The organism is Xenophilus azovorans DSM 13620, from assembly GCF_000745855.1.
In the GTDB taxonomy this organism is placed as follows: Bacteria; Pseudomonadota; Gammaproteobacteria; order Burkholderiales; family Burkholderiaceae_C; genus Xenophilus; species Xenophilus azovorans.
This window is the reverse complement of sequence record NZ_JQKD01000004.1, coordinates 169163-281523: the sequence shown is the minus strand read 5'-3', so window position 1 is coordinate 281523 and position 112361 is coordinate 169163. Positions and strand designations below refer to the sequence as shown.

Sequence of the window (112361 nt, the reverse complement as noted above, 5' to 3'; positions counted from 1 at the left end):
GTCAACTACGGCTTCCCCGCGCACAGCGACGAGGAATACCTCTCGACCGTGATCCCGCTGATGAGGCGCGCCAAGGTGTCGGCACTGCTGCTGCCCGGCATCGGCACGGTGGACCACCTGCGCATGGCGCGCGACCTGGGCGTGCACACGATCCGCGTGGCAACCCACTGCACCGAGGCCGACGTGTCCGAGCAGCATATCACGCTCGCGCGCAAGCTCGAGATGGACACGGTGGGCTTCCTGATGATGGCGCACATGAACAGCCCGGAAGGCCTGGCCAGGCAGGCCAAGCTGATGGAAGGCTACGGCGCCAACTGCATCTACGTGACCGACTCTGCCGGCCACCTGCTGCCTGACGGCGTGAAGGACCGGCTGAAGGCTGTGCGCGACGTGCTGGCCCCGGAGACCGAGCTCGGGTTCCACGGCCACCACAACCTCGCGATGGGCGTGGCCAACAGCATCGCCGCCATCGAGGTCGGCGCCTCGCGCATCGACGCGGCGGCCGCGGGCCTGGGTGCCGGTGCCGGCAACACGCCGATGGAGGTCCTCGTGGCGGTGTGCGACCTGATGGGCATCGAGACCGGCGTCGACGTGTTCGGCATCCAGGACGTGGCCGAGGACCTGGTCGTGCCGATCATGGACTTCCCGATCCGCATCGACCGCGATGCGCTCACGCTCGGCTATGCCGGCGTGTACGGCAGCTTCCTGCTGTTCGCCAAGCGCGCGGAGAAGAAGTACGGCGTGCCGGCGCGCGACATCCTCGTCGAGATGGGGCGGCGCGGCATGGTCGGCGGCCAGGAAGACATGATCGAGGACACCGCGCTGACGCTCGCCAAGGCGCAGGGCCTGGCCCAGCCCAAGGCCGCCTGAGGAGACGACGCCATGCCGCTCGACAGCGCCACCGTCGCCGCCCTGGCCGAACAGCTCGAGTCGTGCCAGCTGCGCGCCCGAGACACGGTCAAGATCACCGATGCGCACCCCGGCATGACGCTGGCGGATGCCTATGCCGTGCAGGACGCCATTCTGGCGCGCAAGCGCGATCGCGGCACGCGCGTGGTGGGCTGGAAGGCCGGGCTCACGTCGCCGGGGAAGATGAAGCAGATGGGCGTGTCGGAGCCGTGCTTCGGCTTCCTCGTCGACGAGTTCGTCGTGCCCGACGGCGGCGACGTGCCGATGGCCGACCTGATCCATCCCAAGGTCGAGCCCGAGATCTGCTTCGTGCTGAAGCGCGCGCTGAAAGGCCCGGGCTGCCACATCGGTGCGGTGCTGGCCGCCACCGACTTCGTGCTCCCGGGCATCGAGGTCATCGACAGCCGCTACCGCGACTTCAAGTTCGATCTGGCGAGCGTGATCGCCGACAACACCTCGGCGGCGCGTTTCGTCGTCGGTGGCCGGGCCGTTGCGCCCGACGCGCTCGACCTGCGCACGATCGGCGTGGTGCTCGAGAAGAACGGCAAGCCGGTCGCGATGGGCGCCGGCGCAGCGGTGCTGGGCCACCCCGCCGCGGCGGTGGCGATGCTGGCCAACCACCTCGGCGCGCGCGGGCAGGAACTGCCTGCCGGCGCGCTAGTGCTGTCGGGCGGCGTGACCGAGGCGGTGGCCGTCGAAGCGGGCGACCAGGTCTGCCTTCGCGTGCAGGGTCTCGGCAGCGTGGCCGTGCAATTCCGCTGAACCTCATTCGTCACTTCTCGCAAAAGGAGAGCAGCATGCCGTTCGCTCAGATCTACCTGCTCGAGGGCCGCACCGAAGACCAGAAGCGCGCCGTGATCGAGAAGGTCACCCAGGCGCTCCAGGAGGCCGTCGGCGCGCCGAAGGAGAACGTCCGCGTCTGGATCCACGACGTGCCCAAGACCAACTGGGGCATCGCGGGCCAGACTGCGAAGGACCTCGGTCGCTGATCGGCCGATGTCCCGCAGCCCGCCAGTGCATCCGTCTTTCTCGCCGTCGGACACGGTGACCCGTGTCACTGAGAACGAGTGGTCGCCATGAACATGCCCACGACCTCCACGTCGACGCGGCCCCTGGTCTGGACCAAGCGCATCAGCCAGGTCCCGAAGGAAGTCTTCGTCAGCGAATCGCTGTTCGAAGAGGAATTGAGGACCATCTTCTACGGCGACTGCTGGCACGTCGTCGCGCACGAGGGCGAACTTCCAGAGGTGGGCGACTTCAAGACCTTCGAGCTCGGCCGCATGCCGCTGCTCATCGTGCGCGGCAAGGACCGCCAGGTGCGCGTGTTCCTCAACAGCTGCACCCACCGCGGCACGCAGGTGGAGACGGCGAGCTGCGGCAACCGCACCGAGTTCGAGTGCCCCTACCACCGCTGGCTGTTCGGGCTGGAGGGCGACCTCGTCGGCTGCCCGGGCTCCAAGGAGTTCTCGCCGGAGTTCCAGAAGGAGGACTACGACCTGAAGGAAGTGCGCGTCGGTGTGCATCTGGGGCTGGTGTTCGTCACGCTCGGCAAGGCGACGCCGCCGCTGGAAGATTGGATCGGCGCGCCGATCATGGAGCCGCTGAGCGTGGTGCTCGGCGGGGACGGGCGCCTGAAGCTGCTGGGCTACCAGAAGGTGCGCTACGCGGTGAACTGGAAGGCCTACAACGACAACGACGGCTACCACGCCCCGCTGCTGCACACGGGATTCCGCCTGCTCAACTGGCAGGGCGGCCAGGGCGCGCAATACATGACCGAGAACGGCCACGCCTGCATCGTCGCGCAGCTCAAGCCGATCCAGCACAGCGGCTTCCTGAAGGACACCTCGCTGATCACCTTCAAGGGCCAGAACCCGGAGAAGGGCAGCTGCGTGGTGCAGCTGTTCCCGTGCAGCGTGGTGGTCAAGCACCTCGACGTGATCAACCTGCGCTTCGCCATCGCGCGCAGCCACGACGTGACCGAGGTTCACTACGCCTACTTCGCCCACGTCGACGACAGCGAGGACATGGTGCGCCACCGGCTGCGCCAATCGTCCAACCTGCTCGGCCCCTGCGGCATGGTGACGATGGAAGACGCGGCCATCTTCCAGCGCATCCACATCGGCAGCTACACGCCGGGCCAGGCCGAGTTCCAGAAGGGCGTGACGGGCGGCGACCAACCCTCGTTCGACGTCAAGCAGAACGACGAGACCGGGCAGTTGCCGAAATGGGAGCACTACCGGAAGCTGATGGGCTTCCAGCGGGAGGCCTGAGCATGGACGCCACCATCCTGGCCGCGCTCGACGAATTGCAATCGCAGTACATCGTCGCGATGGACGCGCAGGACATGCAGGCCTGGAAGGCCTGCTTCTCCGCCGCACCCGAAACCTCCTACATCTGGGTCTCGGCCGAGAACGACAAGCGCGGCCTGGGCATCGCGCTGATGTACGACGACTGTCGCGCCCGCATCGAGGACCGCGTGTCCATCGTCACCAAGGTCTGGGCCGGCACCTACCAGGCCTACCGCACGCGGCACTTCGTGCAGCGGGTGCGCTGCCGCGAGGCCGGCGCCGGGCGCGTGGAAGCGACCTCCAACTTCCTGATCACGATGACGCCCGAAGGCGGCACGCCGACGCTGCTGACCTCGGGCGTCTACCGCGACGTGATCGAGTTGCAGGGCGGGCAGGCGGTGCTGCGCGACCGCCGTGCGGTGTACGACGCGGACGCGCTGCCGCGCTACGTGGTGTTTCCGTTTTGAAGCTGCAAGAACGGCCCGGCGTGGACCGCGGTGGCCGGCGCCGCGCGCGCGTCGGCATCGGCGCTTCCATCGCCGTGGCGGTCGCCGCCGTCGCGGTCGCCTGACAACGTCTGCCACCACCTGAACCGGAGCCCCGATGTCCACCCCTGCCCTCGAACCCGTCGTCACCAAGGCCGCGCGACGGCTCATGCCGTTTCTCGCGCTGCTGTTCCTGCTCAGCTTCCTCGACCGCGCCAACGTCAGTTTCGCGGCGCTGGGGATGAACAAGGACCTCGGTTTCACGCCGACCGTCTATGCGCTCGGGGTCGGGGTCTTCTTCCTCGGCTACGTGCTGTTCGAAGTGCCGAGCAACATGATGATCGAGAAGATCGGCGCACGCCGCTGGATCGCACCGCTGACGATCGCCTGGGGCTGCGTGGCGATGGCGATGGCCTTCGTTCACGACGCGAACTCGTTCTTCGTGCTGCGTTTCCTGCTCGGCGTGGCCGAGGCGGGCCTGCTGCCCGGGCTGTTCCTGTACCTGACCTACTGGTTTCCGGCCGAGTACCGCGGCCGCATGAGTGCGCTGATCATGGCCGCGCTGCCGGTGTCGCTGATCGTCAGCGGGCCGGTGTCGGGCGCGATCCTGTCGCTGCCGCAGCTGCAGGGCTTGGCGGGGCTGAAGAACTGGCAGTGGATGTTCATCATCGAGGGGCTGCCGACGCTGATCGCCGGTCTGGCGGTCTACCGGCTCATGCCCGACCGCCCGCGCGACGCCGCGTGGCTGCGCCCCGAGGAAGCGCAGGCGCTCGAGAGCGCCCTGGACCGCGAGAACCGGCAGGCCACGCCGCAGCATCGCAGCAGCCTGCGCGACGGCCTGTGGTCGGCACCGGTACTGGTGTTGAGCCTGGCGTACTTCGGCGGGCTGGTGGGCAGTTTCGGCATCATCTTCTGGGTGCCGCAGATCGTCCGCGGCTTCGGCGCCTCGACGCTGCAGACGGGCTTCATCTCGGCGATCCCGTTCGTCGTGGCGCTGGTGGTCATCGTCGCGCTCGGGCGCTACGTCGACCGCACCGGCAGGCGCTTCTCAGTCTGCTGCGTCGCGCTGACCGCAGGTGCGCTCGGCCTGTGGGCCGCCGGCAGCACCGCCGAGCCGGTGCTGGCGATCGCCGCGCTGAGCGTCGCCGCCGCCGGCATCATGGGCTCGACCGGCGGCTTCTGGACGCTGCCGCAGGTGTACCTGAAGGGCAGCGCCATCGCGGCCGCCTTTGCCATGATCAACTCGGTCGGTGCGCTCGGCGGCTTCGTCGGCCCGTACATCATCGGCTGGGCCAAGGAGCGCTCGGGCGGCTTCGGCCTCGGGCTCACGTTGCTGAGCCTGGGGCCGCTGGCGGCGGCCCTGCTCGTTGCCGCGCTCGGGCGTCTGGGCCGCCCGCAACCGGCGGAGACCGGCGACGCCGATTGAGCTTTACATAACCGATGACATCACCACAGCTCGGCCTGCTTCCAGCACGCGGTGAATGATCGATTGGCGTTCTGCCCGCTCTTGAGCTTGCGGCGCGCGGTGTCTTTCAGCTCGGCCAGCGTGTAGGGGCAGAAGTTGGCCAAGGCGTGACGCTTGAGCCAGGCCCACAGGTACTCCACGGGGATGAGGTCCGGCGCGTAGCCGGGCAACAGCACCACAGGGCCGCTCGCGCGGCTGCCGAGCGCATGGCCGCGCACGACCCTGCCGAGCCCGAGGGACCCGCACAGACGGTGCGGCCGGTGCGCAGCGCAATGGCGGAGGTGGCGGCCGTCGACGCCGCCTGGGGCGAGCTGCGTGAGCGCCTCGCCCGCCACAAACGCGAGCGACGGCTGCTGCTGGCCGGCGTGTCGTACAACCTGAACAGCTCGCTCGCGCGGCCGGTGCTGAACCTGCTGGACAGCGCGTTCCGCCATGGCGGGCCGCCGGTGGTGCTGCGGCTGGTGACCGGTGGCGGGCGCGGGCGCATCGAGGTCGACGACGCCGGGCCGGGCGTCGCGCTGGCCGACCGCGAACGCGAGCTGCAGGCGTTCGCGCGCGGCGATCCGAGCCGCGGCGCGCGTGGCACCGGGCTCGGCCCGGCCGTGGCGGCGCAGGTCACCGCGCGGCTCCGTGGCAGCGTGAGCATCGAGGTCGGCCCGGTGCCAGCCGGCTCGCCATGGACCTGCCGCTGGTCAATTGAACGTAACGCATCCAAAATATTGGGATTAATAGGTATTAACGAGAGATTGAATCTCTAGCGAGATCCTTAGACTTGCTCATGCACTGACGCCTAGCGCTCTCGTTCGCGCGAAAACAGTCAGGCCTGTTTGTTCTCGACTTCGTCCGGAGACACTATGCGCCCGCTCTTTCGTCTGACCCATGCCGCGTTACTCGCGCTGGCCGCTGCCGTTGCACCGGCCGCTCAAGCCCAGCAGGGCAAGGAGCTCAAAGTCGGCCTCCTGCTGCCGTTCTCACAGGTCTTCGCGGTGTACGGCGAAGCCGTGCGCGAGGGCTTTGATCTGGCCATCGAGGAGGCAGGCGGCCAGGTGGCCGGCCGCAAGATCGTCGTCCTGAAGGAGGACAACAAGGAAGACCCGAAGGTCACCCTGCAGCTGGCGCGGCGCTACATCAAGGACGACCAGGTCGACTTCCTCGTCGGGCCGATCGCCTCGCACGTCGTCGCGGCGATCCGCGATGAAGTGCACCGCTCCAAGACCTTCCTGCTGGTGGCCAACGCCGGCAACAACGACGTGACGGGCAAGGACTGCAGCCCGTACATCGTGCGCACCTCGTTCTCCAACTGGCAAGTCAACCACGCGCTCGGCCTGTACGCCGGCGAGTCGGTCGGCAAGTCGGCGATGACGATCGCCTCCAACTACGACGCCGGACGCGAGATGGCCGCCGCGTTCAAGGACGGTCTGACGAAAAGCGGCGGCAAGGTGGCGTACGAGGACTGGACGGCGATGGGCGCCGCCGATTTCGCGCCGACCATCACCAACCTGCGCTCGCGCCTCGGCGAAGTCGACATGACGTGGTCGTTCATCGTGGGCGCGGGCGGGCCGCGCTTCGTCAACCAGGTGACCCAGGCAGGCATCCGCGGACCGAAGCTGAAGCTGGTCGCGCCGATCTGGCTGGGCGACGAACTGTTCTTCCCGGCGATGGGCGACAACGCCATCGGCATGGTGATCGGCGGCCACTACATGTCGGCGCTGAACACGCCGTTGAACAACGCATTTCAGGCGCGCTTCCAGAAGCGCTATGGCAAGGTCGCCCACACGATGCACGTGCAGGGTTACGACACCGCCAAGCTGATGCTCGCCACCGTCGAGGCGATGAAGGGCGACCTGCGCGACAAGGACAAGGTTCGCACGGCGCTCAGCAGCTTGAAGATCGACAGCCCGCGCGGGCCCGTCACCATCGACCCGCGCACCGGCAACGTGATCCAGAACATCTACATCGGCGAAGTGATCAAGAAGCCGGATGGTGCGCTGGCACACAAGATCCTGAAGACCTACGAGAAGGTCACCGACCCGGGCACCGGCTGCAGCCTCTGACGCGACCCACGCCCGCGCGGCACCCATACACCCGCGCGCACCGGAGCACGCCATGCAGATCTTCGCCGAACAGGTCGTCAACGCCCTTCAGATGGGGGCGCTGTTGTTCCTCGTGGCCTCGGGCCTCTCGCTGATCTTCGGGCTGATGCACGTCGTCAACCTGGCACACGGCGTGTTCTACATGGTGGGCGGCTACCTCGCGCTCACGCTGGCTGGCCGGCTGGGGCATTTCTACTGGGCCCTGCTGGTCGTGCCGGTGCTCACCGGGGCGCTGGGCGTGCTCGTCGAACGCACGCTGCTCTCGCGCACCTACGGCCGCGGCATGTACCCGCAGGTGCTGCTGACACTCGGCCTGGTGTTCGCCTGCGACGAACTTGTGCGCATCATCTGGGGCCCGCAGATCCAGACGCTCGCGCCGCCGGTCGAGCTGCAGGGCAGCATCGTCGTGGCGGGCGTCGCCATTCCGCTCTATCGGCTGCTCGTCGTGGCGGTCGGCGTCGTCGTGGTCGCGGCGCTCGTCACGCTGTTCGGGCGCAGCAAGCTCGGCGCGATGGTGCGTGCCAGCGTCGACGACCGTGAGATGGCGTCCGCGCTCGGCATAGACGTGCGCCTCCTGTTCACCGGCGTCTTCGCGGCCGGGTCGGCGCTGGCCGGGCTGGCCGGCGTGTTGTCGCTGCCGCTGTTCAACGCCTTCCCCGGCATGGGCAGCGAGATCCTGATCTCCGCGCTCGTCGTCGTGGTGGTCGGCGGCATGGGCTCGCTGCCGGGCGCGCTGATCGCCAGCCTGATCATCGGTGGGGCGACCGTGGTGGGCCAAGTCTACGCGCCCGCGTTTTCGACTGGCTTCATCTACCTGGTGCTGGTGCTCGTGCTGCTGGTGCGGCCGCAGGGCCTGATGGGGATCGCGCGATGAACCGAGAACGCTGGACCGTCTGCGTGGTGCTGCTGCTGGCCCTGCTGCTGCCGCATGGCCTGCGCGGCACGCAGACCGAATTCGCCATCGAGGTCATGACGACCGCGATGTTCGCGCTGAGCCTGAACATCCTGATCGGGCGCCTGGGGCTCATCAGCTTCGGCCACGGGCTGTTCCTCGGCGTCGGCGCCTACCTTGCCGGCCTCATGCTCCTGCACCTGACGCAGAACCTGTTCCTGTTGCTGGCCGCTGCGCTGGTGGCGGGGGCGCTGGTCTCGCTGGTGGTCGGTGCGCTCGTGCTGCGGCTGGGCGGCGTCGGCTTCGTAATGATTACGATCGCCCTGTGCCAGCTCGCCTACGTGGCCGTGCTGTCGGCCGACCGCTGGACCGGCGGCATCAACGGCATTCCGTCGATCCCGCGCCCCACGCTGTGGCCCGGCGACGTCGCCGAGTGGCTCAGCCTGGACAGCGCGAAGACCTTCTACCACGTCGCGCTGGTCGCGCTGGTGCTGCTGCTGTACGCGTTGCGCCGGCTCGACGCCTCGCCGATGGGCGCCGTGTTCGCCGGCATCCGGCAGAACCCGGCGCGGATGGGCGCGCTCGGCTACCCGGTGCGGCGCTTCCAGCTGATCGGCTTCGTGATGGCCGGATCGGTGGCCGCCGTGGCCGGTGCGCTGCAGGCGGCGCTGTTCAACCTGGTCGAGCCGGCGATCCTGTTCTGGACAGTCTCCGGCGAGGTGATCCTGATGGTCATCCTCGGCGGCGTCGCCAGCCTCTACGGGCCGGCCGTCGGCGCGGCGCTGTTCCTCGCGCTGTTCCACTACCTCGGTCTGCTCACGGATCACTGGCGGCTGGTGCTCGGCGTGGTGTTCATCCTGGTCGTGCTGTTCGCGCCGGCGGGGTTGGTTCCGCTCGTCGGCAACGCCTGGCGCCGGCGACGCGGCGGGACGCCGGCGGCCGCCGCCGGCGATGCGCTGCGGGGGGAGCCGTCATGAGCGCCGCCCTGCTTGCGACCGAGGGTCTGACGCTGGCCTACGGCCGCTTCATTGCAGTGCGCGACGTGAGTCTGCGGCTTCAGCCCGGCCGCCGCTATGGCGTGCTCGGCCCCAACGGCGCCGGCAAGACCAGCCTGCTGAACCTGCTTACCGGCACGCTGCGCGCGACCGCTGGCTCGATCCATTTCCAGGGCGCCGACATCACCGCACTGGGAGCCGACCGGCGCAGCCACCTGGGCATCGGCCGCAGCTTCCAGAAGACCAGCGTGTTCCCCGAGTTCGACGTGCTCGACAACGTGCGCCTGTCTGTGCGCTCGCGCCAGCCGCGCCGCACCTTCGACTTCTGGTCGCCGCGCAGCCGCGACCGCGATGTCGACGAGCGGGCCGAGGCGCATGTCGCGCGCGTCGGCCTGACGGCGAAGTCGCATACGTCGGCTTCGGCGCTGTCGTACGGCGAACTGCGCCAGCTCGAGATCGCCCTGGCGCTCGCCACCGAGCCGCGGCTGCTGCTGCTCGACGAGCCCACCGCGGGCATGAGCGAGGAGGAAACCCATGCCGTCGTCGACATGCTGCGCGCGAGCCTGCCTGCGGAGCTCACCCTGATGATCATCGAGCACGACCTGAAGGTTATCGAAGGGCTCACCGACCACGTGTTCGTGTTCGAGCAGGGCGCCCTGTTCGAGCAGGGCACGCCGGCGGAGATCCGCGCCAGCGACCGCGTCCAGCGCATCTACTTCAAGGGGCGCCAGCTTGCTTGAAGTCCGCGACCTGCGCGCCGCCTACGGCGCCACCCCTGTGCTGCACGGGGTGAGCCTGCACGCCGACGCCACCAGCTTCCTCGGGCTGATCGGCCGCAACGGCGTCGGCAAGTCGACCACGTTGCGCTGCATCGTCGGCCTGATGCAGCCAAGCGGCGGCAGCGTGCTCCTCGACGGGCAGCCGATCGTCGGCGTGCCCACCCACCAGATCGCGCGCCGCGGCGTTGCCTTCGTGCCGGAGAACCGCGGTGTCTTCCCATCGCTCACCGTGATGGAGAGCCTCACGCTCGGCGAGCGGCCGGCTCCTGCCCAAGGTGGCTGGACGCTGGAGCGGGTGCTTCAGGTGTTTCCGCGTCTGGGCGAGCGTCGGCGCAACCGCTGCGATGCCCTGTCGGGCGGAGAGCAGCAGATGCTCGCCATCGCACGGGCGCTGCTCACCAACCCGAGGCTGTTGATCCTGGACGAACCGACCGAAGGGCTCGCTCCACTCATCGTCGAGGAGATCAGCCGTGTGCTGCGCTCGCTGCGCGGCAGCGGGCTCGCGGTCGTCATCGTCGACCAGAACCTGGACACCGTGTTCGACGTCGCCGACGAAGTGGCCGTGATGTCGCGCGGCGCCATCGTCGTACGCGGACCCAGTGACACGCTGCGGCACGACCAGGACATGCTCAACCATCACCTGGGTGTCTGAAGCAGACGCGCTGCCGCCTGCCGCACGTTCCCAGCCCACCAAGGAGTTCGCCGTGAGTTCCCTCCCCGCCAAGGTCATCCAGCTGCACGTCGACAAGGAACGCAGCCTGTTCAAGGTGCCGCGCCAGTCTTTCGTTGACCAGAGTGTGTTCGAGGCCGAGCGTCGCATCATCTTCGACCGCTGCTGGCTCTACGTCGGCCATGCGTCGGAGATCGGCAAGCCCGGCCAGTTCGTCACCCGCACGGTGGCCGGCCGCAACGTGCTGTTCAACCGGGACACGGCGGGTCGCGTCAACGTGTTCATGAACACCTGCCCGCACCGCGGCGCCACCGTCTGCCGCGACCGCGCGGGCACGGCTAAGAACTTCCAGTGCTTCTACCACGGCTGGGTGTTCGGCAGCGACGGCACGCTGAAGGACCAGCCGGGCAAGGAGTCGTACTGCGAGGGCTTCAACGCCGAAGGCGGCGGCAACCTCGTGCTGGCGCCGCGCCACGAGGAATACCGCGGCTTCCACTTCATCGCCTTTGACAAGGACATCGTCGACCTGTCGACTTACCTGGGAAACGCCAAGGAGTACATCGACCTGGTGGTCGACCAGTCGGCTTCGCAGATGACCATCGTCGGCGGCTCGCAGGAATACAGCCTGCGCGCCAACTGGAAGCTGCTCGTCGAGAACAGCATCGACGGCTACCACGCGTCGACCACCCACGCGAGCTACCTCGACTATCTCAAGGGCACCGTCGGCTCGCTGGCGCCGGTGCCGCTGGTCGGCTACGGCCGCGACCTCGGCAACGGTCACGCCGTAATCGAGTACAGCGCTCCGTGGGGGCGTCCGATCGGCCAGTGGATTCCCGCCTGGGGCGAGCAGGGCAAGGCCGACATCCAGAAGATCGTCGACGGGCTGACGCAGCGCTTCGGCGCTGAACGCGCGCAGCGCATCGCGCTGCAGAACCGCAACCTGCTGATCTTCCCGAACCTGGTCATCAACGACATCATGGCAATCACGGTGCGCACGTTCTATCCGCTCGCACCCAATTTCCTGCACGTCAACGCCTGGGCGCTGGCGCCGGAGGAAGAGGGCGATTGGTCGCGCAAGTCGCGGCTGGAGAACTTCCTCGAGTTTCTCGGCCCCGGCGGCTTCGCCACCCCAGACGATGTGGAGGCGCTGCAGCACTGCCAGCGCGGCTACGAGAACGCACGCGAGGCGGGCTGGAACGACATCTCCAAGGGCATGGCCAGGGAGAAGCAGGCGATGGACGACGAGGTGCAGATGCGCGCCTTCTGGACCGAGTGGAACGCGCGGCTGGCCCGTGCGGCCGTTTGAAAGAGGGCACCGTCATGACTGACTTCACCCGCTCCCGCATCGAGGACTTCCTCTACTACGAAGCCTCGCTGCTCGACGACTGGAAGCTCGACGAGTGGCTCGCGTTGTTCACCGACGACGCGCGCTATGAGGTGCCGGCGACCGATCTGCCGCGCGACGCCTCGCCCGAGACCAACCTGTTCTACATCGCCGACGACGCCTACCGGCTCAACGAGCGCGTCAAGCGACTGCACAAGAAGACCGCGCACTCGGAGTTCCCACGCTCGAAGACGCGCCACGTGGTGAGCAACGTGCGCGTGCTCGAGTCCGACGCGACAGGCTGCCGCGTCTCGGTCGCCTTCGTCACCTACCGCACCAAGGACGGCCATACCGACACCTACATCGGCAGCAGCGACTACCGTATCGTCGCCGTGGCCGACGGCTCGCTGCGCATCCGCCACAAGCGCTGCGTGCTCGATCTCGATTCGCTGCGCCCGCACGGGCGCGTCAGCATCCTGCTGTGAGGAGCCCGTCTATGAGCATCCCGTTCCGCTACCGCAAGCTCGGCTACGTCGCGCTCAACGTCACCGACATCGAGCGTTCGACGGCCTTCTACACCGACGTGGTCGGCCTCGACCTGTCCGAACGCGTGCCCGGCGGCCCGGCGTACCTGCGGTGCGGCACCGACCACCACCATGTCGTGCTCTATCCCGCCGGCCAGCCGGGCGTCAAGCGCGTGGCGTTCGAACTCGAGAGTCGCGCCGAGCTCGAGCACGCCCGCAAGCATCTGGCCAGCCTCGGTCTCGCGGTGCACGACGTCGGCGCCGAAGAGCGCGCGCTGCTCAAGCAGGGCGACGGGCTGCGCTTCGTCGAGCCCCACTCTGGCCTGACGATCGAGCTGTACACGCGCGTGCTGCAGATGGCCATTCCGTTCGGGCAGCGGCTGACGAAGATCGTGCGTCTCGGCCACGTGGTGCTGTCGGTCGAGCGCTTCGACGAGATGGCGGCCTACCTGACCGCCAACCTCGGCTTCGCGATCTCGGACTTCGTGGAAGGCCGCTTCGCCTTCATGCGCTGCCAGCCCAACCCGCTGCACCACTCGTTCGCCATCGGAAAGTCGGCCGGCGGCAACCATCTGAACCACATCAACTTCATGGTCAGCGACATCGACGACATCGGCGTCGCGATGAACCGGCTGAACAAGGCCGAGATACCGATCGTGTTCGGCCCGGGCCGCCACAAGCCGTCGGGCAGCATCTTCCTGTACTTCCTCGATCCGGACGGCATGACCTTGGAGTTCAGCTTCGGCATGGAAGAGTTCCCGGAAAAGGGCGCCCGCGAGGCGCGCATGCTCGAGGCGCACCCGTCGGCACTCGACACCTGGGGCAGCGTGCCGAAGCCGGCGTTCGGCAAGGTCGGCAAGATCGAGGAGGCGACGGTATGAATGCCGCCTTGAATGGCGAGCCGGCGCCCTGGGCCACGCGCGCGAAGCCGCACGAAGGCCGCGTGGCGGTGGTGACCGGCGCGGCGCGCGGCATCGGCCTGGAGATCGCCCTGCGCCTGGCGCGCGACGGCGCCCGCATGGCGCTGGCCGACGCCGACACCGCCGGCCTGGCCGACGCCGCCGCGCAGGTGAGCAAGATCACCGGCGGCGAGGTCGTCGCCGAGGCCGGCGACCTGGCGCTCGAGAGCACCGCCGATGCGCTCGTCGCGGCCACGCTGAAAGCGTTCGGGCGACTCGACATCCTGGTCAACAACGCCGGCGGCGGCGTCATCCTGCCCTTCCTCGAGCACACGCCCGAGACGCTCAAGCGCACCATCGACCGCAACCTGTGGACGGTGTTGTGGTGCTGCCGCGCCGCGCTGCCGGTGATGAAGCGCCAGCGCTACGGGCGCGTCGTCACGCTCGGCGCCGACTCGGTGATGAGCGGCCTGTGGGACCACGCCGCCTACAACGCCGCGAAGGGCGGCGCGCACGGCCTGACCACAGGGCTGGCGCGCGAGTTCGCGCGCGACGGCATCACCGTCAACACGGTGGCGCCGTGCGCGGTGAGCACGCCGCAACTCGTCGAGCTGAACGTCAAGGACCCGGCGCTGGTCGACCGCTTCGTCAGCATCATTCCGATGGGCCGCGCCGCTGAGATGGCCGAGGTGGCCTCGATGGTGAGCTACGTCGCCTCCGAGCAGGCCTCGTTCGTCACCGGGCAGGTCATCAGCGTCAACGGCGGCAGCACGATGCCGTGAGCGAGGCTGCCGACACCTCCGCAGCCGCGGTCAGCGACTGGCCGCGCATCGCGCTGCTGCTGCTGTGCGGCGTCTTCGCCGCGACACAGGTCGGCAAGCTGCCGCCGGCGATCCCCGCACTGCGTGAGACTTTCGGCGCGAGCCTCGTGCAGCTGGGCTGGATCAGCTCGGTGTTCAACCTGACCGCCGCCCTGGTCGGCATCGCCGCCGGCCTGCTGGCGGACCGCATCGGTCGCCGGCGAGCGCTGGGCTTCGGCCTGCTGGCGCTGTCGGCCGGCTCGCTGCTCGGCGCCGCGAGCGGTGGACTTGCGGCCTTGTTCGTGGCCCGGATCGTCGAAGGCTTCGGCTTCGTGGCAGTCGTCGTGGCAGTTCCGGCGCTGCTGCGCGAGGTGGCGGCGCCGCAACGCCTGCCGCTCACGCTCGGTCTGTGGAGCAGCTACATGGCGCTCGGCATGACGTGCATGCTGCTAGCGGCGCCGCTGTGGCTGCCGAGCGTCGGCTGGCGCGGCGGGTGGTGGTTCGGCGCGGCCGGCGGCGCCGTGCTCTGGATGGCTTCGCGCGCGGCGATGCCCGCGCCGGCCGTGCCGCCCGCGGCGGCGCCGCAGATGCTTGGGGGGTTGCGCGAGCCAGCGCCGTGGCTGCTGGGCGCGTGTTTCGGCGTCTACACGCTGCAGTGGATGGCCATGATGGTGTGGCTGCCGACCTTCCTGCACGACGACCTCGGCTTCGGCGTGGCCGGTGCGAGCGCCGCGGTGGCTGCGGTGATCCTCGTCAACGCGCCAGGCAACTGGCTGGGTGGCTGGCTGTCGTCGCGTGGCGTCGCCCCGTTCCTGCTGGTGCTGGGGCCGGCCCTGCTAATGGGCGCGACCGGCGCGCTCGCCTTCGCCGGCGGCCTCGCGGCCGGTCCGCGGCTGGCCTCGTGCATCGCGTTCTCGTTCGTCGGAGGCGTGCTGCCGGCGTCGATATACGCTTGCCTGCCGGCCGTGGCGGCGCGGCGGAGCAACTTCGGTTCGGTCAACGGCCTGGTGGTACAGGCTTCCAACCTCGGCGCCCTCGCCGGGCCGCCGTTGGCCGCGGCGATGGTCGGCGTGGAGGGCTGGCGCGGCGTGGGGCTCGGCTACGTGGCCACCGCGGCCCTGTCCTCGGCGGCCATTCTTCTGGCCGCCCGCGTACCCGAGCTGCGTGGTCGGCGATTGTCTAGGCTGAGCGATGGCAGAGCGTAGAAGCAAGGCGCCGGCCGACCCGGCCGTGCGCAGCACGCAGGTCGAGCGCAGCGAGCGCATGCGCCGGCGCATCCTCGAGGCCGCGTTCGAGGTGTTGCGCGACCGCGGTTGCGCCGGCTTCACCACCGTCGAGGTGGCGCGGCGTGCCGGCGTGTCGCGCGGCGCGCAGGTGCACCACTTCCCAAGCAAGAACGAACTTGTCACGGCGGCGATGGAGCATGTGTTCTCCGTCGCGCTCGGCGACGGCTTGGCGCTGGCCGCCTCCGCGCAGAGTTCCGGCCGCCCGCTCGAGACCCTGCTGCGCGACGCACAGGCGTTCTACTTCAGCGAATACTTCTACGTGGGTCTGGACATGCTCATTGCCGGCGGCAAGGATCCGACGCTCGCGGAAGCGGGCAAGCGCGTCGTGCGCGACTACCGACGACCGGTGGAGCGCGCCTGGCTCGGGGTACTGCGGGAGTTGGGTCTGCCGCCGGAGCCGTCGGAGGATCTGCTGCTGCTCACTGTGAGCTTGGTACGCGGATTCGGCATCCGCAACCTTTGGGCGCCCGAGCCGGAACGCGTGGCCCGGCTGCTGGGGCTTTGGCAGCGCATGCTGTCCGACTACGTGCAGGCCTATCGCTCGAGCGTGCCCGGGAATGCGGGGGTGATCCATGAGCGCTAGCACGATCATCGACGTCCACACCCACGTCGTGCCGGAGGAGTTCCCGCCGTACATTGGGCACCGGCTCGGGGCGCGCTGGCCGTCGATGGCGCCGGCGCACGCCTGCCATCAGCACGTCATGCTCAACGGCCGGGTCTACCGGACCGTGTCGCACCAGTGCTGGGACTGTGCGGTGCGGTTGGCCGACATGGAGGCGATGCAGGTCGGCCGGCAGGTGCTCTCGCCGATGCCGGAACTGCTGTCGTACTGGCTCGACGGCGACGACGCCCAGGTGCTGGCGCGCTACCTCAACGAGCAGATCGCCGCGATGGTGCAGCGCGCGCCCGAACGTTTCAGCGGCCTCGGCACGGTGCCGCTGCAGGACGTGGACCGCGCGATCGCGGAATTGGACCACGCCGTGCACGGGCTCGGCCTGGCCGGCGTGGAGATCGGCAGCAACATCGACGGCGTCGCGCTCGGGGATGCGCGTCTGCTGCCGTTCTTCCAGGCTGCCGAACGCTGGGGAGTTGCGGTGTTCGTGCATGCGCTGCGGCCGGCTGGCATGGAACGCCTCGTGGGTCCGCCGATCCTGGAGCAGGTGCTGGCTTTCCCCGGCGAGGTGGGGCTCGCCGCCGCGTCGCTGCTGACGGGCGGCACGCTGCAGGCGTGCCCACGGCTGCGCATCGCCTTCAGCCACGGCGGCGGCACACTGGCCATGCTGTTGCCGCGCCTGCAGTTCGGCTGGGAGACCTTCCCCGCGCTGCGCGAGCGGATGGCGGTGCCGCCGGTCGAAGCGGCGCGCTTCATCTACGTCGACGATCTGGTCTACGACGCCACGGCGATCGAACACTTGGTGCGAACGTTCGGTGCTACGCAGGTGATGGTGGGCAGCGACTATCCGTTCGCGATCATGGACCGTCACCCCGCCGAACGGCTGGGCGCCTTGCCGTTCGACGGACCAACACGCCGGCGCTTGTCGCAGGAGAACGCCGAGCACTGGCTCGGACTCCGCGCGGCGAGGACTGAGGGTTAATGCGCAGGAGTTTTTTCCTATAAAAAGCCAAAATCACGAGACTTTTCTGAATCAGCATGCGAGCCTCTCCTCCCAATCCACAGACCGCGCGTCGCAAGTCATCTGCGCGGCCGACCATCGGCATCGTGATCGGTGATCCCTGCGGCGTCGGTCCGGAGGTCGTTGCCAAGGCCTGGGCGCAAGGAGACCTGCACGCATGCTGCCGGCCCTTGCTGATCGGCAGCGCACATGCGATGCGCACGGCCGTGGCGCAGAGCGGCTTGGGCCTGAAGGTGCGCGGCATCGATGCGCCCGAGCGCCTGACCGGCCGCCGTGACGTCATCGAGATCCTGGACTCGGGCGCGCTCGACCCCGCCGACATCACGCCCGGCGCGGACAGCGCCGCCTGCGGACGGGCCAGCGCAACGTGGCTTGACGAGGCCGATGCACTGGCGCGTTCGGGGCGCCTGCAGGCCACCGTGATGGCGCCCATCAGTTCGGTGGCGATGAAGAGCGCCGGCGTGCTCGACCGCGTCGTGCAGATCAAGCCCGGCCGCAGCTACCTGCTGCTCGCCTCCGGTGCGCTGCGCATCGCGCACCTCACCGATCACGTGCCGCTGCGAGAGGTGTCGCAGCTCATCACCGCGCGCCTGATTGCCTCGTCGCTGCGCCAGCTCGACGCCGCGCTAAGGCAGTGGGGCATCGCGGCCCCGCGGATCGGCGTTGCCGGCTTCAACCCGCACGCGGCAGGTCCCGAGGACGAGGAGCAGATCGCCCCCGGGGTGAAGCGCGCGCGGGCCAGCGGCGTCGATGCCACCGGGCCGATCAGCCCCGACACGGTCTTCCGGCAGTGCGTCGAAGGTCGCTTCGACCTCGTGCTCGCGATGTACCACGATCAGGGGCACATCGCGATCAAGACGGCCGCGTTCGCCGGCAACGTGGCCATCGTCGTCGGCCCGCCGTATCCGCACGTCACGGTGGCGCATGGCACCGCCTACGACATCGTCGGCCGCGGCATCGCCGACCACACCATGATCCGCAACGCCATCCTCACCGCCGGCTCGCTGGCCGAAGGACGGGCCTTTCCGCAGCTGCATTGACGCCCGCGAGGGCATTGGGATATCGCGTGACTGACGCTTCGGAGTTCACTTTCATCGCCCGAACCGACGAGGTCGAGGCCGGCTACGCCCTTCAGGTTGCCGTCGACGGACGCGAGCCGGTCGCCGTGGTGCGGCTGGACGACGGCTTCTATGTCATGGACGACACCTGCACGCACGGTGCGGCGTCGATGTCCGAAGGCGAGGTCATCGGCTGCGAGATCGAGTGTCCCTTTCACAGCGGCCGCTTCGACGTGCGCACCGGCGCGGTCACGGCGTTCCCGTGCACCAAGGCGTTAAAGGTTTATCCGGTTAAGGTCGAAGGCGATCAGGTCTTCGCTGCGCTCGGCGCAGGCACCTGCGCGGACGATGCGACCACCGGCTGATCGGGGCATGCAGCCATGATCCTGGGTGAACTGTCGGACGAAGCCTTGCATTTCCGTGTGCAGCAACTGCTCGCCGCTTACGTCGAGATCATCGACGACGACCGCCTGGAGCAGTGGCCCGATCTCTTCGTCGAGCGCGCCGTCTACCGCGTCGTGCCGCGCGAGAACGCCGACCGCGGCCTGCCGGCGGCGGCGATCGACTGCGACAGTCGGGGCATGCTCGTCGACCGCGTGGTGTCGCTGCGCCAGGCCCACATCTACGGACTGCACTACCACCGCCACCTGCTGAGCAACCTGCGCATCACCGCGCGCGACGGCGACGAGGTGCGCGCGCAGTGCAACTACGCTGTGCTGCAGACGCGCAGCAACGGCGAGACCTCGATCTACAGCGCCGGCAAGTACGTGGATCGCATCGTCGCCGAGCAGGGCGTGCTCCGCTTTGCCGAGAAGCACGTCATCTTTGACACCTATCGCATCGACAGCCTGATGGTTCGTCCCCTGTAGCCCAAGGACCGACGTCATGATGCACGAAGCCTCCGCCCGCCCATCTGCAGCAGCCCCGGCCCGCGAGGCCGAAACGGGCTTTCGCGTGCCGTACCGCGTGTTTACCGACCCCGAGGTCTATCGCCTCGAGCAGGAACGCATCTTCCGCGGGCCGCACTGGTCGTTCGTCGCGCTCGAGGCCGAGATCCCCAGGTCAGGCGACTACAAGACGACGCGCATCGGCGACACGCCGGTGATCGTGATGCGCGCGGCGGACGGCGCGGTGCACGTCACGGTCAACCGCTGCGCGCACCGCGGCGCACTTGTGGTGCGTGACCTGCGCGGCAACCGCAGCTCGCTCGAATGCGTTTACCACCAGTGGTGTTACGCGCCCGACGGCAAGCTGGTGGGCGTGCCCTTTCGCAAGGGCATTAAGGGCCAGGGCGGCATGCCGGCGGACTTCGACATGAACCGCCACGGCCTGCAGCGGCTGCGCGCCGAACGCCTGCACGGCGTTGTGTTCGCGACCTTCGATGCCGAAGCACCGGCGCTGGCCGACTACCTCGGTCCGATGGTCGTCGCGCAGATGGCACGGATCTTCCGCCGCCCGCTGCGCGTGCTGGGCGACCTGCGCCAGTACGTCCACGGCAACTGGAAGCTGTACGCCGAGAACACGCGCGACCCGTACCACGCCAGCCTGCTGCACCTGTTCCACACCACCTTCGGCACCTACCGCTCGTCGCAGAAGGGCGGCGTGACGCTCGACGCCGATCACCGCCACTCGCTCCTGCAGGCGAGTTCCGACAGCAACGACGCGCAGAAGGACCAGGAGATCTACAAGTACATGCGCAGCTTCAACGCGCAGTTCCGTTTGCAGGACCCTTCGCTGCTTGCGGGTCGGCGCGAGTTCGACGACGGCGTGACGCTGGTCATCCTGTCGGTGTTCCCGAACCTGATCGTGCAGCAGATCGCCAACACGCTGGCGGTGCGCCAGATCGTGACGCATGGACCGGGCGCTTTCGAGCTGGTGTGGACCTCGTTCGGCTACGCCGACGACGATGCGGACATGCAGCGAATCCGCCTCAAGCAGGGCAACCTCATCGGGCCCGCCGGGCTGATCTCGATGGAGGACGGCGAGGCGGTGGAGATCGTTCAGCGCGCCGTCGCCAGCGACGACCGCCAGCAATCCTTCATCGCGATGGGCGGAGGCCGCGGCGGCGACGCCGACCACCTCGTCACCGAGTCTTCGATCGTCGGGTTCTGGGAGTACTACCGCAAGGTCGTTGGCTTCGAATCCGTCAAGGCCAATTGACGGCCGCTTCAACCGCTTTTCAAAGGAACCTGCCATGGACGCTGCTCCGAAAACCATGCTCGACGACGTCGTCCGCCACGAGGACGGCGTGCGCGCCGTAGACAGGCGCATCTTTGTCGACCCCGAATTGTTTGAGCTCGAGCAGAAGCGGGTCTGGGAGAAAGTGTGGGTCTACGTCGCCCACGAAAGCCAGCTGCCCAAGCCCAAGGATTACGTGACGAGTTGGATCGGCCGCACGCCGGTGGTGGTGAACCGGGACAAGACCGGCGCGCTGAACGCGTTCGTGAACATCTGCTCGCATCGAGGCGCTACGCTGTGCCGCAATGCCAAGGGCAGTGCGAGCAACTTCGTCTGCAGCTTCCACGGCTGGGCGTTTGACGCGAAGGGTAACTTGCTGGCGCCAATGAATGAGGACGGTGCCGGGTATCCGCAAGGCTTCGACAAGAGCAAGCACGGCCTGACCAAGGTGCGGCTCGAAAGCTACCGCGGCTTCCTCTTCGCCACGCTCAACCGCGACGCCGAGCCGCTGATCGACTATCTCGCCGACAGCAAGACCTTCATCGACATCGTGGTCGAGCAGTCGCCCAAGGGCATCGAGGTGCTCAAGGGCCGCTCGGTCTACACCTACCGCGGCAACTGGAAGCTGCAGGCCGAGAACGGCGTCGACGGCTACCACGTCGACTCAGTGCACGCCAACTACGTGCAGATGATCAAGAACCGCGCCGCGATCAATGCCGCCGGGCAGGCGCTGAAGGTGATGGCGGTGGGCGACTTCAACCGCTTCCGCGGCGGCTACTACGACCTGGGCAACGGCCACACCATGCTGTGGTCCAGCGTCACCAATCCGCAGGACCGCCCGATCTGGTCGCGGCGCGAGGAACTCGCGGCCTCGATGGGCAAGGAGAAGGCCGACTGGGCTGTCAACCGCTCGCGTAACCTGCTCGTCTACCCGAACATGTTCCTGATGGACCAGATGGGCACGCAGATTCGCATGTTCCGACCACTTTCAGTCGACCGCACCGAGGTCACGATCTACTGCTTCGCGCCGGTGGGCGAGGCGCCCGAGTTGCGCGCCAAGCGCATCCGCCAGTACGAGGATTTCTTCAACGCCTCGGGCATGGCCACGCCCGACGACCTGACCGAGTTCAACGAGAGCCAGGTGGGCTGCAGCCAGTACAGCGTGGTGCGCTGGAGCGACATGTCGCGCGGCCAAGCGCACGAGGTCGCCGGCCAGGACGACCTCGCGCAGGAACTCGGCATCCAACCGGGTAGCAGCGGCCACAAGGCGTCCGATGAAGGCATCTTCCTCGCCCAGCATGCACGTTGGGCCCAACTGATGGCCCCCGTCGATCAGGAGGGCGGGCAATGACAGGCATCGGCACGACGACGCAATCGGTGACGGAGCTGCTGTACCGCGAGGCTTTGTACGTCGACGAGAAGCGCTGGGACGACTGGCTCGCGTTGTTCGACCGGCAGGCCGAGTATTGGATCCCTTCGTGGGATTCCGACAACGAGCTGACCACCGACCCGCAGACCGAGATATCGCTCATCTACTACGGCGACCGTACGGGCCTCGAGGACCGCGTGTTCCGGTTGCGCACTGGGCGGTCGGCGGCATCGAATCCGATGCCGCGCACCTGCCACGTCGTCTCGAACATTCTGGCGACGCCGGCGGCCGACGGGACCTGCAGCGTCAGCGCGAGCTTCGTCGCCCACCTCTTCAGGCGCAACGCGGAACAGCACTTCTTCGGCCGCTACGACTACCTACTCGTCCCGGCCGAAGGTGGCGGATGGCGCATCCGCAAGAAGAAGATCGTGGTTTTGAACGACCTGATCGACACGGTGCTGGACATCTACAGCGTGTAAGCGGCGGCGGCGAAGGCGTCGTCGGGCGGGCGGGCACCAAGCGTGTGGGCGCCGGAGCGGCTGTCCCCAGCGGCCTTGCGGGATTCCGACGGAGATTGCCATTGCCCAACGCCGACCAGCTCCCGGCGTCGAGGCAGAAGCGTCCGAGCTTTATATCCCCCGGATGTCCGATCGAATAACGAGGAAACCATATGTCCACCACCACGTCCATACCGGATTTGATCGATCAGTCGCGCCTTAGTCCGCTGCAATGGAGGATTTTCGGACTCTGTTTCCTGGTCGCCCTTTGCGATGGCTTCGACACACAGGCCATGGCCTTCACTGGGCCGGCTATCCTGCAGGCCTTCAATCTGAAGGCTGCCGCACTTGCGCCGATATTGACGGCGGGCATCGTCGGCATGGTTCTGGGTGCGATGGTATTCGGTCTGCTGGCAGACAAGTTCGGACGGAGGCCGATGGTGGCCTGGGCAGTCGGCGTCTTTGCCGGAGCTACCCTTGCAACGGCGTGGGCAACCAGCACCGATCAAATCCTGGCACTGCGTTTCATCGCCGGACTCGGCATGGGCGGCGCGACGCCGATCGTGCTGGCGCTTACCGCGGAATACTGCCCAGCGAATCGCCGCAGCACGATGATGACAAGCGTCATTTTGGGTTTGCCGGCCGGTGCCATTCTCGGGGGGCTCCTTGCTTCTAGAATACTGCCGCACACTGGGTGGCAGGGAATTTTCATAGTGGGCGGCCTGGTGCCTTTGGTCTTGCTCGCTGTGATCCTCGCGTCTCTACCGGAATCGCTGCGTTTTATCGCACGATCGAAGTCCGAAGACGCGAACAGAAGGATCGAGCACATCGTGCGTCAGATCGCACCGAGCATGCCGGCCGGCGGCATCTACCATGTACCCGAAGCGGAGGCCCCCGCTCGCGTCGCCTCACTCTTCTCCCGCCGCCTGGGGCGCAACACCGCCGCGATCTGGTTGATCTACATGTTCAACTGGGTCGCATGGTTCATGTTCCTGTCGTGGTTTCCGACCGTGCTGAAGGCAACCGGATTCGCTCCCGAGTCCGCACCGCTGGGAACCGTCGTTGTCAACACTATGTTCGTGATCTTCGCGATTCCGCTTGCGACCATCCTGCCAAAGGTCAACATCAGGATGTTGCTCCTCGCCATGTTCTTGCTCGGCATGGCGATGTGTTTCGCGCTTGCCCACAGCGGCACCAACTGGACGCTGGTTCTGGCGCTGGGAGCAGGTGCCGCAATAGGAATTGGTGGACAGCAACTAGTGCTCAACTATGTTGTGGCGGAGGTCTATCCAACGGCGCTACGCGCCACAGCGACGGGGTGGGCGATCGGGCTTGGCCGCGTTGGCGCGATTCTGGGCTCGGCGAGCGGTGGCTGGTTTCTCGAAAAGGGCGGCCCGTCTGGATTCTATCTTGCGCTGATCGCTCCACTGGCGCTCGCGGCTCTCGGCCTGGTAATCCTCAGGATCGGTAGAGAACGCACCGAGGCCGCTGCGGAGTACCAGCAATGATAAAGGCATCAAACCGCACCCACGACGGCTCCGGCAAGCGCCTGTCCGCGCCTGCGCGCACGTCCGAACCGGCGCGCAGGCGTTTCGAGGGCAGGACCGCGGTGGTCACTGGCGCCGCTCAGGGTATCGGCCGCGAGACCGCGCTCGCGCTCGCACGAGAAGGCGCCTACGTGGTACTCGCGGACCGCTCGAAGATTGCGCACGAAGTAGCCGACGAGGCGCGCGCCGCTGGCGGAAACGCCACCGTGCTGATCGCCGATGTCGAACAGTACGCTGCCTGCCGCCGCATGATGAACCGCGCCGCGAAACTGAACGGACGCATCGATGTGCTAGTCAACAACGTCGGCGGCACGATCAGGGTCCAGCCCTTCGAGCACTATACCGAGGCGCAGATCGTTGCTGAGATCAATCGCTCGCTGTACCCGACGCTTTGGTGCTGCCATGCGGTGCTGCCGCACATGCTGCGCCAGGGCGGCGGTGCAATCGTCAACGTCTCGTCCACTGCCACGCGTGGCGTCCACCGGGTGCCGTACTCGGCGGCCAAGGGTGGCGTGAACGCGCTGACCACCTGCCTGGCCTTCGAGTACGCGCAGTGCGGCATCCGCGTCAACGCGGTGGCGCCGGGGGGCACCGATGTCGGCCCGCGCCGAATCCCGCGCAACACCGAAAAGATGAACGACGAGCAACAGGCTTGGTACCAAGCCATCGTCGACCAGACCATATCCTCGACCTTCCTCAAGCGCTACGGGACGCCCGACGAGCAGGCGGCAGCCATCCTGTTCCTTGCATCTGCCGAAGCAGCCTACATCACAGGGATCACGCTGCCCGTGGCGGGCGGCGACACCGGCTGAGACAGTCGACCGGATTCAGGCGTTTGCGCCTTCAACAGCTGCGGCGACCAGCGACGCCAGATAAAGCGGCGACGCGCAGGTTGAGACGGGCACGTAGCGTTTCTGCATCGCCGCTGACGTCGCGTAGGCGGTCAGCGTCATGGTTGAGGGGTGAAGGACGACCGGCGTCTCGCCGGGAGTCTGCTCCGCCTCGATGACCACTTTAATGCATTGTTCCGCATACCTGCTCCAGTCCGGTACGAGGCAAGGAATGATGTTGGATTGAGTCGACCAAGCTTCAAGAAGCGCGGTCAGACGCTGCAGGTCAGCGCTTGCCACCAGCCAACGAACCAAACTGGCCAAATGACTCGGCATATGAATCATGACCTCATCCAGTTGTCGGAGGTCGAGGCTCATACAGGCGATCGGTGAACGCGACATGGGTTTGTCAGTTCCCGTCGGCGCTGCGGTCGATCGACGCTTTGCTACGCGGGCATGAGCATAGACCATGCTGGCAGCAGCCAATCCGTATCAGTCGCTTATTGCTTCCGCCCGCTGCAGCTGCCGGCCGGTTTCCCGCAGCCGAATAGTCTACCTGATCGCCGATTCACGCGGACTGTGATGGACACGTCCGCGACGCGGGTCGACCAGATTGACTGATGCAATGGAATGCGGTTACTACATTTATGGAACATGACTACTACACCTCACGGGAGCACACCTGCACCGGGTCACCACAGTCGTCACCTCGACGTGACGGTTGGCAAGGTCGAGACCGCGGGGAGGCCGCCGCAGCGCTTTGCACTGGCGCCTCTGGGCGCTGCACAGCCGGCGCAGGCCGTCAGAGCTGCGCTGCTCGCTCGGGGCTGGCAACCGGGTCGCCCGGTCACTGCCATCAGCGACGGCGAGCCTGCACTGCCCAACCTCGTGTGCACTGCGACGGGAGGGCAGGTGCGCCACATCCTCGACTGGTGGCACATCTCGATGCGTGTGCGTCACATCGAGCAGGCGCTGGCCGGCATCTATGCCCTGCGGCCGAAGCACCAAGCCGGCCTCGACTACATCAGGGTCGACGTCGAACGACTTCGCGACCTTGTCTGGAACGGCTACGCCTCCGATGCAGGTCGGGCACTGCGGGCGCTGAGCCACCTTGCACAAGAGGCGATCTACCTGAACGGAGACCAATTCGGCCCGGCGGTGGGAAAGTTTCTGCTTCACTGCCAGGGGTTGCGCGCCTACCTGTCCAACAACGAAGGTGCTCTCATGGAATATGGCGACCGCTACAGATCGGGGCGACCAATTTCAACCTCGCGCGCCGAGGCGTCCGTCGATGAAATCGCCAATGTCAGGATGGCCATCCGTCTCACGCACGATGCGCGAGCTGGAGCGCTCGCTGGGCGTGGCGCTGTTCGACCGCAGTACGCGCCAGATGCGTCTGACCTGGGCCGGCCAAGTGCTGCTGGGCGAAGCCCGCCGCGTGCTGGCTACGGTAGACCACGCCGTCCAGGCCGCCAATGGCGCCGCGCAGGGCTACCAGGGCTTCCTGCGTATCGCCATATGCGACAGCCCGGCCCAGCCGCGCATCGCCTCGCTGCTGGCGCGCAGCCGTGAGGAAGAGCCAGAACTGGGTATCCGCATCTTCGAGCTGCCGTTCTCGCAGCAACTCAAGGGCCTGCACACCGACCTGCTGGACATCGGCTTTGCGTTGCCGGCACCCCGCTGCGCTGCGAGCCATTGCATCCGCCCACTGGTCTGGTGCGCTGGCTCAGCATGTTCGACGTCCGCCAGCAAGTTGAAAGCACGGGAGAAATCCAGGAAGCGTTGCTGAAGCAGATGGCGATCGTCGAAAGGCGAAGCCAATGGTTGCTACACGAAATGCTGCATCGCGGATTGGGCGTCGCTCTGCTGCCGGAGTTGCTGCGATGGGAGCCCGCGGACCGCGACGCGGGTCGATCAGATTGACTGACGCAATGGAATGCGGTTACTACATTTATGGAACATGACTACTACACCGCACGGCAGTAAAAGCCTGAGCAAGCCAAACGAGCGGTTGGTAGGGTTATAGTCTGGCGTGCCAATTGGGATACGAGGACGATCACAATGTCAATTCCTTCCGGCGGCTCGACGCCGAGCGTGCGAAGCCTCAGGGGTCGGGCGGCCATCGTCGGGGCTGGCCGGTCTGCCGTCGGCCGCGTGCCGGGCCGCAGCGTCCTGGCCCTGGCAAGCGATGCGGCGAAGGCCGCGCTCGCGGACGCGGGCATCGAGCGAGGCGCGATCGACGGCGTGCTGACGAGCGCCGCTTTCGCCGCGACGTTTCACCGCTTCAGCGTCGCGTTCAGCGAGTACTTCGGCATCACGCCCACGTTTTCGAACACCTTGCAGGTGTCCGGCGCCACTGCGGCCACGATGTTCAACATCGCCGCCGCCGCCGTCAGCGGCGGCCTTGCGAACAACGTGCTCGTGCTGGGTGCCGACAGCCTGCTGACCGGCCTGTCTCCCGACCTGGCGCTGCGCTCGATGACCGAGAGCCGTGACCAGCAATACGAGATGCCGTTCGGCATTCCCGTTGCGAATACCTTCGCGATGACGGCACATCGCCACATGAAGGAGTTTGGGACCACCTCCGAGCAGTTCGCCCAAGTCGCCGTCATTCATCGCGAGCATGCGATGCGCACGCCGGGCGCGCAGATGACGGAGCCGATCACCGTCGACGACGTGCTGGGCTCCGGCTGGGTGACGACGCCGTACCACAAGCTCGACTGTTCGCTCATCTCCGACGGGGCTGCGGCCTTCGTCGTCACGTCCGGCGACCGGGTCGGCGACTTCGCGGGCAAGCCCGTCTACATCCTCGGCGGCGGGGAGTGCTACACCCACGAGCACATCTTCCTGATGCCTTCGCTCACCACCACCGGCGCGGTGCAGTCGAGCGCGAAGGCCTATGCAATGGCAGGCGTCGGCCCGCGCGACATCGACGTGGCCGGTGTCTACGACTGCTTCACCGGCACGGTGATCATGATGCTCGAGGACCTGGGCTTCTGCCCGAAGGGGGAGGGCGGCCGCTTCGTGGCCGATCGGCAGATCACCTACGGCGGTAGCGTCCCGATCAACACCCATGGAGGCCTGCTCTCCTTCGCGCACCCAGGCATGCCCGGGTCGCTGCTGCACTTCCTCGAGGTGGTGGAGCAGCTGCGCGGCTGCTGCGGCGACCGGCAGGTCCAAGGCGCAGAGGTCGGGCTGGTGCACAGCCTGGGTGCGGGTTTTGCGACACAGGCCACCACGATTCTCGGCACGGAGGCCGCACTGTGAGACGCATCGATCCGAGTGAAGCCCACGCGAAGCCCCTGCCGACGCCGGACGCGGATTCGCAGGCCTACTGGGACGGCCTGCAGCAGGGCCGGCTGCTGTTGCAGCACTGTGGCGCCTGCGGCCATGTGCAGTTCTGCCAGCAGGCGATCTGCCGGCGCTGCGCGGGGACCGAACTTCTGCACAGGCCTTCAAGCGGGCGCGGCACCGTGCACTCCTTCAGCGTCGTGCACCGGGCGCCTGGGCCTGCCTTCAAGCAGGACACACCCTATGCCGTGCTGCTCGTCGAACTGGAGGAGGGGCCGCGCATGATTAGCTCGCTCGTCGATGCCGACCCGATGTCCGTCGACTTCGGCATGGCGGTCGAACTGGTCTGTGAAGAGGTCAACAGCCGGATCACCCTGCCGCGCTTTCGGCCGGCGACGAGCGCCAAGGCGTTGCCCACGCGCGGCTGAGAGCCGCTGCGTCCGCGGCGTGAGGCGCGCACCCCCCTGCGCCTCGTGACGCGCGTCGAGTGTCGCCACAAAAAGAGCGCGGCTCGAGAAGTCCCGAGCCGCGCAATAGGCTTCCCGGTCGCTTGACCGGCAGCCTAGGAGATACCGTCTAGAACGAATGGCGCACGCCGGCGGCGAGCCCGTAGACCTTGTCGTTCGCGATGGTGACGCCGGAATTCCAGATCGGCAGCACCGCGATGTCCTTGTTGTTCACGTGACCGAGCATGGCGAACAGCGACGTCCGGCGAGAAAGGAGGTAGTCGGCGTTCAGCACCACCTGCTTGGACGAATTCGACGAGGCGGAATCCTTGAGGTTCCAGTACTGCGCGGCGACGATCAGCTGCTGCGTTGCCTTGAAACTCGCGCCGACGGTCCAGAACTTCGAAACCCGGAAGCCGACGACGCCCTCGTCGTCGTTCACATCGTCCAAGCCGACGTGCAGCTTGAACGATCCGAAGTTGTAGGAGCCCGACAGGATCATCCACTTCACCGCGTCGCCGGCGAGGTTCTCGTCATGGTGGTAGCTGAGCGAGATCGCCAACGGACCGTCGCTGTAGCCGACATTGCCGCCGTAGTTGCGCCCGGTCACCTCTTCCCCGAGCGAAATGTGCGCGAAGAAGTCGATCGGGCCGAACTTGGGGCTGTCGTAGCGGATCTGGTTGCTGTTCCAGAAGTCGTTGCTGATGCCCTGCGCGGCGAGGTTCGTCGCCATGCCGTGTTGATGCCAGACTGCAGCGCACTCAAGGTGGCGGCCTGCTTGATCACCGCGGCGGTGTAGTTGCGCCCCAGCGTCACCTCGCCGAGGCTGCTTTTTAGGCCGACGTATGCGTTGCGGCGCCAGAAGGCGGGCGTTGTTGCCGCGGCGAACCCCGCCGCTGCATTGCACGCGCCGGAAGCCGCGCCACCGGGCACGTTACCGTTCTTCGCGTCCGATCAGCCCTTAGAGCGTGACGCTCGATTGGGCGTGTGCGGCGACCGCTGCCGATGCCGCCAGACCGCCGAGGAGCAAGTTTCGAGGGCTCACTGGATTGCCTCCGTGTTCAGTTGGATGTGGAAAGTTGCAAGCGACAGCGCAGCGCGTTTCGCAATCATCTGTGCCAAACACATGTTCGTTAGGTTGTTCACGACAAATCACGGTACTTTCCCGAAGCGGTTGGCCCGACGAGCGTCGCAGCCGGCAGTGCCGCTTCCGGGCGCTACTCGTGCTTGATGCCTGCAGCGTTTGCGACCGTTGGAAACCGGCGCGTCTCCGCCTCGATGGAGCTGGCGAACTGCTCGGACGTTCCCAACGACCGGCTCGACCCCCTGCTCGAGCAGCCTCTGGCGCACGCCTTCGACGAGCAGGCCGCGCGTGACGACTTCGGCCAGCCTGTAGAGCACCGGCTTGGGCGTGCCGGCGCGGCCGACGAGGCCGAGCCAGGAGTTGCCGTTGAAACCTGCCACGCCCGACTCGTTCAATGTCGGGAACTCCGGTGCCGCGGCCGAGCGCTGCAATCCTGTCGCCGCGATCACGCGCAGCTTGCCGGCCTTGACCTGCGGCATGGCCGACAGCAGGTCGACGAACATCATCGAGATGTGGCCGGCGAGCACGTCGGTCATCGCCGCCGCGCTGCCCTTGTAGGGAACGTGGACGATGTCGATGCCCGCCATGCTGCGCAGCATCTCGCCGGACAGGTGGTTCGACTGGCCGTTGCCTGCCGAGCCGAAGGTCAGCTTGCCGGGTACGCGCCTGGCGAGGGCGATCAGCTCGGGCAGCGTCTTCGCGGCGACATCGGGGTGCACCACCAGCAGGTTGGTCAGGTTGACAGTGTGCGTGATCGGGGGCGAGGTCGCGCGCTGTGTCGTCGGGCAGCTTCGCGTAGACGCTCGGGTTGATCGCATGGCTGGTGGCCACGACGCACAGCGTATGGCCGTCGGGCTGCGCCTTGGCCGCGATGTCGGTTCCCAGCGTGCTGCCGGCGCCGGGCACGTTCTGGCCACCGGCTGCCCGAGGCCCTCGACGGCGCGCCCGACGATGCGGCCGACGGTGTCGAGGATGCCGCCCGAGACGCTCGCGATGACCAGCGTGACCGGCCGCGACCGATAGGCTGCCTGCGCCCGTGCTCGGAAGGCGGTGAGCAGGGGAAGGGCGAGCAGGTGGCGACGCCGGAGCGTGGGTGAAGCGTTGTGCATGAGAATTCTCTGTGTAGAATAAGCATCTCTGGGGAGAAAGCACCGTAGCCTTCCCGTTGTTCGGATGTCAATATCACCTGGTGGTCGGCGATGAGCGACTTGGATGAGCATGCAGAGCGGCCGGAGAAGCTGGTGGGTGCACTGGCCAGCGGGCTGGCCATCGTGCGTTATTTGGCTGTTGCGGGCGCGCCGGTGGGCGTCAGCCGCATCGCGCGTCACCTCGAGCTGAATGCGAGCACCTGCTACAACCTGCTCAAGACCCTGGTGCACGAGCGGCTGGTCGTGTTCGACGAGGCGACCAAGACCTACTGCGTCGGCCTCGGCGTGGTGGAGCTGGCCAAAGGCGCGCTCGAGGCGGCGTCCTACGTTCGCCTGGTGCAGCCGCACCTGGAAGCCGTGGCCGCCAGCCACAAGGTCACCGCGACGCTGTGGCAGCGCGCCAGCGACGATCGCGTGGTGCTGGTGGCGCGGGCCGACAACGACGCGACCATGCGCGTGCACATGAACATCGGCCAACGCCTGCCGACGTTCATCTCGGCCCTGGGCCGCGCCATCGCCGCGCATTCCCGCCTGTCGGACGCCGAACTGCGCCGGCGCTTCGACACCCTGCGCTGGGATGCCTCGCCCGGGTTCGACGCCTACCTGCGCAGCGTCGACGACGCCGCGCGCAAGGGCTATGCCGTCGATGCCGGGTGCTACGTCAAGGGCGTCACGAGCGTGTCAGCTGCGGTGCTCGATGCGTCGGGCCGGCCCGTCATGACGCTCAGCGGAACGGGTTTCAGCGCGCAGCTTCCGCGCGCGGCGGTCAAGGCCCTCGGAGAAGGCCTGCGCGACCGCGCGCTCGTCGTCTCGCGTGCGCTCTCGGGCGGCGCGCCGAACCCGTGACCGCACACCGGACTGGAACCATGACCTCGAACGAACCCTCCGTCCTGCGCGAGCGCCACGGCGCCACGCTGGTGATCCGTCTCAACAAGCCCGAACTGCGCAACGCCTTCGACCTGGAGATGCGCCAGGGCATCGCCGAGGCGGTGTACGAGGCGCGCGACAGCGCCGACGTGCGCGCCGTCGTCATCGCCGGGTCGGGCAAGGCCTTCTGTGCCGGCGGCGACCTGAAGTCGCTGTCGTCCGAGACGCGCCCGGTGTTCGCCGACCGCGACCGCATCCGCCGGCTGCACGTCTGGTTCCGCGAGCTGGCCAACCTCGAGAAGCCGGTCATCGCCGCCGTGCACGGGCCGGCGTTCGGCGCCGGCTTCATCCTCGCGCTGGCGAGCGACTTCGTTCTCGCGGCGCCGAGCGCGCGCTTCTGCGCGGTGTTCACGCGCGTCGGGCTCGTGCCGGACCTGGGCGCTTTCTTCCTCCTTCCGCGCATCGTCGGGCTGCAGCGCGCGAAGGAACTCGTGTTCTCGGCGCGCGAGGTCGATGCCGAGGAGGCGCGCTCGCTCGGCTCGTCTACGAGATCGTGCCCGAGGAGCAGTTGCTCTACGAGGCGCTCGCGATGGCCGCGCGCTTCCACGGCGCCGCCACGCAGGCCATCGGCATCTCGAAGAACATCCTGAACCGCTCGTTCAACCTCGACCAGGACACCCTGGCCGAGCTGGAAGCCGCGGCCCAGGCGATGGTGATGAAGACCGAGTACCACCAGAACGCCGTCGCGCGCTTCCTGAACAAGCAGCCGCGCGCGTTCGAGTGGCCGCCCAAGCGCGTGCCCGGCCGTGGCTGACACCGCCCGCCTGCTGGCGCTGTACCGCACGATGCAGCTCGTGCGCCAGGCCGAGTCCGCGCTCACGCGGCTGTTCGCCGACGGCGAGGTGCCGGGCTTCATCCACCTGAGCATCGGCCAGGAAGCCATCGCCGCGGGCGTGGCCTCCGCGCTCGGCCCGGCCGACACGCTGGCCACCACGCACCGCGGCCACGGCCACGTGCTCGCCCGCGGGCTCGGGCTCGACGCCTTCTTCAAGGAGGTGATGGGCCGTGCCGGCGGCATCTGCGGCGGCCGCGGCGGCTCGATGCACGTGGCCGACACCAGCCTGGGCATCCTCGGCGCCAACGGCATCGTCGGCGCGGGCATCCCGATCGCGCTCGGCAGCGCCATCGCGCAGTCGGTGCGCGGCACCGGCGGCCTCGCGGTGAGCTTCTTCGGAGACGGCGCTATGGCCGAAGGCGTGCTACACGAGACGCTCAACATGGCCGCGCTGTGGAAGGCGCCGCTGTTGCTCGTGTGCGAGAACAACGGCTGGAGCGAGTTCTCGCCCACCGCGCGCCAGTTCGCCGCGCGGCTCGAGGGGCTGGCGGCGGCGTTCGGCATCGCGCACGAGAAGGTCGACGGCAACGACGCGCTCGCGGCGGCCGACGCTGCCGCGCGCGCGGTGGCCGCGATCCGTGGCGGTGCCGGGCCGCGCGTGCTCGAGTGCATGACGCACCGCGTGCGCGGCCACTTCGAGGGCGATCCGCAGAAGTACCGCAGCCCTGCCGAGCCGGACCCCGGCGCCAAGGGCGACCCGCTCGAACGCGCGCGCGCCACGCTGCTTGCAGCCGGCGTGGACGAGGCGGCGCTCGAAGACGCCGGGCGCGAGATCGCCGCCCGCATCGAGGTCGCCATCGCCGCGGCCCGGGCCGACGCGGCGCCGACCTTCGCGCCGGCGCTGGCCGGCGTCTACACCGCCGTGGAGGCACGATGAACGCGGTGGCTGAGACTCCGGTGGCGCCGGCTGGCGAGATGAAGACCATGGCCGCGGTCGCGCAGGCGCTGCACGATGCGATGGCCGACGACCCGAGCGTGGTCGTGATGGGCGAGGACATCGGCGCGCCTGGCGGCTCGTTCAAGGCCACGCGCGGCTTGCTCGAAGCCTACGGCCCCCAGCGCGTGATCGACACGCCGATCTCCGAGGCCTCGATCGTCTCGGCCGCGGTGGGCGCCGCGCTGTCGGGCCTGCGGCCGGTGGTCGAGATCATGTTCATGGACTTCGTGACGCTGGCGATGGACGCGCTCGTCAACCAGGCGGCGAAGGCGCGCTTCATGTTCGGCGGCCAGTGCAGCGTGCCGATGGTGCTGCGCACGCCGCACGGCGGCGGCCTGAATGCCGGGCCGCAGCACTCGCAGTGCCTCGAGGCTTGGCTCGCCCACGTGCCGGGGCTGAAGGTGGTCTGCCCTTCGAATCCGGGAGATGCTTATGCGCTGCTGCGTACCGCGATCCGCGACCCCGACCCGGTAGTCTTCGTCGAGCACAAGGGGCTGTACGGCAGCAAGGGCCCGGTGGACCGCGCGGCCGTCGCCACGCTCGGCACCGCGCGCATCGTGCGCATCGTGCGCCCCGGGCGCGACGCCACCGTGGTGACCTACGGCGCCACCGTGGCCGCGTCGCTGGAGGCCGCGCGCCAGCTCGCCGCCGAAGGCGTGGAGGTCGAGGTGATCGACCTGCGCAGCCTGCAGCCGTGGGACCGCGCCACCGTGCTCGGCTCGCTGGCGCGCACCCATCGCGCGGTGGTCGTTCACGAGGCGGTGCAGGCCTTCGGCGTCGGCGCCGAGATCGCCGCGACGATGGCCGACGAGGGCTTCGACGATCTCGACGCGCCGGTGGTGCGCGTCGGCGCGCCCTTCATGCCGGTGCCTTTCGCCAAGTCCCTCGAGCAGGGCTACAACGTCGGCGCCGCCGGCATCGTCGCCGCACTGCGGCGCACCCTGGAGTGATCCCTTCCATGTCCAATATCCTGAGCGAGAAGCACGGCCCGGTGGGCCTGCTGACGATCAACCGCCCGAAGACGCTGAACGCGCTCGACGTGGCGACGATGCACGAGCTCGACACCGAGCTCGCCGCCTTCGAGGCCGACGACGCGGTGCGCGCGATCGTCGTCACCGGCGCCGGCGAGCGCGCCTTCATCGCCGGCGGCGACATCGCCGACCTCGACAGCCGCCAGGGCCTCGTTCACTACCAGCAGTTCGCGGAAGTCATCCACCGCCTGATCGCCCGCTTCGAGCGCTGCGACAAGCCGACGCTCGGCGCGATCAACGGCTGGGCGCTGGGCGGCGGCACCGAACTGCTGCTCGGGCTCGACATCCGCCTCGTCGCCGAGGAGGCCAGGCTCGGCCTGCCCGAGATCACGCTCGGCCTGTTCCCCGGCGCCGGCGGCACGCAGCGGCTGATCCGGCAGATCCCGCTGTGCCGCGCGAAGGAGCTGATGTTCACCGGCGACCAGATCACCGCCGCCGAGGCGGTGACGCTCGGCCTCGTCAACCGCGCCGTGCCGCGCGAGAAGCTGCTCGCCGAGACGCTGGCGCTGGCACAGCGCATCGCCGAGAAGTCGCCGCTGGTGCTCAAGCTGCTCAAGCGCACGCTGCGCGACGGCCTCGAGATGCCGCTGCCGCAGGCGCTGGCGCACGAGCAGGCGATGATCGGCCTAGTGCTCGACAGCCGCGACGCGCACGAGGGCTGCCGCGCGTTCCTCGAGAAGCGCAAGGCGAACTTCACCGGGGCCTGAGCGCGTGCGCCACTCCTGGCTGATGCCCAAGCTGGGCCTGACGATGACCGAGGGCGTGCTGGCCGAGTGGACGGTGCCGCCCGGCGCGCGCTTCAAGGCGGGCGAATGCGTCTTCCTGGTCGAGAACGACAAGGCCGCGAGCGAGATCGCCGCCGAGCACGACGGCGTGATGGGCGCGCCACTGGTCGCCGTGGGGCAGACGGTGGCCGTCGGCGACGTGGTCGGGCACTGGGACGATGGGCTCGACGGCGGCGCTGCGGCGGCCGAGCCGCAGCGGACGGCGCAGGCGGCGGAAGCACCGGCCACACCGCCGCCCGGCCCGGCGCGGGCCGGCACGCCTGCGGGTGCCGCTGCCGCGGTCACTGCGTCCGTCGCCGAGCGCCGACCCGTCACGCCGTGGGCGCGCCAGCTGGCCAAGCGACAGGGCATCGATCTGTCGCGCGTCGCCGGCTCCGGCCCGCGCGGGCGCGTGCGCGGCCGCGATGTCGAGGCGGCGGCTGCCGCCGGGTTGCCCGCGGCGGCGCCTGTGGTCGCGGCGCCCGCCCCCGGCGGCCGCGTGCTGCCGTTCACCGCGCCGCAGCACACCATCGCCTCGCGCATGGTGGCCGCCAAGCAGCAGGTGCCGCACTTCTACCTCGTGCGCGAGGCCGAGGTCTCGGCGCTGCTCGAGCTGTATGCGCGGCTGAAGGATCCGCAAGCCGAGCCGCGCCTCACGCTCAACCACTTCATCGTCGCCGCGGTCGGCCGCGCGCTCGTCGCACATCCGGACCTGAACCGCGTGTGGTGCGAGCAGGGCGCGTTGCTGCTCGATGCGCCCGACGTCGGCATCGCGGTGAACACCGAGCGCGGTCTCGTCGTGCCGATGGTGCGCAACGTCGGCCGCGTGGGCCTGGGTGCGCTCGCGCGGCAGGCCAACGCGCTGGTGGAGCGCGCACGCGCTGGGCGGCTGGCGGCCGACGAGATGGCCGGCGGCGCGATCACGGTGTCCAACGCCGGCATGCACGGGCTGGCGGCGATGGCCTCGATCATCGTGCCGGGCCAGTCCATGATCCTCGGCGTGGGCGCGGTGCGCGAGCTGTTCCGCCCCGACGCGCAGGGCGCGCCGGTGCTGCGGCGCGAGGTCGCGCTCACGCTCTCCGTGGACCATCGGGTGCTGGACGGCGTCGGCGGTGCCGCATTGCTGGCCGCGATCGTTGATGCGCTGGCGCATCCGACGCGGCTGTTGTTCGATTGAACGAATGAATGCTGAGGAGCGAGAGCGATGGATTTCCGACTCACCGACGAACAGAACCTGATGATTGAGGCCGCCCGCAAGGTCGGCGACCGCTTCGGCACCGAGTACTGGCGCAAGCAGGATGCCGCCAAGCAGTTCCCCAAGGAGTTCTGGCTCGCCGTCTGCGAGGCGGGCCTGTGCGGCGCGGCCTTGCCCACCGCGGTGGGCGGCGCCGGGCTCGGGATGCTCGAGCTCGCGCTGGTGGTCGAGACGCTCGCGGCCTGCGGCGGGGGCGCCACCGTGGGCCAGCTGTTCATGATCAATCCGATCTTCGGTGGCGTCGCGTTGTCGAAGTTCGGCACGCCGGCGATGAAGGCCGAGCTGCTGCCGAAGATCGTGTCGGGCGAGATCAACTGCTGCATGGCGCTGACCGAGCCCGACGCCGGCACCAACACGCTCGAGCTGCGCAGCTACGCCGAGGCCGACGGCGACGGCTGGCGCCTCAACGGCCGCAAGATCTGGATCACCGGCGTGCCCGACGCGGCCAAGATGCTGGTCGTGGCGCGCACGAAGAAGCTCGCGGAATGCAAGTCGCGCAGCGACGGCCTGTCGATGTTCATGGTCGACGTCGAGCGCCAGGGGCTGACGCACACCGCCATCGACAAGGTCGGCACGCGCACGCTCGCGTCGAGCAGCGTCTTCTTCGACGACGTGCGCGTGCGCGCCGACGAACTCGTGGGAACGCTGCACCGCGGCTGGCACGAACTGCTCGACGTGCTCAACACCGAGCGCATCGTCACCACCGCGGCGCTCGCAGGCACCGGCACGCTGGCGATCCGGCTCGCCGTGCAGTACGCCAACGAGCGCAAGGTGTTCGGCGACAAGCCGGTCTCCAGCTACCAGGGCCTGCAGTTCCCGCTCGCGCAATGCCACGTCGAGGTCGAGGCGGCGAAACTGCTGAACCTGAAGGCCGCGACCAACTGCGACATGGGCCTGCCCTACGGCAGCGAGGCCAACGCCGCCAAGCTGCTGGCCGCGCAGGCGGTGGCGCGCGCCACCGAGCGCGCGATGCAGACGATGGGCGGCATGGGCTACGCCAGCGAGTTCCACGTCGAGCGGCTGTGGCGCGACGCACGGCTGTTCCGCTTCGCGCCGGTGTCCGAGGAGATGATCCTCAACTACGTGGCCAACCACGACCTCGGCATGCCGCGGTCTTACTGAGGCGCGCAGCGAAGAACGCGATGGTCAACCTGAGTGCCGCCATCCTGCGCTGGGCGCGCGCCGAGCCGGCGCGGCCGGCGCTGCTGTACCGCGATCAGGGACTGAGCTACGGCGATCTCGCGGCGCGCATCGCCGCCACCGCGGCGAGCCTGCGCGCGCGCGGCATCGGCGAGGGCGACATCGTCGCGCTGCTGATGAAGAACAGCGCCGCGTTCATCGAGCTCTCGCTCGCGGTCAGCCACCTCGGCGCGGTGCTGCTGCCGATCAACTACCGGTTGGGCGCCGACGAGGTCGCCTACATCGTCGGCCACGCGGGCGTGAAGCTGCTGCTCGTGGACGAAGAACTGCGCGCGCTGGCCGGCGGCTTCGCCAACGTCGCCGTCGTCGACGAGGCGGCGCAGTCGGACAGCCGCCGCATCGGCCCCGCGGCCGAGCCTTTGGCCGAGCCCTGCGTGCGCCAGCCCCACGACCTGTTCCGGCTCATGTATACCTCGGGCACGACCGACCGTCCGAAGGGCGTGATCCACAGCTACGCCAACTACCACTGGAAGTGCCTCGACCACATCGCGGTGCTCGGCCTGCACGGCAACGAGCGGCTGCTCGTCGTCGGCCCGCTCTACCACGTCGGCGCGTTCGACCTGCCCGGCCTGGCGGTGCTGCAGATGGGCGGCCTGCTCGCGGTGCTGCGCGAGTTCGACCCCGAGCCGACGCTGGCGCTGATCGAGCGCGAGAAGCTCACCGCGGCGTGGATGGCGCCGGTGATGCTGAACCGGCTGCTCGCGCTGCCCGATCGCGCGCGCTTCGACCTCTCGAGCCTGCGCTGGCAGATCGGCGGCGGCGAGCGCACCCCTGAGGAGCGCATCCGCGAGTTCCGCTCGCTGTTCCCCAATGGGCGCTACATCGACGGCTACGGCCTGACCGAAAGCTGCTCGGGCGACACGCTGATGGAAGCCGGCCGCGAGATCGAGAAGATCGGCTCGACCGGGCGCGTGCTGCCGCACGTCGAGCTGCGCGTGTGCGACGACGACGGCCGGGCATTGCCGGCAGGCGAGGCTGGCGAGATCTGCCTGCGCGGGCCCAAGGTCACGGCGGGCTACTGGCGCGATCCGGACAAGACCGCCGCGAGCTTCCACGCGGGCGGCTGGCTCCGCACCGGCGACGTCGGCTACGTCGACGCCGAGGGCTTCCTGTTCCTCACCGATCGCAAGAAGGACATGATCATCAGCGGCGGCGAGAACATCGCGTCGAGCGAGGTCGAGCGCGTGCTCTACCAGCTGCCGCAGGTGCTGGAAGCCGCGGCGGTCGGCCTGCCCGACGCGCAGTGGGGCGAGCGCGTGGCGGCGGTGGTGGTGCTGCGGCCGGGCACCACGCTCGCGCTCGAGGAACTGCAGGCCTTCTGTCGAGGCAAGCTGGGCGGCTTCAAGCTGCCGCGTCAGCTCGTGCTGCGCGAGACGCTGCCGCGCCTGCCCTCCGGCAAGGTGCTGAAGCGGGTGCTGCGCGCCGAATTGGCCAGCGAAGCGAGCGGAGACTGAGATGAAGATCGACTTTTCGGACCAGGTGGCGGTGGTGACCGGCGGCGCCAGCGGCATCGGCGAGGCCTGCGTGCAAGTGCTTGCCGCGGCCGGTGCGCGCGTGGTGGTGGCCGACCGCAACCTCGCTGCCGCGCAGGCCGTGGCTGCCGCCAACGGTGGCACTGCGGTAGCGCTCGACGTGGGTGACGAGGCTTCGGTCGATGCGGCCGTGGCAGCCGTCGAGGCCCAGTGCGGCGTGCCGCGGGTGCTCGTCAACAGCGCGGGCGTCCTGCAGCGCACGCTGCCGCCGGAGGAGCTGACTCTGCGCGAGTGGGACTTCGTCGCCCGCGTCGACCTGCGCGGCACCTATCTGTGCTGCGCGCGCTTTGGCGCGGCGATGGCGCGCGCGGGCGGCGGCGCGATCGTCAACATCGCTTCGGTGGCTGGCATGGGCTCCGGGCCGCTGCATTCGTACGGGCCGGCCAAGGCGGGCGTGATCAACCTGACCGAATGCCTGGCTGCCGAATGGGGCCCGAAGAAAGTGCGCATGAACGCGGTCTCGCCCGGCTTCACGCGGACGCCGGCGCTCGAGAAGGGCGTGGCCACGCGCACCCTCGCTTCGCAGGACATGACCGCCAACAGCGCACTCGGGCGGCTGGTGCAGGCCCGGGAAATCGCCCAGGCAGTCGCGTTCCTCGCTTCGCAGCAGGCCTCGGCGATCACCGGCATCAACCTGCCGGTCGATGCCGGCTACCTCGTCGCGATCCCGTGGGCTAGCTACGGCGGCTTGCGGACATGCAGGTGAACCCTGATGACTCGACTGGCGAACGCTCGTTAGGCTTCGCGCTCCTTCGGACGAGACAGAGAGCCATGCACTCCCCGCGCATCCTTCCGGTCCTTTTGCTTGGCAGCGTGCTCGCTGCATGCGGCGGCAGCGATGACGACGATGCGCCGGCCGTCACGACGATGGCCTGCGGCGACTTCGTCGGCAAGACGATCGCGGGCGCGACGGTGACGGCGGCCACCATCGTGCCGGCCGCTGCATCGGTGCCCGAGTACTGCAGCGTGGCGGCCACGCTGCCGACGAAGCTCAAATTCGAGCTGCGCATGCCCACCACCGGCTGGAACGGCAAGCTCGTCTACGGCGGCGCCGACTCGGTCAACGGTTCGGCCGGCGGCTTCGACGGCTTCATGCCGGTGCCCAACGTGAACGCGCTGAAGATGGGCTATGCCAACGTCGCGAGCGACTCCGGCCACCGCAGCACCGCGCCCTTGTCCGACATCGACGCGACCTGGGCGCTCGACGACGCCGAGGCGGTGGCGAACTACGCCAACCTGTCGGTGCCCAAGGTGGCCGCGGCGGCGCGCGAGTTCGTGCGCATGCGCTACGGCAGCGCCGTGACGAAGGCCTATTACGAAGGCTGCTCGAACGGCGGCCGCGAGGCCCTGATGGTGGCGCAGCGCAACCCGGACGTGTTCGACGGGGTGATCGCGCGCGCGCCGGCCTACAACCTCACCGGCCTGCTGACGAGCTTCCAGCGTGGCGCGCAGGCGCTCGCGGCGCCGGGCGGCATGTTCACGGCGGGCAAGGTCGCGACTCTGGCCGGCGCCGTGCGCACGGCCTGCGACGCGCTCGACGGCCGGGCCGACGGCGTGGTCGGCAACCTGACCGCCTGCAGCTTCGATCCGGCTGCGCTGCGCTGTACCGGCGCCGACAGCGATGCCTGCCTGACCGATGCGCAGGTCGCCGTCGTCCACTCCTGGACGAGCGACTTTTCGCTGGCGGGCACGTCGATCGCAGCCAAGCGATATCCGCTGACCGGCAACGAGGACGACCCCGCGACCTGGGGCCCGTGGTTCCTCGGCGGCGGCGGGATCCCGAGCGCGCAGTACCTGTTCATGGATGGGGGCGTGAAGTACTTCTTCGCCAAGGACCCGGCGCAGGACCCGCTGACGTACGACCTGTCGGCCAACGTCGGAGCAGCTGCCGCTTTCGCGGCGCTCGCCGACGCCAACGACGCCTTGCTCACCGGCTTCAAGGCGCGCGGCGGCAAGCTGATCCTCTGGCACGGCACCACCGACCCTGCGATCAGCGTGAACGGCACGACCGACTACTACAACCGCGTGGTCACCGCCGCCGGCGGCCAGGCCGCGGCCGACGGCTTCGTTCGCTACTACAAGGCGCCGGGGGTTGCGCATTGCCTGGCCGGCCCCGGTGCCGACACGGCGGACCTGCTGTCGGCGCTCGACACCTGGGCCGGCGGCGGCGCCGCTCCCGCCACTCTCACCGCGCTCAAGCTCGACCCGACGAACGGCACCACCCTGTTCTCGCGCCCGCTCTGCGTCCATCCGAAGTACCCGCGTTACAACGGCCGCGGCGACGTCAACGCGGCGGCGAGCTACACCTGCACCTGACGCGGGTCGCGCCCGGCGCGTCCGACGGAGCGAGGCGACGAGCGCCGTGGCATCCGAGGTCCTGAAAGGCCAGCGCGTGCTGGTCACGCAGTCGACGGTCTTCGTCGGCCCGGCGCGGTGCGAAGCGCTTGCGGCGCACGGCGCCCACGTCGTCGCCAGCGACGAGCGGCTCGACGACCCCGCCGCGGCCGAGCGCATCGTGCGCGACGCCGGCACGGTCGACGCGCTGCTCTCAACCTCGGCATACCGCGGCGCTGCGCGGCCAGAACCGCGCGTCGTCGTACAGGGCCGCGCGCGGCGCGCACTTGGCCTGGGCGCAGGCGGTCGGCGCGGAGGTCACGCGCCACGGCGTGCAGGTCAATGCGCTGGCGTTCAACTTCGTCGACACGCCGACCTACTTCCCGCCCGAGGTGAAGGCCAATCCGCGCTTCCAGGAGCGCCTGAAGCGCGAGGTGCCTCTCGGCCGGTCGGCGCGCGCGAGGCGGCCGAGTTCGCTGCCTAGCTGTGCAGCCCGGCCGCGGACTGTTCGTCGGCTAGGTGTTGCCGGTCAGCGGCGGCTGGGCGCCCGGTAACGCGGCCGGGCCGTCGGGCCGGGCGCCGGTTGCGGGCTTCGGACGGGCAACCCGCATTGACCGCCAACCAAACGTTTGGTAGTCTGACATGCTCAGTGCCGGCGCGGTCTGCACGGCATGTCCTTTTCCCCACGGCGGAAGGCGCCCTTCGCCGTCCACGCAGGAGCACCGTATGCGCATCGGCAGCGTCGAATTCGAGAAGAAGGGCCGCGTCGCGGTCCTGACCCTCGACGAGCCCACCAAGCTGAACGCCATCTCCGTCGGCATCCGCCAGGGTGTCACCGAAGGCCTCGCGATGGTCGAGGCCGACCCCGAGATCCGTGTCGGCATCGTCACCGGGCGCGGCGACAAGGCCTTCTGCGCCGGCGCCGACATCAGCTCCTTCCCCGAGACCCCGGAGCAGGCGCGCGACTTCATCGCCAGCGTGCTGCCGGTGCTCGAGGCGCCGGAGCGCTGCCGCAAGCCGCTGATCGCGGCGGTCAACGGCATCGCGTTCGGCGGCGGATTCGAACTCGCGATCGCCTGCGACTTCATCCTCGCCTCCGAACGCGCGAAGTTCGGCGTGCCCGAGATCCAGCTCGGCCTGCTGCCGGGTTTCGCGCTGCTGCGCCTGCACCAGATCGTCGGCCGGCCGAAGGCGAAGGAGTTAAGCATGCTCGGCGAGCCGATCCCGGCCGCCGAGGCCGTGGCGCTCGGCCTCGCGCTGCGCACGGTGGCGCCCGACAAGCTGATGGACGAGGCGATGGCCTTCGCCGAGAAGCTCGCGGCCAAGCCGCAGATGGCGCTGCAGATGGCCAAGTCGTTCTACAACAGGGGCAAAGGCGGCGACGACATGCGCTACGCCATCGACGCCTTCCCCTTCCTGTTCCAGACCGACGACGTGAAGGAAGGCGTGGCCGCGTTCCGCGCCAAGCGCAAGCCGACGTTCAAGTGAAGAGGTCATGAGCCGCACGGTGCTGCACAACGCGTTCTGCGATGGCTGGGGCATCGAGGTGCCTATCTTCCTGGCCGGCATGGGCGTGGGCGGCCGGGCCACGCCGCCGGCGCTGGTGGCCGCGGTGTCGCAGGCCGGCGGGCTCGGCGTGCTCGGCTGCTCGGGCCTGTCGCCGGAGGAGACGCGCCGGCGCATCCGCGCCGTGCGCGCGCTGACCGACAAGCCCTTCGGCGTGGACCTGCTGCTGCCGGCGCGTATTGCCGACGCGCCGCCGACGCGCACCGGGGTGCGCGACGAGATCCGCGCGCGCTTCCCCAAGCACGCCGCGTTCATGCAGGAGCTGATTCGCCGCTACGGCCTGCCCGACGTGAAGCCGGCCGACGAGACGGTGGTCAACATCGAGTACGCGAAGTCGGTGCTCGAGGTCATCTTCGACGAGCGCGTGCCGGTGTTTGCCGCCGGCCTGGGCGACCCCGACTTCCTGCTCGAGCGTGCGCGCGCTCAGGGCATGAAGCTAATCGGCCTGTCCGGTTCGGTGCGCAACGCGGTGCGGCAGCAGAAGAGCGGCGTCGACGCCATCGTGGCGCAGGGCACCGAGGCGGGCGGCCACACGGGTACCGTGGCCACGCTGCCGCTGATCCCGCAGGTGGTCGACGCCGTCAGTCCGACGCCGGTGCTCGCCGCGGGTGGCATCGCCGACGGCCGCGGCATCGTGGCCGCGCTCGCGCTCGGCGCGCAGGCGGTCTGGATCGGCACCGCCTTCCTCGTTGCCGACGAGGGCGAGTTGTTCGACGCCTGCAAGGACCAGATCGTCGCCTCCGATTCGGAGGCCTTTCGAATCAGCAAGATCTGGACGGGCAAGACGGTGCGCGCTTTCCACGGCGAGATTTCGCAGGCTTGGGCCGAGTCGGGCCTGCCGACGCTGGAAACGCCGCACCAGCGCATCCTGATGGAGGACTTCCTCGCCGCGGCGCTCGCCGCCGGGCGGCACGACCTCTTCTACAACATCGCGGGGCAGGCGGGCGGGCTCGTCAAGGGCCGCCGGCCCGCGAAGGACATCATGGCCGATCTGGTCGACGGCGCCGTCGAGCAGTTGCGCCGCCTGCAGCGCGACCTCGTCGTCAGCCTGCCCTGAACGGACCCCACCAAGGAGAACCATGGCCAGCAAAGCCATCGTCAGCGGCGTGTACGACACTCAGGTCGGCTCGCTGCCGGAAAGCACCTGCATGTCGCTGCACACCGAGGCCACCCTCGGCGCGCTCGCCGATGCGGGGTTGAAGCTGTCGGACATCGACGGCCTGCTCACCGCGTATTCTTTCGCCTCGCCGCAGCTGATGCTCGGCGGCGTGCTCGCCGAGTATCTCGGCTTCGGGCCCAAGGTCAACGCCTCGATCTGCATGGGAGGCATGACCGGCGGGCTGCTGGTGCGGCACGCCGAGTCGCTGGTGCGCTCGGGCATGTGCCGCCACGTGCTGTGCGTGACCGGCGACAACCGCCTCACCGGCATGGGCGAGAAGGTGCAGGCCGCGCTCGCCGACGTGGGACACGCGCAGTACGAGCAGCCCTACGGCATGAGCGTGCCGGCGGCTTTCGCGATGGCCGCGCAAGTCTACTTTCACGAAGGCTGGCTGAACGGCGACCACCTCGCCGCGGTGGCGGTGAACCAGCGCGCCAACGCGGCGCTGCACCCGCAGTCGCACATGAAGAAGCCGATCACGATGGACGACGTGCGCAGGTCCAAGGTGATTGCGTCGCCGCTGCGTATGCTCGACTGCTGTCCCGTCTCCGACGGCGGCGCGGCGGTGATCGTCAGTGCTTCCGAGACCGGGCGCGACAGGCCCAAGCGTTCCGTCGAGCTGCTCGCCACCGGCGAGGGCCACACGCACGAGCACATCTTCGCCGCGCCGTCGCTGGTGGACTTCGGCTGCCGCGAATCGGTGGCCGACGCGCTCGGCCACGCCGGACTGAAGCATGCCGACGTGGACTGCGCGCACATCTACGACTGCTTCACCAGCACGCTGCTCATCACGCTCGAGTCGATGGGCTTCTACGAGCGCGGCGCGGCGGGGCCGGCGGCGCTGGCCGGCGAGTTCGCGATCGGCGGCAGGTTCCCGGTCAACACCAACGGCGGCCTGCTGTCGTACGGCTCGTCCGGCGCGGCGGGCGGCATGTTCCATGTGGTCGAGGCGGTGCGCCAGCTGCGCGGCGAATGCGGGCCGCGCCAGGTGAAGGACGCCGAGGTGGCGCTTGCGCACACGCTGGGCGGCATCTTCTCGGGCCATTGCTCGATCCTGCTGGGGAGGGTCTGACCATGGCCGACGTGCAAGCCAAGCCGGTGCCGGTGCCCGACGGCATCAGCCGCACCTACTGGGAAGGCGCCAGCCTCGGCGAATTCCGCTACCAGCGCTGCGGCGCCTGCGGCAAGGCGCAGTTCTACGCGCGCAACGCCTGCGTGCACTGCCACGCCACCGACCTGGCCTGGCACAAGGCGGGCGGGGGCGGGCGCATCGCCAGCTTCTCGGTGATCCACCGCGCGCCGCTGGCCGCCTTCGCCGGCGACACGCCCTACGTGCTCGCGCTGGTGGACCTCGACGAGGGCTTGCGCTTCATGTGCAACGTGCTGCGCTGCGACCCGGCGCAGGTGCGCATCGGCATGCCGGTGCGCGTGTGCTTCGAGTCGCGCCCGGGCAGCGAACAGAAGATTCCCCAGGTGGAGCCCGCATGAGCGAAAAACCGATCTTCAACTACGCCCACTACGAGCCGGGCAAGCACTACGGCGCGCGCGACTTTGCCGTCGACGAATCGACCGTCGCCAAATGGCGTTCCGTCTACCCGAACGACGACGACCCCGGTGTGATGCCGGCCGGCATGCTGGCGATGATCGTCATCGACGCGGTGCTGACGCTCAACTCGCCGCGCCCGCCCGGCGGCGTGCACGGCGGCCAGACCTTCGACGTCTGGCGCATGCCGCGCATCGGCGAGAACATCCGCACCGACGTGTGGTGCCTCGACAAGGAGATCAAGAAGGAACGCAAGTGGGTGCGCGTGCGCAGCGAGACGCGTGCCGTGGGATCGAACGAACTGCTGTTCACCGGCGTCATGACGACGCTGGTGGCGCATTAGACGCAGCAGAGGAGGAGTGCCCGTGCAGGCGCAACTGACACCATCGACCAAGCACGTCGACTTCGACACCATCATGAAGTATGCGGCGGTGACGAACGACTACAACCCGATCCACGTCGACAAGGAATTCGCCGCCAAGAGCCCGATGGGCGGCATCATCGCCCACGGCACGATGTCGGTGGCGCTGATCTGGCAGGCCTTGAAGAACACGCTCGGCGTGCAGATGCTGAACAGGATCCACCTGGAGATCAAGTTCGTGCAGCCGGTGCGCATCGACGACGACGTGACCGGCGGCGGCGAACTGCGCGCCGGCAGCGAGCCGCCCCTGTACGACGTGTGGGTGCGCAACGCCAAGAGCCAGGACGTGATCAAGGGCACCGCCACTATCAAGCCAGCGGAAAGAACACGATGAGTCTGAAGAACTCCGCCTGCATCGCAGGCGCCTACGAACACCCAATCCGGCGCGCGGACGACAAGTCGGTCGCGCAACTGCACGGCGAGGTCGCGCGCGGCGCGCTGGCCGACGCTGGGCTGACGCTGAAGGACGTCGACGGCTACTTCTGCGCCGGCGATGCGCCCGGCCTGGGCGCGCTGTCGATGGTTGACTACCTCGGCATGAAAGTGCGCCACGTGGACACCACCGAGACCGGCGGTTCGTCGTACCTGGTGCACGTGGCGCACGCCGCCGCCGCCATCGCCGCCGGGCGCTGCAACGTCGCGCTGATCACGCTGGCCGGCCGGCCCAAGGCCGAGGGCATGGCCACCGGCACCGCGCCGCGCAACTACGGCCCCGCGCCCGACGTGCCCTTTGAGCTGCCCTATGCGCCGACCACGGTCAACATGTACGCGATGGCGGCGATGCGCCACATGCACGAGCACGGCACGACGAGCGAGCAGCTCGCGTGGATCCGCGTCGCCGCCTCGCACCACGCGCAGCACAACCCGCACGCGATGGTGCGCGACGTGGTCACGGTGAAGGACGTGGTCGGCTCGCCGATGATCGCCGACCCGCTGCACCGGCTGGACTGCTGCGTCATCAGCGACGGCGGCGGCGCGCTGGTGGTGGTGCGGCCCGAGATCGCGCGCAGCCTGGAGCGTCCGGTCGTCGACATCATCGGCACCGGCGAGTACCAGCGCGCGCAGAGCGGCGGCAAGGTCGACCTGCTGACCACCGGCGCGGCGTGGACCGGCAAGGCCGCGTTCGCCGAGGCCGGCGTGAAGCCCTCGGACATCCAGTACGCGTCGATCTACGACAGCTTCACGATCACCGTGCTGCTCACGCTGGAGGACCTGGGCTTCTGCGCCAAGGGGCAGGGCGGCCGCTTCGTCAGCGACGGCAACCTAATCTCGGGCAGCGGCAAGCTGCCCTTCAACACCGACGGCGGCGGCCTGTGCAACAACCACCCGGGTAACCGCGGCGGCATGACCAAGGTGATCGAGGCCGTTCGCCAGCTGCGCGGCGAGGCCCACCCCAAGGTGCAGGTGCCGAACTGCCGGCTTGCGCTCGCGCACGGCACAGGCGGTTCGCTCGGCACCCGGCACGGCAGTGCCACCCTGATCCTGGAGCGCGCATGAGTCTGAACATCGGCCGGCGCCAGATGCCGGCGCCCACCGTCTACCCCGACGCCAAGCCGTTCTGGGATGCTGCCGCCGAGGGCCGGCTGCTCGTCAAGCGCTGCCGCGACTGCGGCGAGCACCACCACTATCCGCGCGACGGCTGCCCGTTCTGCGGCAGCCTGAACACCGAGTGGCGACAGGCCGGCGGGCAGGGCACGATCTACAGCTTCAGCGTCATGCGCCGTGCCGAGGTGCCCTATGTCGTCGCCTACGTGACGCTCGACGAGGGCCCGTCGATGATGACCAACATCGTCGATGCCGATGCCGACGCGATTCGCATCGGCCAGCGCGTGGCGGTGCGGTTCCAACCGAGCGAGGGTGGGTCGCCGCTGCCGGTGTTCGTGCCGGTGTGACCTTCGTTGGCCGGCAAGGCTCGGACCCCGTTACATTCAAGCCAGCCAGCGCTTGCGCCGCCGGTAGTGCTTGATGTCCTTGAAGTCGCGGCCCTCGGCCCCGCCGAGGTAGGCCTCGCGGATGTCGGGGTTGTTGCGCAGCACCTCGGCCTCGTCGTGCATGACGACGCGGCCGTTCTCGATCAGGTAGCCGTGTGAGACCACATCGAGCGCGGCGATCGCGTTCTGCTCGACGAGCAGGATCGACATGCCTTCCTCGCGGTTGATGCGGCGCAGGATGTCGAAGATCTCGGCCACGATCAGCGGCGCCAGGCCGAGGCTGGGCTCGTCGAGCATCAGCAGCTTGGGCTGCGTCATCAGCGCGCGGCCGATGGCCAGCATCTGCTGCTCGCCGCCGGAGAGATAGCCGGACTTGGCGGTGCGGCGCTGCTGCAGGCGGGGGAAATAGCTGTACACGCGGTCGCGGTTGCGCTGCATCTCGGCGCGCCCGCCGCGCACCGCCGAGGCGGCGATCAGGTTCTCGTCGGGCGTCAGGTGCTCGAAGACCCGGCGGCCCTCAAGCACCTGCGCGATGCCGAGCTTGACGCGGTCTTGAGGGGCGAGCTTACCGATGTCCTGGCCCATGAACTGCACGCTGCCGCGCGTGATCTCGCCGCGCTCGGACTTGAGCAGCCCGCTGATGGACTTCAAGGTCGTGCTCTTGCCGGCGCCGTTGGCCCCCAGCAGCGCCACCATCCCGCCCTGCGGCACCTCGATCGAGACACCCTTGATGGCGAGGAAGACGTGGTCGTAGATGACCTCGATGTTGTTGAGCGTCAGCGCGTGGGTCATCGGAGGCTCGGGCGCGTAGAGGTTGCGATCACTTGTTCGCTTTGGCGAAGTCGGCCGAATTGGCCTTGATGAGCGTGTTCACCAAGCCGGTGTAGTCCGCGAACCAGGGCGTCTGCGGCACCCACTTCGTGCCGTCCCACATGTCGATGCGGGTCTTGCCGCCGCCGCCGTGGTCTTGTGGAGTCACCGTGATCGGCGCCATGAAGCCCTTGGCGTCGAAGTTCTTCAGACCGTACATGCCTTGGCGGATCTTTTCCGCCGTCAGCGGCATGCCCTGCGTCTTGATCGCCAGACGCACACCTTCGAACACCGAGGAATACACGGCCAGGCCGGTGTTGTAGTAGGAATCGGCCACCAGCTTGCGGTCGCCATTGCCCTTGCCCTTGTCGTACAGCTCTCGCAGGATGTCCTGCACCAGAGGGTGTTCGGCGCCGCCGCTCACCACGGCAGAACGCTTCAATCCCTTGGCGGCAGCGGCGCCGAAGTTGTTGATGTCGACCTCGTTGATCCAGTTGCCGGTCACCATGCGGTCGATCGGGATGCCGTTGCGCTGCATCTCGCGGAACGAGATCGGGTTCAGCGGCGAGAAGGACCACAGCACCACCCAGTCGGGCTGGAAGCGACGGATCTGCGCGAAGGCGGCGCTTTGGTCGTTGCCAGGCACCGGGAACGGGAAGGTCTGGAAGTCGTAGCCCTCCAGGCGCTTGAGCGCTTCGAAGACCGGCATCGGCTCTCTGCCGAACGGTGTATCCAGGTAGAGGAACGCGACCTTCTTGCCTTTCAGATTGCCGCCTGCCTGCTTCTTGAAGTAACTGATGATGTTGGCGGCCTGACCCCAGTACGTGGGCGCCAGTACGAAGACGTTCTTGAACACCTCGCCGTCCACCGCGTCGCCGCGCCCCACCAGCGGCTGCACGAGGATATTGCCGTCCTGCATGATGCGCGGCAGCGCGGCGCGCGACACCGGCGTGGAGAAGAAGTCGAAGACCATCACGCCCTCGCGCTTGAGGCGCTCGTAGCAGTCGATGCCGCGCTGGGGTTCGTTGCCGTGGTCCTGCACGATCACCTGGATCGGCCGCCCCTCGAGCCCGCCGCGAAGGTTGAGCAGATCGGCGTAATCCTTGGCCGCCTGCGCCACCTGCGGCACCGCGGCGACGTAGATCTTGGTGAGGTCGTAGCACAGTCCGAAGCGCACCGGATCGGCGGCCTGTGCTTCTGCGGCCGCCGAGGCGGCTGCGAACAGGGCAGCTGCGAATGTTTGAATCAAGCCGGCGCGCATGGGCGGTCTCCTCGTTGAAGGAGCGGCGCCCGGAAGCCGGGCCGCCGCTGCAGGGTTTGTGTTTACTTGCCAGCTGACTTGGCGAAGTCGCCCGAGTGCTGCTTGACGGTGCTCCAGACCAGGTCGGTGTATTCGGCGGACCAATCGCTCTGCGGGACCCATTTGGTGCCGTCCCACATCTCAATGCGCGTCTTGCCGCCACCGCCATGATCCTTGCCGGTCACGGTCAGGGCGGGTTGCAGCCCGCCGGCGTCGAAGTTGCGAATGCTCTCGAGCCCCTTGCGCATCTTCTCCGCCGTCAGCGGGGCCCGTTCGCTCTTCAGGGCCAGACGGGCACCTTCGAAGATCGTGGCATAGGTCGCCAATCCCAGCCCGTAGTAGATGTCAGACACGAGTTTCCGATCGCCATTGCCTTTGCCCTTGTCGTAGAGCTCCTGGAGGATGGCCTTGATGGTGGGGTGATCGGTGCCACTGACCACCGGCGTGGCGCGCCGGATTCCCTTGGCCGCCTCGGCGCCGATATTGGCGATGTCCACGTCGTTCAGCCAGTTCACGCTGACCACCCGGTCCAGCGGGATGCCGTTGCGCTTGGCTTCCTTGGCCGCCACCACGTGCATGGCCGAGAAGGCCCAGTGCACGATCAGGTCGGGCTGGAACCGCCGCAACTGCGACCACGCCGAAGTCTGGTCGTTGCCGGGAAGCGGGTAGGGGAACAGTTGGAGCTCGAACCCTTCCCGCTTCTGCAGTTCCTGCATGACGGGAATGGGCTCCTGGCCGAACGGGTAGTCGATGTACAGGAAGGCGATCTTCTTGCCCTTCAGATTGCCGCCGGACTGCTTCTTGAAGTGACCGACGATGTTGGCCGCCTGGCCCCAGTAGGTCGGGCCCAAGGGGAAGACCCACTTGAAGACTTCGCCGTCAACGGCGTCACCTCGGCCGACCATGGCCTGGATCATGACTTCCCCGTCCTTCATGGCGCGCGGAAGGACGGCACGCGACACCGGTGTGGACAACAGGTCAACCGTCAGTACCTGGCCTTTCACCCGCTCGTAGCACTCGATGCCGCGCTGCGGCTCGTTGCCGTGGTCCTGCACGATGATCTCGACCGGGTTGCCTTCGATGCCTCCCCGCAGATTGGTCAGCGCCGCGTAGTCTTTGGCAGCTTGGGCGAACTGGGGGGTGACGAAGGTGTAGGCCTTCGTCAGGTCGTAGCACAGCGCGAAGCGGATCGGTTCGGCGGCGAACGAAGCTTGGGCCCCCACCGCGAACGCGGCGGCGCCGATCAGCAGTTTGAGTCGTCGGATCATGGAGACACTCCTCGTCAGGGTTGAGGTTGCGGTGGGATGGAACTCGCTTAGCGGCGGGCGTAACCGAAAGGCCAGAAGATGAAGTAGTTGCGCAGGTTGCTGTAGATCTTGGCCAGGCCCAGCGGTTCAAACAGGAGAAACCCGATGATCAGCACGCCATAGAGGAACGCAGGGATGTGCGCCAGCAGCTCGATGCCGATCTTCAGGTCGGCGGCCTGGGCGGCGGCAAAGATGAGATTGGCCACGATGCCGGGCAGCAGCAGGATGAAGGCCACGCCGAAGTAGCAGCCGATCACGCTGCCCAGGCCGCCCACGATCACCATCGCCAGCACCTGGATCGACACGTTCACGGCGAACTGCTCCGGCGTGACCGCGCGGTAAAAGGTGAAGATCAGGATCGCGCCCGTGACGCCGCCGATGAACGACGACATCGCGAAGGCCACCAGCTTGTAGTAGAAGCTGTTGACGCCGATCACCGCCGCGGCAAAGTCCTTCTCGCGCACGGCCACCAGGGCGCGGCCGAGGCCGGAGCGGCGCAGGTTGAGCATGAAGATGGTGACCAGCACGCACCAGACGAGCGCCACGTAGTAGAGCCCGGCATCCGAGCTCACCTCGATCCCCAGCAGGCGCAGCGGCGGTGCCTGGATGGTGGCCTGGGTGCCGCCGCTGACCGCGGGCACCTTGTTGATCACCCAGTCCATCACGAACTGCAGCGCCAGCGTGCTCAGCGCGAGGTACAGGCCGCGCACCCGCAGTGCGGTGATCGCGAACGCGCTGCCGATGAGTGTGGACACGACACCGGCCAGCAGCAGCGCGATCTCGAACGGGATTCCCTTCAGCGTGGCATGCACCGCGGTGTAGGCGCCGATGCCCATGATGGCGGCGTAGCCGAAGTGGAACTGCCCGGCCCAGCCAAGGATCAGGTTCAGGCCCAGCGCAGCGGCCGTCCAGATGAGCCACGGCAGCATGTAGCTCTTCATGTACAGCGGGCTCAGCAGCACCGGCGCAGCGACCGCCAGCACCAGCAGCACGGCGATCTGCCAGCGGTCGAAGGGAATGGGAAACAGCTGCCGGTCGCCGCGGTAGGTGCTGTGGTGGATGCCGGCCTGACGAAAGAACATGGTGATCAGATCCTCTGGATGTCTTCGCGGCCGAACAGGCCATGGGGGCGGATCAGGATGGTCAGCACGAGCGTGGCGGCCACCACCAGCTCGCGGCTGCCGCCGCCGACGAGGCGGTCGAGGTAGCCCGAGGCGACGCCCTGGAACATGCCCAGCAGCAGGCCCGCGACGATGGTGCCGCCGATGCTGTCCAGGCCACCCAACACCGCGACGGTGATGCCCATCAGCAGCAGCAGCGACAGCGACTGGTCCACGCCCTGGATCGAGCCCCACAGCGCGCCGGCCAGCGTGGCCACCACGGCCGACATCGCCCACGACAGCGCCACGCCGCGCTCCACCGAGATGCCCACCGACCAGGAGGCGGTGTAGTCGTCGGAGATCGCGCGCAGCACGATGCCCATGCGCGTCCGGAAGAACAGCAGGAAGAAGCCGAACAGGCCGATTGCCACCGCGCCGCCGGCGACGTAGCTGCGGTTGATGAGCACCGGCCCGATGAACAGCGGATCCGACGAAATCGGCAGCGGCAGCGGACGGTTCGTGCCGCCCCAGGCGACGAGCGCCGCGGCGCGCACGAAGATGTCCAGCGCCAGCGTCATCATGAGAATCATGATCAACGGGCGGCCCGCCAGGCGGCGCAGCGCCACGCGCTCGATGCCCATGCCGATGCCGAACATGACCAGCATGCCCAAGGGCAACGCCGCCCAGATGGGCATCTTGAGCGTCTCGAACAGCGCCAGCACCACGTAGGCGCCGAGCATCGCGAGCGCACCCTGCGCCAGGTTGGGCACCGACGAGGACTTGTAGATCAGCACGATGCCCAGCGCCACCAGCGAATACATCAGCCCGGACAGCGCGCCGTTGATCGCCAGTTCGAGGAAAAAGGGCCAATCCATGTTCAGAGATCCTTCAACGCGAGTTCACGCTCGATGACGCCGGTGTCCCCGGTGTCGTAGGTGATCTGCGCCTTCATCCGCACGGATCGTGCGTCGGAATAGAGCGCCTGGATGACGGCCGCGTAGTGCTCGTCGATCACGCTGCGCCGCAGCTTTCGCGTGCGGGTGATCTCGCCATCGTCGGCATCGAACTCCTTGTGCAGGTTGACGAAGCGCCGGATGCGCAAGCCCTCCGGCTGGGCCTGGTTGACGTGCCGGATCACGCCGGCCACGAGTTCGCTTACCTCGGGCTTCTGCGACAGGTCGGCATACGAGATGTAGGGAATGCCGCGCACCTCGGCCCAGTGCCCGACGGCTTCGCTGTCGATGCAGACCATCGCACACAGGTGGTCGCGGTCCGTGCCCAGCACGGCCACGTCGCGAACGTAGGGGCTGAACTTGATGCGGTTCTCGATGTAGCCGGGGATGTAGCGCTCGCCCTTGGCCGTGTGCACGACCTCGGACACGCGGCCCAGCACCACCAGATGCCCGTCCTTTTCGACGTAGCCGGCGTCGCCGGTGTGCAGCCAGCCGTCGACCAGCGTCTTGCTCGTCGCTTCCTCGTTCTGGAAATAGCCGCTGAAGATACTGCCCGATCGCAGCAGGATTTCGCCGTCGTCGGCGATGCCGCAGTCCACGCCGGGCAACGGACGGCCCACGGTGTGCAGACGCACCTCGTCGGCCGCCTGCACGGAGTTGAAGGCGCTGCTCTCGGTCTGGCCGTAGAGCTGGCGCAGGTTGATGCCCAGCGCACGGTAGAAGAGAAAGGTGTCCTCGCCCATGGCCTCGCCGCCGGTCAGTGCCACACGCATGCGGCTCAGGCCGAGCTGGTCCTTCACCGGGCCGAACACCATCCACTCGCCCAGGCGCAGCAGCAGGCGCTGCGCGGTTGAAGGTGCCTTGCCTTCGAGCTTCAGGCGCTCGGCCGCGATGCCCAGCGCGACGAAGCGATCGAAGACCCGCTTCTTCAGCGGCGTGGAATCTTCCATGCGCACGCGGATGGTCGTCAGCATGTTGTCCCAGCTGCGCGGTGCGGCCAGGTACAGCGTGGGGGCGATCTCGCGCAGGTTGCGCAGCACCGTCTCCGATCGCTCGGGGATGTTGATGGTGAATCGAAGCGCGACGCCCGCGGCCATGGTCACCGCGAAGTCGCCGATCCAGGCCATCGGCAGGTAGGCGAGGATCTTCTCCTCGAAGCCGAAGACCTGGCCCTTGAAGGCGTTACTCACCCCGGCCAGGACGTTGCGCTGCTGCAGCACCACCCCCTTGGGCTTACCGGTCGTGCCCGATGAGTGCACGAACACCGCGGGGCCGTCGGGCCGCGAGCGCTGGATGATCTCGTCGCGCAGGGCCGGGTGCTCGCGCAGCCGCGCGGCCCCGGCGTCGCGCAGCTTCTCCCAGCCGATCAGGCCCTCGACCCGGTAGTTGTTCAGTCCGCGCGGGTCGTCGTAAACCACGTGCGAGAGGCCCGGCGCCTTCTCGCGCAGCTCAAGCACCTTGTCGACCTGCTCCTGGTCCTCGGCCAGCGCGAAATGCGCCTGCGCTTCGCTGGCGAAGTGCAGCACCTCGGCGGGCGTGGCATCCGGGTACACCGGCATCGCGTAGCCGCCGAGCGCGCCGGCGGCGAGCATGCCCATGTACAGGCGTGCCCGGTTGTCGCCCAGGACCAGCAGCGAATCGCCGGCCGTGAAGCCCAAGTGCTCGAGCCCTGCCGCCACAGCCAGCACCTCGTCGAGCACCTGGGCCCAGGTGAACTCCTGCCAGATGCCCAGCGCCTTCTCGCGCAGCGCCACCCGCGACCCGTGGGTGCGCGCGTTGAGCGCCAGCAGGCGCGCCAGCGTGGTGTTCGGGTCGAGATCCCACTGGCCGGCCGCGTCAGCGCCGGTGGGCGCCCGAGAGGCCGGGGATGCCGCCAGCGCGCGGTCTTCACGCTGCATGCTGATGGCCCTTTCCGAGATAGGCTTCGACCACGCGCGGGTTGGCCACCACCTCGCGCGGCAGCCCGGTGCCGATGACCTCGCCGTAGTTGAGCGCCATGATGCGGTCGCAGATGCCGGTGACGATGTCCATGTGGTGTTCGATCAGCAGCACCGTGATGCCGCGCTCGTCGCGCGCGTCGAGAACGAATCGCGCCATGTACTCCTTTTCCTCCTGGTTCATGCCGGCCATCGGTTCGTCGAGGATCAGGAAGGTGGGTTCGGCGACCAGCGCGCGCGCCAGCTCGACGCGCTTCTTCAGTCCGATCGACAGCGATTCCACAGGCTCGTCGCGCACGCCCTGCAGTTGGAGGAACTCGATGATCTCCTCGCACACGCGGCGGTGGGCGATTTCCTGCGGCTGCCCCAGCCACCAGTACAGCGCCGTCTTGGCCACGCTGGGCTTCAGGTGCACGTGCCGGCCGAGCAGGATGTTGTCCAGCACCGACATGCCGTTGAACAGCGCCAGGTTCTGGAAGGTGCGCGCGACCTTGCGCTTGGCCACCAGATGCGGCTTCATCGCGGTGATGTCGGCGCCTTCGAGAACGATGCGCCCCTTCTGCGGCGGGTAGAAGCCGGTGATCGCGTTCACCAGCGTGGTCTTGCCGCTGCCATTTGGGCCGACGAGGCCGAAGATCTCGCCGCGATCGATGCGCAGGTCCACGCCGGTGACAGCCACCAGGCCGCCGAAACGACGCTCGAGGCCGCTGCACTCCAGGACGGGCACGGCAGTGGCGTTCATCGGGGCGCCCAAGGTTCGGCGTTGCAGTGATTCGGTTGCATGCGGTACGGTCGGCTGCGGTTTGGGGCGGCTTCGGTGATTCGGGCGGGTCGCGCGCGGAGGCGCCGCTCAGGGTTTCGGGTATAAGACAAACTAGAACACGTTTCTAACAAGCGTTCGATGAGGCGTCAATGCGGAAAACCCACCCGAGGGTGCCCATGCGCGCCTGACCCACTGATGAGACGCGACCCTGATGCCTCTAAGAGAGCCCCCGCTGCGGCTGGTGTCGCTCGCACAGGTGGTCGGTCGATGTGGTGCACGCTTACCACAAACCAAACAAACGTTAGACGACGAGTGGGCGCCGCGCTGCCGGTCGTCGACCTTCGGCGACGTTGCGGACGTCCCGTTGCAGACGGTGGTGTGACGTGCCCGGGCGCGTATCACGGCTGTGGCTGTGGCGGCCTGGCCAGCAGGGCCGCCGTCTCGCGCTGCGCCGCGGCGTACTCGGCATCGATGCGCTCGACGAGCTCGGCCACCGGCCGCACCGCGTCGACCCCCGACACGGTGTGCCCCGCGCTCCACACGTCGACCCAGCGCCGAACGTGCGCCGAGCCCTCGGAGCCGAAGACCTGGCGCGCTTCGTCGGGTGAGGGGGTCGGCAGCGCGGCAGGGTCGAGCCCGGCGGCAGCGATGGACTGCCGCAGCATGTTGGTGTCCAGGCCGGTGAAGGCGCGCGTCAGCAACACGTCATCGAGCCGGCTGTCCACCAGCATGCGGCGGTAGGCGTCGCTCGCCAGACTCTCCGGCGTGGCGATGAAGCGGGTGCCCATCATCCCGAGATCGCAGCCGAGCACGCGCGCCGCCCACAGTGCTGCGCCGTCGTGGATGCCGCCAGCCAGCACCAGCGGCCCGTCATGGATGCCACGCACCGCGCGCACGAAGGACATGCCGTTGACCCAGCCGGTCTGGCCGCCTGCCCCCGCGCTCAGCAGCACCAGGCCGTCGACCCCGGCCGCGAGCGCCTTCTCGGCGTGGCGCAGCGAGGCCACGTCGGCGAACACGCGGCAGCCGGCGTCGTGCAGCGGCCCCACCACCGCCGCTGGCGAGCCGACGCTGACGATCACCATGGTCACACGGCGGCGCACCAGCACGCGCAGGTCGTCGGCGATGGCGTCGCGGTCGCGCCGCATGATGAGGTTGGGGCAGGGCGGGGCGGTCGGCCGTTCCACGCGGTCGCGGTCGGCAGCGATGCGTGCCAGCCACGCGTCCAGCTCCTGTGACGAACGCGCGTTGACGGTGGGGAAGGCGCCGATCACGCCGGCACAGCAGGCCGCCGACACCAGTTCCACGCCCGAGACGCGCAGCATCGGCGCGGCGATCAGCGGCAGGCGCAGGCCCTGCGCCAGCGAGGCCGGCAGTGTCATGTGCGGCCTCCGGTCAGCGCGGCGCCACGCTACAGGCCGAGCCCGCGAGCGATGATGTCGCGCTGCACTTCCATCGCGCCGCCGCCGATCTCGAACAGCTTCGCGTCCTGGAAGTGCATCGGCATGCCCGAGTCCACGGTGTAACCGTAGCCGCCCAGCAGGTGCAGCCCGGTGGTGGCGCAGTGCATGTAGCACTCGGCGCCGGCCACCTTGGCGAACGAGGCCTCGTTGTGGCAGGCGCCCGTCCTTTCGAGCACGCTGCCGCCGCGGTAGACGAGCAGCCGCGCCGCCTCCACGCGCAGCTGCATGTCGACGATCTTGTGCCGCACCGACTGCAGCTTGGACAACGGCTTGCCGAACTGCACGCGCTGCTTCAGGTAGGCGCTGACCTCGTCGATGATGGACTGCGAAGCGCCGACACCGATGGCGCCGTGGTACAGGCGCTCGTTGTCCAGCCCGCCCAGGACGCACTGCCAGCCCTTGTTGACCTGGCCGATCACCGCATCGGGCGGCAGCACCAGTTCGTCGAAGTGCGCGGCGAAGGTCGGCACCGGGCCGAGGCCCATGGTCTCGATGCGCGTCAGCTTGATGGCCGGGTTGCTGCCGGGGTCGGGGATCAGGAAGGTGGTGATGCCTTCCTGCTTGACCGCCTGCGGGTCGGTGCGCGCAGCCAGGATCAGGAAGCCGGCTGACTTCACCTGCGAGCAGTACAGCTTCTCGCCGTTGATCACCCAGTGCCCGTCGTCGCGGCGCACGGCGGTGGTGCGCAGCGACGCGGCGTCGCTGCCCGAGCCGGGCTCGGTGAGGCCGAGCGCCATGAACACCTCGCCGCGCATCACGCGCGGCAGCACCAGGTCCTTCTGCGCCTGGGTGCCGAAGCGGGCGACCAGCGGGGCCAGGATCACCGCCGCACGGCCCCAGGCGGTGGTGATGGCCGACGACGCCCGGGCGAACTGCTCGACGAAGGCCAGCATGCCCATCGGATCGGGCTTCTCCAGGCCGCTGTAGGCCTCGGGCAGCAGGAAGCCGTAGTAGCCGAGCGCGCCGAGCTTCATGAACAGCTCCTGCGGCGGCTCGACCTTGTCGCGTGCCCATTGCAGCACCTTGTGGCGCGGCATCTCCTTCTCGACGAAACGGCGCGTCGTCTCGGCGATGGCGCGCTGCTCGGGGCTCGGGTCGAAGTCCATGTCGGGGTTTCTCCAGGGGGTCGAGGGAAAGTTGGGTGTCAGTGGGAGTCGATCAGTCGCACGGCAGTCCGAGCTGCTTGGCGATCACGCGCAGCTGGATCTCGTAGGAGCCCACCGTGACCGGTGCGACGAGCGCGTCCAGCGCCATGCGCATCGCCGGCAGCTCCTCGGTGATGCCCCAGCCGCCGCCGATGTGCAGCGCGTCCTGCGTCACGCGGTAGACCGCCTGCGTGACGAACAGCTTGGCCGAGGAGACGTCGAGGATGATGTCCTTCACCGGCGCGCCGCTGTCCCAGCGCGCGGCGGCATGGTAGGTGAGGTGGCGCGAGGCCTCCACGTCGACATGGCCCTGCGCCAGCTTGAAGGCGATGCTCTGGTTGGCGCCGATCGGCTTACCGAACTGCTGGCGTACCTTGGCGTAGTCCATCGCCCAGGCCAGCGCGGTCTGCATGTGGCCGAGCCAGCGCGCGGCCACCATCACGCGCTCGCGGTTGAAGCCTTCCATGATCGCGCCGAAACCGGCCGTTAGTCGCCGCGACTCGGGCACGCGCACCTCGTTGAGCATCACGCGGTAGGTCGGCACCGGGCGGTTGGCGTAGGTGTTGATCTGCGAGGTTTCGAGCCCCGGCGTGTTGCGGTCTACGGCGAAGAAGTGCATGCCGTGGCGGCCCTTGGCCGGGTCGGTGCGTGCCAGCACGGCCATCGTGTCGCAGTCGCCGCCCAGCGTGATGAAGGACTTTATGCCGTCGAGCACCCAGTCGTCGCCGTCGCGCCGTGCGGTGGTCTTGAGATTCTGCACGTCGCTGCCCGCCTCGGGCTCGGTGACCGCCAGCGCGAGAAGGCGATCGCCGGCGATGTTCTCGCGCACCATGGCGTGATGCAGCGCGTGGCCATGCTCGGCCAGCAGCGAGCCGGCCACGCCCTGGATCAGCGCAACGATCGCGAGGTTGGGGTTGACCTTGGCCTGCTCCTCGATCGAGATCGCCTCCTCGGTGACGCCGAGGTCGGCGCCGCCCAGCGGCTCGGGGATGTGCAGGCCGATCAGGCCGGCCTTCGCCGCCGCGACGTAGAACTCGCGCGGGAACTTCGCTTCACGGTCGGCCTGCTGCCAGCGCGGTTTGATCTCGCGCTCGGCGAACTTGCGGGCCATGTCGCGGAAGGCATCGCGATTGACGCTGTTGGCAGGGGTGCGGCGTTCGGTGTTGCTCATTCGATGCGAAGAAGCAGAGGTGGGTCAGGCCGGGCTGGCAGACGGCGCGCGGGCAACGAGCACGCTGGCAGTGCCGCGCTGCGCGAGCGAGCCGTCGGCACCCAGCACGCGGAACTCCAGTTCCACCGCACCAGCGCTGCTGCCCTTGGCGGCGCTCACATCGAGCACCGTGCACTCGACGGCGACGTGGTCGCCGACGAACACGGGCCCGTAGAAGCGCCATCCACCCACGCCCAGCAGCACCTGGAGCGCATCGCCGAAAACGCCGCCGAGCATCGCCAGCAGCTTGGCAATGATCAGCGGGCCGTGGGCGATGAGGCGCCCGTAGCGGGTGGTATTGGCGTACTCGTCGTCGACATGGATCGGATGGCGGGCATCGAGCAGATCGGCGTAGCCCGCGACGAGCTCGGCGCTGCAGTCGAAGGCCGGCAGATCGAGGCGCATGCCGGGTCGGACAGCGTCGAGCCAGAGGGCGTGGGTGGCGCGCATCGGTCACTCCTGATGGAAGCGACGCCGCGGCGTGGCGCAGGGCGGCAGGGCGCGGCGCCGCCTGTCGCGCCTAAGCGGGGCCGGGCGGTACAGCGAATTGATCGAACGGTTGACCGTTAGGTGCGTCATTGGCGGTATGCTAGACCAGTTTCGGACTTTGAACCGCCATGGCGGAACCGGGGACGTGCCTGGTCGCTGCGGCTGTGATCTCACTGGCACAGGAGCGTGCATCGATGGGCAAGGGACCGCTGGCCGGCATGAAGGTGGTGGAGTTTGCGGGCATCGGCCCCGGGCCGATGTGCGGCATGCTGCTGGCTGACCTCGGTGCCGAGGTGCTGCGGCTGGACCGCCTGGTGGCCAGCGGGCTGGGCATCGAGCGCGCGCCGCAGTTCGACCTGCTCAACCGCGGCAAGCGCACGGTGTCGCTGGATCTGAAGGCCGACGAGGGCATTGCCTTCGCGCGCCGCGTCGTGGCCGCCAGCGATGCGCTGATCGAGGGCTTCCGGCCCGGCACGATGGAGCGCCTGGGACTGGGCCCCGATGTGTGCCGGGCCGAGCATCCGAAGCTCGTCTACGGCCGCGTCACAGGCTTCGGCCAGAAGGGCCCGCTGGCGCCGGCGGCAGGGCACGACCTGAACTACATCGCGCTGTCCGGTGCGCTGCATGCCATCGGCCGCGAGGGCGGCCCGCCGACACCGCCGCTGAACCTGGTGGGCGATTTCGGTGGCGGCGGGCTGCTGCTGGCCTACGGCATGCTGGCCGCGCTGTGGCGGGTGCAGCGCGGCGGCGAGGGCCAGGTGGTCGACGCCGCGATGGTCGACGGCGCAGCGATGCTGATGACCTCGATGTTCGGCCTGTTCGGCGCCGGCGCCCACATGGCCGAACGCGGCACCAACCTGCTCGACTCCGGCGCGCCGCACTACGAGGTCTACCGCTGCGCCGACGGCGCCTACGTGAGCGTGGCGCCGATCGAGGCCAAGTTCCGCAACGTGTTGTTCGAGCGCCTGGGCCTGCCCGCCGGCACGATGGACTTCGACGATGCGTCGCGCTGGCGCGAGAACAAGGCGCGGCTGGCGGCGATCTTCGCCACGCGCACGCGCGCTCAGTGGTGCGAGCTGCTGGAAGGCAGCGATGCCTGCTTCGCGCCGGTGCTGGCTCCGCAGGAGGCGCACCTGCACCCGCACAACCGCGAGCGCGACACCTTCGTCGAGATCGGCGGCGTGCGCCAGCCGGCGCCCGCGCCGCGCTTCGAGGGCACGCCCACGGGGCTGCCGCTGCCGCCGCACAGCGACGACGCGGCGGCCTTCGAACAGCTGCGCCGCTGGGGCATCGATGCCGGCGAGATCGAGGCGCTGCGCGGCAGCGGCCGGCTGCGCGCCGGCGCGCCATCGCGCGCGACAAAGGCGTGATGCGGGCAGGAAGCTCGTAGCGGCCCCGCGGAGGCCGGGCCGCCGGGCAGGTTGCGGTGGGTGGCCGCGCAACAGCCGCCACCGCTCCTCAGTCGCCTTCTGCCGCGGGCTCGCGTGCCGCGCCGCCGGCCAACAGCCGATCGATCTCTTCGGCCGCATAGCCCGCCTCGGCCAGGATCTCGCGCGTGTTCTCGCCCAGCAGCGGCGCATGCCGGCGTACCGCGGGCGGCGTGTCGGACCACGAGCCCGGCACGTTCATCTGCCGGATGCGGCCCTCGCTCGGGTGCTCGATCCACTCGAACATCCCCACGTCGGCCAGGTGCGGGTCGTCCATCAGGCTGTCGGGCGTGTGCATCGGCGCCACCGGGATGTCGGCCCGGGCCAGCGCCTCCATCCACTCGGCCGTGGTGCGCGTGGCAATCACCTCGGCCACGAAGGCGTAGAGGGCATCGACGTTGCGCGTGCGGTCGGACATGCGCAGGAAGCGCGGATCCTCGAGCATGTCGCGGCGGCCGAGCATCTCGCAGAAGCTCTTCCAGTGGCGGTCGATGTAGATCAGCACGCAGATGTGGCCGTCCTTCGTGCACAGCGGCCGGCGGTCCTTGGCTAGCAGCCGCACGTAGCCGGCGTCGGCCAGCGGAGGGTCGAAGGTCTTGCCGAACATGTGGTCGGAGAGCACGAACTGCGTCATGGTCTCGAACATCGGCACTTCGATGGCCTGGCCGCGGCCGGTCTTCTCGCGTGCGTAGAGCGCGGCCAGCACGCTGTACACGGCCGTGAGGCCGGTCGTGCGGTCGCACAGGTTGGTGGGCAGGTAGCGCGGCTCGCCGGTGACGCGGCCCACCAGCGACGGCAGCGCCACCGAGCCCTGGATCAGGTCGTCGAGGGCCGGTTTGCCGGCATAGCGCCCGCCTTCGCCGAAGCCGTAGCAGCCGCAGTAGACGATGCGCGGGTTCAGGAGCGCCACCTCGTCGTAGCTCAGCCCCAGGCGCGCCATCGAGGCCGGCCGCAGGTTGAACAGGAGCACGTCGGCGCCCTCGATCAGCCGCTGCAACGCGGCCAGCGCGTCGGGGTGGCGCAGGTCGAGCGCGACGCTGCGCTTGTTGCGGTTGAGCGCCAGGTACATCGGCCCCATGCCCTTGCTGCGGCTGGGCCCGATGTGGCGCACAGTGTCGCCTTCGGGCGACTCGACCTTGATCACGTCGGCGCCGAAGTCGGCCAGGATCTGCGAGGCAAAGGGCCCCATCACGACGCCTGTGAGGTCGACGATGCGCACGCCGGCAAGCGGTCCTGCGGGCAGCGGGTGGGAAGGGTCTCGTGGGGTCATGCAGCAGGCGGCCGGAAGTGGTCGGGCATGCCGGCGGGCCAGAACTCGCCCCACAGCACCATGCCGCCGTCGATGTTGATGGTTTCGCCCGTGATGTACTTGCCCGAGGGGGCGGTGAGGTAGACCACCGCTTCGGCCACGTCCTGCACGTCGCCGGCGCGCTTCATGGGGTTGGTGCGGAAGAGCCCGTCGACGTGCTCTTCCTTGTAGTTGTTGAAGCCGTTGCTCTCGATCGCACCGGCGCCGATGCAGTTGACGCGGATGTCGTGCTCGGCCCACTCGACGGCCAGCGTCTTCGACAGCGCGATCACGCCGGCCCGCGAGGCCGCGGTGTGTGCCATGCCCGGCAGGCCGCGGTCCACCGCCGCTGCGATGGTGACGATGTTGCCGCCGCGTTTGCCGTCGCGCACCCAGCGCTTGGCGGCGGCCTGCATCATGTACCAGGTGCCGTTGAGGTTGGTGTCGATGACCGCGTTCCAGCCCTTCTCGGTGAAGTCCATCGCGTGCGCCGCGAACTGGCCGCCGGCGTTGTTGATCAGCACGTCCAGGCCGCCAAAGCGCCGCCACACGGCTTCGAAGAGGGCTTCGACCTGCTCGGGGTCGCGGATGCTCATCGGGAAGGCCAGAACCTCACGGCCGCCGCCGAGCGTGCGCAACTGCTCGGCGCAGCGCTCCAGCGCATCGGCCTTGCGGCCGCAGATGGCCAGCGTGGCTCCGAGGCGGGCATACAGGAAGGCGATGGCCTTGCCGATGCCGCTGCCGGCGCCGGACACGAGCACCACCTTGCCGGCGAAGAGATCGTCGCGGTAGACCGTGGGCAACTCGGCCAGCGCGCGGTCGCCGGGGCCGAAGCGGGGTTGCTCTTCGGCGGCAGTCATGCCGTCTCCTCTGCGCTGAAGTAGGCCGGCTTGGGGATGGTCCACAGCTCGCCCCAGAGGATGCCGCCACCATCGACGTTGAGCAGCTCGCCGTTGACGAATTCGCCGCTCGGGCCCGTGAGGTAGACCACCGCGTTGGCGATGTCCTGCACGTTGCCGTGGCGCAGCATCGGGTTGCCGCGCGAGAACTTGGCCCGCGCCTCGGGCGAGTAGGCCGCGAAGCCACTGCTCTCGATGACGCCGGGCGCCACGCAGTTGACGCGGATACCGTAGGGCGCCCACTCCACCGCCACCGTCTTGGACAGGTAGGTGACGGCGGCGCGCGCCGCGCAGCTGTGCGCCACACCAGGAAAGCCGCGCTGGAAGGTGAGCACGATGTTGACGATGCTGCCCGGCTGGCCTGCGTCGCGCCAGCGCCTGGCGGCCTCGTGCATCATGAACCATGTGCCGTTGAGGTTGTTGTCGACCACCGCCTTCCAGCCCTTGGGGCTGATGTCCAGCGCGGCTTTCGGAAACTGGCCGCCGGCGTTGTTGACCTGCACGTCCAGGCGGCCGAAGTGCTGGTAGGTGGCGTCGAACAGCGCTGCGATGGCCTCGGTGTGGCGGATGTCGGTGGGCTGCACCAGCACGTCGGGGCTGCCCAGCCGGCGCAGCCAGCGTTCGCAGGCCTCGAGCTTGGCGCGGTCGCGGCCGCAGATGACAAGCCGTGCGCCCAGCCGCGCGTAGAGGAAGGCGATGGCCTTGCCGATGCCGCTGCCGGCGCCGGAGACCATCACGACCAGGCCGTCGCAGAGGCCGGGCTGGTAGACGAGCGGCAGTGCGGCCAGCGCAGCGTCGTCGAATCCGAACGATGGGGCTTCTTCCTGAATCAAGGCTTCATCCTCGTCGTCACATGCCGGCATAGACCGGGCCGCCGCCGCCCTCGGGCGTGACCCAGACGATGTTCTGCGTCGGGTCCTTGATGTCGCAGGTCTTGCAGTGCACGCAGTTCTGCGCGTTGATCTGCAGCCGCCGCGGGCCGCCGGCCTCTTCGACGAACTCGTACACCCCGGCCGGGCAGTAGCGCGTCTCGGGCCCAGCGAAGCGCTTCAGGTTCACCGCCACGGGCACCGAGGCATTCTTCAGCGTCAGGTGCGCGGGCTGGTTCTCTTCGTGGTTGGTGTTGCTCAGGAACACCGAGCCCAGTCGGTCGAAGCTGATCACGCCGTCCGGCTTGGGGTAGGCGATCGGTGTGGCCTGGTCGGCCGGCAGCAGCGTTTCGTGGTCGCGTTGGCTCGCGTGCAGCGTCCACGGCGGGCTCGTGATGCCGAGCTTGGGCAGCAGCCACTGCTCGATGCCCGTCATCAGCTGCCCCGTGAGCTTGCCCTTCTTGAACCACAGCTTGAAGTTGCGCGTCTGCTTCAGCTCGTCGTGCAGCCAGCTGGCGGCGAAGGCTTCGGGGTAGGCGCTCAACTCGTCGCGTTGTCGCCCCGCGGTAAGCGCCGCGGCCAGGGCCTCGGCGCACAGCATGCCGCTCTTGATGGCGGCGTGGCTGCCCTTGATGCGCGCCGCATTCAGGTAGCCGGCATCGCAGCCCACCAGCGCGCCGCCCGGGAACACCGTCTTGGGCAGCGCCTGCGGCGTGCCGTTGTTGATGGCGCGCGCACCGTAGGCCAGGCGCTTGCCGCCTTCGATGTGGGCGCGGATCGCCGGATGGGTCTTCCAGCGCTGCATCTCCTCGAACGGGCTCAGGTGCGGGTTGCGGTAATCGAGCCCGATCACGAAGCCCAGCGTCACCTTGTTGTCCGACAGGTGGTACAGGAATCCACCGCCGAAGGTGTCGTCGGTCATCGGCCAGCCGGCGGTGTGCACCACGCGGCCGGGCTGGGCGCGCTGCGGATCGATCTCCCACAGCTCCTTGATGCCGATGGCGAAGCTCTGCGGGTCGCGACCCTCGTCGAGGCGGTAGCGCGCGATGAGCTGCTTGCCCAGGTGCCCGCGCGCGCCCTCGGCGAACACCGTGTACTTGCCCACCAGTTCCATGCCGAGCTGGAACGCATCACCGGGCTCGCCGCTCTTGCCGATGCCCATGTTACCGGTGGCCACGCCGCGCACCGCGCCCTGCTCGTCGTGGAGCACCTCGGCGGCAGCGAAGCCCGGGAAGATCTCCACGCCCAGGGCCTCGGCCTGCTGGGCCAGCCAGCGCACCACGTTGCCGAGCGAGACCACGTAGCAGCCGTGGTTGTGCAGGTTGCGCGGCACCAGCCAGTCGGGCGTGCGCCGGCTCCCGGTGGGCGACAGGAACAGCACGTCGTCGCCGGTCACCGGCTGCAGCAACGGGGCGTCGCGCGCCTTCCAGTCAGGCAGCAGCTCGGTGATGGCGCGCGGGTCCATCACCGCACCGGACAGGATGTGCGCGCCGGGTTCCGAGCCCTTCTCGATGACGACGACCGATGCCTCGGGTTGTAGCTGCTTGAGACGGATTGCCGCGGCCAGCCCGGCCGGGCCGGCGCCGACCACGACGACGTCGTATTCCATGGCCTCGCGCGGGCCGTAACGCTCGATGAGTTCCTGTGTGTTCACTGGCATGGCCCGCGCACGCCGCTGCGTGCGCGCTTTCGTTCAGCTTGTGGATGGGGGGACGGGCGGCGCGCGGTCTGGCGCCATGCCGCGCCGGTAGACCAGCAGCGTGCGCTTGAAGATGCAAACGACCACGCCGTCCTGGTTGAAGCCTTCGGTCGCCACGCTCACCACGCCGAGGTTCGGGCGCGACTTCGATTCGCGCATTTCGAGCACCGTGGAGCGTGCATAGATCGTGTCGCCCTCGAACACCGGGTTCGGCAGGCGCACCTCGTCCCAGCCAAGATTGGCGAAGACGTTGTACGAGACGTCGATGACCGACTGGCCGGTGACCAGGGCCAACGTGAAGCACGAGTTCACCAGCGGCTTGCCGAACTCGGTCTTGGCGGCGTAGTGCGCGTCGAAGTGGACGTTGGCCACGTTCTGCGTCAGCAGCGTGAACCAGATGTTGTCGTGCTGGGTGACGGTGCGGCCCAGCGGATGGCGGTATTCGTCGCCGACCTCGAAGTCCTCGAAGAAGCGCCCCTGCCAACCCGGCTTCACACTCACCGCGGATTACTCCTTCACGAAGGTGCCGTCGAACACGATCGTGGTGATCTGTTCGACGAAGTCGTCGAAGGAACCCTTCTGCGGGTTGTACCACTCGACCGTCCAGTTCAGCGCGCCGATCACGAACAGGCGGGCAATGGTGGCCCCGATGTCGCGGCGCAACTCGCCCCGCTGCAACGCTTCGTCGAGCAGCGCATCCCAGTAGTCGGCGTAGTCGCGCCGCACCTTGCGGTGGCGGTTCTTCGCCGCCGGTGGAATCTGGCCGTAGATGCGGATGTTGGCCGACGTGAAGTCGCCGTGGTGCAGAAGCCCCCAGAGATGCCCCTCGATGGCCGCGGCCACCTTCTTGCGCGCGGTGGCACCCTGGGGCAGGGCCTCCACCCGCTCGCGCACCGCCTTGGCGACCGCGAGAATGCCCTTGTCCAGCACCTCGCCCAGGATCTGCTCCTTCGACTCGAAGTGGTAGTAGATGCTGCCGGCCTTGATGCCCGCCGCGTCGGCCACTTCGCGCAGCGTCGTCGCCGCGTAGCCGTGGTGGCGAAACAGCCGCGATGCCTCGAGCAGGATGCGCTCGCGCGTGGCGGTGTCGACCTCCGCGCTTGCGGTGCCTTCACGAGTCTTGGTGGCCATGTTCGAAGGTTGGGCAGGTTACAAACGAAGCAGGCATTCTAGCGGTGCAAGCGGCGACGCCTTTCTCTGGGTGTGCGGCTAACTAACGTCTGTTCGACAATGCTATCATGGCGCTTGAGTCCTGCCAATCGGAGGTGCAAGGCACGCGCCGACGCGCGAGTGCGCGGCAACTGCGTCCCTCGGCGGCAGGTCGGCGCCAGTCCATCGATCACAGCCCTCAGGAGTTCCGCATGCTGCTCAACGAAGACCAGATCGCGCTGCGCGACGTCGCCCGCCGCTTTGCCCGCGAGAAGCTCAAGCCCCGTTACCAGGCGCGCGAAGCCGAGTCCGGCTTCGACCGCGGGCTGATGAAGGAGATCGGTGCGCTCGGGCTGATCGGAGTGGACCTGCCGGAGGAGTACGGGGGCCTCGGGTTGAGCGGTGTCACCTCGGGCGTCATCACCGAGGAGATGGCGTATGGCGACTTCAACATCAGCTACCTGCAACTGCTCGGCTCGCTGATGGGCGCCATCGTCCACCGCAACGCCAACCCCGAACTGGCGCGCCACTGGAACTCCAGGCTCGTTGCCGGGGAGGCCATCATCGGCCTCGGGCTGACGGAACCACGCGGAGGCTCCGACGCCGCCAACCTGCAACTCAAGGCCAAGCGCGACGGCAAGCACTTCGTGCTGTCGGGCGAGAAGACCTCGATCACCTTCTCCGACCAGTGCGACGCGATGATCCTATTCGCGCGCACCGGCGCCGCCGACGCGGGCGCACGCGGCATCAGCGCCTTCCTGGTGCCGATGGACCTGCCCGGCATCCAACGCACGCGCTTCAACGACGTGGGCAGCAAGATCATCGGCCGCGGCTCGGTGTTCTTCGACGAGGTGCGCGTCCCGGCCGAGAACATGATGGGCGCCGAGGGCAAGGGCTTCACACAGGTGATGCAGGGCTTCGACTTCAGTCGCATCCTGATCGCACTGCAGTGTCTGGGCGCGGCGCAGGCCTCGATCGACGAGACCTGGGCGTACGTGAAGGAGCGCCAGGCCATGGGCGCGCCGCTGGTGCAGTACCAGGGCGTGTCGTTCCCGATCGTCGAGTTCGAGACCCTGATCGCGGCGTGTCGCCAGCTGAGCTATCACGCGCTGGCGCTGCGCGATGCCGGGCAGCCGCACACCGCCGAGGCGGCGATGGTCAAGTGGATGGGCCCCAAGACCTCGTTCGACGCCATCCACCAGTGCATCCTGACCTTCGGCCACTACGGCTGGAGCATGGACCTGCCGCACCAGCAGCGCCTGCGCGACGTGATGGGCCTGGAGATCGGCGACGGCACCGCGCAGGTGATGAAGCTCATCGTCGCGCGCGAGCGCGCTGGGCGCATGGCGGTGCAGTACGCGGCGGAGAACCGCAAGTGAGCGGCGCCAGCCCGGTATGGGTAGGCCGCGACGGCGCGGTGGGCGTCATCGAGCTGGCGCGGCCCGACAAGTTCAATTGCCTGTCGTTGTCGGTTCATGGCGCGATTGCGGCCGCGCTCGACGAGTTCGAGGCGCCGGGTTCGGGGGTCCGGGCGGTGCTCATTCGCGCCCAGGGCAAGCACTTCTGCACCGGCGCCGACCTCGATGAAGTCAAGCGCCTGCGAAGCCACCCCGCCGATGTCGAGCACTTCATCCGCTACGGTCACGTGGTGTTGCAGCGCCTGGAGGAAAGCCCGTTGCCGGTGGTGGCCGCCTGCCAGGGCCTGGCACTGGCCGGCGGCAGCGAGCTGATGCTGGCCTGCGACGTGGTCTTCGCATCGAGCGACTTCAAGATCGGCGACCAGCACGCGCAATACGGCCTGGTGCCGGGCTGGGGCGGCTCGCAGCGGCTGCCACGCATCGTGGGCCTGCGACGCGCGCTCGATCTCTTCTTCAACGCACGCTGGATCGATGCGCCCACGGCGCTGGCCTGGGGCCTGGTGAACTACGTCGTCGAGCCCGACAAGCTGGCCGACGCCTCGATGGCCTACTGCACCCAGCTTGCCTCGCGCAGCCGCATCGGCCTGGCGACGATGAAGCGCCTGGCACGTCAGGGTCTCGATCGGCCGCTGAACGAAGGCCTCGAAATGGAGCAGGTGCAGATCTCGCGCGAACTGCTCAACGACGATGTCTCCGAGGGACTGGCCGCCTTCGAGGCGCGCCGGCCGCCGGTCTTCAAGGCCTGAACGAGGAGCCGCACCCATGTCCGACCTGCCGCGACGCGTCGAGTTCCACGAAGAGGGGCCGCGCGAAGGCTTCCAGATGGAGCAGGGGAGCTTTCCGCTGCACGATCGGCTGGCGCTGATCGACGCCCTGGCCGCTTCCGGCCTGAAGCAGGTGCAGTGCGCCTCGTTCGTCAGCCCGCGCGCGGTGCCGCAGATGGCCGATTCGCCGGAACTCTTCGCCAGCCTGAAGAAGCGACCCGGCACGCGCTACACGGCGCTGTGGCTCAACGAGAACGGTTTCGAGCGTGCGCGCGCCTGCGACAACGTCGACATCGACGGCAAGGTGGTGTTCTACGTCACCGAGCCCTTCTCCCGGCGCAACAACAACTGCAGCGTGGCCGAGAACCGTGAGCGCCAGCTGGCGTGGATCGACCGCTACATCGGACTCGGCATCCCCTTCGAGCAGGCCTACGTCGTCACCGCCTTCGGCTGCAATCTCGGCGGGCCGGTGCCGCTGTCGGCCGTGGCCGACGTGGTGCGCTGGCTGAAGGACACCTGCGCCGACCGCCGCATCCCGTTCCCGGCCTTCTACCTCGCCGACACGATGGGCTGGGCCAACCCCGAGGAGATCAAGCGCCGCATTGGCGCCGTGCGCGACCTGGTGCCCCAGGCCCGTATCGGCCTGCACCTGCACGACACCCGCGGCGTGGGCGGTGCCAACGTGTACGCCGCGCTGCAGATGGGCGTGGAGCTGTTCGACAGTTCGGTGGCGGGTCTCGGCGGCTGCCCCTTCGCGGGCCACAAGCATGGCGGCGCGGCCGGCAACATCTGCACCGAGGACATGGCCTTCATGTGCGAGGAGATGGGCATCGATACCGGGCTCGACCTCGAACAGCTCGTCGAGGCCGCGCGTCTGGCCGAGCGCATCATCGGCCGCCCGCTGAATGGCCGCCTGATGCGCAGCGGCACACTGACCGCCATGCGCAGCGGAGCGCTGGCCGCCATCCGCAGCTGAGCCGTGCCACTCCATCGTGCACGGCGGGCCCGCCACCGGATCGCGCCCGCCGCCGGGCTCTCAGCCCGGGCCCCCCGAGCCTGCCGAGCCGTGGCTGGGCCCGCTGCTGGCGATGCTGGTGGTGCAGACGGCCGTCTCCTTCCTGTCGCGCATTCCGCCCACGCTGGCGCCGACCTTGGCGCCGCGCGTGGGCTGGCCGGCCGAGAGTGTGGGCTACCTGTCGTCGCTGATCACCGGCGGCTCCATCGTCGTGCTGCTGCTGGCCGCGCCGCTGCAGCGCCGGGCCGGCTCGATGCGCACGCTGCAGATCGGCGTGGCGCTGGGCGTCGTCGGCACGCTGCTCAGTGCGCTGCCCTCGGCGCTGGCGCTGGTGGCCGGCTCGCTGCTCATCGGCCTGGCGATCGGCCCGCCGTCCACGGCCGGAATGGACGTGCTGCAACGCTACGCGCCGCTGCGCCACCGCAACCTGCTGTTCTCTGTGAAGCAGGCCGGCGTGCCGCTGGGCGGCGTGGCCGCCGGGCTGCTGCTGCCGGGCGCCGTGCAGGGGCTGGGGCTGGAGGGCGCGTTCGTGGCCGCCGCCGCCCTGGGTGCTGCGGCGCTGTGGCTGGTGCAGCCCTGGCGCGAGCAGGTGGATGCGCTGCGCGACCGGTCGTTGCGCTTGCACTGGCGGCAGTTCGGTTCGATCGACGCCGTGCGGCGGCCGCTGGCGGTGTTGGCCGCGATGCCGGCGATGCGCCGCATGGGCGTCGCGGGTGCGTGCCTCGCAACGGGGCAAAGCGCTTGGTTCGCCTTCCTCGTGACCTACCTCGTGTCGCGGCTGGGCTGGTCGCTGGTGGCGGCCGGCGCGCTGTTCGCGCTGATGCAGGTGCTCAGTGCGCTTGGCCGCCCGCTGGCGGGCTTCCTGTCCGACCGGCTCGGCGACGGCCTACGCGTGTTGCGATGGATGGCGGCCGGCTCGGCCGGCACCACGCTGGTGTTCGCCTTCTGCACGCCGGCCTGGCCGGCCTGGGTGGTGGTCGCGCTCGCGGTGCTGGCCGGCCTGACGGTGGCCAGCTGGAACGGCATCCAGTTCGCCGAGGTGGCCCGCCTGGCGCCGCGCGAGTCGCTGGGCGAGGCGATGGCCGGCGCGACGCTGCTGCTGCTGGCCGCCTACGGGGCAGCGCTGGTGCTGTTCGGGCTGGTCCTGGCGGCCGGTGGTGGCTACCGCCTGGCCTTTGTGCTGATTGCCGGGCTGACCGGCGCGGCGCTGTGGCCGCTGCGTTCTCGAACGGCTAACTAACGTATGTTCGACCGATTGGATATGCTGCAAGCCCGGCCTGCTCTGCCCACAAGGGCGCCCGCCACCTTGAATGTGCCTGCTCCCCTCAACCCGTCGATGCGTCGCCGCGTCGCCGTGTGCCCATGGCTGTGATCATGAGCCGTCTCGGCCCCGCGGCCGAGCCTGGCGCGGCCGACCACTCGCAGCGGCAGCTGGCTTTGCTGCGCGAGCGCCTGGCCTGGGTGGCCACCGGCGGGCGCGACGCCCACATCCAGCGCCATCGCGCGCGCGGCAAGCTGCTGGCGCGCGAGCGCATCGACCTGGCCTGCGACGACGCCACCGCCTTTCTCGAACTCTCGCCGCTGGCTGCCTGGGGCCAGTATGGCAACGAGGTGCCGGCGGCCGGCATCGTCACCGGCATCGGCATCGTCGCCGGCCAGCCCTGCATGTTCATCGCCAACGACGCCACGGTGAAGGGCGGCTCGTTCTTCCACGAGACGGTGAAGAAGCACCGCCGCGCGCAGGAGATCGCCTGGCGGCTGCGCCTGCCGGTGCTGTATCTGGTGGACTGCGGCGGCGCCTATCTGCCCGAGCAGGATCGCGTGTTCCCGGACCGCGATCACTTCGGCAACAACTTCTTCAACCAGTGCCGTATGTCGCAGGACGGCGTGCCGCAGATCTCGGCCGTGTTCGGCGGCTGCACGGCGGGCGGCGCCTATATCCCGGCGCTGTCCGACGAGACGATCATGGTGCGCGGCAACGCGCGCATCCACCTCGGCGGTCCGTCGATCGTGAAGATCGCCATCAACGAGACCGTCGATGGCGAGACGCTCGGCGGCGCCGAGATGCACACTTTCGTCTCGGGCGTGAACGACCACCTGGCCGACGACGAGCCGCAGGCGCTGGCGCGGCTGCGCGAGGTCGTCGCCAGCCTGCCGGCGGCGGCGCTGCCTGCGCCCCCGAACCCGCCGCGGCCGCCGCTGCACGACCCGGCCGAACTCGACACGCTCGTGCCCGCCGACCCGAAGCAACCCTACGACGCGCGCGAGATCATCGCCCGGCTCGTCGACGGCAGCGAGTGGCACGAGTTCAAGCCCGACTGGGGCGCCCAGCTCGTCACCGGCTTCGCCAGCATCCACGGCCATCCGGTGGGCATCCTCGGCAACAACGGGCCGCTGGTGGCCGAGGCGGCGCTCAAGGGCACGCACTTCATCGAACTGGCCAACCAGCGCGGCGTGCCGCTCTTGTTCCTGCAGAACATCGCCGGCTTCATGGTCGGCAGCGAGGCCGAGCGTGGCGGCATCGCCAAGCACAGCGCGAACATGGTCTACGCGGTGTCGTGTGCGCGCGTGCCCAAGCTCACGCTGATCGTCGGCGGATCGTATGGCGCCGGCAACTACGGCATGTGCGGGCGCGGCTTCGAGCCCGAGTTCCTGTTCGCCTGGCCGAGCGCGCAGGTGGCGACGATGAGCGCCGACATCGCCAGCAACGTGATGTTGGAACTCGCGCGCTCCAACCTGCGCGGTCCGGCTGACGAGGCGCGCCTGGCCGAGACCGAGCGTGCGGTGCGCGAGCAGTACCAGCGCCAGTCCGACCCCTACTACGCCACCTCGCGCCTGTGGGACGACGGGCTGATCGCGCCTTCGGCCTCGCGCGACGTGCTGGGCCTGGCGCTGGCCCTGTGCACCCGGCGCCCGCTGCCGCGCACTGCAACCCCCGTTTACCGCATGTGAGCTCAGACACTTGGACATTCCCGCTTTCGAAACCCTGCTGCTCAGCGTCGACGCGCGCAACGTCGCCACGCTGGCGCTCAATCGCCCCGCCACCCACAATGCGCTGAACGCCACGCTCATTGCCGAGCTGAAGCGGGCCGCCGACTGGCTGACGGGCCAGAGCAGCCTGCGCGCCGTGGTGCTCACCGGCGCCGGCGCCAGCTTCTGCGCCGGTGGCGACCTCGGCTGGATGCAGCAGAACATGAAGAAGTCGCGCGCCGAGCGCGTGGCCGAGAGCTTCGAGCTGGCGCTGATGCTGCGCGCGCTGAACGAGTTGCCGATGCCGCTGATCGGCCGCATCAACGGGCCGGCCTATGGCGGTGGCGTGGGCATGATCTCGGTGTGCGACGTGTCGGTGGCGGTGGACACCGGCGTCTACTGTCTGACCGAGGTGCGCCTGGGCCTGCTGCCGGCCAACATCGCGCCCTATGTCGTTGCGCGCATGGGCGAGGCCAACGCGCGCCGCACCTTCCTCACCGCCAAGCGCATGAATGCCGCCGAGGCGCGGCGGCTCGGCCTCGTCTCCGAGGTGGTGGGCGCCGAGCAGCTCGACGCCGCCGTCGAACGAGAGCTCGCCGAGCTGCTGCAGTGTGCGCCGGGCGCGGTGGCGGCGACCAAGAAGCTCGTGTCCTACGTCGACAGCCACGACCTGCCCACGAGCATGATCTACGCCGCCGACAAGCTGGCCGACGCCTGGGAGACCGAAGAAGGCCACGAGGGCATCGCAGCCTTCTTCGCCAAGCGGGCGCCGGCCTGGCGGAAGGGCTGAGCGAGGGGCGATGTTCGACACCCTGCTCATCGCCAACCGCGGCGAGATCGCCTGCCGCATTGCGCGCACCGCGCGCCGGCTGGGCCTGCGCAGCGTGGCCGTGTACTCCGACGCCGACCGCGGCGCGCGCCATGTGGCCGAGTGTGATGCCGCGGTGCGCATCGGCCCGGCCGAGGCCGCGCGCAGCTACCTCGATGCGGCCACCATCGTGGCCGCCGCCCAGGCCAGCGGCGCGCAGGCGGTGCACCCCGGCTACGGCTTCCTCTCCGAGAGCCCGGCGCTGATCGAGGCCTGCGAGGCGGCGGGCATCGCCTTCGTCGGCCCCTCGCGCGAGGCGATCCGGCGCATGGGCTCGAAGATCGAGTCCAAGCGCATTGCCATCGAACACGGCGTGCCGGTGGTGCCGGGCTACCACGAAGACGACCAGGCCGACGCCGTGCTGGCCGAGGCCGCCGCGCGCATCGGCTGGCCGGTGCTCATCAAGGCCTCGGCCGGCGGCGGTGGCAAGGGCATGCGCGTGGTGCGCGCGGCAGCCGACTTCGCCGCCGCGCTGGCCACCGTGCGCCGCGAGGCCAGGGCTGCGTTCGGCGACGAGCGCGTGCTGCTCGAACGCTACCTCGCCGAGCCGCGCCACCTCGAAGTGCAACTGCTGGGCGACCGGCACGGCCACCTGGTACACCTGTTCGAGCGCGAATGCTCGATCCAGCGCAACCACCAGAAGGTGATCGAGGAGGCGCCGGCCGCCCACCTGAGCGATGGGCACCGCGAGGCGCTGTACCGCCACGCGCTGGCGGTCGGCCGCGCCATCGGCTACCACTCGGCCGGCACGGTGGAGTTCATCCACGACGCGGCCAGCGGCGACACCTTCTTCCTCGAGATGAACACGCGGCTGCAGGTCGAGCACCCGGTGACCGAGGCCACCGTCGGCATCGACCTCGTCGAGTGGCAGCTGCGCGTGGCCGCGGGCGAGCCGCTGGCGTTCACGCAGCAGCAGCTGGCGCGCCGCGGCTGGGCCATCGAGGCGCGCGTCTGCGCCGAAGACCCGGCGGTCGGCTTCACGCCCGAGGTGGGCACCGTGCTCGTCAGCGACGAGCCGGCGGGCGAGGGCGTGCGCGTCGACAGCGGGCTGCGCGTCGGCAGCGCGGTCACGCCGCATTACGACTCGATGCTCGCCAAGGTCATTGCCTTCGGCGACACGCGCGACCAGGCCGCGCGGCGATTGAGCACCGCGCTGGGCGCCTACCGGCTGCTGGGCGTGCGCTGCAATCTCGCCTTCCTGGCCGACCTGGTACGTGCGCCAGCCTTTGCGGCGAGCCTGACCACCCACTACATCGAGCGCACCTTTGCCGGCGGCTGGGCACCGCGCGACGACGCCGGGCGCGCGCTGGCCCTGGCGGCGCTGGGCTGTGTGCTGGCGGCTGCGGCCCCGGCGACCGCCTCGCCGTGGCAGGCTCTGGGCGCCTGGCGTCTGCTGGGCGATGTGGCTCCGGGCAGCGTGCTCGTGCTGCTGGAGGATGCGCAACGCACCGTGCACCGGCTGCGTGTGCGGGCCGACGGTGCGCGCTGGTGCGTCGAATCGAGCGACGGGCCGCGCATCGTCGCCCTCGTCGTCACGGCCCAGCTCGACGGCCAGCGGCTGGAAATCGAAAGCGGCGGCGTGAGCGAAGCGTTCACCTTCGTCGCCGCTCGCGACACCGGTTCCGAACGCGTGTGGCTGCACGGCGCTCATGGCATCCACGCCTTCACGCGGGTGGACCGCACGGCGCATGCGCTGGCCGGCACGACGGCCGCCAAGGCCGCTGCCGGCAACACGCTGCGCGCGCCCATGCCCGGGCTGGTGTCGGCAGTGCCCACGGTGGCGGGCGCACGCGTGCGGGCCGGCGAGGCCTTACTGATCATCGAGGCGATGAAGATGATGCACACGCTGGTGGCACCCGCCGATGGCACGGTGGTGGAGCTGCGCTGCCGCGTCGGCGAGTCCGTGCGCGGCGGAGATATCTTGTTGACCATCGAACCCGAAGCCAAGACATGAACGAGCCGATCTACTTCACCGACGAGCACCGCCAGTTCCGCGACAACCTGCGCCGCTTCATTGCGCAGGAGATCGTGCCCAAGGCCGATGCCTGGGAAGAGGCGGGCATGGTGCCGCGCGACGTGCTGCGGCAGATGGGCAGCCTGGGCTTCCTGGGCGTCCGCTATCCGGAGCAGTACGGCGGCTCGGCGCTGGATACCGTGTACAGCGCCATCCTGGCCGAGGAACTCGGCCGCTCCACCTTCGGCGGCTTTGCGGTCACGGTCACGGTGCACACCGACATGGCCTCGCCGCACCTGGCCAATTTCGGCACGCCCGAGCAACTGCAGCGCTGGTTGCCGGCGGTGATTCGGGGCGAGAAGGTCTGCGCGGTGGCGGTGACCGAGCCCGACGCAGGCTCCGACGTGGCCGGCATCCGCACCCGCGCCGTGCGTGACGGCGACCACTGGGTGATCGACGGCAGCAAGATGTTTATCACCAACGGCGTGCATGCCGACCTGTACTTCGTGGGCGCCAAGACTGATCCTTCGGCCAAGGGCTCGCGCGGCATCTCGATCTTCGCCGTCGAGAAGGGCACGCCTGGTTTCAGGGTCGGCCGCGCGTTGAAGAAGAGCGGCTGGCTGTCCAGCGACACCGCGGAACTCGTGTTCGAGAACTGCCGCGTTCCCGCTGCCAACCTGATCGGAGAGGAGAACAAGGGCTTCTACCAGATCATGCGCAACTTCCAGAACGAGCGCATGGTGCTGGGGGCGGCCTGCGTGGGCGAGGCGTCGCGGGCGATCGAGCTGACGCTGGCCTACGTTCGCGAGCGCAAGGCCTTCGGCGCCACGCTGTGGGACAAGCAGGCGATCCGCCAGCGCCTGGCGGCGCGCGCCGCGCAGGTGGAAGCGGCGCGCGCGCTGGTCTACCACGCCGCCTGGCTGGACGCGCAGGACCAGGAGTGCGTCAAGGAGGTATCGATGGTGAAGGCGCTGTGCGGCGAGCTCGTCAACGAGGTGCTCTACGACTGCCAGCAGTTCCACGGCGGCTTCGGCTACATGCGCGAGGCAGCGATCGAGCGCATGGTGCGCGATGCGCGTGTCGAGGCCATCGGCGGCGGCGCCACCGAGGTCATGCTCGAGGAAGTGGCCAAGCGGATGTGAGGGGCGCGAGCGCGCACCCGTTGAAGGAGAGGAATCGGATGTCGAATGTCGAAAGCGATCAGGCGGACAAGGTCCGCAAATGGCAGCAGATCACCGTGATCTCGCCCTACAGCCGCGAGCTGGGGCTGCGGTTGCACGGGGTCGAGCCCGGCTGGTGCGTGATCAAGGTGCTGCCCGACGAGCGCCTGGTTGGCAATCCGGCCACCGGGGTGGTGCATGGCGGCGTGATCACGGCGCTGCTGGACAGCTGCTACGGCCTGGCGATCTTCGTGAAGCTGGACAAGCTGCGGCCCATGGCCACGCTCGACCTGCGCATCGACTACCTGAAGCCGGCCACGCCGGGGCGCGAGATCTTCGGTGGCGCCGTTTGCTACAAGCTCGGACACGAGCTGGCCTTCGTGCGCGGCGCGGCCTACCACGACAGCCCCGACGACCCGATTGCCACCTCATCGGCGATCTTCATGTTCACCGACGGGCCGGTCATCGCGCTGGATGACGCATTGAAGCTGCTGGAAGGATTCAAGCCATGACGATCGAAGCCATCGTCGCTGCGGCGCGCGCCAGCCGCGACTGGGCGCCGCTGCTGGGGCTGGTGCCTTACGCACAGTTCCTCGGCATGCGCCTGGACATCCGCGGCGACCAGTTCAGCGCCTGCATGCCCTTCGACAAGAAGCTCATCGGCAACCCCGCATTGCCGGCGCTGCACGGCGGCGCTACCGGCGGCTTCCTCGAGAGCGCGGGCCTGTTCTACCTGCTGTGGGACAGGGACAGTGTCGAGCTGCCCCGAACCATCAACTTCACCTTCGAGTTCCTGCGCTCCGGCCGCCCGGTGGACACCTACGCCAGCGTGTTCATGGTCAAGCAGGGGCAACGCGTCGCGCACCTGCGCATCGAGGCCTGGCAGTCCAGCCCCGACAAGCCCATCGCCATCGGCCACGGCAATTTCATGGTCAAGCCCGGAGCCCAACCGAAGGAAGCATCTTGAACACGAGCGCCTATCGTTCCATCTACAAGCCGGGTCTGTTTGCCGGGCAGACCGTCATCGTCACCGGTGGCGGCAGCGGCATCGGCCGCTGCATCGCGCACGAGCTGGCCAGCCTGGGCGCGGCGCTCGCGCTGGTCGGCCGCAAGCTGGAGAAGCTCGAATCCGTGCAGGCCGAGATCGCCTCTGCGGTGCCGGCCGCCAAGGTAACGCTGCATTCCTGCGACATCCGCGACGAGGCCGGCGTCAAGCAGATGGTGACCGACGTGCTGGCCGCGCACGGCCGCATCGACGGCCTCGTCAACAACGCCGGCGGCCAGTACCCGCAGCCTGTGCGCGACATCTCGCTCAAGGGCTGGGATGCGGTGGTGCGCAACAACCTGCACGGCGGCTTCCTCGTCTCGCGCGAGGCCTACACGCAGTGGATGGAGGGCCATGGCGGCGCCATCGTCAACATCATCGCCGACATGTGGATGGGCATGCCCGGCATGGCACACAGCGGCGCCGCGCGCGCCGGCATGCTGTCGTTCACCGAGACGGCGGCCTGCGAATGGGGCCACGCGGGTGTCCGCGTCAACGCGGTGGCGCCCGGTTTCGTGGCGAGCAGCGGCTTCGACACCTACGGCCCGGAAATGAAGGCCAAGTTCCGCAGCCTGATGAAGGCCGCGCCGCTGCAGCGCTACGGCACCGAGGCCGAGGTGTCGTCGGCCGTCGTCTACCTGCTGTCGGAAGGGGCGGCCTACATCACTGGCTCGTTCATCCGCGTCGACGGCGGCGTGCCCAACGCGCGCCAGACCTGGAAGCTCGAGGAGCACAGCCGCAACCAGCCCTATGAAGGCTTCCCGCTGGCGAAGATGCCCGAGTGCCTGAAGCCAGGTGCGCCCTGAAGCCCCCCCGCCCGCCACCCCCGGAGATCCACATGCCTACCGAAGCCCCCGCCGGCGTGCGCAGCGTTCCGTTCCGCACGCACAACCGCACCATCACCGAGACCGACATCGTCACCTTCGTCAACGTGGTCGGGCTGCACGAGCCCTTCTTCATCGACATGGAGTACATCAAGGCCAACATGTCGGGCAAGCACCGCAACCGCTTTGCGCCGGGGCCGATGATCATCTCAGTGGGCATGGGGCTGCTAGCGCCGACGGTCGCCGGTGTCATCGACAAGACGCTCGAGGGCCGCGAGCACGGCCCCTTCGGCGGCATGACCAGCGTCGATGCGCGCGTGAAGGGCGCGCTCTTTCCGGGCGACACCATCCACGTCGAGGGCGAGGCCTGGCTGCGCCCGCCGACATCGCGGGGCTACACCTTGATGGACCTGCGCCACCGCGTCGTCAACCAGCACGGCGAGGTGCTCGTCGACTTCACTGAAACCATCACCTTCCTTCCCAAGGGCGCGGTCGAGTCCGAGTGAGGGTGCTGCGATGAGCCGCCGCTTCGAAGGCCGCGTGGCGATCGTCACCGCCGCCGGTTCGGGCATCGGGGCCGCCACCGCGAAGCGGCTGGCCGCCGAGGGTGCGCCGCTCGTCATCGCCGATCTCAGCGGCACGCGCGCCCGCGCCACGGCCGACGCCATCGCCGCCGCGGGCGGCGAGGTCGCCTGGCTCAAGATGGACGCCGCCGAGCCGGCCGCCGTCGAGGCCACCGTCGCGCTCGCGCTGCAACGCTGGGGCCGGCTCGACGTGCTCGTCAACAATGCCGGCCATGGCGAGCCGGCGCTGCTGTGCGACACCACGCTCGATTCGTGGAACCGCACGCTCGCGGTCACGCTCACCAGCGTGTTCCTCGGCCTGAAGCACGCGCTGCCGGTGATGCGCCGGCAGGGCCGCGGCGCGGTGGTCAACACGGCCTCGGTGTCGGGCATCGCCGGCGACATCGGCATGCCGGCGTACAACGCGGCCAAGGCCGGCGTCGTGAACCTCACGCGCGCCGCGGCGCTGGAGTGCGCCGGGCAGGGCATCCGCGTCAACTGCGTCTGCCCGGGCGGCATCGACACGCGGGTGACGCAGATCCTGGCTGGCGACCGCGCCGACGAATTGCGCCGCACGATGGCCGCAGTGCACCCGCTGCAGCGCATGGGCAGCGCCGAGGAGATCGCGGCGGTGATCGCCTTCCTGGCCTCCGACGAGGCTGCCTTTATCACCGGCGCCGCGCTGGTGGCCGACGGCGGGCTCACCGCCGCCAGCGGGCTGCCGCCCTACGTCACCCTCTGACAAGCCGCCCATGCCGATCGACTTCTCGTTCACCGAAGAGCAGAACCTGCTGCGCGACAGCGTGCGCGCGATGCTCAACCGCATCGCCACGCCCGAGTACGTCCGTCGCTGCGACCAGGAGCCGCGCTACCCGAGCGAGCTCTACGACGCCTACGTCGAGATGGGCCTGCTGCGCATGCCCTTCCCCGAGGCGGCGGGCGGCCTGGGCGGCAGCGTGATCGACTTCGCCATCATTGCCGAGGAACTCGGCCGCAAGAGCTACGACTTCCTGGGCGCCTACGGCACCTGCGTCTTCAACGGCCTGAACATCCTCCACAACGGCACCGAGGCGCAGCGCCAGCACTGGCTGCCGCGGCTGCTGGACGGCCGCATCAAGATGTCGATCTCGATGACTGAGCCGGGCGCGGGCTCGGACGCCGGCGCCATGCGCACCAGCGCGCGGCGCGACGGCGAGCACTGGGTCATCAACGGCCAGAAGGTCTTCTCGACCGGCGCCGGCGCCGAGCGCAACGTCATCAACCTGTATGCGCGCAGCAAGCCCGAGGGGCCGCACCAGGAAGCGCTGTCGCTGTTCCTCGTCGACAAGGACACGCCCGGCATCACGCTGCGCAAGCTCGACACGCTGGGCCGCCGCGCGCTCGGTACCTACGAAGTCTTCTTCGACGACGTGCGGGTGCCGGCCGACCGGTTGGTGGGCGAGCCGCACAAGGGCTGGGGCTACATGCTCGCGGGCCTGCAGCTCGAGCGGCTGATGACGGCGGCCGGCTATGCCGGCGGCGCGCAGGCGGCGGTGGACCTGGCGCTCGCCTACGCCAAGGAGCGCCAGCAGTTCGGCAAGCCGATCGGCAGCTTCCAGGCGATCGCCCACATGCTGGCCGACATGCAGACCGCAGTGGACGCGAGCCGCATGCTGCTGTGGCGCGCCGCCTGGCAGCTCGAACGCGGCGAAGACGCGCTGATGGCGATCTCGCAGGCCAAGCTGTTCGGCTCGGAGGCCTACGCGAACATCGCCAACCAGGGCATGCAGATCATGGGTGGCTACGGCTACATCATGGAGTTCGACATGCAGCGCCACTACCGCGACGCGCGCGCCACCACCATCACGGCCGGCACCTCGCAGATGCAGCGCAACCTGATCGCCGGGCTGATGGGCCTGAAGACGAAGTAGCAGCCCGAGTGAGAAGCGGCGCATGGGGTTCGACCGGAACGACGAGCAAGGCCAGCGGCGCCACGCGCGCATGCGCCGACCCGCCGGTGGCACCGCACCGATGCAGAGCACCGCCGCCAGCCACATGGTCGACAGCCGCAGCAGGAGCACCCGATGACCGTCCGCGTCGAACGCGAGGGCGCGCTCGCCCTCGTCACCCTGGCCCGGCCCGAGCGGCTGAACGCGCTGACGCCGGAGATGATGGAGCAGCTCGCCGAGGCCACCACCACGTTGCAGCAGGACCGCGGCGTGCGCGCCGTGCTGCTGTGCGGCGAGGGCCGCGCGTTCTGCGCCGGCGCCGACGTGGGCACGATGAAGGGCCTGGACGTGCTGTCGGGCCGCCAGCGCATCCAGCGCGCGCACCGCGTCATCGCGGGCCTGGCGAACATGGACAAGCCGGTGATCGCCGCGGTGCGGGGCGCCGCGGTGGGCGTGGGCTGGAGCCTCGCCCTGGCCTGTGACCTGATCCTCGCCTCGGAGAACGCGAGCTTCAGCCTCGTGTTCAAGAAGATCGGTCTGGCGCCCGATGGCGCGGCGGCCTACTTCCTGACGCAGTACATCGGTGTGCTGCGCGCGCGCGAGCTGATGATGAGCGCGCGCAAGGTGCCGGCGGCCGAGGCGTGCGCGCTCGGCATGGTCAACGAGGTGCTGGCCGACGACCAGCTCGATGCGCGCGCGCTCGATCTCGCGCGCGAACTCGCCGAATCGGCCACCTTCGCGCTGGCGATGGGCAAGCGCATGTTCCGCGCCTCGATGCAGCCGAGCCTGGAAGCCTTTCTCGACCTTGAGGCGCACGTGCAGGGCCTGGTGCTGCAGAGCGACGACCGCAAGGAGGGCGTGGCGGCCTTCCTGGCAAAGCGCAAGGCCAACTTCGTCGGCCATTGACCCCATCACGGAAGACGCCCATGTTCCAGCTCGACCCCGACCTCGAAGCCTTCCGCCAGGACATCCGCAAGACCGCCGAGCGCGCCTTCGCCGCCAAGGCCGCGTACTGGGACGAGAAGGAAGAGTTCCCAACCGAGAACCGCGACCTGCTCGCCAGGCTCGGCTACCTCGGCATGGTCATCCCCGAGGCCTACGGCGGCTCGGGCGCGCCGGTGATCCAGGGCACCATCCTGCTGGAGGAAGTGGCGCGCGTGTGCTTCAACACCGCGCTGGTGGCGCAGATCGCCATCAACGGGCCGTCGCGCGCCATTGCCATCATGGCCAGCGACGCGCAGAAGCAGCGCTGGCTGCCCGGCTGCGTCAGCGGCGAGCACAGCTTCGCCATCGGCATCAGCGAGCCTGGCGCCGGCTCGGCGATGACCGACATGGTGACCTCGGCCACGCCCAACGGCGACCACGTCTTGCTGCACGGGCAGAAGGCTTATTGCACCGGCGGCCACCTGGCCACGCACGTCTTCGTGTTCGCGCGCTGGGGCAAGACGCACGGGCCCAAGGGCATCGGCGCGCTGGTGGTCGAGCGCGGCACCCCGGGCTTCGAGGTCGGCCACCCCGAGCGAAAGATGGGCGGGCGCGGCATGCCCGAAGTCGAGCTGTTCTTCGACCGCTGCCGCGTGCCGCGTGCCAACGTCATCATGGAAGGCGACCCGAACTCCACGCGCAGCTTCAAGCGCCTGATGAGTTCGTTTGGCCCCGAGCGCGTGGGCAACGCCGCCATGTGCCTGGGCGTGGCGCAGGCCGCCTATGAAGCCGCCAAGGCTTACTCGCAGCAGCGCGAGCAGTTCGGTCGCCCGATCTGCGAGTTCCAGGGACTGCAGTGGAAGATTGCCGACATGGCGGTGCAGATCCACGCCGCGCGGCTGATGATCTACCGTGCCGCCACCCACCTGGTGGACGGCTTTCCCGACCCGCTGGAAGCGGCGATGGCCAAGCTTTACGCCAACGAGATGGTGCAGCGCGTCACGAACGAGGCGCTGCAGATCCACGGCCACGCTGGCTTCACTCGCGCGCTGCCGCTGGAGCGCATGGTGCGCGACTCGCGCGGCTTCGCGCTCGGCGGCGGCACCACCGAGATCCTGCGCAACACCATCGCGTCGATGGTGTACGGGCGCGCGTTCGACCAGCGGCGCGGCTGAAGAAGCAGACCGTCACCGCCCCCGAGTTTCATCAGCGAAAGGAGACGAGACCATGGTGACAGACCTTGAGATGAACCTGCTGCACCGGCAGAACCTGGGCGACAGTCTGCGGCGTTCTGCCCGCGGCGTCGGCGACAAGACCGCGATCCACTTCTACACCGCGCAAGGCGAGCACAGCGAGGTCAGCTACGCCTCGCTGGACCGCATGGCCAACGTGGTGGCCAACAACCTCATGCGGCGTGGCGTCGCCAAGGGCGACAAGCTCGCCGCGATGTCCCGCAACAGCGTGGAGTTCCTGGTGCTGGGCTACGCGGCAAACCGCATCGGTGCGTGGTTCGTGCCGATCAACTTCATGCTGCAGCCGGCCGATGTGCGCCACCTGGTCGAGTTCTCCGAAGCGAAGTGGTTCTTCGTCGAAGACGCGCTGCTGGGCAACCTCGCCTCGGTGATCGACCGGATGACGGGCGTTCGGCAGTTCGTGCAGTTCGGCAAGACGGCGCCGGCCGGCTTCATGGCCTTTGCCGAACTGCTGCAGGGGCCCGACGACGAGCCGCAGGTGCTGATCGACAGCGACGACGTGGCCACGATGCTGTTCACCAGCGGCACCGAGTCCGCGCCCAAGGGCGTGCTGACGACGCATGCCAATTACCACGCGGCGCACCTGAGCTGGATGCTGAATGCGGGCTTCGACCGCAGCGAGGTCTTCCTGCTCAGCATCCCGTTGATCCACACTGCGGCTTTCCTGCTCTCCACGCTATGCCTGACGAACCAGATGACGATCGTCATGACACAGACACCCCAGCCGCCGCAGATGATCGATCTCATCGAGCGACATCAGATCACGAGCACGGCATTGCCGCCCACGCTGTACGTGGCGATGGTGGCCTGCCCGAACTTCCGCACCCGCCGCCTGGACAGCATGCGCAAGCTGATGAGCTGGGCCTCGACGATCCCCAAGGCCATGGTCGACGGCTGGATGGAGGCGGCGCCGCACGCGCGGCTGCACTCGGTGCAGGGCATGACCGAATCGACCGCGGCGGCCTACACCACGGGCAGCGTGCGCAGCTGGGCCGAGATGCCCAACGGCGACGGGCGCTGGGTCGGCACGCTCACTGCGTTCGGTGCCGACGTGCGCCTGGTCGACGACGACGATCGCGACGTGCCGCCCGGCGTGGCCGGCGAACAGATCGTGCGCGGGCCGATCGTCATGAAGGGCTACTACAAGAACGACGAAGCCAACGCGCGCGCGCTGCGCGGCGGCTGGTTCCGCACCGGCGACGTGCTGTTCCGCGACGAGGCGGGCAACTACTACTTCGCCGATCGCAAGAAGGACATGATCAAGAGCGGCGGCGAGAACGTCTACTGCCAGGAGGTGGAGAGCGTGCTCGGCACCCACCCGGCGGTGCTGCAGTGCGCGGTGTTCGGGCTGCCCGACGAGCGCTGGGGCGAATCGGTCACGGCTGCGGTCATCTTGCGTCCGGGGGTGCAGGTGGAAGAGGCCGAGCTCGTCGCCCACTGCCGCGACAAGCTCGCCGGTTTCAAGACGCCCAAGCGGGTGTTCTTCCGCACCTCGATGCCGATCAGCGCGGCCAACAAGCTGCTCAAGCGCGAGTTGAAGGCGGAGTACGCCAATGCGAACGCGACCGCTTCATGAACCGTTGACCGACGTCCGGTCGTTCGGGGGTGCACCGCGCGCGACGAAGCCGCAGGTGCGTTTCCGGGCACCTGGAGGAGTACCGGAGTGATCACGAACGACAGGATCTAGCGGCCAGTGCGGACGCCGCGCAACCCGCTTCGACTTCCACCCACGAGACCATGAGCACATCCTCCTCTGCCCCAGCCACCGCCAACGCCAGACCGACGCTCGTCTACCCCTTCGAGTCGCCGCCCGCGCCCGGCGTTGCGCTGTCGGTGGCACCCGGCGTGATGTGGCTCCGCATGCCCATGCCGATGCAGCTGAACCACATCAACCTGTGGGCGATCGAGGATGGCGACAGCTGGGCGGTGGTGGACACCGGCATGCGCACCGACGAGACGCTGGCCGCCTGGCGGCAACTGCTGGCCGCGGGCGACGACGGCCGGCGGATCGGCCGCGTCTTCGTCACCCACATGCATCCCGACCATGTCGGCATGGCCGGCTGGCTGACTCGGAAGTTCGACTGCCAGCTGTGGATGACCAAGACGGAGTACCTGAACTGCCGCGTGCTGGCGGCCGACACCGGCCGCGAGGCCCCAACCGACGCGATCCGCTTCTACCGTCGCGCCGGCTGGGGCGAAGCCGCGATCGAAGACTACCGCGCCCGCTTCGGCAAGTTCGGCCAGTTCATTCACGCGCTGCCCGACAGCTACCGCCGTATCCGCGACGGCGAGACGCTGCGCATCGGCGAGCATGACTGGCGCATCGTCGTCGGCAACGGCCACTCGCCCGAGCACGCCTGCCTGCATTGCCCTGAGTTGAAGCTGCTGATCAGCGGCGACCAGGTGCTGCCGCGCATCTCGTCGAACGTGTCGGTGTATCCCACCGAGCCTGAGGCCGATCCGATGTCCGACTGGCTGGCGTCGATCGAGAAGATCAAGGCCGAGGTACCGGACGACGTGCTGGTGCTGCCGGCGCACAACGAGCCCTTCCGCGGCCTGCATGCGCGGCTGGACTACCTGGCCCAGGGGCACCACCGCTCGCTGGCGCGGCTGCTGAAGACGCTGGACCAGCCCAGGCGCGTGATCGACGTGTTCGGTGCGCTGTTCGCACGCGCCATCGACCCCGCCGAGGGCAGCATGCAGCTCGGCCTGGCCAGCGGCGAGAGCATGGCCAGTCTGAACTACCTGCTCAACCGCGGCGAGCTGCGGCGCGAGTTCGACGCCGACGGCGTGGCCTGGTACCGCCGCTGAGGCCGTCGGTCGAGTGTGTGCGCCGGCGCTACGCCGGCGGGGGGGCCACGGTGCCCTCGCGGTAGAGCGTCTCGCGTTCGGCCGTGCTCAGGCCCAGTTCGGCTAGGATGCCGTCGGCATGCTCGCTCAGCCGCGGCGGCAGGCTCGCCACGCGGCCCGGCGTCGCGCTCAGCTTGACCGGCACGCCGATGTGGCGGTGCCCGTCGGCCTGCACCACCATTTCGCGGTGCAGGGCGTGCGGGTGCGTCAGCGCCTGCTCGACGTTGTTCACCACGCCGGCGGGCACGCCGCGGCGCATCAGCGTGTCGCACAGCTCGGCGGCGGGGTAGCGTGCCAGCGTGCGTTCGAGCTCGGCGCGCAGCACGTCGCGGTGCTCGCGGCGTCTGACGGGGTCGGCGAAACGGGGGTCGGACGCGAGGTCGGGACGCTGCACGCATTCGCACAGCCGGGCGAACTGGCCGTTGTTGACGACACCCAGGAAGATCGGCCCGTCCGCCGCCGCGTAGCAGTCGTAGGGCACGATGTTCGGATGCGAGCTGCCCATGCGCTGCGGGATCCGCCCGGAGTAGAACCAGTTCGAGGCATGCGGCGCCAACAGCAGCGCCAGGCCGGTGTCGAACAGCGTGGCTTCCACCCGCTGGCCGGCGCCCGTATGCGCGCGTGCGGCCAGGGCCAGCAGCACGCCGACCATCGCGTTGTAGCCGGTGAGGTAGTCCACCACCGGCACGCCCAGCCGCACCGGGCCCGACTCGGGCGTGCCGTTGATGCTCATCAGCCCGGAGATGGCCTGCGCGACGGCGTCGTAGCCCGGCAGGCCGCCCAGCGGCCCGTCGGCGCCGAAGCCGCTGACGTTGCAGTAAATGAGCCGCGGGTGGCGGGCGGCGAGCGTGGTCTCGTAGCCCAGGCCCCACTTCTCCATCGTGCCGGGCAGGAAGTTCTCGATCAGCACGTCGGCCTCGTCGAGCAGCCGCCCGAGCACGGCGCGACCGTCGGCGCGCGACAGGTCGAGCGCGATCGACCGCTTGCCGCGGTTGAGCGCCGCAAAGTAGGCGCACTCACCGCGCTCGTCCAGCGGTGGGCCGATGCGGCGTGCCTCGTCGCCTTCGGGCGGCTCGACCTTGATCACCGCGGCGCCGTGGTCGGCCAGCATCTGCGCGCACAGCGGGCCGGCGAGCACGCGCGAGAGATCCAGCACGCGCAGGCCGGCCAGCGCGCGCGGCGGCGGCGTCCCGGCTGCCGTGGGGGTGGGTGCGGTGGGTTCAGGCATGGACGATGAGGCGCTCGGCTGCGGCGCGGACGGCCGCCGGCATCGGCACCGACTTGCGTTGTTTTAGGTCGAAGAACAGAGCGACGACGACGATCGTCGTGTACAGGCTGCCGTCGTTCGAGTCGACCACGTGGTGGACGATGTGATAGAGCTTCTCGCCCGCCGCGAGGACGCCGCTGCGCACTTCCACCCCGGTGCCGGCGCGCAGCGCGCGGTGGTAAGTGATGTCGTAGTCGAGCGCCGCCGATCCGGTGCCGGCGGCCAGCAGCGCCTTGCGGTCCAACTGCATCGCGCGAAAGAGGTGCGTGATGGCGTCGTTGAAGCGCGCGATGTGCGCGCGCGGCGGCGCCACGCCGTCGGCGTCGCAGTCCCAGGGTTCGATCGAGCCGCGGTAGGTGAGCAGCAGCCGGTCGAGCGGCGGCGGGCCCGGCGGGAGGAGCGCGGCCATCGGCGCCGGCGCAGGCATCTCGGGCAGCTCGCCGGCGTGCGCGCGCGCCGCCGCCAGCACGTCGGCGGGCCACGGCCGCGTGCTGTCGTCGGCGCCCACCAGGCGCAGCCGCGTCTCGAACGCCGCCGATTCGACGCCGGTGCCCAGGTTCGTCATGCGGCTGGCGATGTCGATCGTGCCGTCGTCGTGCACGGCGCGGATGCCGGAGCGGATGGCATGGATGCCGCCGCCGTGCAGCTCGCGCTTGAAGAGCGTTCGGTCGGTGAGCGGCCGCAAGGCCAACTGATCGGCGCGCAACCGCCGCGGCGCGAGCCCCAGGCGCGCGGCGAGGTGGGCCTGCGCGTCGCTGGCGCGCGCCAGGTAGAACTGCACGTTCATGTGGCCCCACTGGTCGCAGTCGGCCATGTTCACCGCGCCGCGGCCGGTGACGAAGACGCGTTCGGCGCCGGGTTCTTCCACGGCCGTCATGCGTCGCTCCCCGCAGGCAGCAAGCGCTCGCGTGCGCGCCCCAGCACCACGGCATCGATCGTGGTGGAACGGCGCGCGTCGAGATCCATCATCACCGTGTAGACCTTGCTCTTCATCGCCAGCTGGCCGGTCTCGACGTTGCTCAGGCGGTGGAAGAAGGTGATCTTGCGCTCGCTCACCTCGAGCACGCCGCTTTCCATGCGCACCAGGTCGCCGGCCAGCAGTTCCTTCAGGTACAGCACCTCTTGCTTCACCGCCGCAGGCGCGCGGCGCCGCTCGCGGATGTAGGCGGGCGTGAGGCCGATGGACGCCATCACGTGCCATGCCGCGTCGGAGACCTTGGCGACGTAGAACTGCACGTTCATGTGGCCGAGCTGGTCGCACTCCAGCGGCGACACGCGACCGAGGTGGGTTTCGATGAACAAGGGCAGGCTCCGGGGCGCGGGAGGAGGGTTCAGTCCTCGGCCTTGTAGTTGGCTTCCTTGACCACGCGCTTCCACTTGGCGATCTCGGCGTCGATGGTGCGGCCCAGCTCGGACGGCGTGCTGCCCACCGGGTCGTAGTTGAGGGCCGCCAGGCGCTCGCGCACGTCGGGCAGCGCGACGATGCGCGCGATCTCCGTCGACAGCCTGTTGACGATCTCCGGCGGCGTGCCCGCCGGCGCCAGCACCGCGGCCCAGGAATCCAGCGCGATGCCCTTGATGCCGGTCTCTTCGAGCGTGGGCACGTCGGGCAGCAGCGCCGAGCGCTTGTTCATCAGCACGGCCAACGGGCGCACCTTGCCCGACTTGACGTGGGCCATGCCGACGAAGGGGTCGACCACCGCATCCACCTCGCCGCCCACCACCGCCGCCATCTGTGGACCGGTGCCCTTGTAGGGTACCATCGTGATGTCGGCGCCAGTGGCCTGCTTCAGCTGCTCGCCGATCAGGCGCAGCAGGCTCGTGCCGGCGCCGTAGCTGAAGCGCCCCGGACGCGTGCGCGCTTGGGCGACAAACTCCTGCATCGTGCGCGCCGGCACGTTGGCATTGACGAGGAACACGCCGCCCAGGTTGGCCACCAGCGAGATCGGCGCGAAGTCCTTGACCGGATCGAAGGGCAGCTTGTACAGCGCCGGGGTCAGCGTCTGCGCGCTGGCCACGGTGAGCAGCAGCGTGTAGCCGTCGGGCGTGGCCTTGGCCACGATGTCGGTGCCGATGATGCCGTTGGCACCGGGCTTGGGGTCGACGTTGACGGTCTGCTTCAGCGATTCCGAGAGCTTGGCGCTGAGCAGCCGTGCCACCACGTCGCTGGTGCCGCCGGCGCCGAACGGCACGACCATGCGGATCGGCCGCGACGGATAGGGCTCGGCGGCGCCGGCCAGCAGCGGCAGCAGCAGGGCCGCGGCGAGCAGCAGGCGGCGCGGCAGGCGAGGGATGCGCTTCATCGGCCGCTTTCTCCATCCTGGGGCGGGTTGCAAAGGCGTGGCCATCATTCGGCCTTGATGCCGGCGGCCTTCACGGTGGCCGCAATGGCCTTCATCTCGGCACGGTGGATTTCAGCCAGCGCCTCGGCGTCGCCGGGGCGGGGCTCCCACGAGATGGAGCGCATCTTGTCCTGCACCGCCGGGTCCCTGAGGATCGCCATCATTTCGCGGCCGAGCCTGGCGCTGATGTCGCGGGGCACGCCGGCCGGTGCGAAGAAGCCCACCCAGGCCGAGTACGCCATGCCCTTGACGCCTGTCTCGCCGACGGTTTCGGTTTCCGGCGCCAGCGAGCTGCGCTGCGCGCCGGTGCCGGCCAGGATGCGCAGCCGGCCGGCCTTGGCGTTGGGCGCGCTGCTCGACAAGGGTTCGCAGACCACGTCGAGCTGGCCGCCGATCAGGTCGGTGAGCGCCTGCGCCGAAGCCTTGTAGGGCACCTTCGCGATGTCGATGCCGGCGGCACTCTTGAGCAGTTCCATGCACAGCAGGCCCGAACTGGTGCCGAAGCCGTAGTTGAGCTTGCCGGGCGACGCCTTGGCCGTGGCGACCAGCTCGCGCAACGACTTGCTCGGCGAGGACCCGGGAACGACGATGACGAAGGGCGCGTCGGCCGCCAGCGCCAGCGGCACCAGGTCCTTCAGCGGATCGATGGGGAAGCTGGCATACAGGAAGGCGTTGGCCGCCACCGTGGTGCTCGAGCCGAAGAGCAGCGTATAGCCGTCGGCGGGCGCCTTGGCCAGCGTGCTGACGCCGAGCACGCCGCCGGCGCCGGCGCGGTTGTCGATGACCACGGTCTGCCCCAGACGCTCGCCGAGCAGCGGGGCCAACAGCCGCGCCAGCGCGTCGGTGCTGCCGCCCGCGCCCTGCGGCACGATCAGCTGCACCGGTTTCGACGGCCAGGCCTGTGCCGCTGCCGGCTTGGAGACGATGGAGCCGGCCGTTGCCAGCAGGCAAAGGAGAATTTTGTACAACGCGTTCATGGTCCCTCCTACACGTTGGACGTCATCACCGTTCGTTCATCGCGATCACCCGGCGCGCCTACACTGCGCTGAGCAGCAGACCCATCCACCGAAGGAAAACGCATGACCGAAGCCGCCGTCCTCGTCGCCCGCCGTGACGCCATCTGCGAGATCACGCTGAACCGGCCCGAGCAACGCAACGCCATGGCGCCCGAACTGCTGCAGGCGTTCCAGCAGGTGATCGACCAGGTGAAAGCGGATCGCGACATCCGCTGTGTCGTCATCACCGGCGCCGGTACCAATTTCTGCTCGGGCGCGGACTTCCGCAGCACCATTCTCGATCGTGGCAACGAGTTGCCGCACGAGGCGTCCTACGCGATCTACCGTCCGTTCCTGAGCATCCTCGATGTGCAGGTGCCGGTGATCGCGGCGATGAACGGCCACGCCATCGGCGGCGGCTTCGGCCTGGGCCTGGTGTGCGACCTGCGCGTGGCCAACCGCGAGGCGCGCTACGGCGCCAATTTCGCGCGCCTGGGGCTGCATTCGGGCATGGCCATCAGCTACCTGCTGCCGCGGGTGTGCGGCGTGCCGCGCGCTGCCGAACTGCTGTTCACCGGGCGCGTGTTCTCGGGCGCCGAGGCTGCCGAGATGGGCATCGCCAACCACGCGGTCGAGCCGGCGCAGGTGCTGGCGCGCGCGCGCGAGCTGGCCGACGAAATCGCGGCTAACGCGCCGGTGGCGGTGCGGATGATGAAGCGTTCGCTCTACCGTGGTCTCGACTGGGACCCGAAATCGGCTGGCGAGATCGAGGCGCTGCTGCAGTCGCGCACGCTGGACATGGCCGATGCCAAAGAAGGCGTCGCCGCCCTGCTCGAGAAGCGGACGCCGCAATTTCGCGGGCAGTAGCTTCGCGCGCCGCCGATTGAGCGCGGGGGTGATCGACATCAGTCGCTCCCGCCGCGCTCCGCGACCGTGACGCCGGCGGCCACCAGCGCGGCAATCTCCGCGCCCGAGTAGCCGGCCTCGGCGAGCAGCTGGGCACTGTGCTCGCCCAGGCGTGGCGGCGCGCGCCGGACTTCCGGCGGCGTGCGCGACCAGCGCGAGGGCGGCCGAAGGGTCACCAGCGTGCCTTCGGTGGGATGCTCCAGGCGCTGGAAGAAGCCCACGGCGTTGAGGTGCGGATCGTCGAGCAGCGACTCCAGCGTGTGCAGCGGGCCGGCCGGCACGTCGGCCTCGCCCAGCAGCGCGAGCCACTGCCCGGTGGTGCGCGTGCGGAAGGTGGCATCGAGCCAGGCGTAGACCTCGCGCGAATGCTCGGTGCGCGCCTGCAGCGTGGCGAAGCGCGGGTCCAGCAGCAGCTCGGGCTGGCCCAGGCGCTCAAGCACCGCGCGCCACTGGCCGTCGCTGATGAGAAAGGCGCACAGCCAGCCGCCCAGGGTACGGAACGGCCGCCGGTCGGGGCTCAGGTGGCGAGGATAGCCCGGCGGGCCCAGCGGCGGGTCGAAGGAGTGGCCCATCAGGTGGTCGCCGAGCACGCCCTGCACCAGCGATTCGAACATCGGCACCTCCAGCGACTGCCCCTGGCCCGTGCGCAGCTTGTGCACCAGGGCGCCGAGGATGGCATTGACGAGCACGGTGCCGGTGTAGCGGTCGGCCATCGCCATCGGGACGTAGCGCGGCTCGCCGCCGCTGGCGCGCGCGTACAGGCCGGCGATGCCCGACATGCCCTGCATCAGGTCGTCGAGCGCCGGCCGCGCGGCGTAGGGGCCGTCCTGCCCAAAGCCGACCGCGCCGACGTAGACGATGCCCGGGTTCACGGCGGCCAGCGCCTCGTACGACAGCCCCAGCCGGGCCATCGCCGCCGGGCGCACGTTGTAGACGAACACGTCGGCGGTGGTGGCCAGCCGCAGCAGCGCGTCTCGGCCAGCCGGCTGCTTGAGGTCGAGCACGACGCTGCGCTTGTTGCGGTTGTTCTGCTGGAAGATGCCGCCCATGCCCGGCGAGCGGGTGGGCCCGATGCCGCGCGCGATGTCGCCCTCGTGCGACTCGACCTTGATGATGTCGGCGCCCATGTCGCCGAGAATCTGCGTGGCGAAGGGCCCTAGCAGGTACGCGGTGAGATCGAGCACGCGGATGCCGTTCAGCGCGCTCATCGTTGGGGTCCCGTCAGCGCGAGGTGCAGGCCACCACGGCCTGCCACGCCGAACGCTCGCCACCCTGCCGGATGGCCTGCACCAGGGCGCGGGCCCAGAAGGTCTCGCTGCCGTGCTCGTCGCGCCACTCGCGCAGCCTGCGGGTGTAGAGGTGCAGCGTGTGCTCGGCGGTGACGCCGATGGCGCCATGCAGCTGGTGCGCGATGCGCGTGCCCAGTCCCGCGGCCTCGCCCGCGCGCGCCTTCGCCGCGGCGGCCGCGGCGACGAACCAGCGCGGGTCTTCGGTGGCCGCGGCCGCCTGCACCGCCACGCGCGCTGCGGCGGCCTCCTCGGCCAGCTGCGCCAGCTGGTGCTGCACGCCCTGGAACTGGCCGATCGACCGCCCGAACTGCACGCGCTCGCCGGTGTAGGTGACGGTCATCTCGAGCAGGCGCCCCAGCGCCCCGGCGATCTGCGCGGCGCTGAGCAAAGCGGCGCGCGCCCTCACCTCGGCCAGGCTCAGGCCCGGCAACGCGATGCACCAGGCCTGGGTCGGGCGCGCGCCCGCCGCCGCGTGCAGCGGGATGCCGGCGCTGCCGACGCGCGCCGCAGGCCAGGCGCCGCCCGCGACCGCACGCACTTGGACGCACGCTCGCGGCAGCCAAAGCAGCTGGGCCGTGCCGGCGTCGTCTGCGCCGAGCAGGGCGACATGGCTGGCCTGGTCTGCCCAGGCGACGACCGGGCCGTCGGCTTCGGTCAGGTCGGCACGGCCGGCCGCGCGCAGCGCGTCCAGCGGCGCCGTGGTGAAGGCCACGGCGGCCGGCCCGGCAGCGGGTGCCAGCCCGACGCGCGAGCGCAACCAGCCGGCCAGCAGCGTCTGCGCGATCGGCAGCGGTGCGCAGCGCGCCGCCGCGCGTTCGAGCAGGGCGCAGGCGTCGAGCCAGTCGCCGCCGGCACCGCCTTCGGCTTCCGGGGCGAGCAGCTGGCCCGGACCGAGTTCCTCGACCGCCTGCCACAGCGCCTGCGGCCATTGGCCGGCGTCGGCCGCGGCCACGAGGCGGCTGTCGCAGCGCTGCGACAGCAGACGATCGGCCGCTTCGGCGAGGGGCAGCGAGAGTTCGCTCATCGTGCCTGCAGTTGCTTGGCGATCATGTTGCGCAAGACCTCGTTGGTGCCGCCGCGCAGGTTGTAGGTGGGCGCCAGCGGCCAGGCGCTGGCGAGCAAGCCGGCCAGCACGGCATCGCCCGCGACGCGCTCGTCGGCATCGATCGCCTCGCGCACGATCTCCAGCGTGTCGCGCTCGAAGTTCGTGCCCAGGTCCTTCACCATCGCTGCTTCGATGGCCGGCGAGCGCCCGGCCTCGAGCGCGCCCCAGATCGCCAGGCTCATGTTGCGCAGCGTGATCAGCCGCGCGAGCAGCCGGCCGGCCGCTGCATCGGACCCAGCGGCGGGCGCCTCCAGCACGAGGCGCAGACAGCGCTCGACGATCGGCATCGTGCTTAGGAATCGCTCGGGCCCGCTGCGCTCGTAGGCGAGCTCGCTCGTCACCTGCTTCCAGCCGTCGCCTGCCTGGCCGACCAGGCACTCGGCCGGCAGCTCGACGCCGTCGAACGTCACCTCGTTGAAGTGGTGGCTGCCATCGAGCATGAGGATCGGGCGGATCGTCACGCCCGGGGCCTTCAAATCGACGATGAACTGGCTCAGCCCGGCGTGGCGGGCCGTGGGGTCGGCGGGGGCGGTGCGGCACAGCACGATTGCGTAATGCGCGATGTGGGCGCCGCTGGTCCAGACCTTGCGGCCGTCGAGCCGCCAGCGCGCGCCTGAAGGCTCGGCCCGCGTGCGAACGGAGGCGAGGTCGGAGCCCACGTCGGGCTCGCTCATGCCGATGGCGAAGTAGGTGTCGCCGGCGGCGATGCGCGGCAGGAACGCCTGCCGCTGCGCCTCGCTGCCGAAGCGCATCAGCAGCGGCGCGCTCTGGCGCGCGGCGATCCAGTGCGCGGCCACGGGGGCGCCGGCGGCGAGCAGCTCCTCGTTGATCGTCAGCGTGTCGAAGGCGCTGCCGCCGCGCCCGCCGTAGGCCACCGGCCAGTGGTAGCCGATCCAGCCCCGAGCGCCGAGCCGGCGGCTGAACGCACCGCCCAGGCCCTCGGTCCACGAGTTGCACTGCGGCTCGAAGCCGCCGCTGGCCAACTCGTCGGCGATGAACCGACGCACCTGCGCGCGCAACGTGGCCGTGCGTTCGCCAACGGCGGGCAGCGGGAGTGCGGGCTCGAAGAACAGCATGAGGACAGGTCCGGTTGGTCAGCACCTTCAGGCTACAGTATTCTACCAATCGTTAGTTTGCTGTCTCGGGCCGAACCCGAGCCCGAACACCCAGGAGATGCCATGTCCAACCGCTCGCTCGACGACCTCAACCCCGGCGACGTGTTCCGCAGCTACGGCCGGACCGTCACCGAGACCGACATCGTGCTCTTCACGAGCCTGGCCGGGCTGAAGCTGCCGATCTTCATCAACGAGGAGTTCGCGAAGAAGCACACCGACTTCGGGGGCCGCATCTGCCCCGGCCTGCTGACGGCGGCGCTGGCCGCCGGGATGATGGAAGAGATCCTGGGTCCGGCGACGATCGCCGCGCTCGAGCTCACCGACTTCAAGTTCACCGTGCCGGTGCGGCCGGGCGACACCCTGCGCGCCGAGATCACCGTCGAGGGCAAGAAGAACCTCTCCGACGGCAAGCGCGGCATCATGCAGGGGCGGGTGAGGGTGTTCAACCAGCGCGAGCAGCAGGTCTTCGAGTTCAGCGAGAAGCTGATGATGCGTCGCGGGCGTGTGGACGACCTGGTCTGATCTGAGCGTGGCCGGCGCGCTGCGGCCCCCGCGTCCCCTGGAGCGCCATTTCCACCTGCAGGCGTCCTTCTTGCACGAGGCACGGTGTCAGGGCGTGCGCGCCGCCCGTGCATTCGCCTGCTTTCTTCGCGCCGTCGGAGGTGCCTGGGCTTGTTCGTTGGCGCCGCGCGCCCTCGCCAACCATCTGCTCGAGACAGCCTCGAGCGCGTCGAAGACGCCCCCGAGTTCCTGGCCCTGCTCCGTAAGGCCGTACGACACTGCGGGCGGTATCGACGGCACATGGTCGCGGAACACGATGCCGCGCTCCTCGAGCAGGCGAAGCCGCTGCGTCAGCACTTTGGCCGACAGCCCGGGAACGGCGCGCAGCAGCGCGCCGAAGCGCATCGGTCCGTCGCGCCGCAGGTGCCACAGGATGTAGCTGGTCCATGAGCCCATCAGCAGGCGCAGCAGGGCGTCGACGGGGCAGACGGGCGGCGGTGCTTGGCGTGGCATCGGTGGTTACTTCAAGGTACCTACTTGCCGATAGTAACCGACGATCCGAGAATGGCCGCCACCGGAAGGCGACAGGTGCCGGCCGGTGGTGCGGCAGCGTGTGCCGCGAAGCCATCGAAAGGGCATGAAAGATGATTCTGGTCGTCGGAGGAACGGGAACGATCGGCAGCGAGGTGGTGCGGCTGCTGCAGGAGGCGAAGCTGCCGTTCAAGGCGCTGGTGCGCGATGCCGCCAAGGCGCGCGAGCTGAATGCGCGCGGCGTGCAGACGGCCGCCGGCGACCTGCGCGAGCCGCGGACGCTGCCCGCCGCGCTGGGCGGCGTCGACAAGGTCTTCGTGGTCACCCCGCTGGTGCCCGACCAGGTGCAGATGCGCGCCGCGCTCATCACTGCGGCAAAAACTGCGGGCGTCAAGCACTTCGTCATGTCCACCGGCATCGGCGCGGCCCCGGATTCGCCGGTGCAGATCGGCCGCTGGCTAGGCGAGAACCAGCAGCAGGTGCAGGAGTCCGGCATGGCCTGGACCTTCGTGCAGCCCGGCTTCTTCATGCAGAACCTGCTGATGTACGCCCAGGCCATCCGCGAGAAGGGCGAGTTCTACATGCCGCTCGGCGAGGGCAAGGTCAGCTGGATCGACGCGCGCGACATCGCCGCCGTGGCCGTGCAGGCGCTGACCAAACCCGGGCACGAGAACCAGGCCTACCCGGTGACGGGGCCGCAGGCCTTGAGCGGCGCGGAGGTGGCTGCCGCCCTCAGCGCGGCGGCGGGGCGCCCGGTGCGCTACGTGGCGATCACACTGGAACAGGCGAAGCAGGCGATGACCGGCATGGGCATGCCCGAGTCCCTGGCCGATGCGATGAACGAGCTGTATGCCCTCGCGCCGCCGGGCTACCTGGCGGGCGTGCTCGACACGGTGCCCAAGGTCACGGGCCGACCGGCGCGCACGTTCGCGGAGTTCGCCAAGGCCCACGCGGCAGCGTTCGGCGCCGCCTGACTTTGTGTGCGTGCGGCCGGTTCGTCGGGCCCGGCCGCACGCGCCGCTGTCGGGCGCAAAAGCGGGCCGCGTCCAGGCAGCGGCCTCGAGGTGCCGCGCAGCGGGCTCACCCACCAGGCAACGGGTTGAAGCGCCAGCCGCATCCGGTCGACCGGGGCGCTCAGGCCGCGCCCGTCGTGGGCACGATCAGGGCATCGAGCGCCTGCACGCCGCGGCCGCGCGGCAGCACCAGCAGCGGGTTGATGTCGATGCTCTCGATGCCGTCGGTGTGGCGCGCCGCGTAGACCGACAGCGCCGCCAGCGCCGCGGCCAGCGCGTCTTCGTCGGCCGGCGGTTGCCCGCGCACGCCGCGCAGCAGCACACGGCCCTTGACCTCGCCGATCATCGCGCGCGCCTCGGCCACGCCGAACGGCGCGACGCGGAAGGCCACGTCCTGGAAGGCCTCGACGAAGACCCCACCCAACCCGAACATCACCACGGCCCCGAACACCGGATCGCGCACGACGCCGAGGATGGTCTCGACGCCGCGCTCGGCCATGCGCGCCACGACCACGCCGTCAACGCGCGCCTGCGGGGCGTGCGTGGCGGCGCGCTGCGTCAAGGTGCGGAACGCCTTGCGCAGCTGCGCCTCGTCGGCCAGGCCCACGATCACGCCGCCGATCTCGCTCTTGTGCGCGATGTCGGCCGAGGCGATCTTCAGCACCACGGGGTAACCCAGTGCCGCGGCCTCGCGTGCGGCGGCGTCCTCATCCGCCGCGATGCGTTCTGGCACGGCAGCGATGCCGGCACTGGCAAGGATGGTCTTGGCCTGCGTCTCGTTGATGGCCCGTACCGGCGGCGGCAGTGCACCCGCGGGCAGGGCGGGCGGCGGGTCGGCCTGCGCCGCGCGCCGCGACTGTTCGGCGAAGTACACCAGCGCCGCGGCGGCGCGCACGGCACGCGTGGGCTCGTCGAAGAGCAGCACGCCGGCGGCCTCGTACATCCTGCGCACCTCGGGGGAGGCCAGCGACGAGAAGACCACGGCCCGATCGGGGAAACGCCGCAGCACGGCCTGCAGCTGCTCCAGCAGCGAGCGGCTCAGCTCCGTCACCTGGCCGACGCTGGACAGGAACGCCACCACCACGTCGTAGCCGCCTTCCTCCAGCATGATCTGGAAGTTGCTGCCGAACAGCGTGAGATCGTTGACGAGCTGTGCCGTCATGTCCACCGGGTTGCGCGGACCGCAGAACGGCACCAGTTCCTTCAGCCGGCGCTGCGCGTCCTCGGGCATCGGCGCCACGTCGAGCGCGCAGTCGCTGGCCACGTCGGCCATCAGTGCGCCGACGCCGCCCGACACGGTGAGCAGGCCCAGACGCCGCCCGAGCGGCGCCGGCGCGTTCACCGAGCAGGCATAGGCCACGTCGAACAACTCGTCGATGCTGCGCGCGCGCCAGACGCCGTACTGGCGGAACAGGCCTTCGTAGACCTGGTCCGAGCCGGCCAGCGACGCAGTGTGCGATGCCGCCGCCTGCGCGCCCGCCTCCGAGCGCCCGACCTTCATGACGACGACGCGCTTGCCGCGCTCGCGCGCCAGCGCCAGCGCGGCGACCAGGCGGTCCTTGTCGGTGGCGGCCTCGAGGTAGGTCACGATGACCTGCGTGCCGTCGTCGTCCGCGAAATGGGTGATGCAGTCGGCGACATCCACGTCGCACTGGTTGCCGGTGGTGATCCACAAATTCAGCCCCAGACCGCGCTGCCGGATCAGCGACAGGCAGTAGCCCCCGAAGGCGCCGCTCTGGCTGACCAGGCTGATGCGGCCCGGTACCAGGCCGAAGCCGGCGGCGCTGGGCGTGAAGGTGCCGAGCAGGCGCCGCCGCACGTTGATCAGCCCCATGCAGTTGGGACCGACCACGCGCATGCCGGTGCGCCGCGCCAGCGCCGAGATGCCGGCCTGCCATGCAATGCCCTGGCCGCCGGTTTCGGCGAAACCCGAGCTGAGCACGACCGCGCCGCCCACGCCCTTGGCCGCGCAGTCCTCAAGCGCGGCCAGCACGCCAGGTGCCGGCACGGCCACGATGGCCAGATCCACCGGCCCGGGCACCGCGCTGACGGTGGCGAATGCGGGCAGGCCCTGGATCTGCGCCGCCTTCGGGTTGATCGGGTACAAGGCCCCGTCGAAGCCGCTGGACTTGAGGAAATCCAGCGGACGGCCGCCGATCTTGGTGGGGTCGGACGACGCGCCGTAGACGGCGATCGCTCGCGGTTCGAACAGCGGCGCGAGCGAGCCGCGGGAAGCGGTGGGCGAGGCCATGGGGTCAGTGGATCGACATGCCGCCGTCCACGCCGATCAGCTGCCCGGTCACGTAGCTCGCGCCTTCGCTGGCCAGGAACACCCACACCGGCGCAATCTCCTCCGGCTCGGCCCAGCGGCCCAGCGGAATGCGATCGAGCGTGCGCTGCTTGAAGCGCTCGTCGGTGCGGATGGTCTCCGTCATCGGCGTAGCCGCGCCCGGGGCGACGCAGTTGACGATGATGTTGTAGCGCGCCAGTTCGCGCGCGGCCGACTTGGTGAAGCCGATCAGCCCGGCCTTGGCCGAGCCGTAATTGATCTGGCCGATGGTGCCCAGGATGCCGGCGGTGGAAATGGTGTTGATGATCCAGCCGCGCTGGCGTTCCATCATGCCGTCCACGACCGCCTGCAGGCAGTTGAAGCTGCCCGTGAGGTGCACGTCGATCACCTGCTGCCACTGGTGCGCGCTCATCTTGTGCAGCATCGCCGTACGCGTGATGCCGGCGTTGTTGACGAGCACGTCCACCGGGCCGAACTTCGCCACCACCGCCGCCACCATCGCGTCCACGGCGGCACGGTCGGCCACGTCACACTTGAACGCCGCGGCCTGCCCGCCGGCGTCGCGGATCGACTGCGCCACCTGCTCGGCGGTCTCGAGGTTCCAGTCGACCACCGCGACCTTGGCGGCTTGCGCGCCGTAAGCGCGCGCGATGCCCGCGCCGATGCCCTGGCCGGCGCCGGTGACGATCGCGACCTTGTTTTCGAGAGCTTTTCCGCTGAACATCGACCGCTCCTTTGCCAAACGAGTGTTTGTTAGACTCAACGATGCCACAGGATGGAGGGCAGCACCAGGGGCCGGCACCCGGGGTGCGGCAGGGCGCGCCGCGCGCTGACGTTGTGCCGCCGGGGTGGCGCCGCAGGGCGGCGACCCCGGCAAGCCCGAATCCGATGCCAGGACCTGAACCCGAGGCGAGAGTCCATGATCGATCTGACCGAACGGCTCGACGCACCCACCGAGGTGCAACGCATGCTGCGCGACGCCGCCGCCGCCTTCTTCGCCGCCGACGGCCCGGGCCGTCGCCTGCGCGAATGGCGCGGCACGCTGCCCGGGCACGACCGCGAGCGCTGGCGGCGCATGGCCGGCCTGGGCTGGCTCGGCCTGTGCCTGCCCGAGGCGCTGGGCGGCAGCGGGCTCGGCGCCGGCGAGGCGGCGGTGCTGCTAGAGCGCTGCGGCCGCGCGCTCGCGCCCGAGCCGCTGGTGGCCGGTGCGCTGCTGCCGGCCTGGGCGCTGCTGCACGGCGACTCGCAGGCGCTGCGCGAGCGCTGGCTGCCGGCACTGGCGCGCGGCGAGGTGCAACTCGCGCTGGCGGCCGGAGCGCAGGCCGATGAACTGGATGAAGACGACGGCGACGCTGCCGGAGGCCGCCGCAGCGTCGAAGCCCCGCGAGCCGCTTCGCGCGGCGCGGGCTTCGTGCTCGACGGGCGCTGCCGCTTCGTGGCCGGCGGCGCAGGGGCCGACGCTTTCGTGGTGGCGGCGGAGGGCGCGCAGGGTGTGCTGCTGCTGCTGGTGGAGGCCAGCCAGCGCGGCCTGCAGACCAGCACGCAACCGCGCGTGGACGGCGGCTTCTGGACCGAACTGCGGTTCGAGGGCGCCGAAGTCTCCGGCGCGCAGCTGGTCGCCGGGCCGGCGCACGCGCAGGGCGTGCTGCAGCGCGCGCTCGACCTGGCGCGCATCGCCGAAGCCGCCGAGCTGCTGGGCGTGATGAGCCAGGCGCTCGAAACCAGCGTCGCCTACATCGCGATGCGGGAGCAGTTCGGTCGCGCCATCGGCAGCTTCCAGGCGCTGCAGCACCGCGCCGCAGACCTGCTGATCCAGGTCGAGCTCACGCGCTCGGTGGTGCTGCAGGCGGCCGCGGCGGCCGACACGCATGGCAGCGATGCGCGGCGGCTGGCCATCGCCGCCAGCCAGGCCAAGGCACGGGCCTCGGCGGCGGCGCTGGAGGTCACCAAGGGCTGCATCCAGCTGCACGGCGGCATCGGCTACACCGACGAATGCGACATCGGCCTGTACCTGAAGAAGGCGATGGTCGGCGCGGCCTGGCTGGGCAACGCGGCGCTGCACCGGCGCCGCTACAACGAATTGGCCGGCGACGGCGACCAAGCCTCGGCGCCCGAGCTGATCGCCGGCGGCGAGCAGCCGATCCGCCGCGACGAGCTGCGCCGCTGGCTGGCCGAGAACTTCCCGCCCGCGTGGCGCTTCCCGGCCAGCCGCATGAGCCTGAAGGAAACGCGCGCCTGGCACGACAAGCTCCACGAGAAGGGCTGGGTGGCGCCGAACTGGCCCAAGGCCTACGGCGGCATGGGGCTATCTGGCTACGAGCAGGTGGCGCTGCAGTCGGAGTTCGACCGCCACGGCATCGTTATCGCGCCGAACATGGCGGTGATCATGCTCGGGCCGCTGATCATCCGCTACGGCACCGAGCAGCAGAAGCGCGAGGTGCTGCCGCGCATCCTGTCGGGCGAGGTGCGCTGGTGCCAGGGCTACTCCGAGCCCTCGGCGGGCTCCGACCTGGCCAGCCTGCGCACGACGGCCGTGCTCGACGGCGACGAGTTCGTCGTCAACGGGCAGAAGATCTGGACCTCGTTCGCGCACGAGGCCGACTGGATCTTCATGCTCGTGCGCACCGACCCCAAGGCCAAGAAGCAGGAAGGCATCAGCTTCCTGCTGGCGGACATGCGCGCGCCCGGCATCACCGTCAAGCGCATCCGCAACCTGGGCGGCAACGCCGAGTTCTGCGAGACCTTCTTCGACAACGTGCGCGTGCCGAAGGCCAACCTCGTCGGCGGGCTGAACCAGGGCTGGACGATGGCCAAGTCGCTGCTGGGCAGCGAGCGCATCATGATCGGCAACCCGCGCGGCGCGCGCGCGCCATTCGCGCGCCTGGCGGAGCTGGCGCGCGCCACCGGCCTTGACCGCGACGGTGCCTGGCGCGCGCGGCACGAGCAGCTGCGGCTGGACATCGATGACCTTGAGGCGATGTTCGTGCGCTGCGTCGAGGTGCTGCGCCGCGGGCATGAACTCGGTGCCGAGGTGTCGATGCTGAAGGTCTGGATCACCGAGGCGCAGCAGCGGGTGGCCGACCTGATGCTCGAGACCGCGGGTGCCGCCGGCGTGAGCGACGCATCGATGGCGCTGCCGGGCGGCGCGCTGCACCCGGCGCACGTGTTCTTCTCGGCCCGCCCGGCCAGCATCTACGGCGGCAGCAACGAGATCCAGCGCAACATCCTGGCCAAGGCGGTGCTCGAGCTGCCGGGCTGACACGGCGCGCACCGTACCCCTGCAACACCTTAGAAAGACGCCCATGACCCACCCTCCTGCGACCGGCACCTGGACCGAGGGCCCGGGCCCCGACGTCATCTTCGCCCAGCACCTGGCGGCAGGCGAGTTCCGCATCCAGCGCTGTGCCGCCTGCGCGCGCCACGTCTTCTACCCGCGGCTGGCGTGCAGCCATTGCGGCAGCGTCGAGCTCGCGTGGCAGGCGCCGAGCGGGCGCGGCACTGTGTATGCGGTCAGCGTCGTCAACCGCAGCGCCGACAAGGGTGGCCCGTACAACGTGGTGCTGATCGACCTGGCCGAGGGCCCGCGCATGATGGGGCGCGTGGACGGCATCGCGAACGACGCGGTGCGCATCGGCATGGCGGTACGGGCGCGTGTCGGGCAGGGCGCCGGCGGCGAGCCCTGCGTCGTCTTCGACCCGCTTGACCCCGACGCCGCCACCGGCAGGGAAGGGTGTACACGATGAGCGGCAGCAGCCTCCGCGGCAGCGCCGCGATCGTCGGCGCGGCGCTGGCCGGCCTGGGCGAGGCGCCCGGCAGCAGCTCGGAAGACATCGCCATCGAGGCCAGCGTCAGGGCGCTCGCCGAGGCCGGCCTGACGACGCGGCACGTCGATGCGGTGTTCGGCTCGCTACCGGGCAACGCCAACCCGCTGTCGGCGTTGCTGATCGCCGAGATGCTGGGCATCCAGCCGAAGTTCACCGACAACAACCGCACCGGCGGCTCCACCTTCCTGTCGTACACGCTGATGGCGGCGATGGCGCTGAAGGAAGGCCTGTGCGAGACGGCGCTGATCTTCTACGGCAGCAACCAGCGCACCGCCAGCGGCAAGCTGGTGTCGTCGGTCAAGCCCTTCGCCTACGAGGCGCCGTACGCGCCGATCTTCCCGGCCACCTCGTACGCGCTGGCGGCCTCGCGCCACATGCACGCGTACGGCACCACGCGCGAGCAGCTCGCCGCGGTGGCGGTGGCGGCGCGCGCCTGGGCCAACCTCAACCCGCAGGCCTTCATGCGTGGCCCGCTCAGTGTGGCCGACGTACTGGCCTCGCGCATGGTGTCCAGCCCGCTGACGGTGCGCGACTGCTGCCTCGTCACCGACGGCGGCGCGGCGATCGTCATGACACGTGCCGACCGCGCACGCCACCTGCCGAAGAAGCCGGTGTACCTGCTCGGCGCGGCGGCGGCCACCACGCACATGAACATCGTCGCCATGGCCGACCTCACGCGCACCGCGGCGGTCGACTCAGGGCAGCGCGCGATGGCGATGGCCGGCGTGGCGCCGCGCGACATCGACGTGGTGGAGCTCTACGACGCCTTCACCATCAACACGATCCTGTTCCTCGAAGACCTCGGCTTCTGCGCCAAGGGCGAGGGCGGGGCGTTTGTCGCCAGCGGCGCCATCGCCCCCGGGGGCGCGCTGCCGGTGAACACCAACGGCGGCGGGCTGTCGTGTGTGCATCCGGGCATGTACGGCATGTTCACGCTGGTCGAAGCCGTGCAGCAGCTGCGCGGCGAAGCCGGCGAGCGGCAGGTGGCGGGTGCCGAGCTGGCGCTGTGCCACGGCAACGGCGGCGTGCTGTCCAGCCAGATCACCAACGTGCTCGGCACCGAGGCCACGCTGTGAGTTCGGCGGTGCACGACTTCCGGCCCGAGGCGTTCTACCCCGGCCTGCAGATCGAGCATGTCACGGCGGCCGGCGTGAAGGCGTTGCGGGTGGGCAGCGGGCCGACGCTGTTGCTGCTGCACGGCGGCACGGGCTCGTGGACGCATTGGGTGCGCAACATCGAGCCGCTGTCGCGCCGCTTCAGCCTGGTCATCCCCGACCTGCCGGGCATGGGCGAATCGATCGGCGTGCCGCGCGACACCGATCTCGACGGCTACGGCGCCTTCATCCTGGCGGCCATCGATGCCGGTCTGGTGCCGCCCGGCCTGCGCTTCGCCGTCGCCGGCTTCTCGTGGGGCGGGGTGGTGACTGCCTGGCTGGCGGCGCGCCTGCCTGAGCGGGTGTTCGCGGCCTGCCTGCTGGCCCCGGGCGGCTTTCCGCCGGATGGGTGGCATCGGCCGCCGCTGAAGCCCGTGCCGCCAGGGGCGAGCGACGCCGAGACCGACGCCATCCACCGCGCCAACCTCGAGATGATGATGATCGCCGACCCGCGGCGCATCGACGACCTGGCCGTGGCCATGCAGCGGCGCAACCACGGCATGACGCGATTCAAGTCGCGCTTCCTGGGCTATCGCGACACGCTGGGCCCGAGCCTGCGAATGCTCACAGGCCCGGTGCTGGCGGTGCTGCCCGCGCTCGACCCGCTGCCGCGCCCGGATGTCGCGGCGCGCGCCGAATACCTGCGCCGCTGCGCGTCGCACATCGTGTGCCGGGTCGTCCCCGATGCGAGCCACTGGGTGGCGTTCGAGGCGCCCGACGAGGTCAACCGCCTGGTCGCCCGATTCGTGCACCGCAACGCACCCGCCGCCGAACATGCACGAGTTTCAGTCCCGCCGGGAGCGTGACCATGACCATCCAGGAAGGTGAACTGCTCTGGACCCCGCGAGAGGCCTTCGCAAAGTCGTCGCAGCTCGCGTCGTTCATGGACTGGCTGCGCGTGCACCGCCAGCTGGAGTTCACCGACTACGCTGCGCTGTGGCAGTGGTCCGTGGACTGCCTGGAGGACTTCTGGGCCGCGGTGTGGGAGTACTTCGAGATCGAGTCCTCCACGCCGCACGAGTGCGTTCTGAAGGAGCGCACGATGCCCGGCGCGGAGTGGTTTCCCGGTGCGCGGGTGAACTTCGCGAAGCACATGCTGCGCAAGGGCCGGCGCGGGTGGCCGGCCATCCATCATCGCAGCGAAATCCGGCCATCGGCCACGCTGAACTGGGAGGACTTGCGCGACCAGGTGGCCACGCTCGCCGAGGCGATGCGCCGCATGGGCATCCGCCCCGGTGATCGCATTGTCTCGACGCTGCCGAACACGCCAGAAGCCGTGATCGCCCTGCTGGCCACCACGGCCATCGGTGCCGTCTGGTCGGCCTGCTCGCCCGACTTCGGCGCGCGCAGCATCCTCGACCGCTTCCAGCAGATCGAACCGCGGTTGCTGTTCGCAGTGGACGGTTATCGCTTCGGCGGCAAGGACTTCGACCGCTGCACCGATCTCGCCCGGCTCGTCGAAGGCCTGCCCACGCTCGAGCACCTGGTGTTCCTGCCCGACCTCGACCCGGCCGCGCCGCGGCCGACGCTGCGTCCTGAGCCGGCTGTGCGCCTGTGGTCGGAGGTCATGGCCGAGCAGCCGGAGCACTACGAGGACTTCCGCTATGAGGACGTGGAATTCTCGCACCCGCTGTGGATCCTGTACTCCTCGGGCACCACCGGCCTGCCCAAGGCGATCACGCACAGCCACGGCGGCATGACGCTCGAGACACACAAGGTCATCACCTTCCATGCCAACCAGACGGCGGATTCTTGCCTGTTCTTCTACACGACCACCGGCTGGATGATGTTCAACTTCATGGTCATGGGCCTGTGCAGTGGCGGGCGCATCGTGCTGTTCGACGGCAACCCGCTGGCGCCCCATGTCGAGCGGCTGTGGCAGTTGGCAGCCGAGCACCACGTGACGATGTTCGGCGCCAGCCCGACCTTCGTGCAGATGATGATCAAAGCCGGCGTGCGGCCGGCGAAGAAGTACGACCTGTCGGCGCTGGAGGGTGTGCTGCTGGGCGGCTCGCCGGCCTCGCCCGAGACCTTCGCGTGGTTCTACCGCGAGGTCAAGCGCGACCTGTGGGTCACCTCGCAAAGCGGCGGTACCGACGTCTGCTCGGCCTTCGTCGGCGCCTCGCCCACGCTGCCGGTGTACGCCGGCGAGATCCAGACGCGGCTGCTGGGCGTGGATGCACACGCGCTGAGCGATGAGGGAGAACCGCTCACCGACGGCGTGGGCGAGCTCGTAATCCGCAAGCCCATGCCCTCGATGCCGCTGTACTTCTGGGGTGACGCCGACAACCGGCGCTACCACGACAGCTACTTCGACGTCTACCCCGGCCAGTGGCGGCACGGCGACTTCTTCAAGGTCAACCAGCGCGGCGGCTGCTACATCTACGGTCGCTCCGACTCCACGCTCAACCGCGCCGGCGTGCGCATCGGCACGGCCGAGATCTACCGCATCGTCGAGAACGTCGAAGGCGTGCAGGACAGCCTGGTGCTCAACCTCGACCTGCCCGGCGGCAGCTTCTTCATGCCGATGTTCGTGGTGCCCAAGCCGGGCTTCATGCTCGACGAGGCGATGCAGTCGCGCATCACCCAGGCGCTGCGCATGCAGGGCTCGCCGCGCCACGTGCCCGACCGCTACGTCGCCATCGCCGCCGTGCCCTACACGCTCACCGGCAAGAAGCTCGAAGTGCCGGTGCGCAAGATCCTGCTGGGCGCGGCGCCCGAGAAGGTGGCCAGCCGCGATGCGATGATGAACCCGGCGTCGCTGCAGTTTTTCGTGGACTTCGCAGGCGAGGTCCGGCGCATGGTCGAGGCCGGCGAAAAGCAGCGGTGAACGGCGGGCAGGCTCCGACCCAGCCTGGAGCCTGCAGCCCGCTGGCTGCTCACATGCGAAACACGCCCCAGCCGCCCGGCCGCGCCGGCGTGCGGCCGGCCGCATCGAGCAGCTGTGCGAGCACCCCGCGCGTCTGCTCGGGCTCGATCACGGCGTCGCACCACAGCTGGCGCGCCCAGTTCAGCGCACCGGTTTCGTTGTCGGGCGCATCGGGCGACGCGGCGGCGCGCGCGTTGGGCCACATCAGCAGCGCGTTGGGCCTGAAGGCGCGGCCGCACAGCGCGTGGTAGGCGGCGCCATGGGCCTGTCCGACGATGACGGTGATCTTGGGCACATCGGCATTGGCCGCCGCGTTGAGCAGCTTCGCGCCGTGGCGGCCGATGCTGCCCTGCGACGCCTCGCCGCTGTCGGCAAAGCCGGGGGAATCGACCAGGAATACGAGCGGGATGTCGCGCTGTACGGACAGCTCGATGAAGTGGGCGCCCTTGGCCGCTGCCTGCGCGGTGAGCGCGCCGGCGCCGGCGACGATGCCGACCTCGAAGCCCTCGATGCGGGCGAAGGCGCACCGCAGGGACTCGCCGTGCAGCGGCTTGAACTCCTGGAAGCGGCCGCCGTCGACCAGGCGCACGATCAGCTCGCCGGCATCGGCCGCGGGTTCGCCGTTCAGACGCACCAGGCCCCGCAGTTCGATGGCGGGGTGCAGCGGCTCTTCGGCCGCAGCGCGCGTCCAGCGCAGCGGCGCCGGTTCGCCCAGATGACGGACGATGCGCCGCGCGATGGCGAGCGCATCGGCGTCGTCGTCGCCCAGGTGGTCGGCCACGCCGCTCAGGCTGCAGTGCATTAGCGCGCCGCCCAGTGCCTCGGAATCGGCCACCTCGCCGGTGGCGGCATACACGAGCTGCGGGCTGCCGAGAAACATCGCGCCCTGGTTGCGCACGATGACGAGTTCGTCGCACAGCGCGGGAATGTAGGCGCCGCCGGCCGTCGAGGGGCCGAAGACGAGGGCGATCTGCGCGATGCCTTCGGCCGACATCTTCACTTGGTTGTACATCACTGATCCGCCCTGGCCGTCGTCGGGGAAGATGTTGGCCAGGTCGGGCAGGAAGGCACCGCCCGACTGGACCATCGTGATGCACGGCAGCCGGTGCTGCCAGGCGAACATCTGCGCCCGCACATGGCGCTTGGTGGTCATGCCGAACATCGTGCCGCCCTTCACCGTGGGGTCGTTGACGATCAGCATGCACTCGCGCCCGGCCACGCGGCCCACACCGGTAATCAGCGTGGCGCCCGGTGGCACGCCGTCGTACAGGTCGGCGGCGGCGAGTTGGCCGATCTCGAAGAAAGGCGCGCCCGCATCGAGCAGCGCCGCGATGCGTTCGCGCGGCAGCAGCTGGCCGCGGCTCTGGTGCAGCTTGCGCGCGCGCTCGTTGCCGCCGGCCGAGGCTTCGTCGCGCCGCGCCTGCAGCGCCGAGGCCAGCGCGTCGAAGCGGGCGCGGCGGGTTTCGAAATCGGCGCCGGTAGTTGCCGCCGCGCTGCTGATTGCCTGCATGTCTTTCGCCGGTGCCACGCCGCGGCCGGGGCTACATGCGGAAAGCGCCGTAGGCCGCGGGCTGTGCGGACAGGCGGCCCGCGACGTCGAGCAGTTGTGCCAGCACAGCACGGGTGCGCTCGGGCTCGACGATGGCATCGCACCACAGCTGGCGCGCCCAGTTCAGCGCCCCGGCCTCGTCGTCGGGCGCGTCGGGCGATGCCGAGGCGCGGGCGCCGGGCCACATCAGCAGCGCGTTGGGCTTGAAGGCGCGGCCACCCAGCGCGTGGTAGGCCGCGCCGTGGGCGCGGCCGGTGATGACGGTGAACTTGGGCACGTCGGCGTTGGCCACCGCGTTCAGCAGCTTGGCGCCGTGGCGGCCGACGTTGGTCTGGCCCGGCCGGCTGCTGTCGGCGAAGCCGGGGGAGTCGACGAGGAACACCAGCGGGATGTCGCGCTGGCCGCACAGCTGCACGAAGTGCGCGCCCTTGGCACCGGCCTGCGCGGTGAGCAGGCCGTGGCCGGCGACGATGCCGACCTCGAAGCCTTCGATGCGGGCGAAGCCGCACACCAGCGTCTCGCCGTGCAGCTGCTTGAACTCCTGGAACTGGCTGCCGTCCACCAGCCGCGCCAGGATGTCGCGGCAGTCGGCGCCTTCGACCGCGCCGACGGCGGCCAGGCCCGCCAGTTCCCGAGGGTCGTGCAGCGGCGGCGCGGGCTCGGCGCGTGTCCAGCGCAGCCGCGGCGGCTCGCCCAGGTGTGCGACGATGCGCCGGGTGATGGCCAGCGCGTGCTCGTCGTCATCGGCCATGTGGTCGGTGACGCCGCTCAGGCGGCTGTGCATCTCGGCGCCGCCCAGCGGCTCGATGTCGATGACCTCGCCGGTGGCGGCGAACACCAGCTGAGGGCTGCCCAGGAACATGGCGCCCTGCTTGCGGATGATCACCACCTCGTCGCACAGCGCGGGGATGTAGGCTCCGCCCGCCGTGGAGGGGCCGTGCACGAGGGCGATCTGTGCAATGCCTTCGGCCGACATCTTGACCTGGTTGTACATGATCGAGCCAGCCTGGCCTTCGTCGGGGAAGATGTTGGCCAGATCGGGCAGGAAGCCGCCACCGGACTGGACCATCGTGATGCACGGCAGGCGGTGGTGCCACGCAAACAGCTGTGCCCGCGTGTGCCGCTTGGTGGTCATGCCGAACATGGTGCCGCCCTTCACCGTGGCGTCATTCACCAGCAACATGCACCAGCGCCCGCAGACCTGGCCCACGCCGGTGATCATCGTGGCGCCTGGGGGCACGCCCTCGTACAGGTCGGCGCCGGCGAGTTGGCCGATCTCGAAGAAAGGCGAGCCGGGGTCGAGCAGCGCCTGCACGCGCTCGCGCGGCAGCATCTGGCCGCGGCTCTTGTGCAGTTTGCGCGCCTTCTCGCTGCCGCCGGTCAGGGCCTCGTCGAGCCGCGCGCTCAGGCGGGCCATCAGTTGGCGGTAGGCCTGCTCGCGCCGGGCAAAACGCTCGTCGCGGAGGGTGTCTAACGTTGCTGGCGATGTCATGGGCGAGTTGAAATTTGATGACCTAACAAATGTTTGGTATTCTAGCGGTGTGACTGCCGTACGCGCAATGCGGCCCTGATCTCCGATCGCCGGCAGTCCCCAATCTCCCGACGCACATGCTGAACGACATGCATTTCTTTACCCGGCCAACATCCCCGACGCTTTCTGTCGGCATGGATCGGGCGGCGCCATGAGCATCCTGGCATCCGCCATCACCGCCAGCCCCGAGGAGCTGCAGGCCAACCGCGTGGCCTATGAGGCCCGCGTGGCCGATCTGCGCGCGCGCCGCACGGCGGCATTGGCGGCCGGCTCGGCCGCGGCCCGCCAGCAGCTGCGCGACGGCGGCCAGATGCTGGTGCGCGAGCGCATCAGCGCCTTGCTCGACCCGGGCTCGCCCTTCCTCGAACTGTGCCAGCTGGCTGGTGAGGGCCTGTACGGCGACGATCCACCCGGCGCCGGCGTCGTCACCGGCGTGGGCATGATCGCCGGGCGGCCATGCATGGTCATCGCCAGCGATCCCACGGTCAACGACGGCGCCTACAACGCCCATACCTGCAAGCGGCACGTGCGCGCGCAGCGCTTCGCGTGGCAGCACCGCCTGCCGTGCGTGACGATGCTGCAGCCCGGCGCGCAGCCGCCCGGCGCCAGGCAGGGTGTGTTCGCCGACGAGGGCCAGTTCGGCTCGATCCTGTACAACCAGACGCGCATGTCGCGCGAGGGCATCGCGCAGATCTGCAGCGTGCACGGCCCCGCGGCGGATGCGGCGGCGTTCGTGGCCGCGATGTGCGACGAGGTGGTCGTGGTGCGCGAGCGCGGTGCGTTGGCCTTCGGCGCAGCCGTTCCGGCGCC

Annotated in this window: 110 protein-coding genes and 3 pseudogenes (2 of these 113 running past the window's edge); 78 read left to right on the top strand and 35 right to left on the bottom strand. The window is 69.3% G+C overall.

All coding sequences use genetic code 11. The features are described 5' to 3' along the window. From dmpG to Q392_RS02710, 6 genes are all read left to right on the top strand, one after another. Positions 1 to 870: the 3' portion of a 4-hydroxy-2-oxovalerate aldolase gene (gene dmpG / locus Q392_RS02735; RefSeq protein WP_038200832.1), read on the top strand. Its footprint begins 174 nt before the window's first position; only the last 870 of its 1044 coding nucleotides appear in the window; the start codon falls outside the window, past its left edge; it ends in the stop codon at positions 868 to 870. A 12-nt stretch (positions 871 to 882) separates the two neighbouring features. Further along, positions 883 to 1671, top strand: coding sequence for a 2-oxo-3-hexenedioate decarboxylase (gene dmpH, locus Q392_RS02730; protein WP_038200830.1), 789 nt, complete (start codon positions 883 to 885; stop codon positions 1669 to 1671). 35 nt (positions 1672 to 1706) lie between these two features. Then, positions 1707 to 1898, top strand: coding sequence for a 2-hydroxymuconate tautomerase (locus Q392_RS02725; RefSeq protein ID WP_038200828.1), 192 nt, complete (start codon positions 1707 to 1709; stop codon positions 1896 to 1898). Positions 1899 to 1985: 87 nt separating this feature from the next. Continuing rightward, positions 1986 to 3179 (top strand): aromatic ring-hydroxylating oxygenase subunit alpha, encoded by a 1194-nt coding sequence (locus Q392_RS02720; RefSeq protein ID WP_205146996.1) that lies wholly within the window; start codon positions 1986 to 1988, stop codon positions 3177 to 3179. Between the two features lie 2 nt (positions 3180 to 3181). Next, entirely contained in the window at positions 3182 to 3664 is a 483-nt protein-coding gene (locus Q392_RS02715) for an aromatic-ring-hydroxylating dioxygenase subunit beta (protein WP_038200827.1), read from the top strand. A 136-nt stretch (positions 3665 to 3800) separates the two neighbouring features. After that, positions 3801 to 5108, top strand: a complete 1308-nt coding sequence (locus tag Q392_RS02710; RefSeq protein WP_038200826.1) for an MFS transporter — start codon at positions 3801 to 3803, stop codon at positions 5106 to 5108. A gap of 20 nt (positions 5109 to 5128) precedes the next feature. Here the strand turns inward: Q392_RS02710 and Q392_RS02705 are convergent, their stop codons facing one another. Continuing rightward, positions 5129 to 5326, bottom strand: a complete 198-nt coding sequence (locus Q392_RS02705; protein ID WP_412179845.1) for a hypothetical protein — start codon at positions 5324 to 5326, stop codon at positions 5129 to 5131. 27 nt (positions 5327 to 5353) lie between these two features. Here Q392_RS02705 and Q392_RS02700 point away from each other — a divergent pair, with 27 nt between their 5' ends. The 21 genes from Q392_RS02700 to Q392_RS02600 all read left to right on the top strand — a co-directional run bounded on the left by Q392_RS02700 (position 5354) and on the right by Q392_RS02600 (position 24504). Further along, the gene (locus Q392_RS02700; protein WP_038200825.1) at positions 5354 to 5905 is read left to right on the top strand and encodes an ATP-binding protein; all 552 of its coding nucleotides are present in this window, start codon (positions 5354 to 5356) and stop codon (positions 5903 to 5905) included. Positions 5906 to 6001: 96 nt separating this feature from the next. Continuing rightward, positions 6002 to 7201, top strand: a complete 1200-nt coding sequence (locus Q392_RS02695) for an ABC transporter substrate-binding protein (protein WP_038200824.1) — start codon at positions 6002 to 6004, stop codon at positions 7199 to 7201. 52 nt (positions 7202 to 7253) lie between these two features. Continuing rightward, entirely contained in the window at positions 7254 to 8114 is an 861-nt protein-coding gene (locus Q392_RS02690) for a branched-chain amino acid ABC transporter permease (protein ID WP_038200823.1), read from the top strand. Then, positions 8111 to 9109 carry a branched-chain amino acid ABC transporter permease gene (locus Q392_RS02685; RefSeq protein ID WP_057591429.1) on the top strand — a complete coding sequence of 333 codons (999 nt, stop codon included), beginning with the start codon at positions 8111 to 8113 and terminating at the stop codon, positions 9107 to 9109. Before Q392_RS02690 ends, Q392_RS02685 begins: the two co-directional genes overlap by 4 nt. Continuing rightward, the gene (locus Q392_RS02680) at positions 9106 to 9867 is read left to right on the top strand and encodes an ABC transporter ATP-binding protein (protein ID WP_038200822.1); all 762 of its coding nucleotides are present in this window, start codon (positions 9106 to 9108) and stop codon (positions 9865 to 9867) included. Before Q392_RS02685 ends, Q392_RS02680 begins: the two co-directional genes overlap by 4 nt. After that, a complete protein-coding gene (locus Q392_RS02675; RefSeq protein WP_038200821.1) occupies positions 9860 to 10558 on the top strand; it encodes an ABC transporter ATP-binding protein in 699 nt (232 codons plus the stop codon). Before Q392_RS02680 ends, Q392_RS02675 begins: the two co-directional genes overlap by 8 nt. Before the next feature lie 52 nt (positions 10559 to 10610). Continuing rightward, the gene (locus Q392_RS02670) at positions 10611 to 11882 is read left to right on the top strand and encodes an aromatic ring-hydroxylating oxygenase subunit alpha (RefSeq protein WP_051952779.1); all 1272 of its coding nucleotides are present in this window, start codon (positions 10611 to 10613) and stop codon (positions 11880 to 11882) included. A 14-nt stretch (positions 11883 to 11896) separates the two neighbouring features. Beyond that, on the top strand, positions 11897 to 12385 hold the full coding sequence (locus Q392_RS02665; protein WP_051952777.1) for an aromatic-ring-hydroxylating dioxygenase subunit beta: 489 nt from the start codon (positions 11897 to 11899) through the stop codon (positions 12383 to 12385). An 11-nt stretch (positions 12386 to 12396) separates the two neighbouring features. Beyond that, on the top strand, positions 12397 to 13305 hold the full coding sequence (locus Q392_RS02660) for a VOC family protein (RefSeq protein ID WP_038200820.1): 909 nt from the start codon (positions 12397 to 12399) through the stop codon (positions 13303 to 13305). Then, a complete protein-coding gene (locus Q392_RS02655) occupies positions 13302 to 14105 on the top strand; it encodes an SDR family NAD(P)-dependent oxidoreductase (RefSeq protein ID WP_051952775.1) in 804 nt (267 codons plus the stop codon). The genes Q392_RS02660 and Q392_RS02655 overlap by 4 nt, the downstream gene beginning before the upstream one ends. Further along, positions 14102 to 15328 carry an MFS transporter gene (locus Q392_RS02650; protein WP_051952773.1) on the top strand — a complete coding sequence of 409 codons (1227 nt, stop codon included), beginning with the start codon at positions 14102 to 14104 and terminating at the stop codon, positions 15326 to 15328. The genes Q392_RS02655 and Q392_RS02650 overlap by 4 nt, the downstream gene beginning before the upstream one ends. Then, positions 15315 to 15992, top strand: coding sequence for a TetR/AcrR family transcriptional regulator (locus Q392_RS31165; RefSeq protein ID WP_057591430.1), 678 nt, complete (start codon positions 15315 to 15317; stop codon positions 15990 to 15992). The genes Q392_RS02650 and Q392_RS31165 overlap by 14 nt, the downstream gene beginning before the upstream one ends. Further along, positions 15982 to 17004 carry an amidohydrolase family protein gene (locus Q392_RS02640; RefSeq protein WP_038200819.1) on the top strand — a complete coding sequence of 341 codons (1023 nt, stop codon included), beginning with the start codon at positions 15982 to 15984 and terminating at the stop codon, positions 17002 to 17004. The genes Q392_RS31165 and Q392_RS02640 overlap by 11 nt, the downstream gene beginning before the upstream one ends. A gap of 125 nt (positions 17005 to 17129) precedes the next feature. After that, positions 17130 to 18083 (top strand): PdxA family dehydrogenase, encoded by a 954-nt coding sequence (locus tag Q392_RS02635; protein WP_211260192.1) that lies wholly within the window; start codon positions 17130 to 17132, stop codon positions 18081 to 18083. A 26-nt stretch (positions 18084 to 18109) separates the two neighbouring features. Continuing rightward, complete coding sequence (locus Q392_RS02630) at positions 18110 to 18466, top strand: non-heme iron oxygenase ferredoxin subunit (RefSeq protein ID WP_082321587.1); 357 nt, start codon at positions 18110 to 18112, stop codon at positions 18464 to 18466. Positions 18467 to 18481: 15 nt separating this feature from the next. Further along, entirely contained in the window at positions 18482 to 18970 is a 489-nt protein-coding gene (locus Q392_RS02625; RefSeq protein WP_038200818.1) for an aromatic-ring-hydroxylating dioxygenase subunit beta, read from the top strand. 16 nt (positions 18971 to 18986) lie between these two features. Beyond that, on the top strand, positions 18987 to 20261 hold the full coding sequence (locus Q392_RS02620; RefSeq protein ID WP_239656083.1) for an aromatic ring-hydroxylating dioxygenase subunit alpha: 1275 nt from the start codon (positions 18987 to 18989) through the stop codon (positions 20259 to 20261). Between the two features lie 34 nt (positions 20262 to 20295). Next, positions 20296 to 21630: an aromatic ring-hydroxylating oxygenase subunit alpha gene (locus Q392_RS02615; RefSeq protein WP_038200817.1), complete on the top strand. Its 1335-nt coding sequence runs from the start codon at positions 20296 to 20298 to the stop codon at positions 21628 to 21630. Next, on the top strand, positions 21627 to 22127 hold the full coding sequence (locus tag Q392_RS02610) for an aromatic-ring-hydroxylating dioxygenase subunit beta (RefSeq protein WP_038200816.1): 501 nt from the start codon (positions 21627 to 21629) through the stop codon (positions 22125 to 22127). Before Q392_RS02615 ends, Q392_RS02610 begins: the two co-directional genes overlap by 4 nt. Before the next feature lie 191 nt (positions 22128 to 22318). Continuing rightward, complete coding sequence (locus Q392_RS02605) at positions 22319 to 23653, top strand: MFS transporter (protein ID WP_038200815.1); 1335 nt, start codon at positions 22319 to 22321, stop codon at positions 23651 to 23653. After that, entirely contained in the window at positions 23650 to 24504 is an 855-nt protein-coding gene (locus Q392_RS02600) for a 1,6-dihydroxycyclohexa-2,4-diene-1-carboxylate dehydrogenase (RefSeq protein ID WP_082321588.1), read from the top strand. Before Q392_RS02605 ends, Q392_RS02600 begins: the two co-directional genes overlap by 4 nt. 15 nt (positions 24505 to 24519) lie before the next feature. Here Q392_RS02600 and Q392_RS32615 read toward each other — a convergent pair whose 3' ends face one another. After that, positions 24520 to 24900: a hypothetical protein gene (locus tag Q392_RS32615; RefSeq protein WP_057591431.1), complete on the bottom strand. Its 381-nt coding sequence runs from the start codon at positions 24898 to 24900 to the stop codon at positions 24520 to 24522. Positions 24901 to 25753: 853 nt separating this feature from the next. Between Q392_RS32615 and Q392_RS34145 the strand changes: the two genes are divergently transcribed. From Q392_RS34145 to Q392_RS02580, 3 genes are all read left to right on the top strand, one after another. Then, entirely contained in the window at positions 25754 to 26311 is a 558-nt protein-coding gene (locus tag Q392_RS34145; RefSeq protein WP_425425151.1) for a LysR family transcriptional regulator, read from the top strand. 272 nt (positions 26312 to 26583) lie between these two features. After that, positions 26584 to 27789 (top strand): thiolase C-terminal domain-containing protein, encoded by a 1206-nt coding sequence (locus Q392_RS02585; RefSeq protein WP_051952767.1) that lies wholly within the window; start codon positions 26584 to 26586, stop codon positions 27787 to 27789. Continuing rightward, positions 27786 to 28241, top strand: a complete 456-nt coding sequence (locus Q392_RS02580) for a Zn-ribbon domain-containing OB-fold protein (RefSeq protein ID WP_239656081.1) — start codon at positions 27786 to 27788, stop codon at positions 28239 to 28241. The genes Q392_RS02585 and Q392_RS02580 overlap by 4 nt, the downstream gene beginning before the upstream one ends. A gap of 148 nt (positions 28242 to 28389) precedes the next feature. Here Q392_RS02580 and Q392_RS02575 read toward each other — a convergent pair. From Q392_RS02575 to Q392_RS34140, 3 genes and pseudogenes are all read right to left on the bottom strand, one after another. Next, positions 28390 to 29192 (bottom strand): annotated as a pseudogene (locus Q392_RS02575) (porin). Between the two features lie 219 nt (positions 29193 to 29411). Beyond that, positions 29412 to 30161, bottom strand: a complete 750-nt coding sequence (locus Q392_RS02570) for a tripartite tricarboxylate transporter substrate-binding protein (RefSeq protein WP_412179391.1) — start codon at positions 30159 to 30161, stop codon at positions 29412 to 29414. Position 30162: 1 nt separating this feature from the next. Beyond that, positions 30163 to 30249 (bottom strand): annotated as a pseudogene (locus Q392_RS34140) (hypothetical protein); the annotation flags it as partial. Positions 30250 to 30542: 293 nt separating this feature from the next. On the opposite strand from Q392_RS34140, the gene Q392_RS02565 reads away from it, so the two are divergent. From Q392_RS02565 to Q392_RS02480, 19 genes and pseudogenes are all read left to right on the top strand, one after another. Next, positions 30543 to 31337: an IclR family transcriptional regulator gene (locus tag Q392_RS02565; protein ID WP_038200812.1), complete on the top strand. Its 795-nt coding sequence runs from the start codon at positions 30543 to 30545 to the stop codon at positions 31335 to 31337. 20 nt (positions 31338 to 31357) lie between these two features. Further along, positions 31358 to 32172, top strand: a pseudogene (locus Q392_RS02560) (enoyl-CoA hydratase/isomerase family protein). A 31-nt stretch (positions 32173 to 32203) separates the two neighbouring features. Next, the gene (locus Q392_RS02555) at positions 32204 to 33130 is read left to right on the top strand and encodes a thiamine pyrophosphate-dependent dehydrogenase E1 component subunit alpha (RefSeq protein ID WP_051952805.1); all 927 of its coding nucleotides are present in this window, start codon (positions 32204 to 32206) and stop codon (positions 33128 to 33130) included. Then, a complete protein-coding gene (locus tag Q392_RS02550) occupies positions 33127 to 34140 on the top strand; it encodes an alpha-ketoacid dehydrogenase subunit beta (protein ID WP_051952765.1) in 1014 nt (337 codons plus the stop codon). Before Q392_RS02555 ends, Q392_RS02550 begins: the two co-directional genes overlap by 4 nt. 8 nt (positions 34141 to 34148) lie before the next feature. Further along, positions 34149 to 34928: an enoyl-CoA hydratase/isomerase family protein gene (locus Q392_RS02545; protein WP_038200811.1), complete on the top strand. Its 780-nt coding sequence runs from the start codon at positions 34149 to 34151 to the stop codon at positions 34926 to 34928. Positions 34929 to 34932: 4 nt separating this feature from the next. Continuing rightward, positions 34933 to 36162 (top strand): dihydrolipoamide acetyltransferase family protein, encoded by a 1230-nt coding sequence (locus Q392_RS02540; RefSeq protein WP_051952763.1) that lies wholly within the window; start codon positions 34933 to 34935, stop codon positions 36160 to 36162. A gap of 27 nt (positions 36163 to 36189) precedes the next feature. Next, on the top strand, positions 36190 to 37362 hold the full coding sequence (locus tag Q392_RS02535; RefSeq protein WP_038200810.1) for an acyl-CoA dehydrogenase family protein: 1173 nt from the start codon (positions 36190 to 36192) through the stop codon (positions 37360 to 37362). Positions 37363 to 37382: 20 nt separating this feature from the next. Next, positions 37383 to 38894 carry an AMP-binding protein gene (locus Q392_RS02530; RefSeq protein WP_038200809.1) on the top strand — a complete coding sequence of 504 codons (1512 nt, stop codon included), beginning with the start codon at positions 37383 to 37385 and terminating at the stop codon, positions 38892 to 38894. Position 38895: 1 nt separating this feature from the next. Further along, positions 38896 to 39678, top strand: coding sequence for an SDR family NAD(P)-dependent oxidoreductase (locus Q392_RS02525; RefSeq protein ID WP_038200808.1), 783 nt, complete (start codon positions 38896 to 38898; stop codon positions 39676 to 39678). A gap of 65 nt (positions 39679 to 39743) precedes the next feature. Further along, positions 39744 to 41288, top strand: coding sequence for a tannase/feruloyl esterase family alpha/beta hydrolase (locus tag Q392_RS02520; RefSeq protein WP_051952760.1), 1545 nt, complete (start codon positions 39744 to 39746; stop codon positions 41286 to 41288). A 46-nt stretch (positions 41289 to 41334) separates the two neighbouring features. Continuing rightward, on the top strand, positions 41335 to 41790 hold the full coding sequence (locus Q392_RS34125) for a Rossmann-fold NAD(P)-binding domain-containing protein (RefSeq protein WP_342665577.1): 456 nt from the start codon (positions 41335 to 41337) through the stop codon (positions 41788 to 41790). Between the two features lie 242 nt (positions 41791 to 42032). Continuing rightward, complete coding sequence (locus tag Q392_RS02515) at positions 42033 to 42794, top strand: enoyl-CoA hydratase/isomerase family protein (RefSeq protein ID WP_038200807.1); 762 nt, start codon at positions 42033 to 42035, stop codon at positions 42792 to 42794. 7 nt (positions 42795 to 42801) lie between these two features. Beyond that, positions 42802 to 43929, top strand: coding sequence for an NAD(P)H-dependent flavin oxidoreductase (locus Q392_RS02510; protein ID WP_038200806.1), 1128 nt, complete (start codon positions 42802 to 42804; stop codon positions 43927 to 43929). 22 nt (positions 43930 to 43951) lie between these two features. Further along, a complete protein-coding gene (locus Q392_RS02505) occupies positions 43952 to 45103 on the top strand; it encodes a thiolase family protein (RefSeq protein ID WP_038200805.1) in 1152 nt (383 codons plus the stop codon). A 2-nt stretch (positions 45104 to 45105) separates the two neighbouring features. Beyond that, the gene (locus Q392_RS02500; RefSeq protein WP_038200804.1) at positions 45106 to 45519 is read left to right on the top strand and encodes a Zn-ribbon domain-containing OB-fold protein; all 414 of its coding nucleotides are present in this window, start codon (positions 45106 to 45108) and stop codon (positions 45517 to 45519) included. After that, the gene (locus Q392_RS02495) at positions 45516 to 45917 is read left to right on the top strand and encodes a MaoC family dehydratase (RefSeq protein WP_038200803.1); all 402 of its coding nucleotides are present in this window, start codon (positions 45516 to 45518) and stop codon (positions 45915 to 45917) included. The genes Q392_RS02500 and Q392_RS02495 overlap by 4 nt, the downstream gene beginning before the upstream one ends. 22 nt (positions 45918 to 45939) lie before the next feature. After that, on the top strand, positions 45940 to 46329 hold the full coding sequence (locus Q392_RS02490) for a MaoC family dehydratase (RefSeq protein ID WP_239656054.1): 390 nt from the start codon (positions 45940 to 45942) through the stop codon (positions 46327 to 46329). Further along, positions 46326 to 47492, top strand: a complete 1167-nt coding sequence (locus Q392_RS02485; RefSeq protein WP_038200802.1) for a thiolase domain-containing protein — start codon at positions 46326 to 46328, stop codon at positions 47490 to 47492. The genes Q392_RS02490 and Q392_RS02485 overlap by 4 nt, the downstream gene beginning before the upstream one ends. After that, positions 47489 to 47887: a Zn-ribbon domain-containing OB-fold protein gene (locus tag Q392_RS02480; protein ID WP_038200800.1), complete on the top strand. Its 399-nt coding sequence runs from the start codon at positions 47489 to 47491 to the stop codon at positions 47885 to 47887. Before Q392_RS02485 ends, Q392_RS02480 begins: the two co-directional genes overlap by 4 nt. A gap of 36 nt (positions 47888 to 47923) precedes the next feature. Here Q392_RS02480 and Q392_RS02475 read toward each other — a convergent pair whose 3' ends face one another. The 11 genes from Q392_RS02475 to Q392_RS31160 form a co-directional block, all read right to left on the bottom strand. Then, positions 47924 to 48718, bottom strand: a complete 795-nt coding sequence (locus Q392_RS02475) for an ABC transporter ATP-binding protein (RefSeq protein WP_038200799.1) — start codon at positions 48716 to 48718, stop codon at positions 47924 to 47926. Between the two features lie 28 nt (positions 48719 to 48746). Continuing rightward, positions 48747 to 49985, bottom strand: a complete 1239-nt coding sequence (locus Q392_RS02470; protein ID WP_245610624.1) for an ABC transporter substrate-binding protein — start codon at positions 49983 to 49985, stop codon at positions 48747 to 48749. Positions 49986 to 50059: 74 nt separating this feature from the next. Continuing rightward, the gene (locus tag Q392_RS02465) at positions 50060 to 51304 is read right to left on the bottom strand and encodes an ABC transporter substrate-binding protein (protein ID WP_038200797.1); all 1245 of its coding nucleotides are present in this window, start codon (positions 51302 to 51304) and stop codon (positions 50060 to 50062) included. Positions 51305 to 51351: 47 nt separating this feature from the next. Continuing rightward, on the bottom strand, positions 51352 to 52425 hold the full coding sequence (locus Q392_RS02460; protein WP_038200796.1) for a branched-chain amino acid ABC transporter permease: 1074 nt from the start codon (positions 52423 to 52425) through the stop codon (positions 51352 to 51354). 5 nt (positions 52426 to 52430) lie between these two features. Then, positions 52431 to 53318, bottom strand: a complete 888-nt coding sequence (locus tag Q392_RS02455) for a branched-chain amino acid ABC transporter permease (RefSeq protein ID WP_038200795.1) — start codon at positions 53316 to 53318, stop codon at positions 52431 to 52433. Between the two features lie 2 nt (positions 53319 to 53320). Continuing rightward, positions 53321 to 55294 carry an AMP-dependent synthetase/ligase gene (locus Q392_RS02450; protein ID WP_082321589.1) on the bottom strand — a complete coding sequence of 658 codons (1974 nt, stop codon included), beginning with the start codon at positions 55292 to 55294 and terminating at the stop codon, positions 53321 to 53323. After that, on the bottom strand, positions 55284 to 56075 hold the full coding sequence (locus tag Q392_RS02445; protein WP_038200794.1) for an ABC transporter ATP-binding protein: 792 nt from the start codon (positions 56073 to 56075) through the stop codon (positions 55284 to 55286). Before Q392_RS02445 ends, Q392_RS02450 begins: the two co-directional genes overlap by 11 nt. Positions 56076 to 56494: 419 nt before the next feature. Beyond that, on the bottom strand, positions 56495 to 57478 hold the full coding sequence (locus Q392_RS02440) for an NAD(P)H-dependent flavin oxidoreductase (RefSeq protein ID WP_038200793.1): 984 nt from the start codon (positions 57476 to 57478) through the stop codon (positions 56495 to 56497). A gap of 29 nt (positions 57479 to 57507) precedes the next feature. Next, a complete protein-coding gene (locus Q392_RS02435) occupies positions 57508 to 58665 on the bottom strand; it encodes an acyl-CoA dehydrogenase family protein (RefSeq protein ID WP_038200792.1) in 1158 nt (385 codons plus the stop codon). Positions 58666 to 58717: 52 nt separating this feature from the next. Beyond that, entirely contained in the window at positions 58718 to 59875 is a 1158-nt protein-coding gene (locus Q392_RS02430) for an acyl-CoA dehydrogenase family protein (protein WP_038200791.1), read from the bottom strand. Positions 59876 to 59899: 24 nt separating this feature from the next. Then, positions 59900 to 60364 (bottom strand): MaoC family dehydratase, encoded by a 465-nt coding sequence (locus Q392_RS31160; protein WP_051952758.1) that lies wholly within the window; start codon positions 60362 to 60364, stop codon positions 59900 to 59902. 233 nt (positions 60365 to 60597) lie between these two features. Here Q392_RS31160 and Q392_RS02420 point away from each other — a divergent pair, with 233 nt between their 5' ends. Beyond that, a complete protein-coding gene (locus Q392_RS02420) occupies positions 60598 to 61773 on the top strand; it encodes a CaiB/BaiF CoA transferase family protein (protein ID WP_038200790.1) in 1176 nt (391 codons plus the stop codon). 88 nt (positions 61774 to 61861) lie between these two features. Here the strand turns inward: Q392_RS02420 and Q392_RS02415 are convergent, their stop codons facing one another. The 6 genes from Q392_RS02415 to Q392_RS02390 are packed head-to-tail and all read right to left on the bottom strand — an operon-like array spanning position 61862 to position 67716. Continuing rightward, on the bottom strand, positions 61862 to 63049 hold the full coding sequence (locus Q392_RS02415; RefSeq protein ID WP_245610623.1) for a CaiB/BaiF CoA transferase family protein: 1188 nt from the start codon (positions 63047 to 63049) through the stop codon (positions 61862 to 61864). 47 nt (positions 63050 to 63096) lie between these two features. Then, a complete protein-coding gene (locus Q392_RS02410) occupies positions 63097 to 63978 on the bottom strand; it encodes an SDR family oxidoreductase (RefSeq protein WP_038200789.1) in 882 nt (293 codons plus the stop codon). Further along, positions 63975 to 64850: an SDR family oxidoreductase gene (locus tag Q392_RS02405; protein WP_239656055.1), complete on the bottom strand. Its 876-nt coding sequence runs from the start codon at positions 64848 to 64850 to the stop codon at positions 63975 to 63977. The genes Q392_RS02410 and Q392_RS02405 overlap by 4 nt, the downstream gene beginning before the upstream one ends. Positions 64851 to 64866: 16 nt before the next feature. Next, complete coding sequence (locus Q392_RS02400) at positions 64867 to 66540, bottom strand: electron transfer flavoprotein-ubiquinone oxidoreductase (RefSeq protein WP_038200787.1); 1674 nt, start codon at positions 66538 to 66540, stop codon at positions 64867 to 64869. Positions 66541 to 66579: 39 nt separating this feature from the next. Then, a complete protein-coding gene (locus Q392_RS02395) occupies positions 66580 to 67086 on the bottom strand; it encodes a MaoC family dehydratase (RefSeq protein WP_038200786.1) in 507 nt (168 codons plus the stop codon). Between the two features lie 6 nt (positions 67087 to 67092). Then, positions 67093 to 67716 carry a TetR/AcrR family transcriptional regulator gene (locus tag Q392_RS02390; protein ID WP_038200785.1) on the bottom strand — a complete coding sequence of 208 codons (624 nt, stop codon included), beginning with the start codon at positions 67714 to 67716 and terminating at the stop codon, positions 67093 to 67095. Between the two features lie 230 nt (positions 67717 to 67946). On the opposite strand from Q392_RS02390, the gene Q392_RS02385 reads away from it, so the two are divergent. From Q392_RS02385 to Q392_RS02300, 19 genes are all read left to right on the top strand, one after another. After that, complete coding sequence (locus tag Q392_RS02385; RefSeq protein WP_038200784.1) at positions 67947 to 69113, top strand: acyl-CoA dehydrogenase family protein; 1167 nt, start codon at positions 67947 to 67949, stop codon at positions 69111 to 69113. After that, positions 69110 to 69898, top strand: a complete 789-nt coding sequence (locus tag Q392_RS02380) for an enoyl-CoA hydratase/isomerase family protein (RefSeq protein WP_038200783.1) — start codon at positions 69110 to 69112, stop codon at positions 69896 to 69898. The genes Q392_RS02385 and Q392_RS02380 overlap by 4 nt, the downstream gene beginning before the upstream one ends. Positions 69899 to 69914: 16 nt before the next feature. After that, on the top strand, positions 69915 to 70892 hold the full coding sequence (locus Q392_RS02375; protein WP_038200781.1) for a hydroxymethylglutaryl-CoA lyase: 978 nt from the start codon (positions 69915 to 69917) through the stop codon (positions 70890 to 70892). Between the two features lie 16 nt (positions 70893 to 70908). Next, complete coding sequence (locus Q392_RS02370; RefSeq protein WP_137947911.1) at positions 70909 to 72171, top strand: MFS transporter; 1263 nt, start codon at positions 70909 to 70911, stop codon at positions 72169 to 72171. 122 nt (positions 72172 to 72293) lie between these two features. After that, positions 72294 to 73883, top strand: a complete 1590-nt coding sequence (locus Q392_RS02365) for an acyl-CoA carboxylase subunit beta (protein ID WP_082321590.1) — start codon at positions 72294 to 72296, stop codon at positions 73881 to 73883. A 10-nt stretch (positions 73884 to 73893) separates the two neighbouring features. Continuing rightward, complete coding sequence (locus tag Q392_RS02360) at positions 73894 to 74691, top strand: crotonase/enoyl-CoA hydratase family protein (RefSeq protein WP_051952751.1); 798 nt, start codon at positions 73894 to 73896, stop codon at positions 74689 to 74691. Between the two features lie 10 nt (positions 74692 to 74701). Then, a complete protein-coding gene (locus Q392_RS02355) occupies positions 74702 to 76723 on the top strand; it encodes an acetyl/propionyl/methylcrotonyl-CoA carboxylase subunit alpha (protein ID WP_038200776.1) in 2022 nt (673 codons plus the stop codon). Next, positions 76720 to 77865 (top strand): acyl-CoA dehydrogenase family protein, encoded by a 1146-nt coding sequence (locus tag Q392_RS02350; RefSeq protein WP_051952748.1) that lies wholly within the window; start codon positions 76720 to 76722, stop codon positions 77863 to 77865. Before Q392_RS02355 ends, Q392_RS02350 begins: the two co-directional genes overlap by 4 nt. 38 nt (positions 77866 to 77903) lie before the next feature. Further along, positions 77904 to 78395: a PaaI family thioesterase gene (locus tag Q392_RS02345; RefSeq protein WP_038200775.1), complete on the top strand. Its 492-nt coding sequence runs from the start codon at positions 77904 to 77906 to the stop codon at positions 78393 to 78395. Next, positions 78392 to 78850, top strand: coding sequence for a PaaI family thioesterase (locus Q392_RS02340; RefSeq protein WP_038200774.1), 459 nt, complete (start codon positions 78392 to 78394; stop codon positions 78848 to 78850). The genes Q392_RS02345 and Q392_RS02340 overlap by 4 nt, the downstream gene beginning before the upstream one ends. Further along, a complete protein-coding gene (locus tag Q392_RS02335; protein ID WP_038200773.1) occupies positions 78847 to 79734 on the top strand; it encodes an SDR family oxidoreductase in 888 nt (295 codons plus the stop codon). The genes Q392_RS02340 and Q392_RS02335 overlap by 4 nt, the downstream gene beginning before the upstream one ends. Positions 79735 to 79766: 32 nt before the next feature. Further along, positions 79767 to 80258 (top strand): MaoC family dehydratase, encoded by a 492-nt coding sequence (locus Q392_RS02330; protein ID WP_051952746.1) that lies wholly within the window; start codon positions 79767 to 79769, stop codon positions 80256 to 80258. Positions 80259 to 80268: 10 nt separating this feature from the next. Continuing rightward, positions 80269 to 81057 (top strand): SDR family NAD(P)-dependent oxidoreductase, encoded by a 789-nt coding sequence (locus tag Q392_RS02325; protein ID WP_038200772.1) that lies wholly within the window; start codon positions 80269 to 80271, stop codon positions 81055 to 81057. A gap of 10 nt (positions 81058 to 81067) precedes the next feature. Beyond that, a complete protein-coding gene (locus Q392_RS02320) occupies positions 81068 to 82225 on the top strand; it encodes an acyl-CoA dehydrogenase family protein (RefSeq protein ID WP_051952744.1) in 1158 nt (385 codons plus the stop codon). A 22-nt stretch (positions 82226 to 82247) separates the two neighbouring features. Further along, the gene (locus tag Q392_RS34010) at positions 82248 to 82382 is read left to right on the top strand and encodes a hypothetical protein (protein ID WP_275576940.1); all 135 of its coding nucleotides are present in this window, start codon (positions 82248 to 82250) and stop codon (positions 82380 to 82382) included. Continuing rightward, complete coding sequence (locus tag Q392_RS02315) at positions 82379 to 83149, top strand: enoyl-CoA hydratase/isomerase family protein (RefSeq protein ID WP_038200771.1); 771 nt, start codon at positions 82379 to 82381, stop codon at positions 83147 to 83149. The genes Q392_RS34010 and Q392_RS02315 overlap by 4 nt, the downstream gene beginning before the upstream one ends. Before the next feature lie 20 nt (positions 83150 to 83169). Beyond that, the gene (locus tag Q392_RS02310) at positions 83170 to 84342 is read left to right on the top strand and encodes an acyl-CoA dehydrogenase family protein (RefSeq protein WP_038200770.1); all 1173 of its coding nucleotides are present in this window, start codon (positions 83170 to 83172) and stop codon (positions 84340 to 84342) included. A 52-nt stretch (positions 84343 to 84394) separates the two neighbouring features. Next, positions 84395 to 85996, top strand: coding sequence for an AMP-binding protein (locus tag Q392_RS02305; protein WP_057598266.1), 1602 nt, complete (start codon positions 84395 to 84397; stop codon positions 85994 to 85996). A gap of 161 nt (positions 85997 to 86157) precedes the next feature. Then, positions 86158 to 87231: an MBL fold metallo-hydrolase gene (locus Q392_RS02300; protein WP_038200768.1), complete on the top strand. Its 1074-nt coding sequence runs from the start codon at positions 86158 to 86160 to the stop codon at positions 87229 to 87231. A gap of 28 nt (positions 87232 to 87259) precedes the next feature. On the opposite strand, the gene Q392_RS02295 is transcribed toward Q392_RS02300, so the two are convergent. The 5 genes from Q392_RS02295 to Q392_RS02275 are packed head-to-tail and all read right to left on the bottom strand — an operon-like array spanning position 87260 to position 91856. Continuing rightward, complete coding sequence (locus tag Q392_RS02295) at positions 87260 to 88498, bottom strand: CaiB/BaiF CoA transferase family protein (RefSeq protein ID WP_051952742.1); 1239 nt, start codon at positions 88496 to 88498, stop codon at positions 87260 to 87262. Then, on the bottom strand, positions 88491 to 89414 hold the full coding sequence (locus Q392_RS02290; RefSeq protein ID WP_038200767.1) for an acyl-CoA thioesterase: 924 nt from the start codon (positions 89412 to 89414) through the stop codon (positions 88491 to 88493). Before Q392_RS02290 ends, Q392_RS02295 begins: the two co-directional genes overlap by 8 nt. Beyond that, positions 89411 to 89839 (bottom strand): acyl-CoA thioesterase, encoded by a 429-nt coding sequence (locus tag Q392_RS02285; protein WP_051952740.1) that lies wholly within the window; start codon positions 89837 to 89839, stop codon positions 89411 to 89413. Before Q392_RS02285 ends, Q392_RS02290 begins: the two co-directional genes overlap by 4 nt. A 29-nt stretch (positions 89840 to 89868) precedes the next feature. Beyond that, a complete protein-coding gene (locus Q392_RS02280; protein ID WP_051952737.1) occupies positions 89869 to 90840 on the bottom strand; it encodes a Bug family tripartite tricarboxylate transporter substrate binding protein in 972 nt (323 codons plus the stop codon). 44 nt (positions 90841 to 90884) lie between these two features. Continuing rightward, entirely contained in the window at positions 90885 to 91856 is a 972-nt protein-coding gene (locus Q392_RS02275) for a Bug family tripartite tricarboxylate transporter substrate binding protein (protein WP_038200765.1), read from the bottom strand. Between the two features lie 102 nt (positions 91857 to 91958). Here Q392_RS02275 and Q392_RS02270 point away from each other — a divergent pair, with 102 nt between their 5' ends. Beyond that, positions 91959 to 92741, top strand: coding sequence for an enoyl-CoA hydratase/isomerase family protein (locus Q392_RS02270; protein ID WP_038200763.1), 783 nt, complete (start codon positions 91959 to 91961; stop codon positions 92739 to 92741). A 38-nt stretch (positions 92742 to 92779) separates the two neighbouring features. Here Q392_RS02270 and Q392_RS02265 read toward each other — a convergent pair whose 3' ends face one another. Genes Q392_RS02265 through Q392_RS02255 form a run of 3 tightly spaced genes read right to left on the bottom strand, consistent with a single transcriptional unit; the run spans position 92780 to position 96250 of the window. Further along, on the bottom strand, positions 92780 to 93988 hold the full coding sequence (locus Q392_RS02265; protein ID WP_038200762.1) for a CaiB/BaiF CoA transferase family protein: 1209 nt from the start codon (positions 93986 to 93988) through the stop codon (positions 92780 to 92782). A gap of 13 nt (positions 93989 to 94001) precedes the next feature. After that, positions 94002 to 95093, bottom strand: a complete 1092-nt coding sequence (locus Q392_RS02260; RefSeq protein ID WP_051952732.1) for an acyl-CoA dehydrogenase family protein — start codon at positions 95091 to 95093, stop codon at positions 94002 to 94004. Continuing rightward, complete coding sequence (locus Q392_RS02255) at positions 95090 to 96250, bottom strand: acyl-CoA dehydrogenase family protein (protein WP_051952731.1); 1161 nt, start codon at positions 96248 to 96250, stop codon at positions 95090 to 95092. The genes Q392_RS02260 and Q392_RS02255 overlap by 4 nt, the downstream gene beginning before the upstream one ends. A gap of 102 nt (positions 96251 to 96352) precedes the next feature. On the opposite strand from Q392_RS02255, the gene Q392_RS02250 reads away from it, so the two are divergent. Continuing rightward, complete coding sequence (locus Q392_RS02250; protein ID WP_051952729.1) at positions 96353 to 96811, top strand: MaoC family dehydratase; 459 nt, start codon at positions 96353 to 96355, stop codon at positions 96809 to 96811. Positions 96812 to 96898: 87 nt separating this feature from the next. Here the strand turns inward: Q392_RS02250 and Q392_RS02245 are convergent, their stop codons facing one another. Beyond that, a complete protein-coding gene (locus Q392_RS02245; protein WP_064262162.1) occupies positions 96899 to 97303 on the bottom strand; it encodes a winged helix-turn-helix transcriptional regulator in 405 nt (134 codons plus the stop codon). A 131-nt stretch (positions 97304 to 97434) separates the two neighbouring features. Between Q392_RS02245 and Q392_RS02240 the strand changes: the two genes are divergently transcribed. Then, positions 97435 to 98295, top strand: a complete 861-nt coding sequence (locus tag Q392_RS02240; RefSeq protein WP_038200761.1) for an SDR family oxidoreductase — start codon at positions 97435 to 97437, stop codon at positions 98293 to 98295. Between the two features lie 160 nt (positions 98296 to 98455). On the opposite strand, the gene Q392_RS02235 is transcribed toward Q392_RS02240, so the two are convergent. Further along, positions 98456 to 100585 carry an acetate--CoA ligase family protein gene (locus tag Q392_RS02235; protein ID WP_051952727.1) on the bottom strand — a complete coding sequence of 710 codons (2130 nt, stop codon included), beginning with the start codon at positions 100583 to 100585 and terminating at the stop codon, positions 98456 to 98458. 4 nt (positions 100586 to 100589) lie between these two features. Further along, the gene (gene fabG, locus Q392_RS02230; RefSeq protein WP_038200760.1) at positions 100590 to 101348 is read right to left on the bottom strand and encodes a 3-oxoacyl-ACP reductase FabG; all 759 of its coding nucleotides are present in this window, start codon (positions 101346 to 101348) and stop codon (positions 100590 to 100592) included. 195 nt (positions 101349 to 101543) lie between these two features. Between fabG and Q392_RS02225 the strand changes: the two genes are divergently transcribed. Genes Q392_RS02225 through Q392_RS02205 form a run of 5 tightly spaced genes read left to right on the top strand, consistent with a single transcriptional unit; the run spans position 101544 to position 108432 of the window. Beyond that, positions 101544 to 103883, top strand: coding sequence for an acyl-CoA dehydrogenase family protein (locus Q392_RS02225; protein WP_051952725.1), 2340 nt, complete (start codon positions 101544 to 101546; stop codon positions 103881 to 103883). A 43-nt stretch (positions 103884 to 103926) separates the two neighbouring features. Beyond that, positions 103927 to 104367 (top strand): Zn-ribbon domain-containing OB-fold protein, encoded by a 441-nt coding sequence (locus Q392_RS02220; protein ID WP_038200759.1) that lies wholly within the window; start codon positions 103927 to 103929, stop codon positions 104365 to 104367. Next, on the top strand, positions 104364 to 105524 hold the full coding sequence (locus Q392_RS02215) for an acetyl-CoA acetyltransferase (protein WP_038200758.1): 1161 nt from the start codon (positions 104364 to 104366) through the stop codon (positions 105522 to 105524). Before Q392_RS02220 ends, Q392_RS02215 begins: the two co-directional genes overlap by 4 nt. Continuing rightward, positions 105521 to 106408, top strand: coding sequence for an alpha/beta fold hydrolase (locus Q392_RS31155; RefSeq protein WP_051952722.1), 888 nt, complete (start codon positions 105521 to 105523; stop codon positions 106406 to 106408). Before Q392_RS02215 ends, Q392_RS31155 begins: the two co-directional genes overlap by 4 nt. Before the next feature lie 2 nt (positions 106409 to 106410). After that, positions 106411 to 108432, top strand: a complete 2022-nt coding sequence (locus Q392_RS02205) for an acetoacetate--CoA ligase (RefSeq protein WP_038200757.1) — start codon at positions 106411 to 106413, stop codon at positions 108430 to 108432. Between the two features lie 49 nt (positions 108433 to 108481). Here the strand turns inward: Q392_RS02205 and Q392_RS02200 are convergent, their stop codons facing one another. Both Q392_RS02200 and Q392_RS02195 read right to left on the bottom strand, forming a co-directional pair. Next, positions 108482 to 109981, bottom strand: coding sequence for a carboxyl transferase domain-containing protein (locus tag Q392_RS02200; protein WP_038200756.1), 1500 nt, complete (start codon positions 109979 to 109981; stop codon positions 108482 to 108484). Between the two features lie 31 nt (positions 109982 to 110012). Next, complete coding sequence (locus tag Q392_RS02195) at positions 110013 to 111512, bottom strand: acyl-CoA carboxylase subunit beta (RefSeq protein WP_038200755.1); 1500 nt, start codon at positions 111510 to 111512, stop codon at positions 110013 to 110015. A 190-nt stretch (positions 111513 to 111702) separates the two neighbouring features. Between Q392_RS02195 and Q392_RS02190 the strand changes: the two genes are divergently transcribed. After that, on the top strand, positions 111703 to 112361 hold the 5' end (the start) of the coding sequence (locus tag Q392_RS02190; RefSeq protein ID WP_038200754.1) for a carboxyl transferase domain-containing protein. Its footprint extends 913 nt past the window's final position; only the first 659 of its 1572 coding nucleotides appear in the window; it begins with the start codon at positions 111703 to 111705; its stop codon lies beyond the right edge, outside the window.

Excerpts from the sequence above, each read along its gene's own strand:
- dmpH (WP_038200830.1), top strand. The coding sequence starts at position 883 with ATGCCGCTCGACAGCGCCACCGTCGCCGCCCTGGCCGAACAGCTCGAG.
- Q392_RS02725 (WP_038200828.1), top strand. The coding sequence starts at position 1,707 with ATGCCGTTCGCTCAGATCTACCTGCTCGAGGGCCGCACCGAAGACCAG.
- Q392_RS02720 (WP_205146996.1), top strand. The coding sequence starts at position 1,986 with ATGAACATGCCCACGACCTCCACGTCGACGCGGCCCCTGGTCTGGACC.
- Q392_RS02715 (WP_038200827.1), top strand. The coding sequence starts at position 3,182 with ATGGACGCCACCATCCTGGCCGCGCTCGACGAATTGCAATCGCAGTAC.
- Q392_RS02710 (WP_038200826.1), top strand. The coding sequence starts at position 3,801 with ATGTCCACCCCTGCCCTCGAACCCGTCGTCACCAAGGCCGCGCGACGG.
- Q392_RS02700 (WP_038200825.1), top strand. The coding sequence starts at position 5,354 with ATGGCCGCGCACGACCCTGCCGAGCCCGAGGGACCCGCACAGACGGTG.
- Q392_RS02695 (WP_038200824.1), top strand. The coding sequence starts at position 6,002 with ATGCGCCCGCTCTTTCGTCTGACCCATGCCGCGTTACTCGCGCTGGCC.
- Q392_RS02690 (WP_038200823.1), top strand. The coding sequence starts at position 7,254 with ATGCAGATCTTCGCCGAACAGGTCGTCAACGCCCTTCAGATGGGGGCG.
- Q392_RS02685 (WP_057591429.1), top strand. The coding sequence starts at position 8,111 with ATGAACCGAGAACGCTGGACCGTCTGCGTGGTGCTGCTGCTGGCCCTG.
- Q392_RS02680 (WP_038200822.1), top strand. The coding sequence starts at position 9,106 with ATGAGCGCCGCCCTGCTTGCGACCGAGGGTCTGACGCTGGCCTACGGC.
- Q392_RS02665 (WP_051952777.1), top strand. The coding sequence starts at position 11,897 with ATGACTGACTTCACCCGCTCCCGCATCGAGGACTTCCTCTACTACGAA.
- Q392_RS02660 (WP_038200820.1), top strand. The coding sequence starts at position 12,397 with ATGAGCATCCCGTTCCGCTACCGCAAGCTCGGCTACGTCGCGCTCAAC.
- Q392_RS02655 (WP_051952775.1), top strand. The coding sequence starts at position 13,302 with ATGAATGCCGCCTTGAATGGCGAGCCGGCGCCCTGGGCCACGCGCGCG.
- Q392_RS31165 (WP_057591430.1), top strand. The coding sequence starts at position 15,315 with ATGGCAGAGCGTAGAAGCAAGGCGCCGGCCGACCCGGCCGTGCGCAGC.
- Q392_RS02640 (WP_038200819.1), top strand. The coding sequence starts at position 15,982 with ATGAGCGCTAGCACGATCATCGACGTCCACACCCACGTCGTGCCGGAG.
- Q392_RS02625 (WP_038200818.1), top strand. The coding sequence starts at position 18,482 with ATGATCCTGGGTGAACTGTCGGACGAAGCCTTGCATTTCCGTGTGCAG.
- Q392_RS02620 (WP_239656083.1), top strand. The coding sequence starts at position 18,987 with ATGATGCACGAAGCCTCCGCCCGCCCATCTGCAGCAGCCCCGGCCCGC.
- Q392_RS02615 (WP_038200817.1), top strand. The coding sequence starts at position 20,296 with ATGGACGCTGCTCCGAAAACCATGCTCGACGACGTCGTCCGCCACGAG.
- Q392_RS02610 (WP_038200816.1), top strand. The coding sequence starts at position 21,627 with ATGACAGGCATCGGCACGACGACGCAATCGGTGACGGAGCTGCTGTAC.
- Q392_RS02605 (WP_038200815.1), top strand. The coding sequence starts at position 22,319 with ATGTCCACCACCACGTCCATACCGGATTTGATCGATCAGTCGCGCCTT.
- Q392_RS02600 (WP_082321588.1), top strand. The coding sequence starts at position 23,650 with ATGATAAAGGCATCAAACCGCACCCACGACGGCTCCGGCAAGCGCCTG.
- Q392_RS32615 (WP_057591431.1), bottom strand. The coding sequence starts at position 24,900 with ATGAGCCTCGACCTCCGACAACTGGATGAGGTCATGATTCATATGCCG.
- Q392_RS34145 (WP_425425151.1), top strand. The coding sequence starts at position 25,754 with ATGGCGACCGCTACAGATCGGGGCGACCAATTTCAACCTCGCGCGCCG.
- Q392_RS02585 (WP_051952767.1), top strand. The coding sequence starts at position 26,584 with ATGTCAATTCCTTCCGGCGGCTCGACGCCGAGCGTGCGAAGCCTCAGG.
- Q392_RS02570 (WP_412179391.1), bottom strand. The coding sequence starts at position 30,161 with ATGCGATCAACCCGAGCGTCTACGCGAAGCTGCCCGACGACACAGCGC.
- Q392_RS02565 (WP_038200812.1), top strand. The coding sequence starts at position 30,543 with ATGAGCGACTTGGATGAGCATGCAGAGCGGCCGGAGAAGCTGGTGGGT.
- Q392_RS02555 (WP_051952805.1), top strand. The coding sequence starts at position 32,204 with ATGCAGCTCGTGCGCCAGGCCGAGTCCGCGCTCACGCGGCTGTTCGCC.
- Q392_RS02550 (WP_051952765.1), top strand. The coding sequence starts at position 33,127 with ATGAACGCGGTGGCTGAGACTCCGGTGGCGCCGGCTGGCGAGATGAAG.
- Q392_RS02545 (WP_038200811.1), top strand. The coding sequence starts at position 34,149 with ATGTCCAATATCCTGAGCGAGAAGCACGGCCCGGTGGGCCTGCTGACG.
- Q392_RS02535 (WP_038200810.1), top strand. The coding sequence starts at position 36,190 with ATGGATTTCCGACTCACCGACGAACAGAACCTGATGATTGAGGCCGCC.
- Q392_RS02530 (WP_038200809.1), top strand. The coding sequence starts at position 37,383 with ATGGTCAACCTGAGTGCCGCCATCCTGCGCTGGGCGCGCGCCGAGCCG.
- Q392_RS02525 (WP_038200808.1), top strand. The coding sequence starts at position 38,896 with ATGAAGATCGACTTTTCGGACCAGGTGGCGGTGGTGACCGGCGGCGCC.
- Q392_RS02520 (WP_051952760.1), top strand. The coding sequence starts at position 39,744 with ATGCACTCCCCGCGCATCCTTCCGGTCCTTTTGCTTGGCAGCGTGCTC.
- Q392_RS02515 (WP_038200807.1), top strand. The coding sequence starts at position 42,033 with ATGCGCATCGGCAGCGTCGAATTCGAGAAGAAGGGCCGCGTCGCGGTC.
- Q392_RS02510 (WP_038200806.1), top strand. The coding sequence starts at position 42,802 with ATGAGCCGCACGGTGCTGCACAACGCGTTCTGCGATGGCTGGGGCATC.
- Q392_RS02505 (WP_038200805.1), top strand. The coding sequence starts at position 43,952 with ATGGCCAGCAAAGCCATCGTCAGCGGCGTGTACGACACTCAGGTCGGC.
- Q392_RS02500 (WP_038200804.1), top strand. The coding sequence starts at position 45,106 with ATGGCCGACGTGCAAGCCAAGCCGGTGCCGGTGCCCGACGGCATCAGC.
- Q392_RS02495 (WP_038200803.1), top strand. The coding sequence starts at position 45,516 with ATGAGCGAAAAACCGATCTTCAACTACGCCCACTACGAGCCGGGCAAG.
- Q392_RS02485 (WP_038200802.1), top strand. The coding sequence starts at position 46,326 with ATGAGTCTGAAGAACTCCGCCTGCATCGCAGGCGCCTACGAACACCCA.
- Q392_RS02480 (WP_038200800.1), top strand. The coding sequence starts at position 47,489 with ATGAGTCTGAACATCGGCCGGCGCCAGATGCCGGCGCCCACCGTCTAC.
- Q392_RS02475 (WP_038200799.1), bottom strand. The coding sequence starts at position 48,718 with ATGACCCACGCGCTGACGCTCAACAACATCGAGGTCATCTACGACCAC.
- Q392_RS02465 (WP_038200797.1), bottom strand. The coding sequence starts at position 51,304 with ATGATCCGACGACTCAAACTGCTGATCGGCGCCGCCGCGTTCGCGGTG.
- Q392_RS02460 (WP_038200796.1), bottom strand. The coding sequence starts at position 52,425 with ATGTTCTTTCGTCAGGCCGGCATCCACCACAGCACCTACCGCGGCGAC.
- Q392_RS02455 (WP_038200795.1), bottom strand. The coding sequence starts at position 53,318 with ATGGATTGGCCCTTTTTCCTCGAACTGGCGATCAACGGCGCGCTGTCC.
- Q392_RS02450 (WP_082321589.1), bottom strand. The coding sequence starts at position 55,294 with ATGCAGCGTGAAGACCGCGCGCTGGCGGCATCCCCGGCCTCTCGGGCG.
- Q392_RS02445 (WP_038200794.1), bottom strand. The coding sequence starts at position 56,075 with ATGAACGCCACTGCCGTGCCCGTCCTGGAGTGCAGCGGCCTCGAGCGT.
- Q392_RS02440 (WP_038200793.1), bottom strand. The coding sequence starts at position 57,478 with ATGACACTGCCGGCCTCGCTGGCGCAGGGCCTGCGCCTGCCGCTGATC.
- Q392_RS02435 (WP_038200792.1), bottom strand. The coding sequence starts at position 58,665 with ATGGACTTCGACCCGAGCCCCGAGCAGCGCGCCATCGCCGAGACGACG.
- Q392_RS02430 (WP_038200791.1), bottom strand. The coding sequence starts at position 59,875 with ATGAGCAACACCGAACGCCGCACCCCTGCCAACAGCGTCAATCGCGAT.
- Q392_RS31160 (WP_051952758.1), bottom strand. The coding sequence starts at position 60,364 with ATGCGCGCCACCCACGCCCTCTGGCTCGACGCTGTCCGACCCGGCATG.
- Q392_RS02420 (WP_038200790.1), top strand. The coding sequence starts at position 60,598 with ATGGGCAAGGGACCGCTGGCCGGCATGAAGGTGGTGGAGTTTGCGGGC.
- Q392_RS02410 (WP_038200789.1), bottom strand. The coding sequence starts at position 63,978 with ATGACTGCCGCCGAAGAGCAACCCCGCTTCGGCCCCGGCGACCGCGCG.
- Q392_RS02390 (WP_038200785.1), bottom strand. The coding sequence starts at position 67,716 with ATGGCCACCAAGACTCGTGAAGGCACCGCAAGCGCGGAGGTCGACACC.
- Q392_RS02385 (WP_038200784.1), top strand. The coding sequence starts at position 67,947 with ATGCTGCTCAACGAAGACCAGATCGCGCTGCGCGACGTCGCCCGCCGC.
- Q392_RS02375 (WP_038200781.1), top strand. The coding sequence starts at position 69,915 with ATGTCCGACCTGCCGCGACGCGTCGAGTTCCACGAAGAGGGGCCGCGC.
- Q392_RS02365 (WP_082321590.1), top strand. The coding sequence starts at position 72,294 with ATGGCTGTGATCATGAGCCGTCTCGGCCCCGCGGCCGAGCCTGGCGCG.
- Q392_RS02355 (WP_038200776.1), top strand. The coding sequence starts at position 74,702 with ATGTTCGACACCCTGCTCATCGCCAACCGCGGCGAGATCGCCTGCCGC.
- Q392_RS02350 (WP_051952748.1), top strand. The coding sequence starts at position 76,720 with ATGAACGAGCCGATCTACTTCACCGACGAGCACCGCCAGTTCCGCGAC.
- Q392_RS02345 (WP_038200775.1), top strand. The coding sequence starts at position 77,904 with ATGTCGAATGTCGAAAGCGATCAGGCGGACAAGGTCCGCAAATGGCAG.
- Q392_RS02340 (WP_038200774.1), top strand. The coding sequence starts at position 78,392 with ATGACGATCGAAGCCATCGTCGCTGCGGCGCGCGCCAGCCGCGACTGG.
- Q392_RS02330 (WP_051952746.1), top strand. The coding sequence starts at position 79,767 with ATGCCTACCGAAGCCCCCGCCGGCGTGCGCAGCGTTCCGTTCCGCACG.
- Q392_RS02325 (WP_038200772.1), top strand. The coding sequence starts at position 80,269 with ATGAGCCGCCGCTTCGAAGGCCGCGTGGCGATCGTCACCGCCGCCGGT.
- Q392_RS02320 (WP_051952744.1), top strand. The coding sequence starts at position 81,068 with ATGCCGATCGACTTCTCGTTCACCGAAGAGCAGAACCTGCTGCGCGAC.
- Q392_RS34010 (WP_275576940.1), top strand. The coding sequence starts at position 82,248 with ATGGGGTTCGACCGGAACGACGAGCAAGGCCAGCGGCGCCACGCGCGC.
- Q392_RS02315 (WP_038200771.1), top strand. The coding sequence starts at position 82,379 with ATGACCGTCCGCGTCGAACGCGAGGGCGCGCTCGCCCTCGTCACCCTG.
- Q392_RS02310 (WP_038200770.1), top strand. The coding sequence starts at position 83,170 with ATGTTCCAGCTCGACCCCGACCTCGAAGCCTTCCGCCAGGACATCCGC.
- Q392_RS02305 (WP_057598266.1), top strand. The coding sequence starts at position 84,395 with ATGGTGACAGACCTTGAGATGAACCTGCTGCACCGGCAGAACCTGGGC.
- Q392_RS02300 (WP_038200768.1), top strand. The coding sequence starts at position 86,158 with ATGAGCACATCCTCCTCTGCCCCAGCCACCGCCAACGCCAGACCGACG.
- Q392_RS02295 (WP_051952742.1), bottom strand. The coding sequence starts at position 88,498 with ATGCCTGAACCCACCGCACCCACCCCCACGGCAGCCGGGACGCCGCCG.
- Q392_RS02290 (WP_038200767.1), bottom strand. The coding sequence starts at position 89,414 with ATGACGGCCGTGGAAGAACCCGGCGCCGAACGCGTCTTCGTCACCGGC.
- Q392_RS02280 (WP_051952737.1), bottom strand. The coding sequence starts at position 90,840 with ATGAAGCGCATCCCTCGCCTGCCGCGCCGCCTGCTGCTCGCCGCGGCC.
- Q392_RS02275 (WP_038200765.1), bottom strand. The coding sequence starts at position 91,856 with ATGAACGCGTTGTACAAAATTCTCCTTTGCCTGCTGGCAACGGCCGGC.
- Q392_RS02270 (WP_038200763.1), top strand. The coding sequence starts at position 91,959 with ATGACCGAAGCCGCCGTCCTCGTCGCCCGCCGTGACGCCATCTGCGAG.
- Q392_RS02265 (WP_038200762.1), bottom strand. The coding sequence starts at position 93,988 with ATGAGCGCGCTGAACGGCATCCGCGTGCTCGATCTCACCGCGTACCTG.
- Q392_RS02260 (WP_051952732.1), bottom strand. The coding sequence starts at position 95,093 with ATGAGCGAACTCTCGCTGCCCCTCGCCGAAGCGGCCGATCGTCTGCTG.
- Q392_RS02255 (WP_051952731.1), bottom strand. The coding sequence starts at position 96,250 with ATGCTGTTCTTCGAGCCCGCACTCCCGCTGCCCGCCGTTGGCGAACGC.
- Q392_RS02250 (WP_051952729.1), top strand. The coding sequence starts at position 96,353 with ATGTCCAACCGCTCGCTCGACGACCTCAACCCCGGCGACGTGTTCCGC.
- Q392_RS02245 (WP_064262162.1), bottom strand. The coding sequence starts at position 97,303 with ATGCCACGCCAAGCACCGCCGCCCGTCTGCCCCGTCGACGCCCTGCTG.
- Q392_RS02240 (WP_038200761.1), top strand. The coding sequence starts at position 97,435 with ATGATTCTGGTCGTCGGAGGAACGGGAACGATCGGCAGCGAGGTGGTG.
- Q392_RS02235 (WP_051952727.1), bottom strand. The coding sequence starts at position 100,585 with ATGGCCTCGCCCACCGCTTCCCGCGGCTCGCTCGCGCCGCTGTTCGAA.
- fabG (WP_038200760.1), bottom strand. The coding sequence starts at position 101,348 with ATGTTCAGCGGAAAAGCTCTCGAAAACAAGGTCGCGATCGTCACCGGC.
- Q392_RS02225 (WP_051952725.1), top strand. The coding sequence starts at position 101,544 with ATGATCGATCTGACCGAACGGCTCGACGCACCCACCGAGGTGCAACGC.
- Q392_RS02220 (WP_038200759.1), top strand. The coding sequence starts at position 103,927 with ATGACCCACCCTCCTGCGACCGGCACCTGGACCGAGGGCCCGGGCCCC.
- Q392_RS02215 (WP_038200758.1), top strand. The coding sequence starts at position 104,364 with ATGAGCGGCAGCAGCCTCCGCGGCAGCGCCGCGATCGTCGGCGCGGCG.
- Q392_RS02205 (WP_038200757.1), top strand. The coding sequence starts at position 106,411 with ATGACCATCCAGGAAGGTGAACTGCTCTGGACCCCGCGAGAGGCCTTC.
- Q392_RS02200 (WP_038200756.1), bottom strand. The coding sequence starts at position 109,981 with ATGCAGGCAATCAGCAGCGCGGCGGCAACTACCGGCGCCGATTTCGAA.
- Q392_RS02195 (WP_038200755.1), bottom strand. The coding sequence starts at position 111,512 with ATGACATCGCCAGCAACGTTAGACACCCTCCGCGACGAGCGTTTTGCC.